General features: G+C 67.0%; 61 protein-coding genes and 2 pseudogenes. 29 read left to right on the top strand and 34 right to left on the bottom strand.

What is annotated here, in order from left to right; genetic code table 11:
- Window positions 1-313 (bottom strand): hypothetical protein (locus NL1_RS37665; protein ID WP_156094900.1); only part of this gene is annotated, 313 nt, incomplete at its 3' end.
- Between the two features lie 102 nt (window positions 314-415).
- The gene (locus NL1_RS17025; RefSeq protein WP_245673330.1) at window positions 416-1111 is read right to left on the bottom strand and encodes a class I SAM-dependent methyltransferase; all 696 of its coding nucleotides are present in this window, start codon (window positions 1109-1111) and stop codon (window positions 416-418) included.
- Window positions 1112-1297: 186 nt separating this feature from the next.
- Between NL1_RS17025 and NL1_RS17020 the strand changes: the two genes are divergently transcribed.
- Window positions 1298-2245: a hypothetical protein gene (locus tag NL1_RS17020; protein ID WP_084510680.1), complete on the top strand. Its 948-nt coding sequence runs from the start codon at window positions 1298-1300 to the stop codon at window positions 2243-2245.
- 642 nt (window positions 2246-2887) lie between these two features.
- Here the strand turns inward: NL1_RS17020 and NL1_RS39055 are convergent.
- Window positions 2888-3169 (bottom strand): hypothetical protein, encoded by a 282-nt coding sequence (locus tag NL1_RS39055; RefSeq protein ID WP_218024440.1) that lies wholly within the window; start codon window positions 3167-3169, stop codon window positions 2888-2890.
- 504 nt (window positions 3170-3673) lie between these two features.
- Between NL1_RS39055 and NL1_RS17005 the strand changes: the two genes are divergently transcribed.
- From NL1_RS17005 to NL1_RS37660, 5 genes are all read left to right on the top strand, one after another.
- Entirely contained in the window at window positions 3674-4930 is a 1257-nt protein-coding gene (locus NL1_RS17005) for a sensor histidine kinase (protein ID WP_084510679.1), read from the top strand.
- A complete protein-coding gene (locus NL1_RS17000) occupies window positions 4920-5621 on the top strand; it encodes a response regulator (protein ID WP_067840495.1) in 702 nt (233 codons plus the stop codon). Before NL1_RS17005 ends, NL1_RS17000 begins: the two co-directional genes overlap by 11 nt.
- Before the next feature lie 259 nt (window positions 5622-5880).
- Window positions 5881-6417, top strand: a complete 537-nt coding sequence (locus tag NL1_RS16995) for a MarR family winged helix-turn-helix transcriptional regulator (protein ID WP_084510678.1) — start codon at window positions 5881-5883, stop codon at window positions 6415-6417.
- A 49-nt stretch (window positions 6418-6466) separates the two neighbouring features.
- Entirely contained in the window at window positions 6467-6919 is a 453-nt protein-coding gene (locus NL1_RS16990; RefSeq protein ID WP_067840492.1) for a DoxX family protein, read from the top strand.
- A gap of 60 nt (window positions 6920-6979) precedes the next feature.
- Window positions 6980-7120: a hypothetical protein gene (locus NL1_RS37660; RefSeq protein WP_156094898.1), complete on the top strand. Its 141-nt coding sequence runs from the start codon at window positions 6980-6982 to the stop codon at window positions 7118-7120.
- Window positions 7121-7270: 150 nt separating this feature from the next.
- Here NL1_RS37660 and NL1_RS16985 read toward each other — a convergent pair whose 3' ends face one another.
- On the bottom strand, window positions 7271-8323 hold the full coding sequence (locus NL1_RS16985) for an NAD(P)-dependent alcohol dehydrogenase (protein ID WP_067840490.1): 1053 nt from the start codon (window positions 8321-8323) through the stop codon (window positions 7271-7273).
- A gap of 415 nt (window positions 8324-8738) precedes the next feature.
- Here NL1_RS16985 and hrpB point away from each other — a divergent pair, with 415 nt between their 5' ends.
- Complete coding sequence (hrpB, locus tag NL1_RS16980) at window positions 8739-11384, top strand: ATP-dependent helicase HrpB (RefSeq protein WP_307622981.1); 2646 nt, start codon at window positions 8739-8741, stop codon at window positions 11382-11384.
- A gap of 177 nt (window positions 11385-11561) precedes the next feature.
- Here hrpB and NL1_RS39550 read toward each other — a convergent pair whose 3' ends face one another.
- Window positions 11562-11852: a hypothetical protein gene (locus NL1_RS39550; protein WP_067840488.1), complete on the bottom strand. Its 291-nt coding sequence runs from the start codon at window positions 11850-11852 to the stop codon at window positions 11562-11564.
- A 30-nt stretch (window positions 11853-11882) separates the two neighbouring features.
- Here NL1_RS39550 and NL1_RS16970 point away from each other — a divergent pair, with 30 nt between their 5' ends.
- Both NL1_RS16970 and NL1_RS16965 read left to right on the top strand, forming a co-directional pair.
- Window positions 11883-13190 carry an acyltransferase family protein gene (locus NL1_RS16970; RefSeq protein ID WP_067840486.1) on the top strand — a complete coding sequence of 436 codons (1308 nt, stop codon included), beginning with the start codon at window positions 11883-11885 and terminating at the stop codon, window positions 13188-13190.
- A gap of 423 nt (window positions 13191-13613) precedes the next feature.
- Entirely contained in the window at window positions 13614-14819 is a 1206-nt protein-coding gene (locus tag NL1_RS16965; RefSeq protein ID WP_084510677.1) for a glycoside hydrolase family 76 protein, read from the top strand.
- A gap of 713 nt (window positions 14820-15532) precedes the next feature.
- Here the strand turns inward: NL1_RS16965 and NL1_RS16960 are convergent.
- Window positions 15533-15967, bottom strand: a complete 435-nt coding sequence (locus NL1_RS16960; protein WP_067840484.1) for a nuclear transport factor 2 family protein — start codon at window positions 15965-15967, stop codon at window positions 15533-15535.
- 219 nt (window positions 15968-16186) lie between these two features.
- On the opposite strand from NL1_RS16960, the gene NL1_RS16955 reads away from it, so the two are divergent.
- Complete coding sequence (locus NL1_RS16955) at window positions 16187-17071, top strand: helix-turn-helix transcriptional regulator (protein ID WP_067840482.1); 885 nt, start codon at window positions 16187-16189, stop codon at window positions 17069-17071.
- 696 nt (window positions 17072-17767) lie between these two features.
- Here the strand turns inward: NL1_RS16955 and NL1_RS16945 are convergent.
- The gene (locus tag NL1_RS16945) at window positions 17768-18439 is read right to left on the bottom strand and encodes a hypothetical protein (RefSeq protein ID WP_084510676.1); all 672 of its coding nucleotides are present in this window, start codon (window positions 18437-18439) and stop codon (window positions 17768-17770) included.
- A gap of 1129 nt (window positions 18440-19568) precedes the next feature.
- On the opposite strand from NL1_RS16945, the gene NL1_RS16940 reads away from it, so the two are divergent.
- A complete protein-coding gene (locus tag NL1_RS16940; protein WP_156094897.1) occupies window positions 19569-20015 on the top strand; it encodes an MBL fold metallo-hydrolase in 447 nt (148 codons plus the stop codon).
- A 125-nt stretch (window positions 20016-20140) separates the two neighbouring features.
- Here NL1_RS16940 and NL1_RS16935 read toward each other — a convergent pair whose 3' ends face one another.
- Window positions 20141-20737, bottom strand: a complete 597-nt coding sequence (locus NL1_RS16935) for a TetR/AcrR family transcriptional regulator (RefSeq protein ID WP_067840477.1) — start codon at window positions 20735-20737, stop codon at window positions 20141-20143.
- A gap of 104 nt (window positions 20738-20841) precedes the next feature.
- On the opposite strand from NL1_RS16935, the gene NL1_RS16930 reads away from it, so the two are divergent.
- Genes NL1_RS16930 through NL1_RS16915 form a run of 4 tightly spaced genes read left to right on the top strand, consistent with a single transcriptional unit; the run spans window position 20842 to window position 24935 of the window.
- Entirely contained in the window at window positions 20842-22041 is a 1200-nt protein-coding gene (locus tag NL1_RS16930) for an alpha/beta fold hydrolase (protein WP_067840475.1), read from the top strand.
- Window positions 22038-23447: an MFS transporter gene (locus NL1_RS16925; protein WP_067840473.1), complete on the top strand. Its 1410-nt coding sequence runs from the start codon at window positions 22038-22040 to the stop codon at window positions 23445-23447. Before NL1_RS16930 ends, NL1_RS16925 begins: the two co-directional genes overlap by 4 nt.
- Window positions 23444-24160, top strand: a complete 717-nt coding sequence (locus NL1_RS16920) for a DUF8020 domain-containing protein (RefSeq protein WP_067840472.1) — start codon at window positions 23444-23446, stop codon at window positions 24158-24160. Before NL1_RS16925 ends, NL1_RS16920 begins: the two co-directional genes overlap by 4 nt.
- A gap of 25 nt (window positions 24161-24185) precedes the next feature.
- Entirely contained in the window at window positions 24186-24935 is a 750-nt protein-coding gene (locus NL1_RS16915) for a DUF8020 domain-containing protein (protein ID WP_067840470.1), read from the top strand.
- A gap of 378 nt (window positions 24936-25313) precedes the next feature.
- Here NL1_RS16915 and NL1_RS38180 read toward each other — a convergent pair whose 3' ends face one another.
- Complete coding sequence (locus tag NL1_RS38180) at window positions 25314-25703, bottom strand: inorganic diphosphatase (RefSeq protein WP_162272745.1); 390 nt, start codon at window positions 25701-25703, stop codon at window positions 25314-25316.
- A gap of 96 nt (window positions 25704-25799) precedes the next feature.
- Here NL1_RS38180 and NL1_RS38175 point away from each other — a divergent pair, with 96 nt between their 5' ends.
- Complete coding sequence (locus NL1_RS38175; protein ID WP_162272744.1) at window positions 25800-25970, top strand: hypothetical protein; 171 nt, start codon at window positions 25800-25802, stop codon at window positions 25968-25970.
- Between the two features lie 416 nt (window positions 25971-26386).
- Here the strand turns inward: NL1_RS38175 and NL1_RS16905 are convergent, their stop codons facing one another.
- The 5 genes from NL1_RS16905 to NL1_RS16885 all read right to left on the bottom strand — a co-directional run bounded on the left by NL1_RS16905 (window position 26387) and on the right by NL1_RS16885 (window position 32579).
- Entirely contained in the window at window positions 26387-27790 is a 1404-nt protein-coding gene (locus NL1_RS16905; protein ID WP_067840468.1) for a GH1 family beta-glucosidase, read from the bottom strand.
- A 13-nt stretch (window positions 27791-27803) separates the two neighbouring features.
- A complete protein-coding gene (locus NL1_RS16900) occupies window positions 27804-29048 on the bottom strand; it encodes an MFS transporter (protein ID WP_067840466.1) in 1245 nt (414 codons plus the stop codon).
- 104 nt (window positions 29049-29152) lie between these two features.
- Window positions 29153-29908, bottom strand: coding sequence for a DUF8020 domain-containing protein (locus NL1_RS16895; RefSeq protein WP_156094896.1), 756 nt, complete (start codon window positions 29906-29908; stop codon window positions 29153-29155).
- Between the two features lie 16 nt (window positions 29909-29924).
- The gene (locus tag NL1_RS16890; protein ID WP_067840462.1) at window positions 29925-30641 is read right to left on the bottom strand and encodes a DUF8020 domain-containing protein; all 717 of its coding nucleotides are present in this window, start codon (window positions 30639-30641) and stop codon (window positions 29925-29927) included.
- Window positions 30642-30929: 288 nt separating this feature from the next.
- Complete coding sequence (locus NL1_RS16885) at window positions 30930-32579, bottom strand: amidohydrolase family protein (RefSeq protein ID WP_156094895.1); 1650 nt, start codon at window positions 32577-32579, stop codon at window positions 30930-30932.
- A gap of 833 nt (window positions 32580-33412) precedes the next feature.
- Here NL1_RS16885 and NL1_RS16875 point away from each other — a divergent pair.
- Window positions 33413-33733 (top strand): hypothetical protein, encoded by a 321-nt coding sequence (locus NL1_RS16875; protein ID WP_156094894.1) that lies wholly within the window; start codon window positions 33413-33415, stop codon window positions 33731-33733.
- A gap of 64 nt (window positions 33734-33797) precedes the next feature.
- Here NL1_RS16875 and NL1_RS16870 read toward each other — a convergent pair.
- The 6 genes and pseudogenes from NL1_RS16870 to NL1_RS16845 form a co-directional block, all read right to left on the bottom strand.
- Window positions 33798-34288, bottom strand: a pseudogene (locus NL1_RS16870) (integrase core domain-containing protein); the annotation flags it as partial.
- 135 nt (window positions 34289-34423) lie between these two features.
- Window positions 34424-34909, bottom strand: coding sequence for a hypothetical protein (locus NL1_RS37650; protein WP_218024439.1), 486 nt, complete (start codon window positions 34907-34909; stop codon window positions 34424-34426).
- A 189-nt stretch (window positions 34910-35098) separates the two neighbouring features.
- Window positions 35099-35821 (bottom strand): hypothetical protein, encoded by a 723-nt coding sequence (locus tag NL1_RS37645; protein WP_156094893.1) that lies wholly within the window; start codon window positions 35819-35821, stop codon window positions 35099-35101.
- Window positions 35822-36138: 317 nt separating this feature from the next.
- Window positions 36139-36558: an AMP-binding enzyme gene (locus NL1_RS16855; protein ID WP_067840451.1), complete on the bottom strand. Its 420-nt coding sequence runs from the start codon at window positions 36556-36558 to the stop codon at window positions 36139-36141.
- A gap of 224 nt (window positions 36559-36782) precedes the next feature.
- Window positions 36783-37565 (bottom strand): alpha/beta hydrolase, encoded by a 783-nt coding sequence (locus tag NL1_RS16850; protein ID WP_218024438.1) that lies wholly within the window; start codon window positions 37563-37565, stop codon window positions 36783-36785.
- An 844-nt stretch (window positions 37566-38409) separates the two neighbouring features.
- On the bottom strand, window positions 38410-39093 hold the full coding sequence (locus NL1_RS16845; protein ID WP_067840510.1) for a maleylpyruvate isomerase N-terminal domain-containing protein: 684 nt from the start codon (window positions 39091-39093) through the stop codon (window positions 38410-38412).
- A gap of 156 nt (window positions 39094-39249) precedes the next feature.
- On the opposite strand from NL1_RS16845, the gene NL1_RS16840 reads away from it, so the two are divergent.
- A complete protein-coding gene (locus NL1_RS16840; protein WP_067840449.1) occupies window positions 39250-39456 on the top strand; it encodes a hypothetical protein in 207 nt (68 codons plus the stop codon).
- Window positions 39457-39504: 48 nt separating this feature from the next.
- On the opposite strand, the gene NL1_RS16835 is transcribed toward NL1_RS16840, so the two are convergent.
- Window positions 39505-40050, bottom strand: coding sequence for a carboxymuconolactone decarboxylase family protein (locus NL1_RS16835; RefSeq protein WP_067840447.1), 546 nt, complete (start codon window positions 40048-40050; stop codon window positions 39505-39507).
- A 93-nt stretch (window positions 40051-40143) separates the two neighbouring features.
- Between NL1_RS16835 and NL1_RS16830 the strand changes: the two genes are divergently transcribed.
- Window positions 40144-41043, top strand: coding sequence for an AraC family transcriptional regulator (locus NL1_RS16830; protein WP_067840446.1), 900 nt, complete (start codon window positions 40144-40146; stop codon window positions 41041-41043).
- A 122-nt stretch (window positions 41044-41165) separates the two neighbouring features.
- Here NL1_RS16830 and NL1_RS16825 read toward each other — a convergent pair whose 3' ends face one another.
- A complete protein-coding gene (locus tag NL1_RS16825; RefSeq protein WP_067840508.1) occupies window positions 41166-41801 on the bottom strand; it encodes a flavin reductase family protein in 636 nt (211 codons plus the stop codon).
- A 204-nt stretch (window positions 41802-42005) separates the two neighbouring features.
- On the opposite strand from NL1_RS16825, the gene NL1_RS16820 reads away from it, so the two are divergent.
- On the top strand, window positions 42006-43460 hold the full coding sequence (locus NL1_RS16820; protein ID WP_067840444.1) for an NsdA family TPR-like regulatory protein: 1455 nt from the start codon (window positions 42006-42008) through the stop codon (window positions 43458-43460).
- Between the two features lie 278 nt (window positions 43461-43738).
- On the opposite strand, the gene NL1_RS37640 is transcribed toward NL1_RS16820, so the two are convergent.
- Genes NL1_RS37640 through NL1_RS16810 form a run of 3 tightly spaced genes read right to left on the bottom strand, consistent with a single transcriptional unit; the run spans window position 43739 to window position 46339 of the window.
- Window positions 43739-43915 (bottom strand): hypothetical protein, encoded by a 177-nt coding sequence (locus NL1_RS37640; protein ID WP_156094891.1) that lies wholly within the window; start codon window positions 43913-43915, stop codon window positions 43739-43741.
- Between the two features lie 51 nt (window positions 43916-43966).
- Complete coding sequence (glpK, locus tag NL1_RS16815) at window positions 43967-45487, bottom strand: glycerol kinase GlpK (protein ID WP_067840442.1); 1521 nt, start codon at window positions 45485-45487, stop codon at window positions 43967-43969.
- A 36-nt stretch (window positions 45488-45523) separates the two neighbouring features.
- Complete coding sequence (locus NL1_RS16810) at window positions 45524-46339, bottom strand: MIP/aquaporin family protein (RefSeq protein ID WP_067840440.1); 816 nt, start codon at window positions 46337-46339, stop codon at window positions 45524-45526.
- A gap of 259 nt (window positions 46340-46598) precedes the next feature.
- Here NL1_RS16810 and NL1_RS16805 point away from each other — a divergent pair, with 259 nt between their 5' ends.
- The 3 genes from NL1_RS16805 (at window position 46599) to NL1_RS16795 (ending at window position 50049) form a co-directional block, all read left to right on the top strand.
- Window positions 46599-47363: an IclR family transcriptional regulator gene (locus NL1_RS16805; RefSeq protein ID WP_067840438.1), complete on the top strand. Its 765-nt coding sequence runs from the start codon at window positions 46599-46601 to the stop codon at window positions 47361-47363.
- Window positions 47364-47411: 48 nt separating this feature from the next.
- Window positions 47412-48926 (top strand): glycerol kinase GlpK, encoded by a 1515-nt coding sequence (gene glpK / locus NL1_RS16800; RefSeq protein ID WP_067840436.1) that lies wholly within the window; start codon window positions 47412-47414, stop codon window positions 48924-48926.
- A 199-nt stretch (window positions 48927-49125) separates the two neighbouring features.
- On the top strand, window positions 49126-50049 hold the full coding sequence (locus NL1_RS16795) for an SDR family oxidoreductase (protein ID WP_067840507.1): 924 nt from the start codon (window positions 49126-49128) through the stop codon (window positions 50047-50049).
- 376 nt (window positions 50050-50425) lie between these two features.
- Here NL1_RS16795 and NL1_RS38170 read toward each other — a convergent pair whose 3' ends face one another.
- Both NL1_RS38170 and NL1_RS16785 read right to left on the bottom strand, forming a co-directional pair.
- Window positions 50426-50701 carry a hypothetical protein gene (locus tag NL1_RS38170; protein ID WP_067840434.1) on the bottom strand — a complete coding sequence of 92 codons (276 nt, stop codon included), beginning with the start codon at window positions 50699-50701 and terminating at the stop codon, window positions 50426-50428.
- Between the two features lie 161 nt (window positions 50702-50862).
- The gene (locus tag NL1_RS16785; protein WP_067840433.1) at window positions 50863-51762 is read right to left on the bottom strand and encodes an MBL fold metallo-hydrolase; all 900 of its coding nucleotides are present in this window, start codon (window positions 51760-51762) and stop codon (window positions 50863-50865) included.
- A gap of 192 nt (window positions 51763-51954) precedes the next feature.
- Here NL1_RS16785 and NL1_RS16780 point away from each other — a divergent pair, with 192 nt between their 5' ends.
- Window positions 51955-52992 carry a helix-turn-helix transcriptional regulator gene (locus tag NL1_RS16780; RefSeq protein WP_084510673.1) on the top strand — a complete coding sequence of 346 codons (1038 nt, stop codon included), beginning with the start codon at window positions 51955-51957 and terminating at the stop codon, window positions 52990-52992.
- Window positions 52993-52999: 7 nt separating this feature from the next.
- Here NL1_RS16780 and NL1_RS39545 read toward each other — a convergent pair whose 3' ends face one another.
- The 3 genes and pseudogenes from NL1_RS39545 to NL1_RS16770 form a co-directional block, all read right to left on the bottom strand.
- A complete protein-coding gene (locus NL1_RS39545; protein WP_245673328.1) occupies window positions 53000-53293 on the bottom strand; it encodes an NAD(P)-binding domain-containing protein in 294 nt (97 codons plus the stop codon).
- Window positions 53294-53315: 22 nt separating this feature from the next.
- Window positions 53316-53441, bottom strand: a pseudogene (locus NL1_RS40245) (NAD(P)-binding domain-containing protein); the annotation flags it as partial.
- A complete protein-coding gene (locus tag NL1_RS16770) occupies window positions 53438-54331 on the bottom strand; it encodes a helix-turn-helix domain-containing protein (protein ID WP_067840505.1) in 894 nt (297 codons plus the stop codon). The pseudogene NL1_RS40245 and the gene NL1_RS16770, both read right to left, overlap by 4 nt.
- Before the next feature lie 300 nt (window positions 54332-54631).
- Between NL1_RS16770 and NL1_RS16765 the strand changes: the two genes are divergently transcribed.
- Both NL1_RS16765 and NL1_RS36635 read left to right on the top strand, forming a co-directional pair.
- A complete protein-coding gene (locus NL1_RS16765) occupies window positions 54632-55315 on the top strand; it encodes an SDR family NAD(P)-dependent oxidoreductase (RefSeq protein WP_067840431.1) in 684 nt (227 codons plus the stop codon).
- A 6-nt stretch (window positions 55316-55321) separates the two neighbouring features.
- The gene (locus tag NL1_RS36635; protein WP_218024435.1) at window positions 55322-55765 is read left to right on the top strand and encodes an SDR family oxidoreductase; all 444 of its coding nucleotides are present in this window, start codon (window positions 55322-55324) and stop codon (window positions 55763-55765) included.
- On the opposite strand, the gene NL1_RS16760 is transcribed toward NL1_RS36635, so the two are convergent.
- From NL1_RS16760 to NL1_RS16745, 4 genes are read right to left on the bottom strand one after another with little or no spacing between them, the layout of a single operon-like run.
- Complete coding sequence (locus NL1_RS16760; protein ID WP_218024434.1) at window positions 55663-57114, bottom strand: AMP-binding protein; 1452 nt, start codon at window positions 57112-57114, stop codon at window positions 55663-55665. The genes NL1_RS36635 and NL1_RS16760 overlap by 103 nt on opposite strands.
- Window positions 57111-58241: an acyl-CoA dehydrogenase family protein gene (locus NL1_RS16755; protein WP_067840429.1), complete on the bottom strand. Its 1131-nt coding sequence runs from the start codon at window positions 58239-58241 to the stop codon at window positions 57111-57113. Before NL1_RS16755 ends, NL1_RS16760 begins: the two co-directional genes overlap by 4 nt.
- Window positions 58241-59260, bottom strand: coding sequence for a ketoacyl-ACP synthase III family protein (locus NL1_RS16750; RefSeq protein ID WP_067840427.1), 1020 nt, complete (start codon window positions 59258-59260; stop codon window positions 58241-58243). Before NL1_RS16750 ends, NL1_RS16755 begins: the two co-directional genes overlap by 1 nt.
- A 19-nt stretch (window positions 59261-59279) precedes the next feature.
- Entirely contained in the window at window positions 59280-59549 is a 270-nt protein-coding gene (locus tag NL1_RS16745; RefSeq protein WP_067840425.1) for an acyl carrier protein, read from the bottom strand.
- 466 nt (window positions 59550-60015) lie between these two features.
- On the opposite strand from NL1_RS16745, the gene NL1_RS39050 reads away from it, so the two are divergent.
- From NL1_RS39050 to NL1_RS16730, 3 genes are all read left to right on the top strand, one after another.
- A complete protein-coding gene (locus NL1_RS39050; RefSeq protein ID WP_218024433.1) occupies window positions 60016-68316 on the top strand; it encodes a type I polyketide synthase in 8301 nt (2766 codons plus the stop codon).
- Between the two features lie 53 nt (window positions 68317-68369).
- Window positions 68370-79553: a type I polyketide synthase gene (locus NL1_RS40035; protein ID WP_067840421.1), complete on the top strand. Its 11184-nt coding sequence runs from the start codon at window positions 68370-68372 to the stop codon at window positions 79551-79553.
- A gap of 95 nt (window positions 79554-79648) precedes the next feature.
- Window positions 79649-85661: type I polyketide synthase (locus NL1_RS16730; RefSeq protein ID WP_422615831.1), on the top strand; the 6013-nt coding region annotated here is incomplete at its 3' end.

Below are 85661 nucleotides of genomic sequence, written 5' to 3'. Positions count from 1 at the left end.
AGTTTCGGTGGTCAATATTGTTCTGAGCATCGCCGGCTCGCTCCTCGGAGTCCTGGGGATCATCTTCAGCCTCGCCGGACTCGCAGTCGCGGTCTTCGCAGTCGTCGTCTGGATCATGGCCATGGTCCAGGCGAACAACACCGGCGGTGTCCGTGCAGAGCTTCCCATTGTCGGAAAATTCACTGCCCCATATGCCGATCGGTTGGCCAACTCGGTCAAGTAGCGGCATATTCGAAGTCCCCAGCTGGATTTCGCAATCGAGGATGCTGTCGGCACCCCTGTCGGCGGCCAGGTGCGACAGTCCGAAGATCAACGGCCCGAGGCTATCTCGGGCCGTTGGCGTCCGCGCAGAACGTCCGATAGTCGTCCGCGCGGAACTTGCGATAATGCCGATGGGCGGTTGCGCAGGCCTGAGCTACGCACCACGCGGGCGTCGGGCTACGAAGACATATTCTCGACTGTCCTCGGTGAACGGTTCGCCAGCGAACCCGCCGTGGAGTGCCTCGAGTTCCAGGCCTGCCACGTCGAGAAGTCCGAGCCACTCGTTCTTCGTCGCCCACCACAGGGAGCTCACCGCGCCATTGTCCCGGACCAGGTCAACCCGATTGTCGCCCAGCGCGTACCGGATCGTGTGCGGGACCGGTCCGAGCTTGCGAGTGCCGTCCAGGCGTGCTGCGATGTGGTGATCGAACGCGAACGCGTTCCAGGCGAACCGTCCGCCGGGCCGCAGGGAGGCGGCGACACGCTCGAAGACGCGGCGGCGGTCCGCCCAGGTGTTCAGGTGCAGCAGCGCACGGAACGGGCAGTAGATCAGTGCGGCCAGCCGATCGAGGCGCAGGTCGCGCATGTCGGCCTCGCGCAACTCGAGTCGAACTCCAGCCGCAGCAGCCCGGATCATGGCCTGCTCGAGCATTCGAGGAGAAGTGTCGACACCGACGACGGGCTGCCCGGTGGCTCGGGCGACTGGGATCGCCACCCGGCCGTTGCCGACTGCGAGTTCGACCAGCGGCCCGTCGGCGTGACCGGCAAGTTCGACATAAAAGGCGATATCCGCCGTCATATCTGTCGACCATTCCTCATAGTGGTCCGCGAATGCCTCGTTCCAGCTCATGCGACCAAGACTGCCCGTCCGCCCAAGGAAACCCAATCGATTTTGGTCGCAACTGGGCGACACCACCGTCCGCTGCGGGCGGACAATACCGAGCCCGGCCCGGCCATGCCGCTGGTCGTCCGTCAGGTTGGCGCATTCGATGTCGATGGTTGCCGTGCCCGTCTGTGGTAGGGAAACCTCTCGGGCATGGAAGAAGCGATCGAGTCTTCGGTGTTCGAGACAATCAGCAAGGTTGAACCCGAGCCGATCCGCGAGCATTGGGTGGTTGTCGCGGACAAACGCTATCCGCCCAAGCAGGTGTATCAACTGATCACCGGTTTGCCTCGCTCGGCGTATACATCGCATCGAGCCCTCGCCGAGTTGCGCAGGTTGGGGCTGTCGACCAGCGTCTACACGCCGCCGCGGACCGAGGCTGTCCGAGCGGAGGCCTCCGACGGGTCCGGTGGGTCCAGTGGTATTGATGAATTGGCCGAGTCGTTCGCGACGCTGTCACGGTTTCTCACCGACCACGACCTGACAGCGCACCTCGCCGACGCGGAGGCTGCCCTCCATCATGCGGGATCCGCAACGAGTCGTGAGGTGACAACCAAGTACGGATTCAGCGACGACCTTCTCGACGCCGCACTGGCTGTGCGCACACAGGTCGGGCGCCTCAACGACGTCATTCATGCGACCGTCATCGCGCGCGTGCTACCCGTCATCTTGGAAGAAGGAGAGGTCGTCGTTCGGCGGCCCTCTCTGGGAGCGGGAAATGATCGGTCGCGGCCGTTCGATCTGGAAACGGACCGTCGGATCGCCGAGTTCAAAGTCGCACAGTGGAAGGGTGCCGACACTATGCGCAAGCGAGGTATCGTCTCCGACCTGGTTCACTTGGCGCTCGATGAAAGCGGTCGGCGTGCTCAGCTTTTCGTCGTCGGCGCGCTGCCGGTCCGGTTTCTTACAACAACCAAGTCGACGATCGCGTGGGCACTCGGTCGATCTTCTCCTCACACCAGGTCCCGGTTCGAGCAACGCTTCGGACCTGCAACCGATTTCACCATTGCAGAATTCGTTCGTGTCCACGGCGAACGCATCGAACTGGTCGACCTGGCAACACTCGTCCCGTCGTTGGCGCTTCCGCCAGAGCTTATCTGACGACCGCGGTGTACGCTTCGTTGCCGGACGAGGCTCACGCTACTGCAACAACGATGTAAGCGGACCTGCAGGGAGCAGGCGGAACGATGTCCGGTAGCCGCGTATCGGGCGGATACCGTGCCTGCAAACTCGATTCTCATGGGGCAGACGTTCTTCCAGAAATAGATCCGAACGGGGGCATTCCGAGACCGGTCTTTGCCGCGGTTCGTTGAAGCGAGGTTTCGATCTGAGCTGTCCGAGGGCTCCGCGCGCGCGGTCGGGATCGCCAACATCACCTGGCGCGACGGCGATTCCACCCGCGTGCACACCCTCGGCCTCCCGCCGCTGGATGTAGTCACCATGGGCTCGAGTTTCCACTGGACCGACCGCGCAGCTTTGTGACCCCGCGCTGGTGGCGGCTTAGGGAAAGAGGATTAGCTTGCCGTCACGGGCCACCACGATGATGGCCCGGCCCGGCCAGGCCCGCCAGCATTACCGGCGCCGCCGTGACCACGGCGACCGCCACGCCCCCGCCGTCCGTCACCTGTTCAACAAGATGCTCGGACCAGGTAGGCGACTCCGGCGATTGCGGTGGCGGTGCCGATGGCCAGTTTGAGCTCGTGCTCCACGGGTTTCGGCGCACTGGTGGTTCGCGCCGGGCGACTACTGCTCGCGCCGGTTGCTTGCTCGGCGGTGACCGACCGGCAGCAGAAGCAGGTTCAGCAGACCGGCCGATGCGGCCATCAGCAGGCCGCCGTCGAGGTAGTGGCAGGCCATCGCGCCTAGATAGCCGGGGCCACCCCAGGCGTTGACTGTGAAGTTCGGGTCCAGGCCCGCGAGTACCTGTACGCCGATCCGGTACGGGCCGAACACCAGCATCGCCATCGGCAATATTCCGATCAGCAGGCGAAGCACCGCGGTCGGGTGGCGCCGGGTGGCACGCACGGTGTGTGCGAGCCGCGAGGCAGCGGTGGTACCGAGCGGGGCAAGCAATGAAAGGCGACTCGTGTGGGCGGGGCGCCGTCGCAGTACGACCATGGTCACGCCGCCGGCCAGTATGAACACCACGATGTGCGCCGGCCACGCGGCGGTTCCGTCGACGTGTGCTGCGAGGTGTGGGGACCGGTTGAGATAGGTGATGCCACCGGATATGAGCCCTGCCACCAGGGACGTGGTCGCGATTGCGACCAGCGGTCGGGACAGCCTGGGCCGGATGCCGACGCCGTCCGAGCAAGGGGTCTGCGCAGTGTTGGTTCGGGTGTGTGCGGTGTCGCGTGCATTCATGGCACCACTGTCGCCCGCAGGCCTGATCGGTGTCGTCATCCTCGGGCCTGGACCTGGCCGTCGCCCTCGGACGGATGTCTCGGAACATCTCAGCCTTCCGGATGATGCGGTACTTCGACGTCGGAGCGATGCGTCGGCAGTGGCGGCCCGGCTACCGTCTGCGCTATGGCGATTACCTCCGTACCTCGGGATCACGCCGGGCCCCCGGCATCGCTTCCGTGGCACCAACGGCTCATTCCGATGCCGCATCGAGCGGATGGCGCGGGGCCGGACACGCGCGACATCGCAATCGCGGCTGTCTGCTATGCGGCGTTCACGCTGCCAGTGCTGGTAGGTGTGACCGGTGGAATCGGGTCCCTGGCGGCGATCACGATGCTCGGCGCCGCCACCGTGGCCCCGTTGATCGTCAGGCGACGCTGGCCGGTCGCGGTTCTCTTCGCGGTGTCGGGCGTTCTGTGCCTGTCCGCGGTGCTCGGCGTTCGCTTCACACCGTGGGTGAGCAATGCGGGTCCGGCTATCGCCATCGCCGCATTCACAGTCGCAGACCGGCGATCCCGCCGCGACTCGGCGCTCGCCATCGCCGCGGCGGCCATCGCCGCCTGCGGTGCCGCGCGGGTCGGTCTGGACCTGCATCCCGACCAGGACCAGGACTTCGTGCAGTTGCTGATCGCCGCCCCGGCCTGGCTGCTCGGCGACATGGTCCGGACCCGCCGCGAATACCGGCACAGCATCGCCGTGCAGCGACGTCACCGGGCCGAGGAGGAGGAACGCCGGATCCGGGCCGAGGAACGGCTACGGGTGTCGCGAGATGTGCACGATCTGCTCTCACACACATTGAGCATGGTCGCCGTCCGTTCCGGAGTAGCTCGTCTGCTGCTCGACGAACAGCCGGGCGAGGCGCGTCAGGCACTGAGCACGATCGAGACGGCCAGCCGGTCGGCGCTGAACGAACTGCGGCGGGTGCTGGCGCAAATCCGTGAACCCGGGCCATCGCACGAAACAGGCGAACCCGGTCTCGCCGAGATTGACGAACTCATCGATGGGATGGGTCATGACGGCCTGGTCGTGGAGTACCGCATCGTCGGTGAGCCGGTCGGCTACCCGGCGTTGCTACAGACAACCGCCTATCGCATTGCGCAGGAGGCGCTCACCAACGTCGTCAAACACGCGCACACCGCTCGTGCGCAGGTCGAGGTCCGGCATGCGCCACATGAACTGACCGTGTCCATCGTCGATGACGGCCCGGCAGCTCAGCATGCCGGTTGGTCCGACATCGATGACAGTGGATCTGGCCTCGGTCTGGTCGGGATGCGAGAGCGGGTGGCGTTGTTCGGCGGCCGCTTCGAGGCCGGACCCCGACCCGAGGGCGGCTTCGCTGTCGTCGCCGGTTTCCCGATCGGTGCGGACGACGATGCCTGCTGACAACCCCCACGGAGATCCGATCCAGGTGCTCATCGCCGATGACGAGGGGCTTGTCCGCGCCGGATTCCGCGTCCTCGTCGATTCCGCGGCGGATCTCACCGTGGTGGGCGAGGCAGGCAACGGCGGCGAAGCGGTCCGCCTCGCCCGCCAGCTGCGACCCGATGTCGTGCTGATGGACATCCGGATGCCGATCATGGACGGACTGGAGGCGATGCGGCACATCGCCGCCGCGGGCTCGGACGGTCCGCATGTGTTGATCGTGACCACCTTCGACGAAGACGAGCACGTCTTCCGGGCGCTGCGCAGCGGAGCAAGCGGTTTCATCCTCAAGGACTCCCCGCCCGAGCAGCTGCTGCACGCGATCCGCGTCATCGCCGACGGTGACGCCCTGCTGACCCCCAGCGTCACCCGCCGGATGATCAGCGCCTTCGCTCGACAACCCGCGGCACCGGTCTCGCAGCCGGACGCGCTGGCCGCGCTCACCGACCGCGAGCGCGAAGTCCTCGGGCACGTAGCGGCCGGACGATCGAACGCCGAGATCGCCGACACCCTTTATCTCAGTGTCGCCACGGTCAAAACCCACGTCGGACGTCTGCTCACCAAACTGTCGGCCCGCGACCGTGTGCAACTGGTCGTCCTCGCCTATGAAACCGGTCTCGCCGTGCGGGGCGTCCCATCCGAGAGCTCCTGACCTGTGAGGATTCGTCCTCACTGCAAGGATGTTCAGCATGCCGAGGCCGTATCCGGAGGAGGTCCGTCGCTATGTCGTTGCGGTCGCCCGCAAGGGTGAATCCCCAGTGCGGCAGGTCGTGCAACAGCGACCGGACAGTGCGGCTGACCACGGCACTGCGTCGATCCGGCATCGCGGTGAAATCCTACGATGGTGCTGGAGTCCGCATCACCGTCGCCGACCGATCAGCGTCGGACGCGGTGATGCGGATACTCGCCGGATGGGAGCCATGAACAGGTCGACACCACATACCTCCGCGGCGGACCAGGAGCCCGACTTCGAGACATCGCTGGCGCTGGACAATCAGCTGTGCTTCGCCCTGTACGCGACATCACGCCTGGTTGCGGCGGCCTATCGGCCGTTCCTGGACCGAATGGGGGTGACCTACCCGCAGTACCTGGTTCTGCTGGCGCTGTGGGAGCAGCCGGGATCGAGTATGAAACAGCTGTGCGCACGCCTGAGCCTCAACTACGGCTCGGTCGCACCACTGGTCAAACGCCTGGCTACGGCCGGCCTGGTAGGCAGCGACCCGGGCGGCGCCGACAAACGAGAAGTCGTGCTGCGTCCTACCACGGCGAGCGGGGCGCTCGAGGATCAGGTCAGATGCATGATCGAAACCGTCGCCGTTGATGTCGGACTGTCGCCACAGGATCTGACCGGGCTCCGGGACCAGATCAACGACCTCGCACGACGTCTCGCCGAAACCACCCGGCTGCAGACGGGGCGTATCCCCGGGAATAAACACGAAAATCTATAGCCCCAGGACGATATCGGCGTCTGCGGGCCTGTCCTAGAGGAGTTTGTCAATGCCACGGAACTTTAACGGCCCGAACGGTTTTCGCGCGCTGGGTCAGGCCTCGCTGGGCGCGCTACTGGTCTCTGCCGGCACCGGTCATCTGACGTTCCAGCGCCAGGAATTCCGGGCGCAGGTCCCGCACTGGTTGCAGCTGGACCCCGATGTTGTCGTTGTCGCGTCCGGTGTCGTCGAGATCGGCCTCGGCAGCGCGCTGCTCGCCACCTGGAAACAGCCCCGCCGCGCCCTTGTCGGCGGCGCGGTCGCGGCGTTCTTCGTCGCGATCTTCCCCGGCAACATCGCGCAGCTGGTCAACCACGCCGACGCCTTCGGTCTCGACACCGACACCAAACGTGCTGTGCGACTGGTCTTTCAACCGCTGCTCGTCGCGTGGGCGCTGGCCGCCACCGACAGCCGCCGCGCCCTGCGGGAGCACCGCGCCCTGCGGAATCGCCGATCGGCGTAGCTGGGCTCGGATGCAGCGTTCATCGCCTGCGCTGGGCCGGTGGGTCAGTACTGTGGTCTGGTGACAACGGCAGGCAGTGCGGCGGCCGCGCGGGACCTGGCGCTCACGCTGGACCCCCGGGCGGCGGCCGCCGCGATCGTCAGCGGGTGGCGTTCGGCGGCCCTGGCCCCAGGTTCCGGCTGCTCGGCGATCGCGACCTGACGGTCAGCACCTTCTCAACGCCACCACCCTGTTCTCGGCGACCAGCTGATAGTCCATGGTGCTCTCATCGCGTACCGCACCGGTCACCGCCGATCTGCTGAGGAGTATTCCGCCCCCTGCGGTTGCTGCCGAGGCCAATACCCGCCACAACTAAAAGGTGGCGGTGTCGATGACGAACCGGTAGCGGGCGTCGCTGCGTAGGACGCGGTCGTACGCGTCGTCGATGCGGTCGGCCGCGATGACCTCGATCTCGGCGCCGATGCCGTGGTCGGCGCAGAAGTTCAGCATCTCCTGGGTCTGCGGCAGGCCGCCGATGAGTGAGCCGGCAACCGAGCGTCGCGCCCCGATCAGGGAGGGGGCAGGGATCAGCATCGGCCCGGGCGGCATACCCACCACAACCAGGGTGCCGTCCAGCTTCAGCAGGCTGATGTACTTCACCATCGGCAGCTCCGCCGACACGGTGTTGATGATCAGGTCGAAGTGGCCGCGCAGGGTGCGGAAGGTGGTCTCGTCCGCGGTCGCGAAGTAGTGGTTGGCACCGAACCGCAGCCCGTCGTCCTGCTTGCTCAGCGACTGGCTCAGCACCGTGACCTCAGCGCCGAGCGCCGCCGCGATCTTCACACCGATGTGGCCGAGCCCGCCCATGCCGATGATGGCGACCCGCTTACCCGGCCCGGCGTTCCAGTGCCGCAGTGGGGAAAACAGGGTGATTCCCGCGCACAGCAGCGGCGCGGCCTGCTCCAGCGCGATACCGTCCGGGATCGACACCACGAAGCCCTGGGTCACCACGATCTGCGTCGAGTACCCGCCCATAGTGACGCCGCCGTCCTGCACCGACTCGGGAACCTTGTGGTTGTAGGTCCACGTCGCACCTCGCAAGCAGTACTGCTGCGACCCGGCCAGGCAGTTCTCGCATTCGCCGCAGGAGTCGACCAGGCAGCCGACGCCGACTCGATCGCCAACAGCGAATCCGGTGACGTATGACCCGACCGCGGCCACGATGCCCGCGATCTCGTGTCCCGGCACACAGGGATAGCTGGTTCCCTGCCACTCATTGCGTGCGGTGTGGATGTCGGAGTGGCAGATTCCGGCGAACTTGACGTCGATCAGCACGTCGTGGGGCCCGAGTTTCCGGCGTTCGACGGTGGTCTTCTCGAAGCGGCCGTCGGGGGCAGCGACGGCATATGCGGTAGCGAGGGTCATGGAGTACGTACCTATCGATGCATGGGTGCGGGGGGCAGGCGCTGGTCGGCGTCGACCTCATTTGTTGATGTCGAATTCAAGTTCATATTAGCGGGGACGGTGCGGTGGGTGCAGGACCTGGTCGATTGACGGGCGAGTGAACCTGTGCCCGCGTATGTCTCCACTGTCTCGATCATCCGACGGACCCGCCGCCGATTTCGCATGTGGCCGGTGAGGGGATGGGTCTCCGAATCGGCGATGTGCGGAGCGGTTGGACGGGGCGGTGGATGTGGCGATCGCTCCGGTCGGGCGTTGGTAGAGGACAGAGTTGTCGGGGTAGATGATCCATCGACCGCTGGTGATCGGAACTGTGAGACCAGACGTGACTCCGATGTCGAGAGTCTTCGTCGGCAGATGAACGCCATCCAAGCCCGCAATGCCTCAGTGGGCGGCGTTGAGGGTTGCTGTACCGGGCCCGGCCCTCCCAGTTCGGTCGGTATGGTCGGGGCGATCAGACTGCCGTTGGACGCAGGTTGGCGCCTCTTTGGGGAGGCGCCCGGCGACCTGCCGCAGTCGTGACGGTATCCGTGCGGTGGGTAGGGTGTCGTTGATTGGAGCCGAGGCCGCAGACTGGTTGGTAATGAAACTGCCTGAGCTTCCTGATCTACCGGTCCGTGGCGTTCTCGATCGTATTGTCGAGACGTTGGCCGAGCGCGGGACTGCTGTGCTGGTCGCGCCACCGGGGACTGGGAAGACGACCTTGGTGCCGTTGGCGTTGGCGGCGGGGACTGCGCAGCGGGTGCTGGTGGCTGAGCCTCGACGGTTGGCGGCTCGAGCCGCAGCTGCGCGGATGGCTTCTTTGCTTGGGGAGTCGGTGGGGGAGACCGTCGGGTACTCGGTCCGAGGTGATCGACGAGTAGGGCGGGGCACTCGGGTCGAAGTCGTCACGTCGGGATTGCTGGTGCGACGGTTGCAGAGCGATCCCGAGTTGGCGGGGGTTGATGTGGTTTTGCTCGATGAGTGTCATGAGCGGCATCTCGACGCGGATCTGTTGTTGGCGTTGCTGCTCGATGCTCGGGCTGGGTTGAGGCCGGATCTGCGGGTGCTTGCTACGTCGGCGACTGTTGCGGCTGAACGGCTTTCGGCGCTGTTGGGTGGGGATCGTGCGGCCCCGGTGGTGCAGGTCCAGGGGCGAACCTATCCCGTGGATATGACGTATGTTGCGTCGTTGCCACGCGAGCAAGTCGAAGCACAGGTGGCACGCGCCACCCGGGCCGCGCTCGTCGGAACCGAGGGTGACGTGCTCGTCTTCCTGCCGGGGGCAGCCGAAATCCGCCGGACGACAGCGCTTCTGGCCGACGTGGACGGCGTGGATCTCGTTCCGTTGCACGGCAGACTTTCCGCCGCGGGGCAGGACGCAGCGTTGCGGCCAGGGCCGCGGCGGCGAGTGGTGTTGTCCACGGCGGTGGCGGAGTCCAGTTTGACGGTGCCCGGGGTGCGGGCGGTGGTGGATTCGGGACTGGCTCGGGTCCCACGCATCGATCGGGGGCGTGGGCTGTCCGGGCTTGCGACAGTTCGAGTCTCGGTGGCGGTGGCCGAGCAGCGCGCCGGGCGGGCTGGGCGTGAGGGTCCGGGGCGGGTGTGGCGATGCTGGCCGAAATACGAGCACGGCACGCTGCCTCCCTATCCGGAGCCGGAGATTCGGACGGCGGATCTGACTCGGTTGGCGTTGGAACTGGCATGTTGGGGCACGGCTGATGGTCATGGCCTCGCCTGGTGGGATGCTCCGCCGCCTGGTGGGTTGGCTGCCGGCCGGGATGTATTGCGCGCGCTGGGGGCCGTGAACGGAGACGGTGTTGTAACCGACCGTGGGCGGCGCATCGCCCGGATCGGGCTGCATCCTCGGTTGGCGCGGGCGTTGCTCGACGGGGCGGCCGAGGTCGGTGCTCGGGCGGCTGCGGAAGTGGTCACTGTTCTCGACGACGACACTCTTGCGTCCGGAGTTGATCTCACGGCTGGTCTGCGTGTGCTGCGGCGCGAAAGGCCGGCACGCTGGCGGCGGGAGGTCGAGCGGCTGGCACGATTGATCGAGGTGTCGGACGGAGTCGACGATCCGGCTTTCGTTGTCGCGCTTGCTCATCCGGAGCGGCTGGCGCGACGGCGCGGCCCGGGTTCGGCGAGCTATCTCATGGTCGGCGGCACTGCGGTGACGCTGCCGCCCGGCTCCGGAATAGGTGATGCGGAGTGGCTGGCGGTCGGCGTTGCGACGCGCGATCCGGGTCGTTCCGACGGGTGGATACGGTTGGCTGCGGTCGCCGATGAACAGCTGGCCCGCCGTGCCGCATCGAGCCTGCTGACGACCATCGACGAGGTAGATTGGATCGACGGCGATGTGGTCGCTCGGCGGGTCGAACGACTGGGGGCGATCGTGTTGTCGGAGAAGCTGATTCGTGACCCCGATCGCCAATTGCTCGGCGCCGCCGTGCGTCGCGGACTGAGCTCGACCGGTCTCGGCCTGCTGCGCTGGGATTCCGATGCGATCGCCTTACGTCAGCGCCTCGACTTCCTGCACCGCACCCTCGGCGCCCCTTGGCCGCCGGTCGATGACGAGTCGCTGCTCGCCGCCACCGACACCTGGCTCGGCCCCGAACTTGCCACGGCCCGCCGCCGCGCCGACCTCGAACGCATCGACGCCGGACAGGCACTGGGTCGCCTGCTGCCCTGGCCGGACGCCGCCCGGATGGACGAACTGGCGCCGGAACGCTTAGAGGTCCCCTCCGGCGGCCACCCCCGCCTCGACTACTCGACCGACCCGCCGGTGCTCGCGGTCAAAGTGCAGGAAGTCTTCGGTTGGACAGACGCACCACGCCTGGCCCATGGCCGCGTCCAGATCGTGCTGCATCTGCTCTCACCCGCCCAACGCCCGGTCGCAGTCACTGCGGACCTGGCATCCTTCTGGCGCACCGGCTGGCCCCAAGTCCGCGCCGACCTCCGCGGTCGCTACCCCAAACACGCCTGGCCGGAAGACCCCACCACCATGCCCGCTCACCGCGGCACTGCTCGCAACGCCGGCCGCGGCTAGCCAAGACCCACGCTGACCCCACGTCCTTGGCTGTGGGGAATGGTTCGCACACCCTCCGGCCCACGTCCTGAGGCTCTTTGTCATCCGGGTACGGGAGGGGCGAACATGCCGTGCAGTCGGATCGGTAGATGGCCAGGGCCGGAAAGGACGCTATGCGCATCTGAACTCGACGGGCGATCACCATCGCGTCAGGTCGTAACGCAGTATCGAGAGTCCATCGCCGTCGCGGAGGCAGAGGATGTCGCCGCAGTATCCGACGAATATCGGTGTCGTCCGGCGCCGGATCTCCGCGAGGTGCCAGCCGGTCGACGGCTCCACGATACGCACTGCTGCGGAGTCGTCGCCGACGATGAGCAGCTGTGGGCGCGCCGCACCCGGCTGGTCACGAAGCCGGCCGACCTCGGTGGCAATGCCGTCGGTGGCCAGGCGCGCATTGCATACCACCGAATTCAGCGCGGTATTCACCACGCGTTCAGCCGGGGCGAGTAATCCGAAGTCATGGTGACCCAGCCCGACCGGGCGATGCGGTCCAACGTGCTCGAGCGCGACTGGGCCATCGATATTGTGCGCGTCTGCTCGATCACCGTTGTGGTTGTCGTGCACTGGATATCGATCAGGGTCACCGTGGTCGATGGCACCGTTCGCGGTGACCAGGCGCTGCACGGGCGACCCATCTGGGCATTGACCTGGCCGCTGCAGGTGATGCCGATGTTCTTCCTTGCGGGCGGATTCGCCAACACCCTGATCGTCGACCGATGCCGCGCCCGATGCCGAACCTACGGGGACTACCTCGGGTTGCGGGTGCGGCGGCTGACCACCCCGATGATCACGCTGATCGCCTTCATCGTCGCACTCGATATCGGCCTCGACGTCTTCTCCGAACGGGCCGCCGCGGCGACCGCCGATATCGTCGCCAGCCCGCTGTGGTTTCTCGCGGTGTACCTGATCGCGGCCATGGTCGGGCCGTTTGCCGTTCGCGCACACGATTTTTCGGCATTACTAGCGCCGATGGTGTTGCTGGGCTGCTCACTCACGGTGGACGTGCTGCGCTTCGGCGGGGTGGGCCGGTTCGCCGAATGGAATCTGATATTCGTCTGGCTGTTCTGCCATCAGCTCGGAATCCTCTACGCCCGTGGGACATTGAGCCGCGTCAGGGACGGCGGTGTGCTGCTGATAGCGGCGGCGGGTATCGGCGTGCTGATCGTCATGGTGGTTCCGGGACCGTACTTTCCGACGATGCTCGGGCTGGCCGACGCCCCGGTCTCCAATCTCGCGCCGCCGACCACGGCGATGTCGATTCTCGCGGTGACGCAATTCGCGGCGCTCGTACTGGTATCCCGGAGACTGGCCGGCTGGGAGCCGCGCGGACGCGCCCGCCACGTGATTACCACCGGGGCGACGCAGTTGATGAACATCTACCTCTGGCATATACCGGCAATGGCCATCGTGACAGGAGCGGCGTTGGCAGCCCCGGTGTTGCTGCCCAGCGATCCCCGCACCTGGTGGGCAGCACGCCCGGCGTGGATCGTCGCGGCCGCGGTCGTCCTGTTCGGATTCGTCCAGATCACAGGTCGGTGGGACGCGTTCTGCGCCCGATACGCCGCCCGCACCGCAACACTTCCGGTCCTTGCGGGCTCAGTGCTAGCGGCGGCGGGCATCTTCGCGCTCTGGCGCTACGGCCTTTCGCCACATGGGAAGGCTGGTCTCGCCGCGCTCACCGTCGTCCTCGCCGCCGCACTGCTCACCACGCCCCGGCGAATCACCCCGCCCGCTGATTACAGCCCGTCATCCGCGCCGACCGGATGACGGCTTTCGGATGTGCGAAGTGCGCAACGCTGATCCGCGGCGCTGTCCCCGCTGGTGTCGGTAGCGCCGGAGCCGTGGACTGAACCCGTCTGCCGTGTCTTGCATCGCAGCTCGATCAGTTCCTTGCGTTCGGGGCTGGTCGAGCCCGCGCCTTGGTTTCCTGTTGGTGCGTGCACGCTTCCGCGCGGGCGGCCTGGGAACACCGCGCCGAGGTGGACGGGCTACCCCTAATGACGGCTGCGACGAGGCGAACGGCGAAACGGTGTTCCTCGATCTCGGAGCGGCAGGAGCCCCGCTCGGCGGTGGACGCCTGCACCCGGGGCAGCCGGTCGGCGCCGCGCCGTGGTGGTCGTTGCGAGATAGGGTGTAGCTGCACGGTTCCCAGCTCCGGTGATCGTTGTTCAGTAAAGGGAGTCCGAGCGGATGGATCGCCGGAACAAGGGGATCGGCCGGCGCAGTGTACTGTTGGCGGCCGGAGCCTCGATCGCACTCACCGCAATGGCGCAGCCGACGCAGGCAGGGACGATCACGCGGAAGGTGTCAGCCGGCCCCGAGGAGCCCGGGAAGCGGGCTGACCTGGCGGAACAGGCAATCGTGCAGCGGCACTTGCGCCCGTTCTTGGGCCAGCCGCGGATGCGGCTGGGCACGCTCGTCTGGCCGGCGTCCTTGCTGGACCAGTCGTTCGTGCGATGGTGCTATTGGTGGCAAGCCCACCTTCTCGACTGTGCGGTGGACGCCGCGTACCGCGCCCGCACCCCCGAACGCATCGACCGGGTCGTCGCCCTCGCACGCGGTATCCGGACCCGCAATCTCACCGGCTGGACCAACCAGTATTACGACGATATGGCGTGGCTGGTGCTGGCGCTCGAACGCACCGAACGGCTGCTCGGTGTCCGGTTCAGCGACGCCGTCGGGGACCTGCGGGCCGCCTTGATAGACGGCTGGAACCCGGTCGTCGGTGCGGTGCCCTGGCGGTCCGGCGACGATTTCTACAACACCCCCGCGATCGGTCCGACCGGTATCGCTATGGCGCGTTTGGGCGAATTGTCCCGCGCCCGACAACTTGCCGATTTCTTGCACACCCGATTACGCGACACCGACAGCGGCCTGATCCTCGACGGTGTCCATGAGCCCGGCGGACGAATGGACCGGACTGTCCACACCTACAGCCAGGGCGTGACCATCGGGCTGGAAACCGAGTTGGCAGTGCGCACAGGCGAATCGAGCCATCACAGCCGTGTGGCAGCACTCGTTGCCGCAACCGAGGACCGGCTCACGGATGCGGGGGTGATCGCCGCGGCCGCCGGGGACGACTCCGGGCTGTTCATGGGTATCCTCGCCAGGTATCTCGCTGAAGCCGCACTGGCCTTGAACCACACCACCGCCGCGAATATCGTGCACGCTTCCGCGCGGGCGGCCTGGGACCACCGCGCCGAGGTGGACGGGCTACCCCTATTCGGTCCGGACTGGACCCGCGCGGTCACGGTGCCGGAGCATCCGGGAACCTTTTCCCCACTCACGCACTCGTCCGCCGCTTCGCCGGCGAACCTGAGCCGCGATCTGTCGGTACAGCTGAGCGGGTGGATGTTGCTCGAAGCGGATTACCAGCTCACCGCCGCGGGGCGCTGAGCCCACGGCAGCCGGGTGTAGTGGGCCGGTGGCATGAGCGGTTGTCTGTGGGCCACAGCCCATCTGGTCATCTCGCTGCGCGATATGCGGCATGTCAGTGCGTTTCGGCCACGCTGGTACGTTCGATATGGATTGTGCCGACGGGGAGGGACGATGACCGGCGAACCGGTGACGACGCTGTATGACTATCAGTTGGCGATGCTTCACGCGATGTGCAAGAGCGCTCCTGCTGCCGACTCCAACGCCGCATCGACCGTGCGCCAGCCCACCCGATACTTTCGCTCCAACGCCCCACTTCGACTCGCCCGCACGGCCCTGCGGATAGCCGCGTACAGTTCGGTCGAGCCGCAAATGCACAGTCAGGCCAGACGGAAATCCGCCTCGACTACCAGTCGACCGGAGCGGATACCCCGGTCACCGGCGTTCCCATCTTCGATGTGCCCCGCCGAGGGCACGTACCTGCGACAACCGAACCAGAACCGTCCCGCCACCACTAACGCCTACGCCACGGAGGCCGAACTCGTTGCCTCGGTTGACAAGTGGATGAGTTTCTACAAGTACTACTCGGCGGCACTCCGCGATCGGGAACCAAAGCCCCGACAGTTTCGAGCGCTAGCTCTCAGCGGTAGCCGTATAACCTCCCTGTCCACCATTCGGGGAGCCTCAGGTTGCGATTCCCGAGTGCTACCAGGCAACTCTGAAGTGTGGCGTCGTCAGCGGGTGCCCGCATCGGCGCGCGCGTAGAACGCGGCGAGGTCGTGGGGGTTCTTGATGTAGACGTCGATCTTGCGCACCGTATCGTCTTCAACCTGGTGGATCTCGACCATGGTCAGCGGGTACTGCTCACCGGTGGTGTGGGCCGTGAGCGTTCCGGTGAGGGTTCCGATTACGCCGGCCGGGCCCTCATACACCTCGGCATCGGTGATGGCGACGTCGGCGTAGCCCATCATCGCGCCCAGGATCGACTGGACGAACACCTCGCGGCCCTGGTGCACGCCGCCGTAGGGAAGCTGATTCGGCTCGTCCACGATCACCTCGGGGTCGAGCTTGGCCAGGACACCCGGCACGTCGCCCTTGCTCAACGCGTCATACAGCCCTCGTACGACATCGGCCGGGGTCTGCGTCATTGTCTCGATCTGGTCGCTCATCGTGTGCCCTTCAGTCTTGTTCAGGTACTCGAGCCCGCATGCGGAACTCGGTACGGGAAAGTTCGGCCGGCCGGGGCGCGTATGTCCTCGCACCGGTCGGGCCCCGGAGGACCGGGGCATGCACCATGCAACGGGAAGCGGCCGTGACGGGGGAGTTTCCGCTGTGAGGGGTTCTGGGAGGGTCCCCCACCCGCCGCGCGGGCTGCCTACGCTGTCCCCATGGACAACCGGGACGCAGTCAGCGCCTTTCTCCGCTCCCGACGCGAGAGGATCACGCCCGAGCAGGCGGGTCTGCCGACGTACGGTCAGCGGCGGGTGCCCGGACTGCGCCGGGGTGAGGTGGCCACGCTCGCCGGGGTGAGCGTCGAGTACTACACGCGCCTGGAGCGCGGCAACCTCAAAGGTGTCTCCGACGGCGTGTTGGACACGCTGGCCCAGGCACTGCGGCTCGACGGCACCGAGCGCATGTATCTGTACGACCTCGCCCGCGCGGCAGGACCGGCACCCCAGGCCCGGCGGCGGGCGATCCGGCCGACGGTTCGGCCCAGCGTGGCTCGAATCGTCGAAGGCATGCCGGGGCTGCCGGCGTCCGTGATGAACAACCGCCTCGACACGCTGGCCGCCAACTCGCTCGCCCGGGCCCTGTACTCGGAGATGTACGCCGATGCTACCTGCGGGGCGAACATCGCCCGGTTCGCGTTCCTCAGCCCCGCGGCCAGACGGTTCTACACCGACTGGGAGCGGATGGCCCGCTTCGCCGTGGGCGCGCTGCGCATCGAGGCGGGGAAGAACCCCTACGACCGGGAGCTGTCGAACCTGATCGGTGAACTGTCCACCCGCAGTGACGCCTTCCGCGTGATGTGGGGCTCCCAGGACGTATGTGTCTTCAGCCAGAGCACCAAACGCCTCAACCATCCACTCGTCGGCGACCTGGAACTCGACCAGGAGACCATGACCCTGCCGGACGAAAGCGGCTTGAGCGTGGTCGTCTACAGCGCGCCCGCTGGAACCGCCGCCGAAGAGGGCCTGAGGCTGCTCGCCAGCTGGTCCGCCACGACCGGACAGGAGCAGCACCCGGAATCCACCAGCAAGCTTCGTCCGTAGTTCCGCAGCACCTCGATGTCGTGATCGTCGGGGCCGGACTATCGGGCAATCGCGGCCAGGCCAACTACGCAGCGGCCAAGGCCGGTCTGCAGGGGTTCGCGGTGACGGCAGATGTTGAGCGCATTGGCTTGCACCCGACGGGCAGGAGTACGTTCAGCGTCGCCTATCTGGCTTGCCCGCAACTAAGATCTCCGGTGCGCAGGGCACTGGATTCGGGGCCACGGTGTAGGTGAGACGTTGGCGGGTTCGGTGCGGGGGCCTCGTCCCAGTCGAAGAGGGGTGCCGGCGGTTCCCTGTCGACGAGGTGATCCGAAAGACACAGCGCCGGAACCGAAGTCCGCGCCGCGATACGAGATCACCGTGCCTTCCGAACTCGGTGCGCCGAACGTCGCCTCGACGAACCCAGCGGTGCTGGAGAACGTCGTCTTGTCGAACCAGGCGAGGCCAGGGAACGTCGCCTTGCTGAAGTCGGCGTCGTTGTCCTGACTCAATTGATCTGATGCAAACCAGCGTCCTGAAGTGCGGTGCATCAGATTGATTGAGTCGCGCTGGTCGGAATGTGGCTCAATCAATCCGATGCCTGCGGAATCCGTCTCGGGAGCGCTGTCCGAGCTCACGCAGGGTGGCGATGCCGCATCCAGGGTCCGGCGCGGTATCGGATCACCGAGTTCAGCTGTGGCGGTGAGTATCTCGCTTTCAGGCCACCCCATACTCGTCCTCGAGGTGATCGAACGCGCTGATCCAGAAACCGGAGTCCGCCCAGCCTGACATCGTCACCGATTCGCTCAGCTCGCGTAGGACCGTGGCCGGTTCCTCACCTTCCTCCAACCGGGCGAGGTACCAGGTCAACATGCCCACCGCCTCGGCCAACTCGGCGAGCGAGTCGAAGGCGCGGCCGCGGTAGCCGTCACCGTGGTCCCACCCGCTCGGGTCATAGACGTCCACGACACCGAGCTCGCCATCGAGCATCAGTGTGTAGTCGTTGCCGTAGACGCCAAGTCCGTAGCAGTACTTCACCGGAGTAGAGTCATCATCGGGCTCACGGCGACCGAACAGCTCATCGGGGTCCTCCTCCCACAAACCTTGTGCAGGCAGGTCTGAGGAGTCGAAGCGGACGGCACTCAGGGACACCGCCGGGTACCCGATCGTCGAGAGAAACCTCCGGCTTTCCTCGTGCCTCAACCCCTCGGGAAGTTCCGCCGGGCGCCATACCGAATCCGCCCCGACGCACGATTCCAACCACTCCGCCGAGGGCCGGGCTGCGGCCGCGTCGATATCCGTCATGCCGACATTGAAGCGTGTACGCATGACCACCGTTTCAAGTGCCCCCACGGCTGGGACGCCACAACTTCCCTCGCGCAACCTCATGGCATCAGATTGATCGAGTCGGCATCAGTTCGGCAGAGTCAGGACAGTGGTCGTTGACCGCCGGGTGCCCGGAGTGCGTGCCAGCCGCCGATAAGGCTTGCATCCCAGTAGGATTCGGCGGTCAGTCGCTCGCCTCGACAAGCGGGCGGTCAGTCCGGACAGGGGACATCCTGCCGCAAGTGCGATTCGTCACTGAGATGTCAGTGCGTGCTCGTCACGAGGAATGTCAGTAGGAGGGCTGGCTAGTTACCCCCGGCTTCCAGACCGAACTCACCGTGAGGTCGCTTGTGGAAATCCTGATTGCGGTGAGCGGCCATACCGATCACGTACGGGCGGTGGCGTGCATCCGGCTCGGCGACCGACCGTGGCTGTCACCGCAGTGACGACGCGACCGTGCGGGTGTGGGATCTCACGACGTTGTCTACCGTCGCGGTGCTGGATTGCCTGACTCCGTGTCCGCTCGTTGCCGCATGTCTCGGTGTGGCGAGTCCCGCCGAGATTCTCATCGGTGTCGACAACGACATTGCCATCCTCAACTACGAGGGGGGAGTTCGCTATCTGATTCATCTGTGCCGAGGGGCGTCACGTAAGGATGCGACGGGGCGGGCCGTTTTCGATGCGCTCCCACCACCTGCCATCCGAGTCGAGGAGACGAAAAGTGATGGACACATACCACTTCTCGTCGGTTGCTGGGCGCAGAGGGCGGCCGGACTCATTGCTCACAAGCGCGATCGAGGTCCTCCACGCACTCCCTGGTGCGATCACACCGTTGAGGGCGGGGTCGGCCTTGCCCTGATAGTGGTCGGATGTTCCGTCTGGGCGCTGCAGTTGAGCGGTAACTGCGATAACGGTGGCAGCAAGGACCGGTTCCTTACTGTGGTTGCTGATCGTAACGACCTCCGGCGTCGGCACCTCCGAGACCACACTGCGCGCCCCGGGCCGCCGCCTACGACAGCCTCATACAGCCTGCGGTCACCTACTATTCGCGGAAGTTGGCTGTGGCGGCAGGGGGGTGGGAAGTTTCTGCGGGTCAAGTCCGTGGGCGGTGCGACGGACAGCAGCCGTTCCGTTGTCGGATGGAGTGCGCCCCGCTGGGCCTGTACACCGCGATGAGCGCAGATACACCCACGTGCCACATGCGAACGACTGGGCGACGCCGTCGTCGACGGGGCTCGTGCTCGAGCAACTCCCGATCGCGGAAGTTGCCGACGGCTACGAGATCATTCCGGATGTCCGGGTCGTCGACATGTGCGGTCACTCGATTGGCAGCATCGGCGTGCTGATCGAGACCGAGCACGGTCGGGCCGCGATCACCGGCGACGCACTGCACTTCGCATATGTCGCACAGACCAAGCGCTACCCCCTGATGTTCTGGGACGAGGACAAGGCCAACCAGAGTATCGAGCGAATACTCGATCTCGCGGACGTCATCTACCCCGGCCAGGATCGGCCGTTCCGACTCACCTCGGCGAACGAGATCGAATACACGCGAGAACACCGGCTCACCGTGACCGGAATGAACCCCGAATGTCGACGCTCGCTTTCGACCGAGACCCGGAATGGCCCGTCTGGGTGATGCCAGGTGTCGAAGTACAGCCCGAGAGATTCCAACGGGCCCAGGATCGGATCGATCAGCGAATCCAGAACGTCCCGCGGGTCGCCTGCGGTGTCTCCGAGATCGAATTCGACTGACGGCGTGGGTCACTCGGCGGCAGCGAGGGCTGCCATCGTGGCGTTGGTGAGGCGCGCGACGTAACCGTTATCGACCGATCCTCGGGTGATCAGGAGCCGGAAGAACAGTGGCGCGCCGAGCAGGTCCATGCCGAGCTCGCAGTCGAGGTGCGCGGGTAGTTCGCCGCGGTCGACGGCCCGCTGCAGCAGTTGGGCGGCCGCCGCGCGACGGGGCGTGGCCACCGCCTCCCGCAACGCATCGGCCAGATCGCGGTTGCGCGCCGCTTCGGCGAACAGGTCCGGAACGATCCGGCTCACCAGTTCATGGGTCAACACACCCACGACATCGCGGATGAACGCCTCGACATCGCCGCGGAGTGAACCGGTGTCGATATCCGCGGGGCTGTGCTCGCGCACTGCGGTGGACACCAGATCGATCAGCATGGCGTCCTTCGACGGCCAGCGCCGGTACAGCGCCGCCTTGCCGACGCCGGCTCGCCGGGTCACGGCCTCCATCGACAGCCGGGCGTACCCGGTCTCGGCGAGTTCGTCGAAGGCGGCGCGTGCGATCGTCTCGGTCACGCGCTCGCGGAGCACTGCCGCCCCCGCGGCCCGGCGACTACTCATGCGGCTACCTCTCTTGAACGGAACGGTTGCGTTCCAATGCTATCAAGGCTAAATTTGCGTTCCACAACACAACGGAACGGTTCCGTTCCAATGATGGAGGAACGATGAAGTTTCTATTCGACGACGAGTCATTCTCGTTCGAGGCACTGCGAACGGCGGGGCACGGCTGCTACGGCGGTGCTGAGCTCGGCGAAGTGCTGGTCACCTGCCGCAATATCCCCGAAGGTGACGAAGCGGCATGGTGTCGTGAGTGGTCGGCCACGGCCGAGCGCGTGCATCGGATCGGCTCGGAAGCTCGCGCCGCCGGCCGTCTGGTCAGCGCGCGGGAGGCCCTGCTCCGTGCCTCGAACTACTACCGGAACGCGGACTTCTATCGCCGAGAGGATCCGGACAACGACACGGTGTCAGCCCGCCTTGCGATGCTGTCGCGGCAGACCTTCGCCACCGCGGCCGAGCTGTTCGACCACCCGCCACTGCACCAGGCGATCCCGTACGAGGGCGGTGCGCTGCCCGGATACCTGTTCCGCGTGGACGATTCGGGCGAGCCGCGGCCCACCGTCATCCTGCACGGCGGATTCGACTCGACGCTGGAGGAACTCTACTTTTTCGCGGCCGAGGGGGCCGTGCGGCGCGGTTACCACGTGCTGGCCTTCGAAGGGCCCGGGCAGGCCTCGGCGCGGCGGGAGTCCGGCTTGGTGTTCCGGCCCGATTGGGAGCGGGTTGTCACGCCGGTGGTCGACCACGCGATCACGTTGCCCGGTGTCGATCCGGCACGTCTCGTCCTGTTCGGCACCAGCCTCGGCGGCTATCTCGCCGCCCGCGCGGCCGCCTTCGAGCACCGCTTCGCAGCCTGTGTCCTGCACGATGGGGTGTACAGCTTCCACGAGGCGTACCTCGATGCGATGCCGCCGTTTCTTTATGACTGGATCATCGACAAGCGCGACGACCTCGCGAATCCCGTCCTGCAGTTGATGATGGCGTTGTCGACCCAGAGCCGCTGGGCGGTGCGTAACGGCATGTGGACCTTCGGCGCGGCATCGCCGGCCGAATACATCCGGATGACCCAGCCCTACACCCTGGACGGGCTCGCGGACAAGATCACCTGCCCGACCCTCGTTCTCGAGGCGGAGAACGACCAGTTCTTCCGCGGCCAGCCCGTCAAGGTCCATGACGCATTGCGGTGCGAGAAGGAACTGATGGTCTTCGCAGCAGCGGATGGTGGCGGCGAGCACTGCCATGAGGGGGCGACGCAGCTGTTCAACCAGCAGACTTTCGATTGGCTCGACACCCGCCTCGGCCGGTGACCGCTCGCCGCAGCGCGCGCGGTGTGCTTGCCCTGCTGATGCTGTTCATGATGCTCAACTTCGCCGACAAGGCGGTGGTCGGCCTGACCGCCGAACCGATCATGGACGAGCTCGGGCTCAGCGCTACCGCCTTCGGAACGGTTGCGGGCGGGTTCTACCTGCTGTTCAGCGCGTCGGCGGTGCTGGTCGGCTTCCTCGGCAACCGAGTTCCGATACGCCCCCTGCTCGTCGGGCTCATCCTGATCTGGTCCGTCGCCCAGCTTCCGATCGTGATCCCCGGCACCGGATTCGCGGTTCTGCTCAGCACCCGAGTCCTGCTCGGCGCGGGCGAAGGTCCCGGATTTCCGCTGGCCAACCACACCGCCTTCACTTGGTTCCCGGAACACAGGCGCGCTCTTCCCTCGGCCGCCGTCACTGCTGGCGGCGCGCTCGGCGCGGTGCTCGGCGGGCCGCTGATCATCCTGACCATTGGTCTGCTGGGCTGGCGTGCCGCATTCGGTCTACTCGGCGTGCTCGGTTTGCTGTGGTTGCTGGCGTGGCTGCGTTACGGTGGAAGCGGTCCCTATCACGTGCGGGCCGAATCAGGATCCGCCGCCGATTCGGGTGTCCCTTACCGGCGCATCATCACTACCGGAACGTGGCTCGGCGGCACGTTCTCGACCTTCACCGTGATGTGGGCCCTTGCCCTCGGACTCGCCTGGCTACCGCTGTATCTGGAAGACGAGGCCGGATTCGGCAAAGCCGCGGTGGGCGGATTGATCGGCCTGCCGAGCGTAGCCGCCATCATTCTGGTCCTCACTGTCGGCACCCTCGCGCAAAGCGCGGTTCGGCGTGGTGTTTCCCGCAGAATCGCCTACGGTGTGCTCGGTGGCACGGTCACCGTGCTGGCCGGGGTATGCATGCTGACCCTGACCAGGGCCGACGCCGCACCGCTCGCCCTGCTGCTCGTCGTCGTCGCCTTCTCGGCGGGCACCGCGCAGACACCTCTGGTCAACGCCGCGATCGCCGACACCTGCCCAGCCGGAAAGCGCAGCGCCGCGCTCGGAATCTCGTACGCGGTCGCCGCCGTCGCCAGCCTGCTCGCACCGTACGTCACCGGCAGGCTCCTCGACGCGGCGCCGACCCAGTCGACCGGGTTCACGCACGCCTTCGATATCGCCGGGTGGCTTCTCGTGGCGGGCGGGGTGATGTCGATGCTGGTAATCAGGCCGGACCGGGACGCTGCCCGGCATGCCGCGGCTCCCCGGCATCCTGCGTCTCCCGCTGAAATCTCGATCTCGGCGAGTACCAGTCCATTTCACGCCACCCGCATACGCGGGCGAGGTGGTTCGGCAATCCCGCCGCCGGACCATCCATCCGCGGCGCTCATCGCAGCGCCGGACAGCACACAGATGAGGAAACCATGAAAAACACCCGCGGTACGGTCATCACCGCACTGCTCACCACCGCGACTGTCTGCGGAGCCGACGTCCCCGCCGGCGCAGCGCCCGAGACGCCACTGCCCGTGACGTATCACGCGACATTGGCCGACACATCCGTGGTCACCACCCTCGACCACGGCGCTTTCGCCGTCACCGACGACCAGCGGTCCGTGACCATCCGCGACACCGCCGGACAGTTCCTCACCGCGCTGCCGCTGATCTTCACGATCGACGGCCGACCACACCCCGTGCGGCAACGGATCTCCGCCGACGGCCGCACCCTCACCCTCACCCCCGACACCAGCGGCATCCACCGCCAGACACTGCAACCGGTCGCCTCGCCCCTCGAAAACCAGCTCGCCATGAACGATCTCATCAACGCGGCCAGCATCGGTATGTCGGTGGGCACCCTGATCGGCACCGCAATCGGCGCCGTCGTCGGCATCGGCATCGGGTTCGCCCTGGCCGGTGCCTCCTGTGTGATTCTCAGTCTCGGCTGTGTCGTGGCGGTGCTCCCCATCGTCAGCCTGGTCGGCGCGGTCGGCGGCTTGACCGGCCTGATCATCGCCGGTGGCCCCACCACCGCCTATGCGCTCTACGAATACGTCACGACCCTCAATACTCCACCCGGCCATAGCAAATACGCCGAATACCTCCAGGGCAAGCCCGGTGTCCCGCCCGCCGACGGACCGCGTTGACAGTGACGACGGAGATAGCACCGAAATGAATTACCGCACAACCACTCTTGCCGCCATCGCGATGGCAGGCACCCTCGCGATCGCTGCCGCGCCGGCAAAGGCCGAGCCGGCGGCACCGACCGGGTACCGCGCCACAGTAGTGGGCAATTCCGTAGTCGCCACACTCGATGGCGGCACCTTTGCGGTGTCAGCCGACCGGCACTCGATCACCATCCATGACATCGGCGGACAACCGGTCACGACCATGCCGCTGGCCTTCCTGCTGGACGGCCGGCGCGGACCGATCCACGAGCAGATCTCCGGGGATGGACGCACCCTCACGCTCACCCCTGACCGCACCGGGATCGCACTGGACCCGCCGCGTCCGGTCGCGTCCCCGATGGAGAATCAACTGGCATTCAACGATTTCGCCGACAATATGGCGAGGGGCCCCCTCATCGGCACGATCATCGGCACCGTACTCGGCGCGCTGGTCGGTGCCGCCATCGGCCTCGGCTCCTGCCTCGCCGTGGGGCCGGGCTGCCTCGCCACCACCCCCGCCGCCATCCTCGCGTTCGCCGGCGCCGGTGGCGTCGTCGGTACTCTCGTCCTCGGCGGCGCAGCCATGGCCGACGGTCTCTGGAAGTACGTCACCACCCTGCAAGCGCCGCCCGGCCAGAGCCCGTACGCACACCAAGACGGCCTGCTCGATCCGAACGGCACCGGGGTTCCCGATGCCCACCTGCGGCTACCGAGCGGATCAGCGGGCGCGCTCAAGAGCGGCTCATCAGGCTGACCCAGGCACGGATAAACTGCAGCACAACACCTTCCGGTCCAATTCGGTGTGCAGGCGGCGATCATTCGCCAGAGGTTCGATTCGATGATCTGCACAAGTCGTCGCGGCGAATCCGGGGACGAAGTGCTCGAGGACATCACTACCGGTACCGGCAACAGCAGATCAGATCTCCGACCACCGGTTCCTGGCCACACTTCGCTTGCCACGCCGGCATCGATTTCATTGCGCCCTCCCGCAGCGGGCTACACCTACGTAGCGGGCTGGCTCGATCCGGGAGGAAGTCATCTGAAGGGGCAGATGGGGGCGCGCTTTCCGTCTGCCAGACCTCGGCGGCACCCACCGCAAGCTCCGTGATCCTGATAGCCCGGACTGACCCACTCACCGCAGGATGCGGTATCGGCCCGCGATCTCCTGGAACTCGACGGCCGATGCGATGGCGTCGTCATCGGGCGGTGCGGTACCGGTCGGGATGACGACAAGTTTGTCGTCATCGTCGTCGATGCGGTGGATGATCGCGACACAGGTCCCCGACGCAGTGTCCATCGGCTCGGGCTTCCCGAGGTAGTAGGCGTCGAGTTCGTCGCCGTCGGGGGCGAGGGTGCTGGGCACGAATCCGTAGTTCGCGAGGTAGCGAAACCCGTGTACCGGGTGGGCGCTGCCGTAGGGCCGGTCGATGGTCAGATCCACCGTCCGGCCCAGGAACCCGCGCGCCAACTGCAACGATTGCGATTCCTCGCTCGTCGGCGGTGTCGGTGGGTTCGGGTTCACTCGTCGAGGATATCGCCTGCGGGGATCGGCTTGGGCTTGCCGATCCACATGCACAGGTAGTCCATGTGGCCCAGCCGCTGGGCGGTAGCCGACTGCGTGGACGTTGAGGAATTCTGGTGGTGCGCACAAGAAATCGCCAAGGCAGCGATCATGCTGGTCAAGGAAAGCGGCGCCGCCGACAACACCGATGACCGCGATCGCCTGCTCTCTGGCCCCCAACATCAACAGTCCAACGAGGTCCTGAGCGGATTCCTGGGTGTTCAATAGCAGTCTGCCGACGATCTCGTCCGGAAGCTGTGGTCGATGCCGGCCTGCATATCCGCCGGTGTCGGTGAGGGTTGAGCGGTGAGAGCGACTGCCCCTTCGCGCTACGAGATGCTCAGCCCGAGCGACTGATCAGCTTCGTGGCCCCGGGGCCACGAAGCTGATCACGGGCCGTAGTCGGGAACACGCCGGGTTCCGGTGGTGAGGTCATCGACCGCCCGGCTGACCGCCATCGAACACCCTCGGCGATTCCGGCGATCACCTGCGGTATCTCAGCGGACAGATCGGCGAATACCAGATCGTCGAGATCTGACGGTCACGGTGCTTCGGGTCCCCGAATGCCACTGTCGCCGACGGATCCGAGCCTGGCCGTAGAACTCCACGTTCCCGCCGAATAGCCGCCGTTCGGTCGGTGCCGGTCATGCCCTGGCCCGTCCGATACGGTCGCCGCGGACTCGGGCGTCGGCGATCAGGTCGCGGAACCAGTGGAAGGACTCCTTGGGGGTGCGGGTCTGGGTGTCGTAGTCGACGTGCACGAGACCGAATTGCTCGGAGTAGCCGGCGGCCCACTCGAAGTTGTCGAGCAGCGACCAGGCGAAGTAGCCGCGAACGTCGACGCCGTCGGCGATCGCCCGCGCGACGGCTCGCAGATGGCCGTCGTGATAGTCGATCCGGTTGCGGTCGTCGACCTGTCCGTGTGCGTCGACATGGTCGTGGAACGAGCATCCGCTCTCGGTGATGTAGAGCGGTGGCAGGTTCGCGCCGTAGCGCTTGCGGAATGTCGTGAGCATCTCGTGCAGTCCGTCGGGCAGGATCGCCCAGCCGAAATCGGTTTCGGGAACGCCGGTGATCCGGCGCATTTCGAAGGGCAGGCCCGCGGGGAGCGCGGCCCCTTCCAGCACCGGCGAGTCGTCGGTGGCGGTGCCCGCCGCCCCGACCAGGGTCGGCTGGTAGTAGTTGATGCCGTACCAGTCCAGCGGGGTGGAGATGACGGCGAGGTCGTCGGCGACGGGGCCGGGCATCATCGCGGTGATCAGGTCGTCGGGGTAGCGTCCGAGCAGGATCGGGTCGGCGAACAGCCAGTTGATCAAGGTGTCGAAATAGTCCGCGGCATCGCGGTCCTGCGGGGTGTCATCGGCAGGCCGGGTCGGTTGATGGTTGGCGGCGATGCCGATCCGGGATGCTCCGGCCGCGCGGAGTGCCCGGGTCGCCAGGCCGTGCCCGAGCAGCATGTGGTGCGCGACGGGCAGGGCGCCGAGGCCGAGTTCCTTTCCGGGCGCGTGGGTTCCCACCGCATGGCCGAACATGGTGGCCACGACGGGCTCGTTGACCGGCATCCACAGCCCGACCCGGTCGCCGAGCCGTTCGGCCACGATCCTGGCGTAATCGGCCAGCCGCAGTGCGGTGTCCCGGTTCTCCCAGCCACCGCGATCCTGCAGGGCCTGCGGCAGATCCCAGTGGTAGAGCGTCACGGCCGGGGAGATCCCGGCCTCGACCAGCGCGTCGACGAGCCGGTCGTAGAAGTCCAGCCCCCGGGTGTTCGGCTTCCCGGCACCGGTCGGCTGAATGCGGGGCCATGCGATGGAGAACCGGTAGGAGTCGATGCCGAGATCTTTCATCAACGCGACGTCCTCGCGGTAGCGGCGGTAGTGGTCGCAGGCGATAGCGCCGGTCTCGCCGTTGTGGATGCGGCCCGGTTCGGCGCAGAAGGTGTCCCAGATCGAGGGTCCGCGACCGTCGGCATCGACGGCCCCCTCGATCTGGTAGGCGGCCGTGGCGACGCCGTACACGAAGTCGGTGGGGAGCGTGGGATAGTCGGTCATGGTGGCCTGCTTCCTAATCGACAGTACTGATCTTGTAGACGAGTACGGCGCCGGTCGCGGCGAGCGCGGCGGCCACGCCGTAGAGCGCGCCGTACCCGCCGAAACTGCTCACGAGCGGCGCGGCCAGCACGGGGGCGAGCACCTGGGGCATCGCGTTGGCGATATTGACCACGCCCAGGTCCTTGCCGCGGTCGGCGGCCGCGGGCAGCACGTCGATCATCAGCGCGAGGTCGACCGAGGTGAAGACCCCCATACCGAGGCCGAGGACCGCGACCGCGACGACGGCGACCGGCCAGACGTGCCACAGCGCCAGACTCGTCGTGGCGGCGGCCATCACCAGACCTGCCACGCACACGAACACCCGGCGACGGTCGGTCCGGTCGGAGATCGCGCCCGCGACGAGGACCGTGGCGAGCAGCGCCGCGGAATTGACCGCGGTGAGCACGAGCACTCCCTGGGCGGGGGAGTGGTGGCCGACGGCGTCACCGAGATAGAAGAGCAGGTAGACCAGTCCGATGGCGAAGCTGAGGTTGATCAGGAACCGGGTCACCCACGCCCAGGCGAAATCGGGGTGCCGCCGTGGACTCACCCAGAAGCCCCGGCCGAACTCCAGCCACGAAAACTGTTCCCGCTCGGCCGGATCGAGCGGGTGGTCGCGCCGCATGGCCAGATAGGGCAGGGTCGCGATCACCAGGAACACCGCGCACGCGAGATAGCCGCCGGCGATCCCCCCGGCGAGTACGGCGAGGCCGGTGCCGACGACCCCACCGACGGTCTGTGCCAGTCCGAGGAATCCGCCGACGATCCCGCGCTGTGCTCGCGGGACGTGATCGGGCACCGCCGCGGTGATCGCGGCGAAGTTCGCGTTGAGCGCGATCTGCGCTGCGCACCAACCGATTCCGACGACGATCAGGCCGGGCGCGACGGCGAGCAGGATCAGGCTCAGCACACCGCCGGTGGTCCCGGCGACCACCCAGGGCAGGCGGCGGCCGTACCGGGAGACGGTGCGGTCGGACAGCGCGCCGAAGATCGGCGTGGCCACCGTCGAACAGAGCGCGCCGATCCCGACGATCCAGGCGAGCGCGGCCTCCTTGTCCGATCCGGCGAAACGTTGCGTCTGTAGTCCGAGCAGCGTCAGGATCGGCCCAAACCACGCGGTGAACAGGCCGACATTGGCCACTGTGATCGCCGCGATCCAGCGGTGTGAGACGGGTTGGCTCGGCTCGGCTCGATGCGGCACCCGATGGTCCGTGCTCATGCGCCCCTCCGAGGGTTGCGTCCGGCGAGGTGGGCGGCGGTGATCGGGCCGCGGCGCCGTCGGCCGGTGGTGGGCCTGCGGCGCCGAGGGTGCCGACGACCAGGTCAGCCGATCGCTCCGGAGCCAGTGGTGATGCCGTCACCGGAGCCGGAGGGCAGGCGCAGGTTGGCGTTGGGCGCACCGGCGCCGCCGGGGTCCTGCAGGCCGTCGGAGTTGGCGTACGGGCTCTGGCCGGGTGGAGACTGGACGGTCAGCAGATATCGCCAGCCGGAGTCGGCCAGGGTGGCCGCGCCGCCGACCAATGTTCCGGCGACACCGCCGCCCGCGGCGAAGGCGGTGACGGCGGCAGGCAGGATGACCAGGCAGCCCGGGCCGGTGATCAGACAGGACCCGAGACCGAGCCCGGCGCCGACCACCGCGCCGACGAGCATTCCCGCGATCGAGCCGACGGTCATGTTCGTCGACAGGTCGCCGGTCAGATCGTTGAGCGCGAGCTGCTCTTCGAACGGTGACGCGACCGGACTCAGGCCCGCCGCGCGAACCGCGCCGAGGTCGGGGGTCAGCGTCAGCGTGCGCCGATCCGGCGAGACCTGGGCGGCGACTGGAAATCGGTGCTGGTCGATCTGCATGGTCGACGGCACCGTCGACACGACGGTGCCCTGTTCGTCGCGGATGTCGACCGCGGCGCGTCCGGCCGCCGGGACGAAGTCGGCGTGGTCGAGGGTGATGATCACCGAGTTCGGCGCCAGGGTGGCGTGGAAGCGCGCCGGGGCACCGGGTGCGGCGTTGGCCGCCTGCCCGGTCGTCGCCGCTGCCGCGACAGCCGCCAGCACCATGAGAGTTGTTGCGTGGAGTCGCATCTGGATCCTCTGCCTTCTACTGCGGGATCGGAGCGGGCGCACCGCCGGGCTTGCCCCGGGTCTGCTCGCCGTACTTGCTGGCGCCGTCGGGGGCGCTGAGCGTGGTCAGGTATTCGAACGCGGCGCCGATCGCGACGGGTCCACCGGCGAGGATCAGGCCTGTTATGCCACCGACGCCTGCCGTCAGCGCCATGATCGGCAGGACCGCGACCACGCAGCCCAGGCTGAGCGCCACGCAGCTTGCGCCTGCCAGCACGAATCCGATACCGATGCCGGCGATCGCGCCGATCGCGGTGCCCACCAGGCTGCCCAGCGAGGTGCTCAGGCTCACTGCGTTGATCAGGTCGTTCATCGCGAGCTGGTTCTCGAGCGGGGACGCGATCGGGGTCAGCGTGGAGCGGTCGAGGCCGGACAGGTCGGGTGTCAAGGTGAGGGTACGGCCGTCGGCGGAGACCTGCTGGGTCAGCGGCAGCTGCTGACCGTCCAGGATCGCCGACAGCGGCAGTGTGTCGACGAGTTCGCCTGCGGCATCGCGCACGGCGACGGTGGCCGCGTCGGCCGCCAGGGCGAAGATGCCGCGGTCGAGGGTGGTGACGACCGACCGGTCGACCACATCGATGTGGTAGGTGACGGGTTCGGCGGGCCGTGCGGGGTCCGCCGCCGAGGTGGTCATCCCGGCCGTGACGGTGGCCGCCGTGATCGCGGCAACGAATGCCGATCGCAAAATAGTCATGAACTTCTCTGGTTCCCTGCGGGTGAATCAGTCGGTGAGCCGAATCTCACCGACACCTCACACGCTAACTCGTGAATGCGTGAATTACTTAGTTTCCCGGCATTTCCGGATTGATGAGGAATATTGGGCACCAATGGTTTTCGGGGCAAGCGTGATCGACCTGTGTCTCGGCCCGTGGGGTCGGCTACCAGGCTGTTTTGAATTCATGCCGGATAATTGTGGTGAATCGTCGTCCATTCGATGTCTGTCGTGAAAGCCCGTGCGGATATCGCGGGTCGCGGCGCTCGATTATCCGCCGGATCCGAATTCCTGGGTCGCGGACCAGGTGTCGAGATAGGACTCGGCGCCACGCTGGACATCGGTGATGACATCCTCACCGCCGCGCAGGCGGACATCCTCGAGCCAGTCCGGCAACATACCGACGTGGGCGGCCCCGTCCCGGGTGAAATCGAAGGTGCGCGAACCGGATTGCTGCCGGTCGACCACCGCGCCGCCGTCGAGGGTGCGGAATGGGTAGGTCAGCGCACTCGGCGACTCGGGCCCCGGCGCGACGGGGTGTGCTCCGACGCCGTTGTAGTCGCTGCCGATCCCGAGGCCGGTGCCGAATCTGTTCCGAAGTGCGGCGGTCCGGCGCGCGGCGGCGAGGAACTCCGCACTGTCGTGGTCGTAGACGGCCAGGAATCCGCCCAGGGTGTAGAGCCGTTCCGCGTAGGCGAGATCCATCCAGCTGTGTGAGGAGACGACCCCGGGATATCCGTGCTCCGCGAGAATATCGAGCGTGCGGTCCGCGGCTCGGGCACTCATATGATCGACCTCGATCATCATGCCGCGCTGCATCATCGCCCGTACCGCGCTTTCGCCGAGTTGGGTGAGTCCGCGGGTATTGCACTGCGCGCCGTCGGCGTACGTGGGAACCTCGGTGCCGGCGGGCAGCTTGTCCCGCACGACGTCGGGTAGCGCAACAGTGGTGATCGGATTGTCCGCGGCATCGCCCCGGCACTGTTCGGTCTGCCACCAGGTGCCGGTGGAAATGAACTGGCCCGCATTGATCAAGGTGCCGGTGGTCCCCTCGTCGAAGCGCACTCCGCACAGTGCGTTGTCGAACTTGTGGCACAGGTACATGCTGCGAACGCCGAGGGCGTGGAGCTCGTCCAGGCCACGGTCGATGTCGGCCTGCGAGCATTGCGGGACATCGAGGACCTGCCGGCAACCGAACGGCTCGGAGGTCTCGACACCGAGGACGACGGCGAGCTTGCCGTCCTCGATCACCTGCCGGGCGGCGCCTGCGTCGGTCACGATCCGGAACCAGCCCTTGCCCGGGCCGCCGAACATCCGGTCGATGTAGTCCTGCAGGTCGTAGGTGGCGGTGATCTGCGCGCGGATCGCCGTCATCTCGTCGCAGCCGCGATCCTTGGCGGGCAGGATCGTGCAGATCACCGCATTGGACACCATGTCGGTGACCAGTACTCGCTGCCCGGCCCGCCACGAGCGCTCGAGCCAGGCGTAGTAGTTCTGCTGGTGGGTGGTGGTGAGCGGTGTCGGCCAGTCGGTGAAGGTAGGCCAGCCCGTCGGGTCGTGCTGCCAGTCCCCGTCGGCGGTGAGGTTCTCGAACAGCGCCCCGGCACCGTCGGGCCGATGCTCGGGGCAATCGGCCAGGGCATCGGCTACGCCCTGTTCGGAGTAGGGCTTGCCGCATACCAGGCGCCCGCCGAACCCGAGGTTCGACATCACGTGATTGTGCACATCGGCGAACCCGCGCACCCCGTTCCCGGCGCCGCGGAACGGGGCCCCGGTGACATTCACGGAGACATCGGGCGCCGGGCGCCCGACCGGCTCCCACCACGGCGTGTCCGCGCGTGCCGGTGGTGCGGCCAGGAGGCCGCAGACGACGGCGAGGACAGCGACGAGGTGTCCGGCCGGCAACCGTGTTCGATACATGCACTCTCCGAGGGTCATCTGGACAAGTGACCAAAATAGCGGAGGTCGTCGGCGGGTCGCGGCGAAATCTGTCGGATCGGTATCGAATTCGCACCCGAAGGGGTCGGGTGATGTCACCTCACCTGCCGGCCCGCCGCGGCCGTGAACCGGATCCGGGACCACCTGCATCTGGGCGAGTGACACACGGAAACCTGTCGCACTGTGCTTCCGTCGAGGAGGAACCGATGTTCGAACCAGCGCTCGTGGCGATCGCTGTCGCCCTGATCGGAATCGTGGGCTTCCCGGGTCCGGTATCCGCGGAACCGCACACACCCGCGGTCGGAAACGACGGTGGCCCATTCGCTTCCGCGGCCGATTGCGATCGCAACGCCGTTCGCGCCGGGCAGCAGATCCAGCGCGACATCGGTGGTGATCCGAGGCTCGCTCCCGTACCGCCCTGCCAGCCCGCCCTGCATGCCGTGCGGAGGGGCGAATGCTGTTGCGGCATAGTCCTGGTCGGTAGGCGTAGGTGGTGGTCCCGAGGAACGGCCGCCTTGATCGGAAGTGAGCCAGACGATCCGGCCGCGAAACGGAAGGTTGCCACGAAAACGCACGGCATCATTCTGGCGCGTGGCCAGCCGGTACTCGAAGGTTGGACCGCAGCGCTCAACGACCCCGACCTGATGGCGGCTACCCGATCATCCGCTCATGCGGCAGACCGAGGGGAGGGATCCGGCTACGGTCCGGCGGGCCGCCAGCCGAGAACGTCGGTTACGCCGTTGAGGAAGATAAGAAAGATCCACTGATCGAGGCGGACGGCGGACGGCCGATAGGGTGTCGTGGTGGAACCGAGATTGGGCAAGGGCGACGGTTGCGAGCTGCCCGCCACCGCTGTCGTGTGGCTTACCGACGACCCGCAACCAGGCATCGTACTGGTCGAATTTGCCGACGTGCACGGCCGACCTCACCAACTGGTCGGCAAGAGCGCCTATTTCGGTGGCGACCTGCGACCGACATCGACCTATCCCCGCCTGACCAGCATCGAGTGCACGATCGACGACGTCATCGATGACATCGCCACCGTCAGTACGCGGTGGCTGGACGGTGGCCCCGACGACGTGCCTTTCCTCTTTGACGTCCGGTTGGACATCCTCGGTCCGGTCACGACTGGCTGACACCAGCCGGAGGCTGGTGGTTCGAAGCGCCGGCTGTGTCAGTTCTCATCTGATCTGTCATTTCTCACGTGATCTGTGTCAACCGTGGCAAGTTCTCACTCGAACTGGCGATGGCTTTGTGACGGGACCCCGTCGATCGGTCCAGGGTGTGTGAGAGCCGGTCATCGGTGATTGCAGCGTATCCGGCTGGGGTTTGGTAGCCCAGTGCGGAATGTCTGCGTTAGTGGTTGTAATCGGTCTTCCAGTCGCTGATCACGACGCGAGCTTGGGTCAGTGACCAGAAGCTGTTGATGTTGAGGCATTCATCGCGCAGTCGGCCGTTGAACGATTCGATGTAGCCGTTGCGCCAGGGCTGGCCCGGCGGGATGAATGCCAGACCGACACGTTCACCGGCCCAGTCCTGCATCGCCGAGCAGGCCAGCTCCGGACCGTTGTCGCAGCGCAGCGCAGCGCTGCCGGGTAGCCGCGTTGAGCGGCGATGCGGTCGAGTTCGTCGATCAACCTGTCGGCGGTGATCGAGCGCTCCACAAGCCCGCCCAAACATTCGCGAGTGTACTATATCGCCAGGTCCCTACTCGAGGCTGGCGGGTTCAGGCCGCGGCTACACCTCAGATTGTGAAGAGCCACCAAACTCGGGGCAGTCCCGTTTTCCGACCGGTGTGATCGCCAGTGCGTCGATTGCCTCAACTGTCAGATGTTGAAGCCTGGATGCGTTTCGAAGTTGGTGTTGAGGATGTTGTTGGCCTCCTGCCTGGCCTGTTCGCGCATGGCAGTCGATGTGTTCTGGCCCTCGCCGACGAACCAGCTCAACCACGCGACCTCCCAGCGCCAGGCACCGTTGTACTCCCAGCTCGAGTCGTTGTCTCCGCGGTTGTGTCCTTTGCCGTCGGCATGGCGAGCTTCGTGGATCAAGGTGCTGGCGCGCACGCTCACGCCCTGGTTGTAGAAGAACGGGAGGTACAAGCGGGTCCAAGCATCTACAAAAATACCTCCGCTACGTGTTTTCGCGATGGTGCCGGAGCATGAGCGGGGACTGCAGGAGGAGGTGCCGCAGCGTGCGTCTAGTTCGTCGATGGTGTTGCGTGCGAAGCGTCCTCCCCATTCGAGGATGTTCGAGCTGTAGGACTCGCGAGGTAAGTTCGGTGAGGAGAAGCTCAGGCACCAGATGGCGGACATAGTTCGTGACAGTGGAAGTGTGTTATCGCACGCGCTGCTGTATCCGAAACCTCCATCCCAGTCGCCCTTGTCGAAATCGAAAGCGTCCCATGCCCAATCGACAAAGTCTTGCGAGCAAATGCGGGGACCGTAGAGGTTGTCGCCGGAGGCATCTAGGTCTGGGACCGTCACTGTGCAGCTGGCCATCGTTCAGCCCTCCTCTGAGGCACATCGGGGAGTTCGCGGCGCTGTATATAGCGGACCCCGCTTGGGGGGAGCGAAGCCGCGTTCTTTGCCGTCTTCACGCTCGGGCTCGGCGGATACGCTCTGGTATGCCACTTGCCGGATGTCGAGCACCCAGCGATCGTCCTTCGGAAGCATTGCGCGTACCTTCTCCTTCATTCCCAGTGCGCTCGCCACTTTGACCGCCTCGATCAGGATGGCGCGATCAGGCTGTTGGCCCACGATGTTGAGAAGGTGATTGCACACTTCCGGGTGGCGTCCAGCAATTCTGCCGAGTGCATGCACGGCCATCGTGCGTACGAGTAGCTCGGCGTTACGAGCCCCTTTGCATCCGTCGTGCGGGCTCTCGGGAAGGCGTTCCAGCGTCACACCGACTAGATATTCTGCCGCTTGCGGACCAGCCGAATCGCCCAGGATGCGGAGAAGACACCAGCGCAATGGCGCATCGCCTGCCGACGCTGCCCCTATCAAATCTCTGGCGGTTTCCAAAAGATCTGCGTCGCAGCGCTGTAGGAGTTCGGTCACGTACCGGTATGCCAGTTCGCATTGTTCGCCGGCTGCGTTAAGGTAGCGCACGCCTTGCCCGATCAGCCATGCTGTTACGGACTGATCGAACAGACGTCGGCTGTTGGTGACCTCGACTCTGTCGGGCTCGCGGCCTGGCGATTTTGATCGTTCGTCCTCGGACATTACGAGGCCTCTTCCATCGGATCGACGGACAACACCATGTGGACCGGCATCGATTCAAAGCATTCATGCGCCTTCGAATCCGGTCCTCATAACAAGCTCGCGTTTCGCGAGTTTCTTCCGTTGGGCTGGTTCGAGTGTGCCCTGTCGGATAACCGAAGCTCACGCGTACCCGACTACTCGTTCGATAGCGATCAGGTAGCTCATTACTCAGTCCAACCAAAAGTGGTCAGCCGAGGGTCGTCATGCCATGTGCCAGGTGAATGCGAAGGGTGCGAGGTGTTGTGTCGCTTGCGATTCGGGGATTCCGGAGACGGTGACTACGACAGTTCCGTCATCGAGTGCGGCGAAGACGGTGGCCTCGGCGGGCAGGGCTTCGCGGGCGCTCGCTCGGTTGCGCGGCGGCGGAGTTCGTTCTTGAACGGCTTTCCGACCGGTGTGACCGGCAGCGCGTCGATGATCTCGACGATCTTGGGTGCGGCGGCGCGCTCGGGCACGTGGTGGCTGGCCCAGGCCCGGAGTTCGTCGGCGGTGGCGTTCCTGCCGGGTGTGAGCATCACGTAGGCGACGGGCACTTCCCCGGAATGGGTAGCGGGTTGGCCGACCACTGCGGCGGCGGTGACAGCTGGATGGGTGAGTAGCGCGTCTTCGATCGCTTGGGGGTCGATGTTGTGGCCGCCGCGGATGATGAGGTCTTTCGTGCGGCCGGCGAGGCGGAGGGGCGGCGAGTATGGCGTCATCGGCGGCGAAGACGAACGAGGCGGCGACCTGCCAGGCGTTGGTGACCTCGTTGCGATGGGTTCGACCGGCCAGTTTCGGTGTTCCTGTGGTGCCGCCGGTATTGGCGGCGGTGTCGAGCATCGTCTTACTCCGCGCGGTGGTCGGTGAACCGTGTGCTCGCGGAGAGGCGTCGTCCGGATGCGGGTGAGCCTAGATTTGGCTCACCCGCATCCGGGCGGTCGTGCTACGGCGTTGTGAGGAAGCCCTCGGCCTTCAGCCACGCTTCGCAAGCTGTCGTCCACGTTGCGGTGTGTGGCAGGTGTGCGCGGCCGTGGGCGCCGTACTCGACGCCGTCGGCGAGACCGAGACCATGTGAACCGTGCGGGTAGATGTGCAACTCGACCGGCACGCCTATTCGGACGAGCGATTCGGCCCAAGCCAACGCGTTCGGGAACCCCGGCGGGTCCTGCGCGGTTGCCCACACGAACGCGGGGCAGGTGCGCTCGTCCAGGTGCTTGACCGGCGAGAGCTCGTCCTTCAGCGGCATGAGGTCGCCGAGCAGTGCCTCAACGGCACCGACCGGAATCAGGTCCAGGTCTGCGAGCGGGTAGGCCAGAATCGCGAAGTCCGGCCGAGGCGGATCGTCGATCTTCGTTTCGATCGACAGAACCTGCCCGGCCATCAGCAGCCCGGCCAGCTGGCCGCCTGCGCTGGAACCTGCGACACCGACCCGGTTGACGTCGACCGACAGACCATGGTCGCCGTGGCGAACATATTCGAGGCCCGCCCGGGCATCCTCCAGCGGTGCGGGAAAGCGGTGCGGCAGTAGGCGGTACTCGAGCACGAAAGCATGACAGCCGATGCTCGACAACCATCGGGCGTAGCCTTCGCCTTCGTGCTCGGTCAATTCCCGAAATCCGCCGCCGGGAAAGATCAATACCGACGGCCTCGGGCCGACGAACGCCTTGTCAGCGGGGTAGATCGATACGCGTGGAGCAATCGAGTCCACGTTCGATGAGATGGCCACGGCCACCTTTCATTCCGACGCCTCCATGCCTGACGCAGTCCGCCACCGACACGCGACGCTGACAGCAGGATAGCAGTTCAAGATCAGACTCAGCCAACGCGATTCGTGGCCGCGAACTTGCCGAACCGGCCGGTGAGCACGGCGAGTGAAGTTACTGCGGCACAAGAGAGCCCGTGCCAGGTGAATATCGCAACTTCGAATACTGCACGTCCGCCACTCGGCTTGCTCGACTAGGGGAGTCTCTGGCGCCTGGGCCCGAGAATCTCGGAGTTACACATTGTTGTAGCCACCGGCGTTCCATACGAACCAGCGAAACTGCGAGGGCGTAAAGGGCTGCCTCGCCGGAACATTCGGAGCGGGAGAATGGGGCCAGTACGCGACGCCACAGCGGTGGCAGTAGAACCCGGCTTGCCACACGGTGTGTGCTCTGGGACGACCGCGTCTGATCTTGGCGTTGCGCAGATCACGCGCAATGACCGCGCCCACGACCAGCGACCCCGGGATAGCAACCACAACAACCATGAAGAGAGCACCGATCCAGGTGCCTAAGGTTCGCGCTTGCGGGTCTGTCATCACAATCGCGCCAATAGCTGGAGCGAGAAGAATCAGCGCAGACGACGACCGCACCGGCGGCTGGTTCTGCTCCCGTGCAGGCCTATTCATGCGCGGCCGCTGCAGCATCAGGCCAGGTGTTCACTACGGAGCGGACTTCGGAGCGTCCGTTCACGCTGTCGATCCCACGACTCGAGATCCCAGGCTGGCTCAGAAGGGGTCTCGACCACTTCGCACACGACGAAACCGCCAGCGGTGGCTGAACGAATGATCCCGTCACAACCTCATACAACTAGCCGAACCGTTGCCAGGTGATGTTCAGGCGCGCGAGTTCGGCTGACTCTCTGGTGGACAGCGCGGCGCGGCCGCTGGCTTTGGCCAACGCAGTCCGGCGGTCCCAACCCAGATGGGTAGCGGCGGGCTCGATCTGCAAGAAATCGCCCACGACCGCGGCGGCTTCGCGTGTAGTCCATGCCGACTCGCCGAGTGCGATGGCCATGTCGAGGCCGTGCAGAACCAGTTCGACAACGCGGGTGATCATGAACTCGCTCAACAGCATCCCGTCGCCCCATCGGGTGGTGATCAGGCGATCGGCGGGTTGCCCCGATATCGCCGTGTCGGTTCGTCGCCAAGTGTCGTCGAATGCCGCGGTGATCGCGGCCGGGTTCGGATAAGCGGCGGCGTCGCGTTGGGCCATGCGCACCCGCTCGGCATTGGCGGCACCGTCGAAGATCGCCGACCGGTAGTAGTCGGCGGCGGCGATATCCGCTCGAGGTGGCGCGGACGCGGCGAGCCCTGCGGGGACACGGGCAACAGCGGAGGTGATGTGCACCGCCAATTCGGCGACATTCCATGGCGGGCACGGAGTCGCCAGGGCGAATTGCGCCTCGGTCAGCTCCCCGAGCACCTCGCACAATCGAGAGCTCTCCGCGCGGAAAGCCTGCAGCACACCATCTTCACCGGTCGTGTCAGACATGGCAGCGCGAGGCTGGTCGGCGTTCATGATCAACATTGTTCCTGGCCATCGCACAACTATCGACTGGGCAGTTCACCCTTCTCATCTTCGCCCGCGAACCCCTTGTCGGTGAACGGCGGCCGGAGGATGCCGAGGTCCTCGAACGGAACGCGGCGGGTGGCGACGGCGGTTCAGATCATGTGGGATTCCTGGCGGTTGGGACTCCCGGACCGCTGGCGCGGTCGGGCCGGTTACGACTCCCGAGGCGGCGGGCGCACGTCCGAGTGGATGCGCGCCCGCCGCGGAACGATCTACGAGGCCGGCGCCTCTCCTTGGCACGTCGAGCTGATCGCCGCACTGATCAGGGCTGTCATCGCGCCATGACGTCGGCGGGATGGGCACTTCCGGTCGACGTCGGCGCCAAGTGGAACATCAGTCGGCCCGCCGCAGGCCGACCGTGGGGAAGTCGACCGGGACTGCGAGAGCGATGTTGATGTAGTTGGTGAACAGGTTGAGCGCGACCTGCCCGATCACCTCGACGATGTGCTCATCGCTCCAGCCCTGATCACGCAGCGCCTGCACTTCCTCTGCCGTGACCTGGCCGCGCCTGTCCACCAGTTTCAGCGCGAAGCCTAGGAGTGCGGCCGTGCGAGGGTCATCGGAGTGGCCGGTCTGCGCGGCCTGCAGCGCCTCACGGCTCACCCCGGCTTTGCGTCCGAGAGCGGTGTGCGCGGCCAGGCAATATTCGCACGAGTTGCGGTTGGCGACGGCCACGGCGATCTGCTCGCCGAGCGCAGGCCCGAGAGCGCCGCCGCCGAAGGCGCGGAACGAAGCCCACATGCTCGTCAGAGCGGCAGGCGAGTTCGCGACGGCTCGGAACATCGCGGGCACGGTGCCGAACGCGGCATGGATTTCATCGAGCTGGTCCTCGACGGTTCCGGTCGCGGACTCACGCTCGGCAAGGGGGACAAGAGACATGGGCATTCCTTCAGTCGTGCTTCCAATGACGACTCCCGCAGGTTCCCGGCGGGCGACGCATCCTCAGACTGTCAGGATCACTTGGACGAATTAATGCATATCATCTTGAATTCGTACCGTATCGTCCGGCATGCTTCATCCGTGTCCTCCCTCGACCGGCTCTCGCCTCTGCTCGAACGGTTCCGGGTGCGGACCCGCCTGTTCCATACCGGACCGTTGTGTGGCGTGACGACCTTCGACGCACAACCGGGACGAGGCTTCCTCCACGTGCTCCGACACGGTGAGATGGAAGTGACACACCGAGGCGTCAGCGGTCGGCTGGAAAAGCGACAGATCGACAAGCCGAGCCTGCTGTTCTACCCACGCCCGCTGGAACACGCCTTCCACAACGCACCCACCGAGGACTCCGACTTCGCCTGCGCAACACTCGACTTCGACGGCGGCCCGACCCATCCCCTCGTACGCACGCTCCCTCCCGTGATCGTGCTCCCACTGGACGCCGTCAGCACCCTCGAACCAGCACTCGATCTGCTGTTCGCTGAGATCGACAATCTGCGATGCGGCCAACGAGTGCTGGCCGATCGGCTCTTCGAAGTCGTCCTCATCCAGCTCTTCCGCTGGATTCTCGACCACGCCGACGAGCTTGCCCTGCCCACTGGCCTGCTGACAGGGCTCACCGATGAACGCCTCGCCCGTACACTCGTCGCCATCCACGAGTCACCTGGGCGACCCTGGACGCTCGCCGCAATGGCGCAAGAAGCACGCATGTCCCGCAGTTCCTTCGCCGCCCGGTTCAAAGAGATGGTTGGCCAGCCACCCGCCGAGTACCTGACCGGATGGAGGATCACGGTCGCCCAGGATCGGCTTCGCGCCGGTGCCTCAATTGCTCGCACCGCCACGGAACTCGGCTACGCCAACCCTCCCGCGTTCTCGCGGGCATTCACACAAAGGCTGGGATGCTCACCGCGCGCATGGCTGGCTACTGCACTCTGAGTCGGCAGCGGATGTCGGCGCCGCCACTCCACAGTCGGCCCACCAATGATGCTCCTACCGTTGAAAATTCGCAGATCGACCTTGGGAGTGCCGGATTTGTTCCGGCACTCCCGTTCGACGGGTCAGCTCAGCGGCCTGGTCGCCGGATGCGGCATCCGCCACGCTCCGGCCAGCCGGGACGGGTGCAACTGTGTACTGTCGCCGAAGAACTCGCAGAACTTCATGATCAATGGATCCCATCCCACCGGGTCGACGTACTGGGTGCCGGGAATGACCAGATCGTCGGCCACATGAGCGCGCATGATCCGCACGGTGTGCGCGGTCGCTTGGGTATCGATGCCGAACGGCTCGGCGGATAGCAGCTCACATTCCAGCTGAATCGGGCACTCGGCCACACGGGGTGCCGCGACGACATCTCCCGGGAGAGGGGTGAGGCCGGCAGCGGCGAACTTGTCCGGCTCGTACCGGTATCCCTTCTCGATCTTGTGCGGGGTCATGACCGGCGAACCGGTCAGCAGCGCCAGCCGATCCACTGCCGCCACGAAGTCCGAGGACGGCAGATTCAGCACGCACTCGCGCTCGCGGAGCAGGTTCTGCGTCGTCTGTGACGCCGCATTCATCCCGAGCATGCATTGATCGCCTAGCCACCACGCCGAGGACATCGGCGCCAGATTCGGCGTCCCGTCCGGGTTTCGCGTGCCGATCAATACCACGGGCGTACCGAAGTAGAGAACCTTGAGATCAACCACTCGATGCATGCTGCCCACGATGCCGTCCGCGGGTGTGGGGTGCTGGCGGTAAACGGACTCGGCGTAGTTGACCGGGTCGCATTTTCCGCTGCCATGTCCGAAGCGGACGCCATGAAACCTGGTGCATGCCCGCGCAATTCGCTACCGATCGCATACCGGTGGCGTACTGTCTGGCTGTCATCGGCCACCGCCCAACGCATCTGAGAGGCAGCGGTGATCATCGGACGCCCCTGGACCGCGCAGGACGCCGAATTCCCCCGGCAAGCAATGGGCCAGTCCAACCAGCGATTCGGAGAAGACCTCGGCGTCGCGACCACGACCGTGGCTCGCTGGAGAGCGAATCCCACACGCAGAATCAACAAAGACAACCGAGACCTGCTCGACACTGCGCTGCACAGCACGGACCCCGATATTCGACAACGGTTCGCACTACTGCTCGAGACCGTCGACTGGCAAGGCCACCTCTGTAGCGTGGCACCGAGGGAAGGTGCAGTTCGTGGCATCGTCGGCGATTCGGTCGAACAGCTGGACGAACCATGGACCGCGCCAACGGTCTTGCGCGCGGTGCAAGCTCTCGCCGAATCTGATGTCATGGACCGTCGCGGATTCCTGACCCTCGCGGGTGGGTACCTCACCGCCGCTGCCCACCAGTGGCTGCTGGAGCGGCCCGGCGGCGACCTCACCCGGCACGGAAGCCTCCGCGTGCACGCTGGCGCGGTGGAGGTCATCGACTCGATCACCGCGGGCCTGCGCCGCGTTGACGACTCCCATGGCGGCAGTGCTGCCGCGCTCACCAGTCAGCTATACGCCCACCTGCGTACCGTAATCGAGCTGCTGACTGCCGGCAGCTACGACGACAGCACGGGGAAGCGGCTCTACGCCAGCGCCGCTGAGCTGGCACGACTGCGCGGATGGACTGCGTTCGAGAGCGGCGATCACGGGATGGCCCAACGGTGTTGGATCGCGGCACTGCACGCCGCCGATGCCAGCGGTGACCGCGCGCTCGGCGCCAACATCGTGGGTTTCATGTCGTGCCTAGCCAAAGACGTTGCCCCGCACCGATCAACAGCCGTCACGCTCGCGGAGACCGCGCTTACTGGATACCGCGGCGCCAGCCCCCGCGTCACGGCGATCCTGCACCTGCGTACCGCCGAGGCCTACGCCACCGCGCGTGACCGCCGTCGCTGCCACGCCGCCCTCGACGCAGCGTTCAACGCCCTCGACAACAACGGCGTTTCGCCAGATTGGAGTTACTGGATCAACCCCGCCCAAGCCCACGCCCAGGCCGGCTTCTGTCACCTCCGCCTCGGCGAAACCGACCCAGCCCGCCATCACCTGACCCAAGCCCTTGCCCTTAGCCCCGAAACCGACCAACGCGAGACCGCGTTGCGCCACACACTGCTCACCGCGGCTTGGTTACACCCCCGACAGCCCAATCTCGAACTGGCCCTGCACCACGGCGACGAGGCGCTGAGCCTGCTTACCGACACGGTCAGCTCCACCCGTTGCGCACACCAGCTCGCCGCCGTCGTCTCTGCCGCGCACCACCACCATCATCGCGAGCCCTCGCTGCGACGCCTGCACGACCGCACGCGCCAGGTCCTGCGCAATCCGCAGCAATTTCCCACCGAAGCGAGGGTCGGCACGCGCGGCCGTGGGACCAGGTGAAGGCCCGGCTCGGTCTCGGTGGGTGGGAGCGTCATGGTCGGTGAGAAGAGCGGAGACCAGTGTCGTTCGTGCGGCGGATCGCTGTCATCTGGTCATGGGGGTGGCCTCTGCGCGTACTGCGCATCAGCCGAAGGGTTCAGGCGGCTGCCTGGGCCCGGGTTCTTCGACTCGCCGCCGATGCGCAAGGCACTGGCGCCGCAAGCCGAGAACAAAGAGCCTCTCCGAAGGCCTCTACGCACGAGCCGACCGCAACAACCTCCCTGCGTGGTCGTCGTTTCTCACCAACGCCGAAATCTCCGCAGCACGGATATTCCCACTACCTGCTGTCGACCCACGGCGGCGTCGAGGGCGGCGCCCGCGCCGACCACGCCGCCGATGACGAGCACATCGATCTCGGTGTCGCCGATTGAGTTCACCGCGCGGGCGCGGTACTCGGAGTCCAATCGTGCGGACACAGCGGTATCTCTCCTTGTTTCGGTGTTATTCGGGTAGGCTGACGTCGCCCCTCATTCGTCGACGTCGATCCAATCGAGAGTGCGGGAGACGGCCTTCTTCCAGCGCGCGTAGCCGCGCTCGCGCTGCTCTTCCGACCAGGTGGGAGTCCAGCGCTTGGCCTCGTTCCAGTTCTGTTCGAGCTCGTCGGTGTCGTTCCAGAAGCCGACGGCGAGCCCCGCCGCGTAAGCGGCGCCCAGCGCGGTGGTCTCGGCGACTACCGGCCGCGACACCGGCACACCGAGGAAGTCGGCCTGCAACTGCATGCACAGCTCGTTGGCGGTGACGCCGCCGTCCACACGCAGCACGTCGAGCTTCACCCCGGAGTCGGCCTGCATGGCCTCGACGACGTCGCGGGACTGGTAGCAGATCGATTCCAGCGTTGCCCGCGCCAGGTGGGCGTTGGTGCTGTAGCGCGACAGGCCGACGATGGCTCCGCGCGCGTCCGAGCGCCAGTACGGCGCGAACAGTCCCGAGAACGCCGGGACGAAGTACACCCCGCCGTTGTCCTCGGCCTGCCGGGCCAGCGATTCGCTCTGCGCCGCACCGGAGATGACGCCCAGCTGATCGCGCAGCCACTGCACCGCCGAGCCGGTCACCGCGATCGAACCCTCCAACGCGTACACCGGCTTGTCCGAGCCGAGCTGGTAGGCGACCGTGGTGAGCAGTCCGTGCTGCGACCGCACGATCTCGGTTCCGGTGTTCAGCAGCAGGAAGTTGCCGGTGCCGTAGGTGTTCTTGGCTTCGCCGGGACGGAAGCAGACCTGCCCCACCGTGGCCGCCTGCTGGTCGCCGAGCACACCCGACAGCGGCACCGCACCGCCGAACGGACCGTCGGCGCGGGTGGTCCCGAACAGCTCCGGGTTGGACGAGGGCGCGATGGCGGGCAGCATCGCGCGCGGGATGCCGAAGATCGACAGCAGCTCGTCGTCCCAGTCCAGCGTCTCCAAACTCATCAGCATGGTGCGGCTGGCATTGGTCGGATCGGTGACGTGTACCCCGCCGTCCACGCCGCCGGTGAGCTGCCACAGCAACCAGGTGTCGGTGGTGCCGAAGAGCGCGTCGCCACGCTCGGCGTCCTCGGCCACACCCGGAACGTTGTCCAGGATCCAGCGCAGCTTCCCGCCGGAGAAGTACGTGGCCGGCGGCAGGCCCGACTTGCGCCGGATGGTGTCACCGTGCCCGGCCTTCTCCAGGTCGGAGGCGATGCGATCGGTGCGGGTGTCCTGCCACACGATGGCGTTGCAGTACGGCCGCCCGGTCTTGCGGTTCCACACCACCGTGGTCTCGCGCTGGTTGGTGACGCCGACCGCGGCCAGATCGCTCGCCACCAGATCGGCCTTGGTGAGGGTGCTCTGGATGACCGCGCGGGTGCGCTCCCAGATCTCGGTCGGGTTGTGCTCCACCCACCCCGGGCGCGGCAGGATCTGCTCGTGCTCGAGCTGGTGGCGGGCAACCTCGTTGCCGCTGTGGTCGAACACCATGAAGCGGGTGCTCGTGGTGCCTTGGTCGATGGCGCCGACGAACTTGGTCATCGCGGTCCTTTCGAGAAACTGCTGTCGGAAATGGATTCAGAACAGGAACTGGGCAGCGAGACCGGCGAGCGCGCCGCCGACCAGCGGGCCGAGCACCGGCACCCAGGCATAACCCCAGTCGGAGTTCTTGCGGCTCGGTTCGGCGCTGACGTCGGGCGACTCGACCGACGAGCGGGCGCCGACACCCACCGGAACCCGGGCCTCATCGGCCGGCACGGGCTGGCTGACCGGCAGGAGTGCGTGCGCGATGCGCGGACCGAGGTCGCGAGCCGGGTTGATGGCGTATCCGGTCGGGCCGCCGAGCGACGCGCCGATGCCGACGACGAGGAACGCCGCCGCGACCGGGCCGAGTCCACTGGGGGTGTGTCCGAACGCGAGGATCACCAGGACCAGGGTGAACGTGCCGATCACCTCGGTGGCGAAGTTCCAGCGGAAGGCGCGGATTGCGGGGCCGGTGGCGAACACCGCGAGCTTCTTCTCCTCGTCGGTCTCCTCGTCGAAGTGGCGCTTGTAGGCCAGGTAGGCAACGGTCGCGCCGAGGAACGCGCCGGCCAGCTGACCGCTCAGATAGGCGAGCGTCGTGGCGCCCGAGATGGCGATACCGGAGGCGTACTCGTCGGCACCGCTGAACAAGATGCCGATGGTGACCGCAGGATTGAGGTGGCCGCCGGTCTTGTAGGCGACATAAACGCCGGCCAGCACCGCGAACCCCCATCCAAAGTTGATCAGTAGCCAGCCGCCGTCCTGTCCTTTGGACTTGGCCAGCAGTACGTTCGCGACCACACCGACCCCGAGCAGCAGCAGTACTCCTGTACCGAGTGCTTCGCTGAGGAAGATTGAGCCGAAGTTCATCGTTGAGCCTCCGTTTCGCCCCGCAGGTCGCGGGCGCGACCGTGCGTGAACGGAAATTACGGGGGGATTTCCGAGTCGGACATAGCTCGTATTCGACAATGCCGAATGGCTCGGCTGGTTGCCAGACCGCGGCGCCACTACCGTCCGACACGCTAGGAGGATGTATGGCGCAGCTCACACTGGGTTTCAATGATGTAGCCCAGGTATTACCGAAGGTTCGACATTGTCGAATCACCACTCGCCGGAGAGGTTTCCCGACATGCCAGGTCCGATCCAATCAATCGAGCGAGCGGCGGCCGTACTGCGGCTGCTGGCCCGTGGATCCGGTCGTCTCGGCATCGGCGACATCGCGGGTGCGCTCGATCTCGCCAAGCCGACCGCGCACGGCATTCTGCGCACGTTGCAGGGCGTCGGTTTCGTTGAGCAGGACCCGGCAACCGGCAAATACCAGCTCGGCGCCGCGCTGCTGCATCTGGGCACCAGCTATCTCGACGCAAACGAGCTGCGCTCCCGGGCGATCAACTGGGCCGACGCCCTTGCGGCGCGCACCGGAGAGTCGGTGCGGATCGGCGCCCCGGTCGGCGGCGCGGTGGTGGTGGTCCACCACGTGTTCCGGCCGGACCACACCGAGCAGGCGCTCGAGCTCGGCGAACTCCTGCCCCCGCACGCCACTGCTCTGGGCAAGGTCCTGCTGGCCTACGACACCGACCTGGCCGCCACGGTACGCGGAAGCGAACTGGCTCCGCTCACACACCGCACTCTCGTCGACCGAGCCGCGCTGGCCAGGGCGCTGGCCGTGGTGCGGCAGGCCGGATGGGCAGGCGACACCGAAGAATTCCGGTCGGGCGAGGCGGGTATCGCCGCGCCGATCCGGGCGCCCGGCGGTCTCGTGGTCGGCGCCATCGGCATCACCGGCCGGGTGGATCGACTGTGCGACGCACAGTTGCGGCACCGGCCGGCGCTGGTCGGTTACGTCCTCGACGCCGCACGGGCGGTCTCGAGGGATCTCGGTGCGCCGCACTGAGTTCCGGCAGGCCTTTGACTGGCGGACTTCGACTGGAGGCGGCCGCCGATGACGCAACGTTACGTGCTGTCCATCGATCAGGGCACCACCTCGACCCGCTGCATCCTGTTCGACCAGCGCGCCCGCTTGATCGGCGTCGCGCAGCGCCCGCACCAGCAGCACTATTCGCGCCCGGGATGGGCCGAGCAGGACGCGCTGGAGATCTGGCGCAACGTCGAGCGGATCGTGCCGCAGGCGATGCGGGATTCCGGCGTGGCCGCCAACCAGATCGTCGCGCTCGGCATCGCCAATCAGCGCGAGACCACCGTGGTGTGGGACCGCCGCACCGGGATGCCGATCGGGCGCGCCATCGTCTGGCAGGACGTGCGCACCGAGGAGTTGGTCGGCGAGCTGCGCGAACGTCCGGGTGCGGACCGGATCCGCGAGCTGTGCGGCGTGCCGCTGGCCACTTACTTCGCGGCGCCGCGGCTGCGGTGGATGCTGGACGCCGTCCCGGGTCTGCGCGAGCGCGCCGAGCGCGGCGAGGTGCTGTTCGGCACCATGGAGACCTGGCTGATCTGGAATCTCACCGGCGGGGTCGACGGCGGGCTGCACCTCACCGATGTCACCAACGCCAGCCGCACCTTGCTGATGAACCTCAGCACCCTCACCTGGGACGACGAACTGCTGGCGTTCTTCGGCATTCCCGCGGCGATGCTGCCGCACATCCAGCGCTCCATCGCGTCCTACGGCGTAACCCGCCGGGTGGTGCCGGGCATCCCGATCGCCGCCGCGCTGGGCGACCAGCACGCCGCGCTGTTCGGCCAAACCTGTTTCGCGCGTGGGGAAACCAAGTGCACTTACGGCACCGGCGGGTTCCTCATGATGAACACCGGACGCGATCTGGTGCGGTCCGAGCACGGCCTGCTCACCACGATCGGCTACCAGATCGGCCCCGAGCCGGTGTACGCGTTGGAGGGACCGATCGCGGTCACCGGCTCGCTCGTGCAGTGGGTGCGGGACAACATCGGCCTGGTCACCAGCGCGCCGGAGATCGAAACGCTCGCGCGCACCGTCGAAGACAACGGCGGCTGCTATGTGGTGCCCGCGTTCTCCGGGCTGTATGCGCCGCATTGGCGCAGCGACGCCCGCGGCCTGATTGCCGGACTGACCTCCTACATCACCAAGGGGCACATCGCCCGCGCCGTGCTGGAGGCCACCGCGTGGCAGACCCGCGACGTGGTCGAGGCGATGAACGCCGACTCCGGCCTGCAGGCCGCCGCCCTGCGCGTGGACGGCGGCATGACGTCGAACAACCTGCTCATGCAGATCGTGGCCGACGTACTCGATGTACCCGTCATGCGTCCGTTGGTCGCCGAGACCGTCTCGCTGGGTGCGGCGTATGCCGCCGGCCTCGCTGTCGGTTACTGGCCGGATCTGGAGGGACTGCGCAACAATTGGCGCCTTGCCGCCCAATGGCTTCCGCGAATGGACCCCACGCATCGCGAGGACGAGTACGAGAAGTGGAGGCGCGCGGTGGAACTGACCTTCGGCTGGGTGCGATCGAAACCGCGTGCTCGGTAGAAGCGTGTCGTCCGCGGGCACGCACCGCGGCGGGCTTGTGTCGGGCACCTGGGTTGGCGTCGCACTCATCCGGCTTCACCGATGACAGAATCTGACATCAAAGTGATGACAGGGTCTGACATCAATGCTACGGTGATGTCACGAACTGACATCAGGTGCCCCGCCTCGGGTGGGGTTGCCGCAGCAGAAAGGGCGCACCGTGCGCGTATTCGTCACCGGAGCCTCCGGACACGTCGGCTCCGCCGTCGTCCCCGAACTCCTCGAAGCGGGACACCAAGTCGTCGGCCTCGCCCGCTCGGACAAGTCCGCCGCCGCCTTGACGGCTGCCGGTGCCCAGGTGCACCGAGGCGACCTCGACGATCTCGACGGCCTCGCCGCGGCCGCCGCCGCGGTCGACGGCGTCATCCACCTGGCCTTCAAGCACGACGCCATGTTCGCCGGCGACTTCGACAGCGCGGTGACAGCGGATCTGCGCGCCATCGACACGCTCGGGGACGCGCTCGCCGGCACCGGCAAGCCTCTGGTGACCACGTCGGGAACCATGCTGCTCGCCTTCGCGGGGCTGGGAGACGCCGCCACCGAAGCGGACGTGATCGCCGCGGGGCCACGGATCGATGCCGAGAACGCGGTGGTCGCACTCGCGCAGCGCGGCATCCGCTCGTCTGTCGTCCGGCTTGCTCCGACCGTGCACAGCACGCTCGACCACAACGGCTTCATCCCGACCTTGATCTCCATCACCCGGTCCAAGGGCGTCGCCGCCTACGTCGGCGACGGGGCCAACCGCTGGCCCGCCGTGCACACCCTCGACGCGGCCCGCCTGTACCGGCTGGCGCTGGAATCGGCGCCAGCGGGATCACGGCTGCACGCCGTCGATGACCAGGGGATCCCCTTCCGAGAGATTGCCGAGGCCATCGGCCGCGGGCTGAACGTGCCCGTGGTCAGCATCCCGGCGACGCAGGCCGACGACCACTTCGGCTTCCTCAGCGCCCACGCCACGGCCGACAACCCGTCCTCGAGCACGCTGACCCGGGACCTCCTCGGCTGGAAACCCGTCCAGCCCGGCCTCATCGACGACCTCGGCCAAGGTCACTACTTCGACGTCCCGGCCACCATCACCCCCTGAGCCCGCTCCAGTTCCATCCCGCTCGTTCCCCGCGCCCGCGGACCCTCGCGTCCTGCAAGGTCTGCGGGACCCAGGCCAGCAGGACACCCATGTCCGGCAACAACGGCCAGGCCCGATGTACTGCGGAGGGCTGGTCGCCCGCGGGGCCTCCTCGGTTGGCTGGATCAGCCACATGGCGAAGGCGATCCCGGCAGCCCGGGTGAGTCGGCTGCGCCAATTGGCATCGCCGCCGGCCGGATCGGCGACGGCCCGGCCGGGCTGGTTCAGACTGGCCGCCTCCCATCGTGCTGCCAGCTCTGCCCCGGCTCGGCGGCCAGCAGGCGGCGCATGCCGTGTCGAATGGGATGATCACTTCGGCCAAGTATCGAACCCCTCGTCACGGCGGCCCGGCTGTACCTGGTATCGCCGAATTTCGTAGAACATCAGTGGGTGTTTTGTCGACCCAGGCGCGATGCACTCGGGCGGCCAGCGCGGCAGGAGCAGGCGTGCCGAGTAGCCCGTCCGCGCCCTGGAAGGTGGGCAGCAGGTTGTCGAAGACGAAGGGCAGCTCGACGATGTGGGTGGCGCCGAGTTGCCTGGCAAGTGCGGGCGAGCGCCAGCCGAACGCGTAGGCGTAGGTGCGTTTGCCCGCCGCCGAGTGACTGTCGGCCATGGCTCGGCTACCGGCCCCGAACACCGCGATGCTCACCGCCGCCGCGATCGCCGCACCCGAGGCTGCAGGCCTGTTCGGACGTGCCGTGAGAGCGCCTTGATCTGGGTAGTACGAGGGGGTGCAGCGCCGCCCCGCGCGGGTGCGGGGCGGCGCCACTTCGGTCAGTAGGCGGGCAGCGGAGCCCAGTTCTTGATCGCGAACGTGCTGGCGTCGCGGACGATTTCGAGGGCGCTGTGTCCGCTGAAGTGTGCGGGCAACACCAACGCGGTGTGGTCGGCCGCCCAACCCAGCAGCCGAAGTCGGGTCGCCCTCGCGGCGGCGGGGTCCTCGCAGAAGCAGCTGTTGTGTTCGGGGTGAGCGATCTGCAGGGGCGTGTGCACCAGGTCTCCCGCGAACAGTGCTTTGTCGCTGCCCGACGTCAACACCAGCACGCTCGAACCGGGAGTATGCCCCGGTGCCGCTCGTAACGTGAGATTCGCGTCCACGACGTATTCGGTCTCCCAGAGCTGCACCTGGCCTGCGGCGTGGACCGGTGCGACGCTGTCCTCGAACACGTTCTCGTTGACACCGCCCGTGATGTTCGGGTTGTTGGCCGGATTCCAGTGCTCGTAGTCCGCACGCGGCATCAGGTAGGTGGCGTTGGGGAATGTCGGCACCCACTGCCCGTCCACGAGGCGGGTGTTCCAGCCGACGTGATCGACATGCAGGTGGGTGTTGATCACCAGGTTCACGTCCTCGGGCGCGATGCCTGCCGCGGCGAGATTGGCCAAATACCCCAGGTCGAGGTGGTCCCAGGCTTCGACCGCCGGGCGGGTCTTGCCGTTGCCGATGCCGGTGTCCACCAAGATGATCCGGCCTTCGCTGCGCAGCGCCCAGGTCTGCATCGCGACCTGAACGATGTTGTCGACCGGGTCGAGGTGATCCGGAACCAGCATCTGCCGCTGCTCGTCCCAATGCTGGTCGGGTGAGCCGGGGAAGAACTGGTCGGGCGTCATGCCTACTGGCCCGTGCATTTCCTCGACCCGCGACACGGTGACATCACCGAGCACAATCTCATTCATCAGGTTCCTTCGCTACGTGTTCCCGACGCCGTGACCGGGCGCCGGACGGCTCGTGGGCCGTGCCACTGAGTTTTCAAGTGCCCGACGTCGGTAACCACACCCTGCGAAGGTGCCGCTGGCGCGGGTGCGTCAACGGTGTCCACACCCCGTCAGGGTCAGGACAACTCTGCATCCGGCAGCGACAATGACGTGATGAGCGACCGCGAAGACCAGTCCGGACAGCTCGGGGCGTTCCTCAAGGCGTGCCGGGCCAGGGTGCGACCCGAGCAGGTGGGGCTCACGCCCTACGGCGAACGTCGCCGTGTTCCGGGACTGCGCCGCGAGGAGTTGACCCTCCTGGCAGGGGTCAGCCCGTCCTACTACGCCCGGCTCGAACAGGGTCAATCCCGCAACGCCTCCCCGGAGGTCCTCGACGCTATCGCCGCCGCACTCGCGTTGACCGCCACCGAACGACGACACCTGCACGCACTGGCCGAGTCCGCAGGCCGCCGCCGCCACACGCGCCCGGCACCCATCGAGCACGCTGACCCAGCTCTGCTCGAGCTGCTCAACGCCATGCCATCGGTGCCTTCGCTCGTGCTCGGTCGCCGCAGCGATGTGCTCGCCTGGAATTCTCTCGGCCACGCCCTGCTCGCCCCGAATCTCGACCCCGGCTGCCCGGCGGTCCCCGGTCGCAGACCGAACATGACCCGGATGGTGTTCCTCGACCCCGACACCCGCGCCCTCTATGCCGATTGGCCGCGCAAGGCCCGCGCAGTCGTCGGCAACCTGCGGCTTATCGCAGGCGCCCACCCCGACGACCCAGCACTGGCGTCGCTCATCGGCAGCCTCACCATGGCCAGCCCGGAATTCGGCACCCTCTGGAACGACCAGAGGGTCCAGGCATGCGCGACCGCCCACTACCAGCTGCACCACCCGCTGATCGGGGACCTCACCATCACCCAACAAACACTGAGCTCGGTCGAACACCCCGACCAGACCCTCGTCACCTGCACAGCCCCACCCGATTCCCCGTCGGCATCAGCACTGGCCATCCTGACCCATTCGACTCAACCAGCCGAGCCGCTCGCACGCCTTGCCGACAATCGGCACTCTGCGCCCACCGCTGCAGCCGGAAAGCCCAGTGCGCCCGGTGAATCCGATATCTCGGACGAGGTCGCCGGGCCGGGCTCGGGCGCAACGATATCGGGGGAGGTGTGCGCCATGGCCAGGACTCGCACGCGGCGGTGAACTTGCGTCATGCAGGGCTCACACGGTGCGCTCGGGCGAGGTTATAGGTGAGCTCGTCACGGTTCTGGCCTGTGTCATGGAAGTTCCACATTGCTGTTCCGGGTGTGGAGCGCCATGATTCGCGTAGTGGGCTGTTGTCGACGGTGTCGAATCCGAACTCGTCGTACAGCCTGGTGACGAGCTCGACGGCTTCGGGATAGTCGCTGGAGACGGCCAACGCCATCCGGTCGGGCGCGTCGGTCGGGCGCGCGAATCGGAGCAGGCTCGGCCGCTGATGCGGCGTCCGCAGCGCGTGCGGCACGGGCCGCCGGCCCGAGATCGGAGACTAGGTCCCCGAGTATTTCCGGTCCACGCGAGTTGGCGATGACGACGGTGTATCCCTGAGCGATGGCTGCGCGGGCGATCTGGCTTCCGACTTCGCCTGCGCCGATTATTCCGATGGTGGTCACAGGTGCCTCGCCGCAGTGTGCGCTGGGCCTGCTGTCCGCTCTGGATCTGCTGCCTGGTCCGGCCGGGCTGCAGGTAGCCCCACGGAGGCCAGCATCGACAGCTTGTCGGCATTGCTGGATCCGGCGTCCGGGTGGTACACGACCAGCATCAGGTCGTCGGTCCCGCTGATGGCCAGCCGTTCACGGTTGAGTGTCATCTCTCCGACCTGGGGGTGTTCGATCAGGATGGGCACCCCGCGCTGCCCTCGAACTTCGTGCCGGGCCCAGAGCTGGCGGAACCGCGGGCTCGCGAGAGACAGTTCCCCGGTGAGCTCGATGAACCGTTGATCGTCGACGCCGCTGCCCACGGCCTGGCGCAGATTCGCGATGAAGCATTCCGTGACCGATTCCCATTCCGGATACAGAGCCTGCTCGGCGGGGTCCAGGAACATGCCTCGAAGCTGATTACCTCCCACCCTGAGGCCAGGTGAGAGCGCCCGTGCGAGATTGTTCGAGGCGACGATGTCGAAGTACCGATCCTCGATGAATGCAGGCTGTACCAGCGAGTGCAGGAGTTTCAGCGCACCGGGTGGCGGTGTCGCCGTGCGTGCGCGACGCTTGCGCCGGCGCGGAACCTCCGCCACCAGCGTCATCAGGTGGGCCAGGTGTTCGTCGTCGAGTTGCAGGACGCGTGCGATCGCCTCGAGCACCTGCAGCGACGGGTTGCGGTCACGTCCTCGTTCCAGGCGAAGGTAGTAGTCGGCGCTGATGCCGGCAAGCATCGCAACCTCTTCTCGCCGCAATCCCGGCGTGCGTCGCACACCGCCGTCGGGAATACCGGCCTGCTGCGGCGTCACCAGTTCACGCCGGGCGCGCAGATACGCACCGAGGGCATTCGTCGACTCACTCATGTCCACCAACATAAGTCGCTGTGGTCCTGCCAGAGGGGGTCCTGCGACACCCTGGGTACGACGGGACCCTGGCCGATGCCCAAGAGCCGCGCATAGCTTTCGAAGTCAGCGGCGATCGCCGCAGTCCCTGTATCCCTCGGAGTCGCACCCACTGGAAAGCCGATCGAACTCACCGAGTTCGCCATCTACACGATCCGCGACGGCAAGTTCCTGCACATGTCGGCGCTGCACGACGCGGACGCCTTGCAGCGCCAACTCACCGCCTGAACACCCCCATCGCAGACTTTGAAAGGAATATTCATGACTGTCACTCTGATCACCGGCGCCAATAAGGGCATTGGATTCGAGACCGCCAAGCAGCTTCTCGACCTCGGCCACGTCGTGTACATCGGCGCACGTGATGCCTCGCGAGGGGAGAGAGCAGCCGAGATCCTCGGTGCGCGCTTCGTGCAACTCGACGTCACCGATGACACGTCGGTGCGCGACGCACTCGTGGTGATCGACCAGGCTGAGGGTCATCTCGATGTTCTGGTGAACAATGCAGGCATCCTGGTCACCGAACTCGACGGACCGGCGGCTCTGCGCGCGTTCGATACGAACGCGGCGGGCGTCGTACGGGTAATCGAGGCGGCCCTGCCGCTGCTTCGTAAGTCGGCCGATCCCGCCGTTGTGACCGTATCCAGCAGCGCCGGATCGTTCTGGGCAGTGAACAATCCGGAGCGTCCGGAATTCAATCTGCCTCTCGCGCTCTATTCGGCGTCGAAGACCGCCGCAACCATGCTTACGGTGCAGTACGCCAAGTCCCAGCCGGGCATCAAGTTCAATGCCGTCGAACCGGGAACCGCGGCAACGGATTTGACCGCGGCGTTCGGAGTCGGGCGACCGCCCGAGGACAGTGCGCGCGTCGTCGTTCGCATGGCGACACTCGGCCCGGACGGACCCACCGGGACGTTCCAGGACGAGACGGGCGTCGTGCCCTGGTGAGCCCCGGTGCCACACGACCGACACATCGGACTCGAGGTGTACGGGGCAACGAAGGCAGCGCTACGCAACTTCGCGCGCAGCTGGACACGCAACACCAAGGAACACGACTTCCGCGTCAACGTCCTGAGCCCTGGACCTACGTTGACCCCCCGCGCTTCTCGGGCTCGTGCCCGAGGACCAGCAGGCGGCATTGGTCAACAGCTTCGCCGACGTCGTGCCGGTCGGACGCATCGGCGACCCGGACGTTCGAAGTCGAGATCGTCGAGCCAGGACACTGCTCGGTGCCACCGCGGCTTTGCGATGCCGTCCACGTTCGTGACGCACTATCCGCCCGATTTCGGCGAATGCTACGGCAACCCCTGTGCGGCAGCGAGTTCGGTCCGATCGAGCTTTCCGTTGGCCGTTCTCGGCAGCTCGTCGACGAGGGACAGTGAGTCGATGAGCAGGTAGGTCGGGAGTTGGGCGGCGCAATGTGCCTTGAGTGCGAGCAGTGTCGGCGGGGCGTCAGAGTCATGTGGGACAACCACCGCGTGCAGCCGGGCGTCGAGGCCGGTGCCGAGCACCGTGGCGGCCACCGCGGCGACCGCCGGATGCGCCAGCAATACCGACTCGACGTCGCCCAGTTCCAGCCGGTGCCCGCGCACCTTGACCATGGCGTCGCGGCGACCGATGTATTCGAGCTGCCCGGCATCGTTGTTGCGCGCCAGATCGCCGGTTCGGTAGGGGCCGCGGTGCGGGGGCAGGCCCCAGTAGCCCAGCATCACGGTGGGGCCGTCCACCACGATTTCGCCCTCATCCGCCGGATCCAGCGTCAGCTGGGCGCGGGAGGCCGCGACGCCGATGGGAACCGCGCGTTCGCGAGTGAGATCGCGTGCCGTGACCTCGTATGAGGCGCAGACATTGGTCTCGGTCGGGCCGTACCAGTTGAACATCCTGACGTTGGGCCACGCGGTGCGCAGCGAGAGCAGGTCGGCGATCGGAAAAGGCTCACCGGCGAACACGCACGTGCGCAACAACTGTGGTTCGGCACGGTGGAGCAGCGCGCCGTACCGCATCATCAGCTGTAGCGCCGAGGGCACCGAGTACCAGACCGTGATGGCGCGATCGCACAGGAACTCGACCAATACGTCGGCCGCATAGGCCTGATCGCTGGTGATCAGATCGACGGCGGCGCCGGTGCGGAACGCGCCGTAGAGATCGAAGACCGACAGATCGAAGTTGAATGGCGCGTGATTGGCCAGCCGGTCCGCAGCGACCAGTCCGGTCGCGGCGACCGCCCACTCGACGAAGGCCAGTGCGTTGCGGTGGCTGAGGCACACTCCCTTGGGTGCCCCGGTGGAACCGGAGGTGAACAGGATGTACGCCGGATCGTCGAGGTCGGGCCGGTGACACTCGGCGGCGGGTGCGTTCGTGCGCAGCGCGGCAAACTCGACAGATCTCGTGCGAGGCGAGGAGATTCGGCTGGCTCGCGCGGCATCGGTGACGAGCAGTGTCGCCGAGCAGGAGTCTGCGATCAGTTCGACCCTGGCCGCCGGGTTGGCCGGGGCGAGTGGGACATAGATGGCGCCGATACGCAGTGCGGCCTGCATCACCGCGATGACCTCGACGCTCTTCTCTGCCCAGATCAGCACGCGATCACCCGGCGCGACACCTAGCTCGACCAGCGCCGCGGTGTAGCCCCGGGCCATGTCATCCAACTCGCGGTAGCTGACCGTGACCGGGCCGCAGTGCACGGCGGGCGCCGCCGGTGTGCGTGCGGCCGCGGCGATGACCAACTCGGCAAGAGGCACGGCCGTCACAACCCCATCTCGATAGCGATCAGCTGACGTTGGATGTCGGAGGTTCCGGAAAAGATGGTGCCGCCGACGGCATCTCGCAGCGCCGCCTCGATGCCCTGGTCGCGCAGATAGCCGCGGTAGCCGAATAGTTGGATCGCATCGGTGGCACCGGCCAGCGCGGCCTCGGAGGTGGCGAGTTTGGACAGGGCGGCGAACAGCACCGTCGGCTCACCCGCGTCATGCGCCCAGCAGGTCCGGTACAGCAGCAGCCGGGCACTCTCGACTCGCAGCTTCATGTCGACGATCCGATTGGACACCGACTGGAATTCGGCGAGCCGCTTGCCGAATTGCTTGCGCGCCCGGACGTGTCGGACGCTTTGCTCGATCAGCCGGTCCTGCACGCCGAGGTAGAGCGCGAACAGGCAGGCCCGTTCCCAGCTCATGGAGTGCTGGAAGACCATCGCGCCCTGACCCGGTGCGCCGAGCACGGCGTCGTCGGGCACTGGAGCGCGGTCGAAGGTGACGGCGGACGCGGCGCAGCCGTCCATCCCGAGTTTGTCCAGCGGCGTGCCGATCTCGACCCCCGGCACGGTCGCATCGACCACGAATGCGGTCGTGGCGAACGGTCCGGCTGCCGGATCGGTCACCGCGTACGTGACGAAGACATCGGCAACGGGGCCGTTGCTGACGAATGTCTTTGTCCCGCTGAGCAGATAGCCGCCATCGACCCGTTCGGCGGAGGTGCTCATGGCCGCCACATCCGAGCCGGCATCCGCTTCGGTCATCGCGTTACCCGCGACGAGATCACCGCAGGCCAGTGCGCGCAGCACCCGATCGCGCAGCGTCGCAGAGCCGAACTCGGCGATCGGCATCGCACAGGCGAACAGATGGGCCGCGGCGGCGAACACCAGGCCGGTGTCCAGGCAGCCGCGCCCGAACGCCTCGAACACCAACGCCGTGTCGAGTGCGCCGAGGTCCTGTCCGCCGTATTCGACCGGCAGGCTCGCGCCGAGTAGGCCGAGTTTTCCTGCGGTGCACCAGTTCTCGCGATCGAAGGCCGGACTGTTGCCGCCGGGGAATGCGTCGAGGGTTGCGGCCAGTGTCTGTTCGTAGCGGTGCCGCTGATCCTCGGACCAGCCGAACTCCATCAAGCTACCCAGCCGGGCCGGTCCACGATGTGGAAAATGGCTCCGGCCAAACTGAATCCGGGTGCCACGCCGAAGGCGAGCACATAGTCACCAGGGCCTACCTCGCCCGTGGTGAGGACGTGATCGAAGGACATCAAGTAGTCGCTGGGGCCGGCATGGCCGATGCGCCTGCCGAAATCCCACGTCGAGCGGTCCAGCGGGACCTCGATCAGGTTCAGTAGCCCGTTCTCGACGAAGTCACGGGAAGCGTGCTGCATGAAGACCCGGGTGAGGTCACCGGCCGCGATCCCGGCGTCCTGGAGCAGTTGCTCCATCAGTTTCGGTGCGGCGGTGAGATAGCCCATCCAGAAGCCCTCGGCATTCTCGGTGCCCTCGAATTCGATCAGCCGGTCTGTGAAGTCGAGCTGCCTGCTCGCCGGCAGCAGCGGCTGGGTGCCGCGGTGCATTTCCTCGAACTCGGGTAGCGCCAGCGAGCCGATCGCGGCCAGCCGGGCGAAGCCCTCCTTGGCCAGCACTACCGCCGCACCGCCATCGGCAAGCAGCATGTGCGGTCTACCGCATTGCCACCGGTCCACATCGGCGGAGGTGAAGTTGTCGCCCGCCGCAATGAGTGCGACCGCATGGTCGGCCGAGCCTTGCAGGTATCCCGCCGCGAGTTCGAGCGCGCCGAGCACGCCATTACACCCCTGCCGGATCCCGGCCGCGAAGGCCCGGCCGCCGACGAGTCGTTTTTGCAGATAGGCATGGGGGAGCCAGCCTTCGGGGCCGGCACGGAAGGCGTCGGCGTAGAGGAGCATGTCCACCTGTTCGGCGGAGGTGCTCGCGCGTTCGAGGGCCTGACCGCTCGCCATCAGCGCCATTTCGGGCGCAGAGAGGTCGGTGGAGACGGTGGCGCCCAGTAAGCCGGTCTGTTCCGCCTGCTCAGCGGAATACAGACCCTGCGCGATGGCCGTGTCGACGCCGACCACCTCGGGCCGATAGGTGCCGATGCCTTTGACGAAGATGTTCTCGGGTATCACGGAATCGCTCTCTGCCGTTTCAGGATGGACTGCGCAGCGCGCCGACCAGCCCGGCGATGCTGGATAGATCGCGGAAGTTCGCTGCGGTCACCTCGGCCGGTGGAATGCGCACGCCGAGGTGATTTCGGATGTGCGCCACCAGCCGCGCCATCTTGATCGAGTTGAGCACGCCCCATTCCACTAGCGGAGTGCTGCTGGTCAGGCCGTCGGCTTCGCCGGGACCGAGGAGTTCGGTACTGACGTACTCGGTCAGTTCGGCGAGCAGATCGCCGACGTCAGAATCTCGCATAGCGGTGATCGGATGCTCCTTTCGTGGGGTACATCGGCCTGCTTCAGACACCGGTTCCACTGCGGCCCCGCGTCACAGAGCATGCCCTGCGCGATCCGATCGGGCAAGTCCGTCGCGTCCCGAAATAGATTGTCCGACCGGTGAATACATGTGTAGATTGCGGTCCGTCGGTAGCCGATCGCATCGCCCCGGACGAGTCGACCCGCCGATGGAACTGGAAGCCAAATGGAACATGTTCTATGTTGGTGACGAAGTGTAAGTTGGCTACGGAGGAGTCGCAAGGCGGCGCAGGGCGACAACCTTCGCGGCGAGATCGCTTGGTGTGCGAGGTGATTCGGGATCGTCGTTGTGGTGTGGATTGCGCCGATGTCGGGTTGCTGATCCGAAGGTGTTGTCGTCACCGCGAATTCGATAGCGGAGGCGCATAAGTTTCAGGGGCAGGCTGCGGGGGAGATTGGGAGTTCACGTGGCTGATCCGGATGCCGTCGCGGTAGTCGGAATCGCAGGCAGATTTCCTGGTGCCGATTCGGTGACGGATTTGTGGAGGATGCTGGTAGCGGGCGATCATGTCGAAGCCGGACTACCCGGCCACCGTCGGTTTCTGTTGCCGGATGCGCAGGCGCACAGGGAGTTTCGCGCCAACTTCCTGGAAGACATCGACATGTTCGACGCCGAGTTCTTCTCCTCGGCGATGTCGGATGCCGCAGCCGCGGACCCGCAACAGCGGCTCATGCTCGAACTCGGCTGGGCGGCGTTCGAGGACGCAGGGCTGATCCCCGGTGATTTCCGCGGGCACCGAGTCGGGGTCTTCGTCGGTGCCATGTGGGACGACTACGCCGAACTCACCCGCGGCGCGTCGGGCGCGGTGTCCGCTGGCACGGCATCCGGAATCCAACGCAGCCTGATCGCTAACCGGCTGTCGCACTTCCTAGGTGTCGACGGTCCCAGCCTGGTGGTCGACACCGGGCAGTCTTCGTCGCTGGTGGCACTGCACCTGGCGTATCAGAGCATCCGCGCCGGCGAGTCGGAGCTGGCCGTCGCGGCCGGGGTGAACGTGATCCTGAACCCGCAGAACTCCACCGTTTTGGCTGAATGGGGCGGACTTTCGCCGGACGGCAGGTGCTTCACGTTCGACGACCGTGCCAATGGCTTCGCGCGTAGCGAAGGGGCGGGCGTGGTGCTGCTGCGGACGCTGTCGAGCGCGCTTGCGGAGGGCAATGAGATCTACGGTGTGGTGCGTGGCAGTGCTGTGGGACACGGCGGCGGTGCCGATGTGACGACGCCGAGTGTCGAAGCGCAGCGCGACGTGCTGCGCAGGGCCTATTGCGCGGCCCGCATCGAGCCTGCCGACGTTCAGTACGTGGAACTGCACGGATCCGGGACGCGGGTAGGGGATCCGATCGAAGCGGAATCACTCGGGTCGGTTCTGGGCGCCACGGCGAACCGGACGCGGGACTTGGTTGTCGGAAGCGTCAAGGCCAACATCGGGCACCTGGAAGGCGCGGCAGGCATTGCTGGTGTCATCACAACCCTGCTGTGCCTGAAGAATCGGCGGCTGCCCGGCATGCCGGATTTTGTCGCGCCGAATGCCGATCTATCGCTGGCCGAGCGGGGATTGGAGGTTCGGACCGCGCCGGGGTCGTGGCCGAGTCCGGACCGGCCACTCGTCGCGGGCGTGAGTTCCTTCGGCATGGGTGGCACGAACTGCCATGTGGTGCTGTCGGATTGGCTGCCCACCGCAAGTGAGCCCGAACCCATGGCGACCGGCCGTTCGATCCCCTGGGTGGTGTCGGCGCGGAGTGAGCACGCGCTGCGGGCGCAGGCAGGCCGGTTGCACGAATACCTGCGAGACGACGCAGATCTGGATCCGGTGGATGTCGGCCGGTCGCTGGTGTCGACGAGATCACTGTTCGAGCGGCGGGCAGTGGTGTGGGGCAGGGATCGGGAAGCGCTGCTGGGTGATCTGGCTGCGATGGCAGCCGGGAAATCCGCTGACGGTGTGGTCACCGGCGCCGCCGAGACCGACCCGGGTGGAGTGGTTTTCGTGTTTCCGGGTCAGGGGTCGCAGTGGGCCGGAATGGCGCGAGCGATGCTGGTCGATTCGCCGGTCTTCGCGGCGGAACTGGGCGCGTGCGACGACATCCTGACGCCGTTGCTCGGTTGGTCGGTGCGCGATGTGCTCCTCGGCGCGGGCGGCCCACTGGATGCTGAGCGTGATGATGTGGTGCAGCCGGTGCTGTTTGCGGTGATGGTGGCGCTGGCGGCGGTGTGGCGTTCGCTGGGTGTGGTGCCCGACGCGGTGGTCGGCCATTCACAGGGGGAGATCGCGGCCGTGTGTGTGGCGGGCGGATTGTCGCTGGGCGATGCCGCGCTGATCGTCGTGCGACGCAGCCGGCTCCTGGCGGAGCTGGCGGGCACGGGTGGCATGCTGTCGATTCCCTTGCCGTGCAGCGAAGTTGCCGCACGGTTGGCGACATGGGGTGGACGGCTGTCGGTGGCGGCGGTGAACGGTCCGCGGCATGTCGTGGTATCCGGTGCCCGCGCGGATGTCGACGAGTTCTGTGCGACTCTCGTGGCGGAAGGCGTCGAGGTTCGCCGGATTCCGGTCGACTACGCCTCACACTCCGCACAGGTGGAGCAGGTCCGGGAACGGATGTTGTACGAATTACGCACCGTCACACCGTGTTCGGCGGATGTGCCGGTGTGGTCCACGGTCACCGGTGGGCTTGTGGACACCGCGAAGATGGATGCCGAGTACTGGTACCGCAACCTGCGCGAGACGGTGGAATTCGAGCGGGCGGTGCGCGGGCTGTCGGCGACCGGGCACGGGGTTTTCGTGGAGGTGAGCCCGCATCCCGTGCTGATCTACGGGATGGAGGAGACGGTCGCGGACAGCGGCGCTGTGATCGCCGGCTCGCTCCGGCGCGATCACGGTGGGCTGGACGAACTGCTCCGGCAGGCTTCGCGGATTTTCGTGCGGGGTGCCCGGATGGACTGGGATTCGGTGTTCGCCGAGTCGGTAGGCAAGCGGGTGCGGCTGCCCACCTATGCATTCCAACGTCGGCACCACTGGCTGGGCAGCCGCCTGCGACCGGCCGAGCAGCGGTTGCCCTCGGCGAGCCCGACCACCGAGTTGGGGGTGCAGTTGGCCGCATTGCCTGCTGACCAGCGACTGGCGGCGGTGCGCGAGCTGATCCGGGATGAAGGCCGGCGGATACTGCGCACCGAGCTCGCGCGGCCGGATGCCGAGACGGCCGCCTTCACCGACCTGGGCTTCGATTCGGCCTCGTCGGTCGAATTGCGCAACCGGCTCGGCTCGGCGCTCGGAATACAGCCCGCCGCAGGCGTCATGTTCAACTACCCGACGATCGACTCGCTGGCCGGGCAGTTGTGCGGGCAGCTGGCGGGTGCCGACGACGAAAGCACTGAATTACCTCCCGCTGTAGCTACTTCGGATGATCCGGTGGTCATCGTGGGCATGGCCTGCCGGTTCCCCGGGGGGATCACCTCACCCGACGCGCTGTGGGACCTGGTGCGGCGAGAGGGCGAGGTGATCTCGTCCATGACCGAATCCCGCGGCTGGCGGTCCGGCGGCTACCGGGGCGGATTCCTGAGCGACGCGGCCGATTTCGACGCGGGCTTTTTCGGGATCAGTCCGCGCGAGGCGTTGGGGATGGATCCGCAGCAGCGGTTGTTGCTGGAGTCGGTGTGGGAGGCACTGGAGGATGCGGGTATCGACCCGGTGTCGTTGCGGGGCAGCGCCACCGGCGTATACGCGGGATTGGCGGCGCAGGACTACGGGCCGCGAGGTGCGTCGTTGACGGGGGTGACGCCCAGTGTCGCCTCGGGGCGGGTCGCGTACAGCCTGGGATTGGTCGGGCCCGCCGTGTCGATCGATACGGCGTGTTCGTCCTCGCTGGTGGCCGTGCATCTGGCGGTGCAATCGCTGCGGTCTGCGGAGTGCTCGCTGGCATTGGCGGGCGGCGTCACGGTGATGTCGACGCCGCACATGTTCGTCGAATTCGCGCGCCAGGGCGGGCTGGCGGCAGACGGCAGATGTAAGCCGTTCTCGGCGGCGGCCGATGGCGTGGGGTGGGCGGAGGGTGTCGGAGTGCTTGTGCTGGAGCGGCTTTCCGATGCGCGGCGACATGGCCATTCCGTGCTGGCGGTCGTGCGGGGCAGTGCGGTGAATCAGGATGGTGCGTCGAATGGCCTGACCGCGCCGAATGGTCCGTCGCAGGAGCGGGTGATCCGTCAGGCGTTGGCGAATGCCGGGCTGGCCGCATCCGAGGTGGATGTCGTCGAAGCGCATGGCACCGGCACTCGGTTGGGCGATCCGATCGAGGCCGAGGCACTGCTGGCGACCTACGGACAAGATCGGTCTGTGCCGGTGCGGCTGGGTTCGGTGAAGTCGAATATCGGTCACACCCAGGCTGCCGCGGGCGTCGCCGGGATGATCAAAATGGTGCTGGCGATGCGGCACGGGATGGTGCCGGCCACGTTGCACGCGGAGGAGCCGTCGCCACACGTGGATTGGTCTGCCGGTGCGGTGGAGCTGTCGATCCGATCACGTGAATGGACGACCGGCGGCCGGCCTCGGCGTGCGGCCGTGTCGTCGTTCGGGATCAGTGGCACGAACGCGCACGTGATCCTCGAGCAGCCCGCGACAGCCGACACCGGCTCGGCCGACGTGGCGGCGGGAACCGGAGGGGCGGCGGTGCCCTGGGTGGTGTCGGCGAAGTCGGCATCGGCGTTGCGGGCGCAGGCGGCTCGGCTGCTCGGGCATGTGCGGGATCGGGATCTCGATCCGGTGGATGTGGGTTGGTCGCTGGTGTCGACGCGGTCGTTGTTCGCTCATCGTGCAGTGGTGGTCGGCCGGGATCGAACCGAACTGCTGGCGGGGCTGGACGCCGTCGCGGCGGGAGAAACCCACGGCGGCACCGTGATCGGCACCGCGGCGAACTCTCGGCTCGGCTTGGTGTTCGCCGGCCAGGGCTCCCAGCGAGTCGGCATGGGACAGGAGTTGTACTCCACCTTCCGGGTGTTCGCCGAGGCATTCGACGAGGTGTGCGAGCAACTCGACCCGCTGCTGGGCAGCACGCTGCGTGATGCGGTGTTCTCGGGGGCGGGCCTGGACGACACCGCATTGGCCCAACCCGCGCTGTTTGCGGTGGAAGTGGCACTGTTCCGCCTGCTCGAATCGTGGGGCGTGGTACCGGATGTCGTGTTCGGGCATTCCGTCGGCGAGATCGCCGCCGCGCATGTGGCCGGGGTGCTCGGCCTGACAGACGCGTGTGTGCTCGTTGCTGCGCGCGGCAGGTTGATGCAGGCGCTGCCCACCGGGGGAGTGATGGCGGCGGTGCAGGCCGGTGAGCAGGAGATCGAGCCGCTGATGGCCGGTCGGGAATCCGAGTTGGGCATCGCGGCGGTCAATGGCCCCTCAGCGGTAGTGGTGTCCGGTCGCGCGGAGGCGGTGGCCGACATCGTCGAGCAGTTGCGGTCACGAGGGCGCCGGACACAACGGTTGCGCGTGAGCCACGCATTCCACTCTCCGCTCATGGCGCCGATGCTCGACGAATTCCGGCGTGTCGTCGTCGAATTGGACTTCCTGCCGCCACGGCGGCGGATGATCTCCACAGTCACCGGGAAGATGCTGGACGCGGATACCCTGTGCGCCCCGGACTACTGGGTCGAGCATGTGCGGCGCACTGTCCGCTTCGCGGCCGCAGCAACCACAGCGCACGATGCGGGCGTTGATTCGTTTCTGGAAGTGGGACCGGATGCGGCGCTGTCGGTGGCACTGACCGACAGCCTGCCCGGCGAGGTGATCGCCGCGGCGGCGATGCGCCCCGGCCGCTTCGAGCCCGCACAGCTCCTCACCGCCGTGGCCCAGCTGTTCGCCCGTGGCATTGCGGTGGACTGGCATTCGGTGTTCGCGGGATCCGGTGGCGTCCGCGTCGGCCTGCCGACCTATGCGTTCGAGCGCAAGCGGTTCTGGTCGGATCCGGCGGGCCAGGATTCGGCGGGCCCGGATACGGCCGGTCATCCGTTGCGGGGCACGGTGGTCGACATGGCCGACGGGGGTGTGATCGTGACGAGTCGGTTGTCGTCCACCACGCAGCCCTGGCTGGCCGACCACGTCGTGCACGAGTCGGTTCTGCTTCCTGGCACCGCAGTGGTGGAACTGGTGATCGCGGCAGGTGATCGCGCCGGGTTCGGGCGGGTTGCGGAGCTGAGTCTGGCTGCCCCGCTTGTTGTTCCGGAGCGCGATGAAGCCGAGATCCAGGTAGTGGTTTCGGCGGCTGATGACGGGGGCCGGTGTGCTGTCGCCGTGTACTCGCGCCCCGTACCGGGCCAGGGTGGGTGGACACGGAATGCGACCGGAGTACTGACCACCGACGTCCACGTGGCACGGTCGGACTTGCGAGTGTGGCCGCCGGTGGATGCGGTGGAGCTCGACGTGACCGGCACCTACGAACGGCTCACCGATCACGGCTACCGCTATGGTCCGGCGTTTCGAGGATTGCGTCGAGTATGGCGGCGCGGCGCGGAGATCTTCGCCGAAGTGACCGCTGCGGGGGAGGGCACGGGATTCGCGGTGTCGCCGACGCTGTTCGACAGCGCGCTGCATGTACTGCTCCCGGGTGTAATTGATGCGGATCGACCTGGCGGCGTGCCATTTTCGTGGACCGGAGTGAGTGTGGCCGCGACGGGCGCGGACCGTGCTCGGGTGCGAGTGACCCCGGTGGGAGCGGACGCGGTGTCGGTAGAACTCGCCGACCATGCGGGCAGGCCGATGGTGACCGTGGATTCGCTGGTGATGCGTGAAGTCTCCGCGGATGCGCTGCATGCTGCGATTGGGGCGCACCATGATTCGCTGTATCAACTGGAGTGGGCGCCGTTCGCGTTGCCGGAGGGCTGCGGCGGCCGACCGGATCGAGTGTTCGTCGGGTCGGGTGACGTAGCGTGGCTCGATCCGGCGGCGTTGGGTGTTCGGCGTTCGTTCGACGACCTGCACGAGCTACGAGCAGCACTTGACGCCGGGGAGCCCGCTCCCGTGGTGGCGATAACAGCACTGCCGGTCCATGGGCACGAGACCGTGGCGAATGTGTACGGCGCCGTGCATGACGTACTGGCACTGGTGCAGGACTGGTTGGCGGAGACACGGCTGGCCCATGCCCGATTGGTGATTCTCACCCGCGGCGCGACAGGGATCGGTGGAGACGATTTGGCGGCCGCGGCCGTGTGGGGCCTGGTGCGTTCGGCGCAGACCGAGCACCCGGAGCGCTTCGCGTTGATAGACGTCGACGAGTTCTCGCAGTCATCGGCGCTGGTGGCCACGGCGGTGGATTCGGCTGAGCCGCAAGTTGCGCTGGTTTCCGGGCAGGCCCGTGTCCCGCGTCTCGCGCAGGCCGCCATCGCACCGCTTTCCGCGACTGCCGGCGGTGGTTCGGCCGGCGCGGTGTGGGATTCGGAGGGGACGGTCTTGATCACCGGCGGGTCCGGTGGGTTGGCGACGATGCTGGCTCGCCATTTGGTGGTCGAGCACGGGATTCGGCACCTCGTGCTGGTCAGCAGACGTGGTCTCGCCGCCGCCGGCGCGGCCGAGTTGCGTGCGGAGTTGGTCGACCTCGGCGCCGAAGCGGTCTCGATTGCTGCGTGCGACATCACGGATCGCCGAGCCCTGGCGGCCGTGCTCGCGTCCGTCCCCGCGCAGCATCCATTGCGGGTGGTGGTGCACGCGGCGGGCATGCTGGATGACGGTGTCGTGACATCGCTGTCCGCGGAGCGGGTGGATACGGTGTTGGCACCGAAAGTGGCCGGTGCGTGGAATCTGCACGAGCTCACGCACGGCCACGATCTGACCGGATTCATCCTGTACTCCTCGGTGTCCGGCGTGCTCGGCACGGCCGGGCAGGGCAACTACGCCGCGGGAAATGCGTATCTGGATGCGCTGGCGCGGCATCGGAATCGGCTCGGCCTGCCCGCTACCGCGCTGGCGTGGGGCCTGTGGGAGCAGGCCGGCGGGATGGCGGCTCATCTCCGGGACGCCGATCTGCGCCGAATGTCGCGTGGGGGAATTGTTCCGATGGGATCCACGCAGGGTTTGCGGTTGTTCGACCAGGCGTTGACGCTCGGCGCGCCCGCGGTTGTCCCAGCGCGACTGGACGTCGCGGCCCTGCGGGACGAAGCGGGCACGGTTCCAGCTGTTCTGCGTGGATTGGTTCGGGCATCCGCCCGCCGTGGGGTGGCGGTTGGCGGGGTGGATGAGTTGTCGCTGCGGGAACAACTGTCCGGCGTCGAGCCGGAGCAGCGGCTGGTGCTGGTGGGCGGGTTGGTTTCCGATGCGGTGGCCGCGGTGCTCGGGCACGCGCAGACGGATATCGGGGCGGGACGGGCGTTCAAGGAGTTGGGTTTGGATTCACTGGCGGCGATCGAGCTACGCAACCGGTTGACCGAGTCGACCGGGGTCACGCTGCCGACCACCCTCGCCTTCGACTATCCGACGGTCGAGCACCTGACCGACTATCTGGCGCGGGAACTAGGTGCGGGCGAGAGCCCGCGCGCGTCGGTTTTCGACACCATGGACGCGCTCGAATCCGCCTTGCCGGATGTTCTTTCCGACGAATCCCGGCGGAAGGAGGCGGCCGTCCGCCTCCGGCAGCTGCTCGACCTGTGTAAAGAACCGGGTACGCCCGCCGGCGATATGGATCTGGACGCCGCGACGGATGACGAGCTCTTCGCGCTTGTCAACGAATCCGACTGAGCCGCACCAGATCTACCGCGCGTGACCGCGTCGACCTTCGAGGAAGTATCCCCATGAGTATCGAAGACAAGCTCCGCGAACATCTCAAGCGGTCGATTGCGGATGCGCGTGACCTTCGCAGCCGTTTGCGCGATGTCGAGGACCGACAACGCGAGGCTGTGGCGATTGTCGGTGTGGGGTGTCGCTTTCCGGGCGGTGTCGAATCGGCCGAGGGATTGTGGGGGCTGGTCGCCGACGGGGTGGACGTGGTGTCGGCGTTGCCGGTTGATCGGGGGTGGGATCCCGACCTGTTCGATGCCGATCCGGATGCGTTGGGCAAGAGCTATGCGCGTGCGGGCGGGTTTCTGTACGACGCGGCCGATTTCGATGCCGGCTTCTTCGGGATCGGTCCACGCGAGGCGTTGGGGATGGATCCGCAGCAGCGGTTGCTGCTCGAGTCGGTGTGGGCGGGGTTGGAGGATGCGGGGATCGATCCGGTGTCGTTGCGAGGCAGTGCGACCGGCGTCTTCACCGGAGTCATGTACCACGACTACGCACCGCCCGCCGGACGCGCACCCGCCGAGGTCGAAGGCGCGATTGTGACCGGAACCGCGGGCAGTGTTCTCTCGGGTCGCGTCGCTTACACCTTGGGTGTGGTCGGCCCTGCCGTGTCGGTGGATACCGCCTGCTCGTCGTCGCTGGTTGCCTTGCATCTGGCGGCGCAATCACTCCGTTCGGGCGAATGCTCGCTGGCGTTGGCGGGCGGGGTCACGGTGATGTCGACACCCGAGACGCTGATCGAGTTCTCCCGGCAGCGCGGTTTGGCGCCGGACGGGCGCTGTAAATCGTTCTCGGCCGCCGCGAACGGGGTGGGGTGGTCGGAGGGTGTCGGAGTGCTTGTGCTGGAAAGGCTTTCCGATGCACAGCGGTTGGGGCATCCGGTGCTGGCGGTCGTGCGCGGTAGCGCCGTCAATCAGGATGGTGCGTCGAATGGCCTGACCGCGCCGAATGGTCCGTCGCAGCGGCGGGTGATTCGTCAGGCGTTGGCGAACGCCGGTGTTGTCGCCGCTGAGGTCGATGCGGTGGAAGCTCACGGCACTGGAACGACGTTGGGTGATCCGATCGAGGCGCAGGCCTTGCTGGCGACGTATGGGCAGGATCGGCCGGTCGATCGCCCGCTGTGGCTGGGTTCGATCAAGTCGAATATCGGTCACACTCAGGCCGCGGCCGGTGTGGCCGGGGTGATCAAGATGGTCGAGGCGATGCGACGAGGGGTGTTGCCGAAGACCTTGCATGCGGATCAGCCGTCGCCGCACGTGGATTGGTCCACCGGTGCGGTGGAGTTGTTGACGGAATCCAGAGGATGGGAACGGTCCGGTCGGCCGCGCCGTGCCGGGGTGTCGTCGTTCGGGATCAGTGGGACGAACGCACACGTGATTATCGAGGAGGCGCCCGCCGAGGTAGCCGACGACACGGTGGATGCCCCGGCAGGCGGCGCAGGCTCGACAGTGCGGCCGGAAATCCCTGTCGTGCCGTGGGTGGTGTCGGCGAAGTCGGCATCGGCGTTGCGGGCGCAGGCGGCTCGGCTGCTCGGGCATGTGCGGGATCGGGATCTCGATCCGGTGGATGTGGGTTGGTCGCTGGTGTCGACGCGGTCGTTGTTCGCACATCGTGCAGTGGTGGTAGGCCGGGATCGTACCGAACTGCTCGCCGGGTTGGGTGCTGTAGCCGGTGGCGAGAGCGGCGGAGACATCGGCACCGGATCGGCCGAAGCCGCCACGAGCGAGGTCGTTTTCGTATTCCCTGGCCAGGGATCTCAGTGGGCCGGTATGGCGCGGGGCATCCTGGCCGACTCACCGGTATTCGCCGAGGCTTTGGCGCGCTGCGACCGCGAACTGACTCCGTTGCTCGGATGGTCGGTCGTGGATGTCGTGCGCGGTGCCGAGGAGAAGTCTTTGGACAGAGCCGATGTCGTACAGCCGGTGTTGTTCGCGGTGATGGTGGCGTTGGCGGAGGTGTGGCGGTCGCTCGGTGTGGTGCCGGGTGCCGTGGTTGGGCATTCACAAGGGGAGATCGCCGCGGTCTGTGTGGCGGGAGGCCTGTCGTTGGCCGACGCGGCCCTGATCGTTGCCCGGCGCAGCCGACTGCTGGCCGAACTGGCAGGCACCGGCGGGATGCTGTCGATTCCGCTGCCGCGCGATGCGGTGGAGGCCGCACTGACGAGATGGGGTGGGCGGCTGTCGGTGGCGGCGGTGAACGGCCCACGGACCACGGTGGTGTCCGGCGAGATCGGGGCGGTGGACGAGCTGTGCGCGGCACTCGAGTCCGAAGGGGTCGCGGTTCGCCGGATTCCGGTCGACTACGCGTCGCATTCAGTGCAGGTCGAGCCGGTCGGTGCGCGGTTGACGAACGAATTACGCAGTGTCACACCGCTTTCGGCACAGGTGCCGGTGTGGTCCACGGTCACCGGCGGGCGGCTGGACACCACGGCAATGGATGCCGCGTACTGGTACCGCAATCTCCGCGAGCCAGTGGAATTCGAGCGCACGGTGCACGGCCTGGCGGCCGCAGGGCACACAGTGTTCGTCGAGGTGAGCCCGCATCCTGTCCTGACCGCCGGGGTGCAGGACATTGTCGAGGATCGAGGTGGGGCGGCCGCGGTCGTCGGAACCCTGCGGCGTGATCGCGGCGGACTGGATGAGCTGCTCCGGCAGGCATCCGGGATGTTCGTGCACGGTGTTCCGGTGGACTGGGCCGCGGCATTGCCAGGTGGGCGGCGTGTGGCGCTGCCGACGTACGCGTTCGAGCGGAAACGGTTCTGGCTGCGGCCGGTCGCCGGAGTCGCGGACCTCGCGGGGGCAGGCCTGACGGTCGGCGGGCATCCGTTGCTCGAGGCGGCCGTGGAGCTGGCCGACGGTGGCGTGGTTGCGACGGGACGACTGTCCTCGGCGACGCACGCGTGGCTCGCCGATCACGCGGTGTCCGGGGTGACGGTGTTGCCGGGGACCGCGTTCGTGGAGTTGGTTGTCGCGGCCGGAGATCGGGTCGGTTGCGGGTGGGTCGATGACCTGACTTTGACGGCCCCGTTGACCGTCCCGGAGCGGGACGAGGTTCGACTTCAGGTCGTGGTGGCCGCGCCGGACGATGCGGGCAGGCGGGTGGTCGCCGTGTATTCGCGGCTGCCTCGCGGGGCAGGGGCGCAGACCGACTGGACGCTACATGCGACGGGGATGCTCGGCGCCGGATCGGGCACGACGGCGCGGCAGTTGCACGAGTGGCCGCCGATCGGTGGGGCCGAGGTCGAGCTCACCGGCGCCTACGAGCGGGTTGCCGAACACGGCTACGAGTACGGCCCGGCATTCCAAGGATTGCGGCGCGTATGGCGACGCGACGACGAGATCTTCGCCGAAGTGGTGCTGGCGGAGGCACACAGCGACGAGTTCGTGCTGCACCCGGCCCTGTTCGACAGCGCGTTGCATGCCTTGCTGCCCGGTGTCGTCGAGCCGCAACGGCAGGGCGGCGTGCCGTTTTCGTGGAGCGGGGTGCGCATCCACGCGCACGGCGCGACGCGCCTGCGGGTTCGATTGTCACCGGTGGGGCCGGACGCGGTGTCGGTAGCACTGGCCGACGACGCGGGTGAACCGGTTGCGACGGTGGAGTCGCTTGTGCTGCGGGAGATCTCGGCCGCATCCTTGCGGGCGGCGGATAGGTCGCCGCACGATTCGCTGTACGAGCTGGACTGGGTGCCGGTCACAGTGCCCGATGGTGCGCGGAGTCGGTGGGATCAGGTGTTCATCGGAACCGAGGCCGCGGCGTGGACGGATCTCGCCGTGATGGACAGCCGCAGATCATTCGCCGACCTGCGGGCGCTGCGGGATGCACTGGGCTCGGGAGCACCGGTGCCCGCCGCCGTGGTGGTGGCGATGCCGATGCGCGCCGGAGATGTGGTCGAGGACGTGCACGGCGCCGTGCACGACGCGATTGCGCTGATCCAGACCTGGCTCGCCGAACCACTCTTCGCGGACACCCGGTTGGTGGTCCTGACCCAGGGTGCGGCAGTACTCGACGACTACGGGGTCGGAGACCACACGTGTATCGGTGCGCCGATGGGTGGTTTTGCCGGTGCGGCGCTGTGGGGTCTGCTGCGCTCGGCGCAGACCGAGAACCCGGACCGCTTCGTACTGATCGATCTGGACAATTCCCCGCGGTCATGGGAGATGTTGGCCGCCGCAGTGGATTCGGCCGAACCGCAGCTGGTGCTGCGCGACGGGCTGGCCCGCGTTCCCCGGCTCGCCCGGATGACGACCACCGCGCTCGCGGCACCCGACGCACCGAGCTGGCGGCTCGACGCACCGGACGTGGGCGCGATCGACGCGCTGTCGCTGGTGCCGAGCGACGCCGCAACGGTGCCGTTGGCGCCGGGCCAGGTCCGGGTCGCGGTGCGGGCCGCTGGAGTCAACTTCCGCGACGTGCTGATGGCATTGGGGATGTACCCGGGCGACCTGGTCCTCGGCAGTGAAGGGGCGGGTGTCGTCCTGGAAGTCGGTGCGGCAGTGCACGACCTGGCTCCGGGCGATCGGGTGATGGGTGTGTTCCTGCGCGCGTTCGGCCCCGTGGCGGTCGCGGATGCGCGGATGCTTGCCCCGATGCCTGCCGGCTGGTCGTTCCCGCGTGCCGCAACCGTGCCGGTGGTCTACCTGACCGCCTACTACGGATTGGTCGACCTGGCTGGACTGCGTGCGGGTGAAACGGTGCTGGTGCACGCGGGTGCCGGTGGCGTCGGCATGGCCGCGATTCAGCTGGCCCGCCATCTCGGCGCCGAGGTGTACGCCACCGCGAGCCCGGCCAAACACGGCATCCTGCGCGGACTCGGGGTGGACGAGGCGCACATCGGGTCTTCCCGCTCGATCGAGTTCGAAGCTCGGTTCCGCACGGCGACAGCGGGGCGGGGCGTTGATGTCGTACTCAACTCGCTCGCCCACGAATTCGTCGACGCGTCGCTGCGGCTGACCGCGGCGGGCGGACGGTTCGTGGAGATGGGCAAGACCGACATCCGTCAGCCCGAAGAGATCGCCGGACACCACCCCACGATCACCTACCGCGCATACGACCTGCTCGACGCCGGGCCCGAGCGCTTGGGGCAGCTGCTCGCCGAGGTCTTGGAGCTGTTCCGGCAGAAAGAATTCCAGCCGCTACCCGCCAGGGTGTGGGATATCCGCCGGGCCCGTGACGCCTTCCGGTTCATGCGTGAAGGCAGGCACGTCGGGAAGAACGTGCTCGGTATGGACGCGGTCTGGGACCCGGACGCAACCGTGCTGATCACCGGGGCGTCCGGGGCGTTGGGGGCGATGCTGGCTCGCCACCTGGTTGCCGAGCACGGGATTCGGCACCTACTGCTGGTAAGCCGGGGTGGTTCCGCGGCGGTGGCGGGGTTGCGATCGGAGTTGGTCGAGCTCGGTGCGGTGAGTGTCACCGTCGCGGCGTGTGACGTCGCCGATCGGGAAGCACTGTCGGTGGTGCTGGATGCGGTTCCGGGCGAACGACCGTTGCGGGTGGTGGTCCATGCCGCGGGCGTGCTGGATGACGCTGTGGTGACGTCGTTGTCGGCGGAGCAAGTGGACCGGGTGCTGGCGCCGAAGGTGGCGGGTGCGTGGAACTTGCACGAACTCACCAGAAATCATGATCTGACGGGGTTCATCCTCTACTCGTCGCTGTCCGGGCTGATCGGGACGGCGGGCCAGGCAGGCTATGCGGCAGGGAATGCGTTCCTGGACGCTTTGGCTCGGCACCGGAGCGGTCTCGGACTGCCGGGGACATCGCTGGCGTGGGGCTTGTGGGAGCAGGCCAGTGGAATGACCGGTCATCTTCGTGCCGCCGACCTGGATCGGATGGCGCGCGGCGGGATCGCCGCGCTCGATGCCGAGCAGGGTCTGCGGTTGTTCGACGAGGCAGTGGCAATCGGTGCTTCTGTGATCGTTCCGGCACGCCTCGATCCCGCGGCGCTGCGGGCGAATCCCGGTGGGGTATCGAGCGTGTTGCGGGGACTGGTGCGGGTTCCGGTGCGGCGCACGGCGATCGGGTCGGCAGTGCATGGTTCGTCGTGGCGGGAACGGCTCGCCGGTCTCGTTGCCGAGCAGCGGCTCGTGCTGCTCGGCGAGCTGATAGCCGGTGAGGTGGCGGCGGTCCTCGGGCATGAGAAGACAGCTATCGGGGCTGGCCGCGCGTTCAAGGAATTGGGGTTCGATTCGCTGACGGCAGTCGAATTGCGTAATCGGCTGACCAAGCTGCTCGGGGTCAAGCTACCGGCCGCGCTCCTGTTCGACCACCCGACCGTGACCGAACTCGCCGAATTCCTGAGTGGACTGTTCGGGTCGAGGGTGAGTCCTACCGTATCGGTGCGGGCGTCGACTGTCGGCACCGATGGCGACGCTGTGGCGATTGTTGGTGTGGGGTGTCGCTTTCCGGGCGGCGTCGGGTCGGCAGAGGGGCTGTGGGGGTTGGTCGCCGACGGGGTAGATGTGGTGTCGGGGCTGCCGGTGGATCGCGGGTGGGATCTCGGTCTGTTCAGTTCTGATCCGGATGCGGTGGGCAAGAGCTACGCGGTGTCGGGTGGGTTTCTCTATGACGCCGCGGAGTTCGATGCGGGGTTCTTCGGGATCAGTCCGCGGGAGGCGTTGGGGATGGATCCGCAGCAGCGGTTGTTGCTGGAGACGGTGTGGGAGGCGTTGGAGGACGCGGGGATTGATCCGATGTCGTTGCGAGGCAGTACAACCGGTGTCTTCACCGGGGTGATCGCGCAGGATTACGGGCCCGGGGTCGGCACGGTGCCACCGGAATTGGCCGGGCTGTCGTTGACCGGGGTCACGACGAGTGTGGCGTCGGGCCGCATTGCCTACAGCCTGGGTTTGACCGGCCCCGCTCTGTCGGTGGATACCGCCTGTTCGTCGTCGTTGGTGGCGTTGCATCTGGCGGCGCAATCACTCCGATCAGGTGAATGCACGCTGGCATTGGCGGGCGGGGTCACGGTGATGCCGACACCGAGGACCTTCGTGGAGTTCTCCCGGCAACGGGTCATGTCGCCGGACGGCCGCTGTAAGTCGTTCTCGGCCGCCGCCGATGGAGCGGGCTGGTCGGAGGGTGTCGGAGTGCTTGTGCTGGAACGACTTTCCGATGCACAGCGGCAGGGCCATCCGGTGCTGGCGATCGTACGCGGGAGCGCCGTGAATCAGGATGGCGCCAGCAACGGTTTGACCGCCCCCAACGGTCCTGCGCAGCAACGGGTTATCCGGCAGGCGTTGGCGAATGCCGGCGTCGCCGCGTCCGAAGTGGACGTCGTCGAGGCCCATGGAACGGGAACGAGATTGGGTGATCCGATCGAGGCCGAGGCACTGCTGACGACCTACGGACAGGATCGGCCCGCGGATCGGCCGCTGTGGCTGGGATCGATCAAGTCGAATATCGGTCACACCCAGGCCGCGGCAGGCGTCGCCGGGGTGATCAAGATGATCGAGGCGATGCGGCGAGGCGTGCTGCCGAAGACCCTGCACGTGGAACAGCCTTCACCGCACGTGGATTGGTCGGCCGGTGCCGTCGAATTGTTGACCGAGCCGCGTGAATGGACAACCGAAGGACTGCCACGGCGTGCGGCGGTGTCATCGTTCGGCATCAGCGGAACGAACGCGCACGTGATCCTGGAGGAACCGCCGACCGAATCGATGGCCACGGCGACCGCCGCGGCGCCGCGGTCGACGACAGCGGTCGTGCCGTGGGTGGTGTCGGGGAAGTCGGGCGCGGCCTTGCGGGCCCAGGCTGCTCGGTTGCTCGCGCACGTGCGTGACCGTGATGTCGATCCGGTGGACGTCGGTTGGTCGTTGGCATCGACGCGGTCGATGTTCGCCTATCGCGCGGTCGTCGTCGGCCGGGATCACGCCGAACTGCTCGACGGTCTGCGTGCGGTTGCTTCGGGAGAAACCGACGGCGACGGCCCGATGCCACGGCCCGATTCCGGAGTCGTGTGGGTATTTCCGGGACAGGGATCGCAATGGGCCGGGATGGGCCGAGTGTTGCTGGCCGACTCGGCGGTGTTCCGTGAGCGGCTGGCCGACTGTGACGCCGCTCTCTCACCCTGGATCGGTTGGTCGGTGCGCGATGTGCTGATGGGCGCGGAGGGCGCACCGGAACTCGACCGTGTCGATGTGGTGCAACCGGTGCTGTTCGCGGTCATGGTGTCGCTGGCCGCGGTCTGGCGGCGCTGGGGTGTGACGCCGTCGGCGGTCGTCGGGCACTCCCAGGGGGAGATCGCCGCGGCCTGTGTGGCGGGTGCGCTATCGCTGCGCGAGGCGGCGCACGTAGTCGCGGTGCGTAGCAGCGCACTGCGAGAACTCGCCGGTGACGGCGGCATGCTGTCGGTCGCATTGCCGGAGGCCGACGTCCATGTGCGTCTCGGCACGTGGCGCGGCGCGGATCAGGTGTCGATCGCAGCGGTCAACGGACCCGACACCGTGGTGTTGTCGGGCCCGGCGCAGGCCCTCGACGACATCGAACGAATGCTGACCGAGCAGGAGATCCGGTGCAGGCGAATCCCGGTGAACTATGCGTCGCACTCGGCGCACGTCGACCAGATCGAACAAGCGCTGGTCGAGCAGCTGGCGGTGATCGAACCACAGCAGGGAGAAGTGCCGTTCTATTCGACCGTCACCGGCGGGCAGATCGACACGGCGGCGCTCGATGCGTCGTACTGGTTCGCCAACCTACGCAGCACCGTTCGTTTTCATGACGCGGTCGCCGCGCTGGCCCGTGCTGGGCACCGCACGTTCCTGGAGGTCTCCCCCCATCCGGTACTCGTCTCGGGGATCGCCGAAACTCTCGACACGGCAGCGGAACCCGCTGTGGTAGTGGGCAGTCTGCGACGTGCGGAGAACGACAGTGAACGCCTGCTCGGCACCGCGACCGAACTGTGCACCACCGGTATCGATATCGACTGGGCGAGCGCACTATCGGATATCGGGCTGGCCGGGCGGCGAGTGCCATTGCCTACGTATGCCTTCCAACGCCAGCGGTTCTGGTTCGCCGCAGGTGCCGAACCAAGCTCGACCGCGTCGGATGGCGTGGACGAGCATTTCTGGCGGTTGGTGGAGCAGGGTGACACACAGGAGTTGGCGAACAGGCTCACCACCGGCTCCGGCGAGGTTGCCGCCGAAGCATGGCTGCCGGTGCTGCCCGCGCTGCGGTCGTGGCGCAAGGCACAACAGGCCCGCGCCACGGTGGATGGATGGCGGTACCGGGTCGGGTGGAAATCCGGCACCGACAGCGACGTCGCGGTCGCGGCGGGGACCTGGTTGCTCGTTGCGCCCCACGAAGGCGACAGGGCCGCGACAACCGAACAGTGCGCCGCGGCGCTGCGGGCACGCGGTGCCGATGTCGTTGTCGTCACGGCGCCTGACGACGCCTCGGTCGGTGACCGCGCGCAGTGGCGGGCTCGGCTCCTCGACACGGTAGCGAATTCGATGGGCGGGACGGATGTTGTCGCGGGGGTGGTGTCGCTGCTGTCGACCGTTTCGCGCCCGCTCTCGGCGTCGCCTGCGCTGTCGGTGGGTGTGGCCGGGACGCTCGGCTTGGTGCAAGGTATGGGCGACGCCGGACTGGAACGGCCGCTGTGGTGCGTGACGAGCGGAGCGGTATCGGTCGGCGCGCCGGATGTCCTCACAGATCCGGCACAGGCGGCGGTGTGGGGCCTCGGCCGGGTTGTGGCACTGGAGCACCCCGCTCGCTGGGGCGGATTGATCGATCTCCCCGCCACGATCGACGGGCGCACCTGGGATCGTGTCTGCGCCGCCGTCGTGGCGGGCGCCGAGGATGAAGATCAGGTCGCGGTGCGGCCTTCCGGGGTGTACCTGAGGCGGTTGGTGCCCGTGCCGGCGACGACCGCGCAGTCGTCGGCGTGGACACCGACGGGCACCATCCTGATCACGCTCGGTGCAGACTGGCTGGGTGCGCACACTGCGCGGTGGCTGGCCGGATTCGGCACGGCGCGCCTCGTCGTGGTCACCGGCGATCGCGACGCGGCGGCCGTAGCGGAGCTGGCCGCGGAACTCGAGGCCAGCGGGACACCCGTACGGACCGTCACCGATGACCTCACCGATCGGCCCGCGCTGACCCGCATTCTGGACGGCATTTCCGCCGAGCATCCGTTGACTGCCGTATTCCATACCACAGCAACGACATTCGACAGATCGGTCGATGAACTGGAGGTCGCCTCGTTTGCCGAGGCAGTGGCGGAGAAAGTGATCGGGGCGAGGGTACTCGACGAACTCCTCGCCGAGCGTGGCAGGGAGGTTGCGCTGGTGTCGTTCTCGTCCGGCGCCGGAGTCTGGGGTGCCGGTGGCCGAGCCGCTGACGCTGCGGGCAGCGCCTACCTCGACGCCCTCGGCGAATACCGCCGCGGCGCAGGCATGCCCGCAATGACGATCGCCTGGGGCATGGTGGCCGGCGGTGACCCGATCGACGCCGATACGAGCAGCCAGTTCGATCGACTCGGGCTGATCTCGATGCCCGCCGAGCTCGCGACCGCCGCGCTGCACCAGGCCATCACCGCCGAGGAGACGACCTTGGTCGTGGCCGACGTCGACTGGTCGCGGTTCTACCCGGCCCTCGCCATCGCGCGTCCGCGTCCCCTATTGCACGGCCTGCCCGCGGTCGCGCAACTGTTGGCGGCAGAGGGCGCGTCGCAGCAGCTGGTATCGGACGCCGGATTCGCCGCACGGCTGGTAGACCTGCCCGACGACGAACAGCGCGCGACCATCGTGCGGCTGATCGGGGCCCACACTGCGGCTGTACTCGGCCACACCACCACCGATGAACTCGATGCCGAACAAGCCTTCCGCGACCTCGGCTTCGACTCGCTCACCGCGGTCGAGCTGCGTACCCGGCTGAACAAGGCCACCGGGCTGCGGCTACCGGCGACCGCGGTCTTCGACCATCCGACACCCGCCCTGCTCGCGCGGCATATCCGAGAAGCGTTGCTGGGCAATGGATCGACCGTGATGACCATGGTGGACGACCTGGAAGCGGCGATGGTGTCGATAGCGGCCGACCGAAGCCTGCTCGACGAGGTGCGGCGCAGACTCGCGAAACTGGCGAACCCGGTATCGGACGTCCACCCGGCCGCGGACCACGACGGCGGCGGACTCTCGGAGCTGATGTCGATGGACGACCACGATGTCTTCGATGTCCTGCGTGACGAATTCGGCATCTCATGAGCGGTAGGGAAATCAGCCCCGCGGACCGCGTAGATCTCCGAGAAGGCGATGGACCCATGACGAATGAGGAAAAGCTCCAGTACCTGCTGCGCCGCGTGACCGCGGATCTGCGGGAGAGCCGTCGCCGGGTGGCCGATCTCGAGGCACGCACGCCCGAGCCGGTGGCGATCGTGGGTGTGGGCTGTCGTTTCCCCGGCGGTGTCGCCTCCGCGTCGGATCTGTGGGATCTGGTAGCCCAGGGCCGGGACGCGGTGTCCGAATTCCCCGGCGACCGCGGCTGGGACGTGGCGGGTCTGTTCGATCCGGATCCGGCAGCGGTGGGCAAGTCGTACGTGCGCGAAGGCGGCTTCGTCGATGCGGCCGCCGAATTCGACGCCGGATTCTTCGGGATCAGTCCGCGCGAGGCCGCGGCCATGGATCCACAGCAGCGGCTGTTGCTCGAAACATGCTGGGAAGCACTCGAAGACGCGCGAATCACGCCGACGTCACTGCGTGGCAGCGATACCGGTGTCTTCGTCGGCGTGGTCGGGTCCGGGTACGGGGTGGGCGTGCAGGTCGGTGACGGTGTCGAGGGGCACCTGATGACCGGGACGGCGTCCAGTGTGGTGTCGGGGCGTTTGTCGTATGTGCTCGGCCTGGAAGGACCGGCGGTGTCGGTGGATACGGCGTGCTCGTCGTCGTTGGTTGCGCTGCATCAGGCGGTGGCCGCACTGCGTTCGGATGAGTGCTCGCTGGCCTTGGCCGGTGGTGTGACCGTCATGGCCACACCGGCCGCGTTCGTGGAGTTCTCCCGGCAGCGGGGCCTGGCACCTGATGGGCGATGCAAGCCGTTCGCGGAGTCCGCTGACGGCACGGGATGGTCCGAGGGCGCGGGAGTGCTGGTGCTGGAGCGTCTTTCGGAGGCCCGGCGCAACGGGCATCCGGTGTTGGCGGTGATTCGCGGCAGTGCGGTGAATCAGGATGGTGCGTCGAATGGGTTGACCGCGCCGAATGGACCGTCGCAACAGCGGGTGATCCGCCGTGCGTTGGAGAACGCCGGAGTGTCGGCCGCCGAAGTCGATGTGGTGGAAGCGCACGGGACCGGAACGACCTTGGGTGACCCGATCGAGGCGCAAGCTCTCTTGGCCACCTATGGGCAGGGCCGGGAATCGGGTGACCCGTTGTGGCTGGGTTCGATCAAGTCGAATATCGGTCACACGCAAGCCGCGGCGGGTGTGGCCGGGGTGATCAAGATGGTGGAGGCACTGCGGCGGGGCGTGCTGCCGCCGACACTGCATGTGGATTCACCGTCGTCGCGCGTCGATTGGGACAGCGGGCGGGTGGAACTCCTTGTCGAGCAACGGGAATGGCATGTCGGGGACCGTCCGCGCAGGTCTGCCGTTTCGTCGTTCGGAGTGAGCGGCACCAACGCGCACGTGATCTTGGAGCAGGCGCCTGCGGCGGGCTCGGCGATCCCCGACCCCGCCGATTCCAGAGGTTCCGGTGGCGGCGAGCTCTCGGTGGTGCCATGGGTGCTGTCGGCGCGGAGTCACGAGGCTTTGGCGGCGCAGGCGGCACGGTTGTCGGAGTGGACCCGGCAAAGCTCGGATTCGACGCCCGCGGATGTGGGGTGGTCGCTGGTGACGACGCGGTCGCGGTTCGCGCACCGTGCGGTGGTGATGGGAGCCGACCGCGCGCAATTGCTGTCGGGTCTGCGGGCATTGGCGGCGGGGACTCCGTCAGACGGAGTAGTGCACGGTGTGGTGGGCGCGCCGGGCAAGACTGCTCTGGTGTTTCCTGGCCAGGGGGCGCAGTGGCTCGGCATGGGCCGCAGCGTGTATGCGGCGCACCCGGTGTTCGCGACTGCCTTCGATGAGGTTGTCGCGCGGTTGGATGTGGAGCTCGAGCGTTCGGTGCGAGACGTCATCTGGGGTTCGGACGCGGAGGCGTTGGATGCCACGGTGTTTGCGCAGGCGGGGTTGTTCGCGGTGGGTGTCGCCTTGTTTCGATTGCTCGAATCCTGGGGTGTGCGACCGGATTTCGTGTGTGGTCATTCGGTAGGTGAGGTGACGGCGGCGCATGTCGCGGGTGCGTTGTCGTTGGACGATGCGGTGGTGTTGGTGGCGGCGAGGGGCCGGTTGATGCACGCGTTGCCCGCGGGTGGGGCGATGGCGGTGGTCGCGGCTACCGAGGCGGAGGTGTTGCCGTTGCTGACCGATGAGGTGGCGGTTGCGGCGGTGAACGGGCCTGGTTCGGTGGTGGTGTCCGGTGTCCGGGAGGCAGTGTCCGCCATAGTGGATCGCTTCGCTCTCACGGGGAGGCGGGTGAGCTGGCTACGGGTGTCGCATGCGTTCCACTCACCGTTGATGGAGCCGATGCTGGCGAAGTTCGCCGAGGTCGTCGGTGATTTGTCATTCGGCGACCCGGCCATTCCGGTTGTTTCGAATGTGACTGGTGCGGTGGCGGGTTCGGAGTTGCTGTCACCGGAGTATTGGGTGCGGCACGTGCGGGAGACGGTGCGCTTCGCCGATGGAGTACGTGCGCTGCGGGAGGCGGGCGCGACCAGATTCGTAATAGTTGGTCCCGATGGAGGCTTGACCAGCTTGATCGAGCAGTGTGCCGATCGTGCGGATGTTGTGGTGGCGCCAGCCCTGCGCAAGGACCGTGTGGAGGCCCTCGCGCCACTGGCCGCGACGGCACGGCTGTTCGTGTCCGGTGACACTGTCGACTGGGACGCCGTATTCGCGGGAACCGCACCGCGCCAAGTGGCCCTGCCGACGTATGCCTTCCAGCGGCAGCGGTACTGGCTGGTCCCGAAGGCCCGACCGGCGGACGCGGGGCCCTTGGCCGCCGACCAACTGCATACCGTGCGGTGGATCGAGATACCGGCGCCCGCGGACACGGCGTCGAGGTCGTTCATCGAGTGGACCGAAATCGAATCCGCGACCGAGGAACTCGGCTCGGACGCGCTGCCGTCGCTGGTCGTGCTCGACTGCCGACGTGGCGAAGCGGCCGATGTCCTTGCCGCCACGCACGTCACGACCCACCGGGCACTGGCTGCGCTACAGGCATTTTCGAGCGAAGAGCGATTCGCGTCGAGCACGTTGCTGGTCCTGACGTGCGGCGCGGCGGATGTCGCTGATGAGAATGTCACGGATCTCGCCGGATCGGCGGTCTGGGGTTTGGTGCGGTCGGCGCAATCGGAGGATCCCGGTCGGATCGTGCTCGCCGACATAGATGAATCAACGGGCCGCGCTGATCTGACGGACATCGTCTCGGCGGTATCGGCATGCGGGGAGCCCCAGGTGGTCCGGCGCAAAGGTGCGCTGTACGCGGCCCGGCTGGTCCGAGCAGACGACCGCGATAGGGAGCGGGAGGCGGTCACGCTTGCCGGAGGGACGGTGTTGATCACCGGTGGCACGGGTGGTTTGGGCGCGGTGGTGGCTCGGCATTTGGTGGTCGAGTGTGGTGTCGAGTCGCTGATCTTGGTGAGCCGTCGGGGGATGGCTGCGGTGGGGACGGAGGAATTGGTCGGGGAGCTGACCGGGTTGGGGGCTCGGGTGAAGGTTGTGGCCTGTGATGTGTCGGATCGCGATGCGGTAGCACGCTTGTTGACCGAGGTTCCTGCTGAGTTGCCGTTGGTGGGTGTGGTGCATGCGGCGGCTGTGCTCGATGACGGTGTGATCGGGTCGTTGACGCCGGAGCGGATGGACGTGGCGCTGGCCGCGAAGGCAGACACGGCGTGGCATCTGCACGAGCTGACCCGGGATCTGGATCTGGCGATGTTCGTGATGTTTTCCTCGGTGGCCGGGGTGTTGGGCGCGCCGGGCCAAGGCAACTATGCGGCGGCGAATGCCTTCCTGGACGGCTTGGCCGCGCTCCGTCGGACACATGACTTGGTGGCCACATCCATTGCGTGGGGCCTGTGGTCGTCGAGGATCGGAATGACCGGGCGTCTGGGTGATTCCGATACCGCGCGGATGACCCGTGGTGGTGTGCTGGGATTGTCGATCGGGCAGGGACTGTCGTTGTTCGACGCCGCCCTGAACCAGCCCCGGGCCGCAGTGGTTGCTGCCCGATTCGATCCGGCGGCCCTGACCGCGCGGGCGGGAACGGTCGCGCCGCTACTGCGCGAGTTGGTACCCGAATCGGTATGGACGAACAACACTGAAACAGGCAGTCCTGAATCGGCATGGCAGGCACGGTTGGCCGGGTTGGCCGAGGCCGAACAATTGCGGGTGCTGCTCGATCTGGTACGGAGCGAGGTCGCAGCGGTCCTGGGCCACACGGGGGCCGATGCGGTGGCAGCAGATCGCAACTTCCAGGAGCTGGGTTTCGATTCGCTCACCGCCGTGGATGCCCGCAACCGGCTCAAAACCGTGACCGGGCTCGCACTTCCCACGACTCTCGTCTTCGACTACCCGACCGCCGCCGCCGTCGCAGCCTATCTGAACCGTCAGCTGACCGGACGGCCTGCGGACGTGACGACGGCGCCGATGGTCGCGGTCTCCACCGAGCCGGTGGCCATCGTGGGGATCGGGTGTCGCTTCCCCGGCGGTGTGACCTCGCCTGATGAGCTGTGGCACCTTGTGGCCGATGGACGGGACGCGGTCTCCGGGTTCCCGGCCGATCGGGGTTGGGATGTGGCAGGACTGTTCGATCCGGATCCGGCGGCGGCAGGCAAGTCGTATGTCCGGGAGGGCGGCTTCCTGCCCGACGCGGGCGAATTCGATGCGGCGTTCTTCGGGATCAGCCCCCGCGAAGCCGTGGCCATGGATCCGCAACAGCGAATGCTCCTCGAAACATGCTGGGAAGCAATCGAACACGCGGGCATCGAACCGGGCTCCTTGCGCGGCAGTAACACCGGCGTATTCGTCGGGGTGTCGGTCCAGGGCTACGGCAATGTGTGGGCAGGCACGGGCAGCGAGACCGGTGCCGAGGGCTACTTGTTGACGGGCACCGCGTCGAGTGTGGTGTCGGGGCGGGTGTCGTATGCGCTCGGCCTGGAGGGGCCCGCGGTGTCGGTGGACACGGCATGCTCGTCGAGTCTGGTTGCCCTGCACCAGGCCATGGCGGCGCTGCGCTCGGGTGAATGCACGCTGGCATTGGCCGGTGGGGTCACCGTGATGGCCACGCCGGAGCCCTTTGTCGAATTCTCCCGCCAGCGTGGCTTGGCCCCGGATGGCCGGTGCAAGCCGTTCGCCGAAGCAGCGGACGGCACCGGATGGTCGGAGGGTGTCGGCGTGCTTGTGGTGGAGCGGCTTTCGGATGCGCGGCGTCTCGGGCATCCGGTGTTGGCGGTGGTTCGGGGCAGCGCGGTGAATCAGGATGGTGCGTCGAATGGTTTGACCGCGCCGAACGGTCCGTCGCAGCAGCGCGTCATCCGTCAGGCCCTCGCGAATGCTGGTGTCGGTGCCGCCGATGTGGACGTGGTCGAGGCACACGGGACAGGGACTCGGTTGGGTGATCCGATCGAGGCCCAGGCGCTGTCGGCGACCTATGGGCGGGACCGTCCGGACGATCGGCCACTGTGGCTGGGATCGATCAAGTCGAATATCGGTCATACGCAGGCCGCGGCCGGCATGGCCGGGATCATCAAGATGGTGCAGGCCATGCGGCACGGCATAGTGCCCGAGACCTTGCATGTGGACGCGCCGACACCGCATGTGGATTGGCGCGCGGGCGGGCTCGCGCTGCTGACCGAGCAGCGGCCGTGGCCCGATATCGGGCGACCGCGCCGGGCCGCCGTGTCGTCGTTCGGGATCTCCGGCACCAACGCTCATGTCGTACTGGAACAAGCACCGGTCGATCCGGCGACTCGTATTCCGGGCACCATCGAGAAGGACCACCCCGGCGATGAAGCGCACCCATTGCCTGTGATGCCGTGGGTGGTGTCCGGGCGGAGCCGAGAGGCATTGGTAGCGCAGGCAAAACGGCTGTTTGCCTATCTGCTGGCGTGCCCTGAGCTCGGTTCGGTCGATGTGGGGTGGTCGCTGGCGACGACGCGGTCGCGGTTCGAGCATCGTGCGGTGGTGGTCGGTGTCGATCGGTCGGAATTGCTATCCGGGTTGGCGAAACTGGCCGAAGGCAGGTCGTCGACGGGCGTGGCACTGGGCGCAGTGGATACCG

This window comes from Nocardia lijiangensis NBRC 108240 (assembly GCF_001613045.1).
GTDB lineage: Bacteria > Actinomycetota > Actinomycetes > Mycobacteriales > Mycobacteriaceae > Nocardia > Nocardia lijiangensis.
This window is presented reverse-complemented; position numbering and strand designations above follow the sequence as displayed.

Coding starts and splice junctions, on each gene's coding strand:
- NL1_RS16755 (WP_067840429.1), bottom strand. CDS start 58,241: ATGGAGTTCGGCTGGTCCGAGGATCAGCGGCACCGCTACGAACAGACA.
- NL1_RS16885 (WP_156094895.1), bottom strand. CDS start 32,579: ATGTATCGAACACGGTTGCCGGCCGGACACCTCGTCGCTGTCCTCGCC.
- glpK (WP_067840442.1), bottom strand. CDS start 45,487: ATGACCAAGTTCGTCGGCGCCATCGACCAAGGCACCACGAGCACCCGC.
- NL1_RS16780 (WP_084510673.1), top strand. CDS start 51,955: ATGAGCGACCGCGAAGACCAGTCCGGACAGCTCGGGGCGTTCCTCAAG.
- NL1_RS37645 (WP_156094893.1), bottom strand. CDS start 35,821: ATGTCCGAGGACGAACGATCAAAATCGCCAGGCCGCGAGCCCGACAGA.
- NL1_RS16810 (WP_067840440.1), bottom strand. CDS start 46,339: ATGAACTTCGGCTCAATCTTCCTCAGCGAAGCACTCGGTACAGGAGTA.
- NL1_RS17020 (WP_084510680.1), top strand. CDS start 1,298: ATGGAAGAAGCGATCGAGTCTTCGGTGTTCGAGACAATCAGCAAGGTT.
- NL1_RS16765 (WP_067840431.1), top strand. CDS start 54,632: ATGACTGTCACTCTGATCACCGGCGCCAATAAGGGCATTGGATTCGAG.
- glpK (WP_067840436.1), top strand. CDS start 47,412: ATGACGCAACGTTACGTGCTGTCCATCGATCAGGGCACCACCTCGACC.
- NL1_RS16930 (WP_067840475.1), top strand. CDS start 20,842: ATGAAGTTTCTATTCGACGACGAGTCATTCTCGTTCGAGGCACTGCGA.
- NL1_RS16835 (WP_067840447.1), bottom strand. CDS start 40,050: ATGTCTCTTGTCCCCCTTGCCGAGCGTGAGTCCGCGACCGGAACCGTC.
- NL1_RS16805 (WP_067840438.1), top strand. CDS start 46,599: ATGCCAGGTCCGATCCAATCAATCGAGCGAGCGGCGGCCGTACTGCGG.
- NL1_RS16920 (WP_067840472.1), top strand. CDS start 23,444: ATGAAAAACACCCGCGGTACGGTCATCACCGCACTGCTCACCACCGCG.
- NL1_RS17025 (WP_245673330.1), bottom strand. CDS start 1,111: ATGAGCTGGAACGAGGCATTCGCGGACCACTATGAGGAATGGTCGACA.
- NL1_RS16900 (WP_067840466.1), bottom strand. CDS start 29,048: ATGAGCACGGACCATCGGGTGCCGCATCGAGCCGAGCCGAGCCAACCC.
- NL1_RS16960 (WP_067840484.1), bottom strand. CDS start 15,967: ATGAGCGACCAGATCGAGACAATGACGCAGACCCCGGCCGATGTCGTA.
- NL1_RS16935 (WP_067840477.1), bottom strand. CDS start 20,737: ATGAGTAGTCGCCGGGCCGCGGGGGCGGCAGTGCTCCGCGAGCGCGTG.
- NL1_RS16855 (WP_067840451.1), bottom strand. CDS start 36,558: ATGACGCCATACTCGCCGCCCCTCCGCCTCGCCGGCCGCACGAAAGAC.
- NL1_RS17000 (WP_067840495.1), top strand. CDS start 4,920: ATGCCTGCTGACAACCCCCACGGAGATCCGATCCAGGTGCTCATCGCC.
- hrpB (WP_307622981.1), top strand. CDS start 8,739: ATGCCTCAGTGGGCGGCGTTGAGGGTTGCTGTACCGGGCCCGGCCCTC.
- NL1_RS16965 (WP_084510677.1), top strand. CDS start 13,614: ATGGATCGCCGGAACAAGGGGATCGGCCGGCGCAGTGTACTGTTGGCG.
- NL1_RS16905 (WP_067840468.1), bottom strand. CDS start 27,790: ATGACCGACTATCCCACGCTCCCCACCGACTTCGTGTACGGCGTCGCC.
- NL1_RS16915 (WP_067840470.1), top strand. CDS start 24,186: ATGAATTACCGCACAACCACTCTTGCCGCCATCGCGATGGCAGGCACC.
- NL1_RS16945 (WP_084510676.1), bottom strand. CDS start 18,439: ATGAGGTTGCGCGAGGGAAGTTGTGGCGTCCCAGCCGTGGGGGCACTT.
- NL1_RS16770 (WP_067840505.1), bottom strand. CDS start 54,331: ATGAGTGAGTCGACGAATGCCCTCGGTGCGTATCTGCGCGCCCGGCGT.
- NL1_RS37650 (WP_218024439.1), bottom strand. CDS start 34,909: ATGTCCGCCATCTGGTGCCTGAGCTTCTCCTCACCGAACTTACCTCGC.
- NL1_RS16890 (WP_067840462.1), bottom strand. CDS start 30,641: ATGACTATTTTGCGATCGGCATTCGTTGCCGCGATCACGGCGGCCACC.
- NL1_RS16825 (WP_067840508.1), bottom strand. CDS start 41,801: ATGCATCGAGTGGTTGATCTCAAGGTTCTCTACTTCGGTACGCCCGTG.
- NL1_RS16985 (WP_067840490.1), bottom strand. CDS start 8,323: ATGACCCTCGCTACCGCATATGCCGTCGCTGCCCCCGACGGCCGCTTC.
- NL1_RS38170 (WP_067840434.1), bottom strand. CDS start 50,701: ATGGCCGACAGTCACTCGGCGGCGGGCAAACGCACCTACGCCTACGCG.
- NL1_RS16745 (WP_067840425.1), bottom strand. CDS start 59,549: ATGCGAGATTCTGACGTCGGCGATCTGCTCGCCGAACTGACCGAGTAC.
- NL1_RS17005 (WP_084510679.1), top strand. CDS start 3,674: ATGGCGATTACCTCCGTACCTCGGGATCACGCCGGGCCCCCGGCATCG.
- NL1_RS16845 (WP_067840510.1), bottom strand. CDS start 39,093: ATGTCTGACACGACCGGTGAAGATGGTGTGCTGCAGGCTTTCCGCGCG.
- NL1_RS16895 (WP_156094896.1), bottom strand. CDS start 29,908: ATGCGACTCCACGCAACAACTCTCATGGTGCTGGCGGCTGTCGCGGCA.
- NL1_RS16785 (WP_067840433.1), bottom strand. CDS start 51,762: ATGAATGAGATTGTGCTCGGTGATGTCACCGTGTCGCGGGTCGAGGAA.
- NL1_RS40035 (WP_067840421.1), top strand. CDS start 68,370: ATGAGTATCGAAGACAAGCTCCGCGAACATCTCAAGCGGTCGATTGCG.
- NL1_RS16990 (WP_067840492.1), top strand. CDS start 6,467: ATGCCACGGAACTTTAACGGCCCGAACGGTTTTCGCGCGCTGGGTCAG.
- NL1_RS16955 (WP_067840482.1), top strand. CDS start 16,187: ATGGACAACCGGGACGCAGTCAGCGCCTTTCTCCGCTCCCGACGCGAG.
- NL1_RS16995 (WP_084510678.1), top strand. CDS start 5,881: ATGGGAGCCATGAACAGGTCGACACCACATACCTCCGCGGCGGACCAG.
- NL1_RS16830 (WP_067840446.1), top strand. CDS start 40,144: ATGCATATCATCTTGAATTCGTACCGTATCGTCCGGCATGCTTCATCC.
- NL1_RS16970 (WP_067840486.1), top strand. CDS start 11,883: ATGGTGACCCAGCCCGACCGGGCGATGCGGTCCAACGTGCTCGAGCGC.